The following is a 114,082-nucleotide window of genomic DNA, read 5'->3' as shown; positions in this document are numbered from 1 at the left end:
GACCCTGCATCCGCGCGTGTTCGTCAATTTCGGCCACGGCCCCGCAGGCTGGGGGCTCGCGTGCGGGTCTGCTAAAGTGGTGGCGGATTACATCGGCGGCGACGCACAACGCTGGCCTGCCGACACGCTCGCCGCACTGCACGCCGAACGCTTCACGACCTGACCGGCCGCACGGGCTTGCCCGGCGGCATCCTCTCCCCGCCGCCATGACCCTCACCCGCCCGCTTTCCGTCCCCGCCCCGATCGCGCTGCAGCGCGTCGCCGACTTGCGCGCCGCTGAAACCGCCGCGGCGGCCGCGCTGCCGCCACACACGCTGATGGGCCGCGCGGGCGCCGCCGCCGCGCGCTGGCTGTCCGCACGCGTCGCCAGCGACGGCCGCCCGGTATGGTTTGCGGTCGGCCCCGGCAACAATGGCGGCGATGCACTCGTTGCCGCGGCGGAACTGCAGCGCCTCGGCGTCGCAACCGAAGCGTGGATGCCGGCCGCGGTGAAGCCTGACGACGCGCAATGGGCGCTCGGCCTTGCTCGTGCCGCCGGCGTGCCGGTCTCGGCCGAGCCGCCGGCGTCCTTCGAAGGCTACGCATGGGTCGTCGACGGGCTGTTCGGCATCGGCCTCGCCCGCGCGCTCGACGGCGTGTTCGCTGACATTGCCGCACGCATCGCCGCCCGCGCGCGGACCACCGGCCGCGTGCTCGCGCTCGACGTGCCGAGCGGCCTCGACAGCGATACGGGGCAGATCGTCGGCGCCGGTGCCGCCGTCGCCGCAACGCATACGCTGACCTTCATCGCCGCGAAGCCGGGTCTCTACATGGGTGAAGGCCGCGATCTCGCGGGCGTGGTCGACGTCGCGTCGCTCGACGTCCCGCCGTCCGCCGCGCCGGCCATGATGCTGAACGCGCCCGCGCTGTTCGCCGCTGCGCTGCCCGCGCGCGCGTTCGCTTCGCACAAGGGCACATTCGGCAGCCTCGCCGTGATCGGCGGCGACACCGGGATGTGCGGCGCGCCGATCCTCGCCGCGCGTGCGGCGCTGTTCGCCGGCGCAGGCAAGGTGCACGTCGGTTTCCTCGGCGCGGGCGCGCCGCCGTACGATCCGCCGTTTCCCGAGCTGATGCTGCATCCGGCCGACGGCCTCGATCTCGCCGCGATGACCGCGATCGCGGCCGGCTGCGGCCTCGGCACGCGCGATGCGGCGGCGACGCTCGTGCGCGACGTGCTCCTCGCGCACGGCGCCGCGACACTCTTCGACGCCGACGCGCTGAACCTGATCGCCGCGCGCCCGGACCTCGCCGACGCCGTCGCGGCGCGCGGCGCGCAGCGCAACGCGTGCATCCTGACCCCGCATCCGCTCGAAGCGGCGCGGCTGCTCGGCTGCGATACCGCGACCGTGCAGCGCGACCGGCTCGCGGCGGCGCACGCGCTCGCCGCGCGCTTCGCGGGCGTCGTCGTGCTGAAAGGCGCGGGCACCGTGATCGCCGCGCCTGACGGCCGCCTGACGGTCAACCCGACCGGCAACGCGGCACTCGCGACAGGCGGCACGGGCGACGTGCTCGGCGGCCTGATCGGCGCGCTGCTCGCGCAGCGCGTCGCCCCTTACGAGGCTGCGCTCGCGGGCGTGTACCTGCACGGGCTCGCGGCCGACACGCTGGTCGCCGACGGCACCGGCCCGGCCGGGCTGACGGCCGGCGAACTGGCGCCGATGGTGCGCACGCTGATCAATCGCCTTTTTTACCCGTGCGGACGCGCGGACACATAACGCCGCTATACTGACTCCCCCGCCGCACCGCGGGCCCGCGCGTCCGCCGGCCATCCGATCCCGATGCGCCGGCGCGGCATTCCTCCCGATTCACGCTTCACTCGAACCTCCATGACGCTGAATTCGCTCCCCGCCTGGACTGCCCTGCAAACCCACTACGAACAGATCCGCCACGCCCGGTTGCGCGACTGGTTCGCACCGGAAAACGATCATGCGCCGACCCGCGCCGAGCGCTTCATGTTCTCGGGCGGCGGCCTCGCGGCCGATTTCTCGAAAAACCGCATCACCGACGACACGCTGCGCCTGCTCGTGCAGCTCGCGCGCGATGCACGCGTCGAAGCGCGCCGCGACGCGATGTTCGCGGGCGACGTCGTCAACCCGACCGAAGGCCGCGCAGCCTTGCACACGGCGCTGCGCGCGACCGATCCCCATGCACCGTTCCACGCACAGATCACCGCCGAGCGCGCGAAGATGGCGACGTTCGCGCGCGCAGTGCGCAGCGGCGCGTGGACCGGCTACACCGGCAAGCGCATCCGTCACGTGATCAACATCGGCATCGGCGGCTCGGATCTCGGGCCGAAGATGGTCGTGCACGCGCTGCACCACGTCGCGACGCACGAGATCTCGACACATTTCGTGTCGAACGTCGACGGCGCCGATCTCGCGCGCGTGCTCGAGCAGGTCGACCCGGAGGAAACGCTCGCGATCATCGTGTCGAAGACCTTCACGACGCTCGAGACGATGACCAACGCGCACTCGCTGCGCGACTGGTTCGTCGCGAAAGGCTGCCCGGAAAGCGCGCTGTCGAAGCACTTCGTCGGCGTGTCGGCGAACCCGGCCGAAGTCGTCCGGTTCGGCATCGACGACAACAACGTGTTCGAGATGTGGGACTGGGTCGGCGGCCGCTACTCGCTGTGGTCGGCCGTCGGGCTGTCGATCATGATCGCGGTCGGCCCGGAGCATTTCGACGAACTGCTCGCCGGCGCGAACGACATGGACCGCCATTTCCGCGACGCGCCGCTCGAACGCAACCTGCCGGTGCTGCTCGGGATGATCGGCATCTGGTATCGCAACTTCTTCGGCTCGCAGAGCTATCTCGTCGCGCCGTATTCGGAAGCACTGCATTTCCTGCCGTCGTACCTGCAGCAGCTCGAGATGGAGAGCAACGGCAAGTCCGCGCGGCTCGACGGCACGTTCGTCGACTACCCGACCTCCGCCGTCACCTGGGGCGAGCCGGGCACCAACGGCCAGCACGCGTTCTTCCAGATGCTGCACCAGGGGCCGACGATCGTGCCGATCGACTTCATCGCAGTGCTGACGCCCGAGCACCCGCTCGCGAGCCATCACCCGAAGCTGCTCGCGAACTGCTTCGCGCAGAGCGAGGCGCTGATGCTCGGCCGCACGCTCGACGAAGCGCGCAAGGTCGCCGGGCCCGGCAAGGAGGCGCTCGCGCCGCACCTGGCCTTCCCCGGCAACCGCCCGACGACGACGCTGCTCGTCGACGCGCTGACGCCGCGCGCGCTCGGTGCGCTGATCGCGCTCTATGAACACAAGGTGCTGGTGCAGGCGTCGGTGTGGGACATCAACCCGTTCGACCAGTGGGGCGTCGAGCTCGGCAAGATCCTCGGCAAGGTGGTCGAGGCGGACCTGACGGCCGACGCGCTCGATCCGGCGAAGCACGATTCGTCGACGACGGCGCTGATCGCCCGAGCACGCGCCGCGCTCAAGCGCTGATCGCCACTGTAACCGCTGATAACCGCCGACGACGGCCGGCCGCGCGACGCAACACCCGTGCGCGCGGCCCGGTCGCCAGATCGCGGCGGACGGATGTCAGGAAACCCCGCGCTGCATCGCGCGCGGCGTCACGATGCGGCCGGCGTCGAGCGTCACCGTCGTCGCGCAGCGGCGCGCGAGTTCCGGATCGTGCGTGACCAGCACGAGCGTCGCGCCGTGCGTGCGATTGAGTTCGAACATCAGGTCGATGACCGCGTGCCCTGTTGCCGCGTCGAGACTGCCGGTCGGTTCGTCGGCAAACAGGATCGCCGGATGCGTGACGAACGCACGGGCAAGCGCGACGCGCTGCTGCTCGCCACCGGACAACAGCTTCGGGTAATGCGCGGTGCGCTCGCCGAGCCCGACCTGCAGCAGCAGCGCCCGCGCGCGGTCGGCCGCGTCACGCGCGCCGATCCCGCCTTGCAGTTCGAGCGGCAGCATCACGTTTTCCAGCGCAGTCAGGTGCGGCATCAGCTGGAACGACTGGAACACGAAGCCGACCGCGCCGTTGCGCAGCGCGGCCCGCTCGTCCTCGTCGAGCTGGCCGAGCGGCTGGCCGAGCAGGCGAACCGTGCCGCTCGTCGCGCTGTCCAACCCCGCAAGCAGGCCGAGCAGCGTCGATTTGCCGGACCCCGACGCGCCGACGATCGCCAGGCTGCTGCCTGACGGCACGGTGAGGTCGATGCCGTCGAGGATCGTCAGTTCGCCCGTTGCGTCGGCGACCCGCTTGCACACTTGATGAGCTTCGATGACCGGATCGTTAATCTTGAGCATGGACACGACAATTCGCAGGAAAAGACGCGCGGCGCTGGCCGCGCTGCTGTGCGGCGCGCTCGCTGCGAGCACGGCCGGCCCGGGCCTTGCCCGCGCCGCGACAGCGCCGGCCGCTGCAGCGGGACAGCCCGTGATCGTCGTGCTCGGCGACAGCCTGTCGGCCGAATACGGCCTGCCGCGCGACACGGGCTGGGTGGCGTTGCTGCGGCAACGACTCGCCACCGAGCGGATCGATTATAGCGTCGCGAACGCAAGCGTCAGCGGCGACACGACGAGCGGCGGACGAGCCCGCCTGCCGGCGGTGCTGCAGCGGCTGAAGCCGTCGATCGTCGTCGTCGAGCTCGGCGCGAACGACGCGCTGCGCGGCGTGCCGCTCGCGACGACCGAGCGCAACCTGCGCGAGATCGTCGCCGACGCGCAGCGCGCCCACGCGAAGGTCGTGCTGGTCGGCATGTACGTACCGCCCAACTACGGCCCCGACTACACGCAGAAGTTCCACGGCATCTACACGCGGCTGTCGAAGGATCTCGGCGTGCCGCTCGTGCCGTTCCTGCTCGCCGGCATCGAGAACCGGCCCGAGATGTTCCAGTCCGACCAGATCCATCCGACGCAGCAGGCACAGGGCGTGCTGCTCGACAATGTCTGGCCGTCACTGAAGCCGCTGCTCGCGAAGCCGCGCGGCTGAGCGCGCGCAGGCCCCGACATGAAAAAGCCCCGCTCAAAGGCGGGGCTTTGTTTCGTCGACAGCGCGGAGATCAGTTCCCGCCGTCCTGCGTGGTGCTGGCCGTCGAACCGTACAGCTTCACCTTCGAGCGGTCGCGCAGCGCGGCAAGGTATGCCTCGCCTTCGCTTTGCGCGTCGACCTGCGCCATCTGCTGCTGCGCGGCCGCGAGCTGCTGCGGATCGACCGCCGAACCCGGCACCACCGCGTTCACGCGATAGACCGCATAGCCGTCCGCACCGAGATCGACGCCGACATACGCCGGCAGCGTCTTCGCATCGACCTTGTAGACCGCGCTCAGCGCGTCGGGCGAAAGACCGTGCGCCTGCGTGCGCGAAACGGTCACGGCCGCCGCGAAGCCCGCGGTCGCCTTCGACTTCTGCAGTTCCGCGAGCTTCGCCGCGCCATCCTTCTTCGCGAGTTCGGCCGCCTGTTCGGCGATCACCTTCTGGCGCACGGCATCCTTGATCGCAGCGAGCGCCGGCACGGTGGCCGGCTTGTAGTCGGTCACGCGCGCCGAGACCAGCGTGTTGTTGCCGATGTCGATCGCCTGCGTATTGTTCTGGTTCTTCACCGCATCGCTCGCGAACACCGCGGCCAGGAACTTCGGATTGTTCAACGGGCTCGTCGGCGGCAGCGCCGGATTCGGCGTCGGCGTGACGGTGGCCGTCTGGATCGTCAGCTTGTACTTGTCAGCGGCCGGCTGCAGGCTCTTCGCCTTCTCGTACACGGTCGACGTAAAGCCTTCCGCGTTGTCCGAGAATGCCTTCGACGCATACTGCTGCTTCAGGTCCGCCGCAATCGCGTCCTTCACCTCTGCCAACGCCTTGACCGCCGACGGCTTCACTTCGGTCGCCTTCAGGATGTGGAAGCCGAGATCAGATTGCACGACGCCGCTCACTTCGCCCTGCTTGAGCGCGAATGCCGCATCGTCGAACGCCTTGCCGCCCGCGGTGGAGCCCGGCGTGATGAAGCCCAGGTCGCCGCCCTTCGCCGCCGACGGCGCGTCCTGCGAGCTCTTCTGCGCGATCTGCGCGAACTGGTCCGGATGTGCCTTCACATCGGCGAGCAGCTGGTCGGCCTTCGCCTTCGCAGCCGCCTTGTCCGCGGCGCTCGCGCTGCTCGCCGCCGCGATGAAGATGTGGCTCACGCGCACCTGCGCTTCGGTGCGGAAGTGCGTCGGGTTGTCGTCGTAGAACTTCTTGATGTCCGCATCGGTCGGTTGCGCGCTCGCGGCGGCCGCAGCCGGCGAATAGACGAGGTACTGGATCGTCGCGGTCTCCGGCGTCGCGAAGCGCTGCTTGTGCGCGTCGTAGTACGCGGCAAGCTGCGCATCGGTCGGCTGCACCTTCGACGCGTAGTCGCTCGTCTTCAGCACGAGCGCCTGCACTTCACGCTGCTGCGCGGCAAGCTCCGACAGGCGCTGCGCGAGGCTCTTCGGCGTGAATGCGCTCGACACGATGCTGGCCGGGATCTGCTGCAGCGCGAGGCTGTAGCGCACGCGCTCCTGGTATTGCTCGGGGGTCATGCCCTGGAACGACAGCAGTTGCGCATAACGCTCGACGTCGATCGAGCCGTCCGGCTTCTTCAGCGACGCGATCATCGGGTCGCTCATCAGCGCGTCGCGCACCGCGTTGTCGGATGCCGTCAGGTGCAGGCGCTGCGTCTCGTCGGCGAGCACACGCTGCTGGATCAGGCCGTCGAGCACTTCCTTGCGGTGCTCCGGCGTATCGAACGCCTTCACGTCGAACTGCCCGCCGAGCATCTGGCGCGCGCGGTCGATCTGCTGGCGGAATGCGCCGTCGAATTCGACCCGCGTGATCTTGTGCCCGTTGACCGCCGCGACGTTCGCGCTTTCGTCGAAGAAGCCGCGGAACCCTTGAATCCCGACGAAACCCAGCCCCGGCAATACGATCAGGAGCAGGAGCGCCATCATCAGGCGCTGGTGATTACGGAAGAAATCGAGCATGCGTGACGGGGTATATTGGACAAAACGCCCGATATTACAACAGTGGGCAGGAAAAAAGGCGAACCGGGGTGCGGCGGCGGGTGGAGGTGGCGTCGAACGCGACGCAAAGGCGCGATTCCCGGCAGCGCATGCGAACCGGATCGACAAACAAAAATGCCCGCACAAGGCGGGCATTTATTGTCCTGGCGGAGCGGACGGGACTCGCCTACATCCTGCAGGCCGCGGATGCGCCTGCAGGCGCATCCCTTCGAGTCCCGCCGGAAGCCGCGCAGGCGGCTTCCTCCACTCCGCAACCACGTGCCCGCCCGCGGGCACAAAAAAGCTACAAACAAAAATGCCCGCACAAGGCGGGCATTTATTGTCCTGGCGGAGCGGACGGGACTCGAACCCGCGACCCCCGGCGTGACAGGCCGGTATTCTAACCGACTGAACTACCGCTCCTTGGTCTTGCTGAATCGCGAAACTGGTGGGTGCTGAGGGGTTCGAACCCCCGACCTACGCCTTGTAAGGGCGCCGCTCTACCAGCTGAGCTAAGCACCCGTTCCGGATTCAACCTGGCTGCGATCTGCGTTTCGGCATCAACAACCAGCGAGCCCGCTAGTTTAATTCATCCTTCAAAACTTTACCAGCCCTAAATCGCGGAATTTTTGCGGCGCCGATCTCGATCGGGTCGCCAGTCCGCGGATCGCGTCCGTGCCGCGCGCTGCGGGCCGTCACCACGAACGTGCCGAAGCCCGCAATCGTCACGCTGCCGTCCGCCTTCAGCGTGCCGGTCACCGCATCGATGAACGCGTCGAGCGCCCTCCCGGCAGACAGTTTCGACAGGTCCGCCTGTCGCGCGATGTGCTCGATCAATTCTGCCTTGTTCATGCAGCTGCTCCCCGATCGCGACGCGCCAGTCCCGCGCCGAAATACGCACGCCGCCACGCTCGCTCATCGGCGTGCACGCATGCAACCACGCCGTGCGCGCATAAAAAAACCCGCGGACCTGCCGCGGGTTTCATGAACAACCGTCACATCAGACTCAGTGCTTGACGACTTCCGTCGAGCCGGCATCCTTCGCCGTTTCCGCGACGGGGGCCGCAGCCTTCGCCTCTTCTTCCGGCGGCAGCGGCGTCGGCATCCGTTCGAGCGCGAGTTCGAGCACCTTGTCGATCCAGCGGACCGGCACGATCTCGATCGCGTTCTTCACGTTGTCCGGAATCTCCGCGAGATCCTTCACGTTCTCTTCCGGAATCAGCACGAGCTTGATGCCGCCGCGATGCGCGGCAAGCAGCTTCTCCTTCAGGCCACCGATCGGCAGGACCTCGCCACGCAGCGTGATTTCGCCCGTCATCGCGACATCGGCACGCACGGGAATGCCCGTCAGCACCGACACCAGCGCGGTCGTCATCGCGCCGCCGGCGGACGGACCGTCCTTCGGCGTCGCGCCTTCCGGCACGTGGATGTGGATGTCCTGCTTGTCGAACGCTTCGTCCTTGATGCCCAGACGCCGCGAACGCGAACGCACGACCGAGCGCGCCGCTTCGACGGATTCCTTCATCACGTCGCCGAGCGAACCGGTGCGGATCACGTTGCCCTTGCCCGGCATCACCGCGGCTTCGATCGTCAGCAGATCGCCACCGACTTCCGTCCACGCGAGGCCCGTCACCTGACCGACCTGGTTTTCCTTCGCCGCGAGGCCGAAGTCGTACTTGCGCACGCCGAGGAACGTGTCGAGGTTGTCGCCGTCGACCTTGATCGCGCCCGATGCCTTCTTCAGCAGCAGCATCTTCACGACCTTGCGGCAGATCTTCGACACTTCGCGCTCGAGCGAACGCACACCGGCTTCGCGCGTGTAGTAGCGGATGATGTCGCGGATCGCCTGTTCGGCAACCTCGATCTCGCCTTCCTTCAGGCCGTTGTTCTTCTTCTGCTTCGGCAGCAGGTAACGCTGCGCGATGCTGACCTTCTCGTCTTCCGTGTAGCCGGACAGACGAATCACTTCCATCCGGTCGAGCAGCGGCGGCGGGATGTTCAGCGAGTTCGACGTCGCGACGAACATCACGTCCGACAGGTCGAAATCGACCTCGATGTAGTGATCGGCGAACGTGTGGTTCTGTTCCGGATCGAGCACTTCGAGCAGCGCAGACGACGGATCGCCACGGAAATCCATGCCCATCTTGTCGACTTCGTCGAGCAGGAACAACGGATTGCGCACGCCGACCTTCGTGAGGCTCTGCAGGATCTTGCCCGGCATCGAACCGATGTACGTGCGGCGATGGCCGCGGATCTCGGCTTCGTCACGCACGCCGCCGAGCGCCATGCGGACGAACTTGCGGTTCGTCGCACGGGCGATCGACTGGCCGAGCGAGGTCTTGCCGACGCCCGGCGGCCCGACGAGGCACAGGATCGGTGCCTTGACCTTGTCGACGCGTTGTTGCACCGCGAGATACTCGAGGATGCGTTCCTTGACCTTCTCGAGGCCGAAGTGATCCTCGTCGAGCACTTGCTCGGCGTTCGACAGGTCGTTGTTGACCTTGCTCTTCTTGCGCCACGGCAGGCCGATCAGCGTGTCGATGTAGTTGCGCACGACGGTCGCTTCCGCGGACATCGGCGACATCAGCTTCAGCTTCTTCAGCTCGGCATCGGCCTTCTTCTTCGCTTCCTTCGGCATGCGCGCGGCGTTGATGCGCTTCTCGAGCTCTTCGAGATCGGCACCCTCTTCGCCTTCGCCCAGTTCCTTCTGGATCGCCTTGACCTGTTCGTTCAGGTAATACTCGCGCTGGCTCTTCTCCATCTGGCGCTTCACGCGCCCGCGGATGCGCTTTTCGACCTGCAGGATGTCGATCTCGGCTTCGAGTTGCGCGAGCAGGTGCTCGAGACGCTCGACAACCGGGAACATCTCGAGGATGTGCTGCTTCTGGTCGAGCTTGAGCGGCAGGTGCGCGGCGATCGTATCCGCGAGACGGCCCGCCTCATCGATGCCCGACAGCGACGTGAGGATCTCCGGCGGGATCTTCTTGTTCAGCTTCACGTACTGGTCGAACTGCGACACGATCGCGCGGCGCAGCGCCTCCGTTTCCGCGCTGTCCGCGTGGTCCGGCTCGAGCGGCATCACTTCGCAGGAGAACTGCGTCTCCTGTTCTTCGATCGACAATGCTTTCGCGCGCTGCAGGCCTTCGACCAGCACCTTCACGGTGCCGTCCGGCAGCTTCAGCATCTGCAGGATGTTCGCGACGCAACCGACCTCGTACATGTCCTTTTCGGTCGGCTCGTCCTTGGCCGCGGTTTTCTGGGCGACCAGCATGATGTGCTTGCCGCCTTCCATCGCTGCTTCGAGGGCCTTGATCGATTTCGGCCGGCCCACGAAGAGCGGAATCACCATGTGCGGGAAAACGACGACGTCCCGCAGCGGCAGCAGCGGGAGCGTGATGCGTTCCGGCGGGAGAAGTTGGGTGCCTGACATTTCATTTCCCCATGAGTGGAATCAATTGTTCGGTAATTGAGGCCGGCACTTCGGATTGCAAGGCCTTCAAGCGTGGGAAATATTCGGTAAGAAAGTAACCACCGCGTGTCGAGTCAGAGTTACCCACAAGATAAACGAAAAAAAGCCGCTCACGGTTTCATGAACGGCTTTTTTCGTCGGTACGTTGTCGTCAAGCCGGTCAGTTCGAACCCGCCACCTTCGGCGTGTCCTCATAGATCAGCAACGGTTTACCGTCGCCGTCGATGACGTTCTCGTCGATGATGACCTTGCTGACCCCTTTCATCGTCGGCAGCTCGTACATCACGTCGAGCAGCGCCTGTTCGATGATCGAACGCAGGCCGCGCGCGCCGGTCTTGCGGCGGATCGCCTTGCGGGCCACCGCCTGCAGCGCAGCCGGGCGGATCTCCAGCTCGACGCGCTCCATCGCGAACAGCTTGTGATACTGCTTGACGAGCGCGTTCTTCGGCTCGACCAGGATCTTCATCAGCGCGGCCTCGTCGAGCTTGCCGAGCGTCGCGACGACCGGCAGACGGCCGATCAATTCGGGGATCAGACCGAATTTGATCAGGTCCTCCGGCTCGACCTCGCGCAGCACCTCGCCGGCATCGCGCTCCTGCTTGCTCTTGACCGTCGCGCCGAAGCCGATGCCCGTCTTCTCGGTGCGGTCGGTGATCACCTTCTCGAGGCCGTCGAACGCGCCGCCGCAGATGAACAGGATGTTGGTCGTGTCGACCTGGATGAAATCCTGGTTCGGATGCTTGCGGCCACCCTGCGGCGGCACCGACGCCATCGTGCCCTCGACGAGCTTCAGCAATGCCTGCTGGACGCCCTCGCCCGACACGTCGCGCGTGATCGACGGGTTGTCCGACTTGCGGCTGATCTTGTCGATTTCGTCGATGTAGACGATCCCGCGCTGGGCCTTCTCGACCTCGTAGTTGCAGTTCTGCAACAGCTTCTGAATGATGTTCTCGACGTCCTCGCCGACGTAGCCGGCTTCCGTCAGCGTCGTCGCGTCGGCGATCACGAACGGCACGTTCAGCAGACGCGCGAGCGTCTGCGCGAGCAGCGTCTTGCCGGAGCCCGTCGGGCCGATCAGCAGGATGTTGCTCTTCGACAGCTCGACGTCGTCCTTCTTGTCGAGATGCTTGAGACGCTTGTAGTGGTTGTAGACAGCGACCGCGAGGATCTTCTTCGCGCGCTCCTGGCCGATCACGTACTGATCGAGGATGTCGCGAATTTCCTGCGGGCTCGGCAGATCCGACCGGGACAGGCTGGCCTCGACGCCCGCGGCTGCCGCCTCGTCGCGAATGATCTCGTTGCACAGGTCGATACATTCATCGCAGATGAAGACCGACGGGCCGGCAATGAGCTTTTTCACCTCATGCTGGCTCTTGCCGCAGAACGAGCAATACAACAGCTTCTCGCTGTTCGAACCTTTTTTGTCCGCCATGAATGTATGCGCCTCCGGACAGGTAAATGACATGATACGCCGAATGCTCCGCGCGCCACGACCTAGGGCGCGACCGGAGTCGGCTGGATGCGCTTGCCGCAGATGCTCAGGGCGTATCGGGCATGCCGACCCAAATGGGGCGGCACCCCACTAAGCTCACGGACGCTTCAACAGCACCTGATCGATCAGCCCGTACGCCTTCGCGTCTTCGCTCGACATGAAGTTATCACGGTCGGTGTCGCGCGCGATGCGCTCGACGTCCTGGCCCGTGTGCTGCGCGAGCAGCTGGTTGAGCCGTTCCTTCAGGTAGAGGATTTCACGCGCCTGGATCTCGATGTCCGATGCCTGGCCACGTGCGCCGCCGAGCGGCTGGTGAATCATCACGCGCGAGTTCGGCAGCGCGAAGCGCTTGCCCTTCGCGCCCGACGCGAGCAGGAATGCGCCCATGCTCGCCGCGAGCCCCATGCACAGCGTCGACACGTCCGGCTTGATGAACTGCATCGTGTCGTAGATCGCCATGCCGGCCGACACGGACCCGCCCGGGCTGTTGATGTACAGGCTGATGTCCTTGTCCGGGTTCTCGCTTTCGAGGAACAGCAGCTGCGCAACCACGAGGTTCGCCGTCTGGTCGTTCACTTCGCCGACCATGAACACGAGGCGCTCCTTCAGGAGACGCGAATAAATGTCGTACGAACGCTCGCCGCGGCCGCTCGTTTCGACGACGATCGGAACCAGCCCCAGCGCTTGCGTTTCGAAATCCCGCGGCGCGTTCGAAGCCAGCATGTCAAGCAATTCAGCGCGAGTGATCATTCAATGAACCTTGTTCGAATTGAAAATTGAACGGCGGGAAGCCGCCCGCTCAATCGCCATATTAATGGCAACCGTGCGCCTGACGTAAAAACGGCGTGCGGGCCGTCGCTCCGACAGCCGGCACGCCGCTAGAGCGACACTTACGCTTGCGCCGACGCGCTCGCGAGTGCCTCGAAGCTCACTTCCTTGTCAGTCACCTTCGCCTTGCCCAGCACGAAATCGACGACGTTGCTTTCAACGACGAACGCTTCCATCTCGGCGAGGCGCTGCTGGTTCGAATAATACCAGCGGACCACTTCCTTCGGGTCTTCGTAGCTCTTCGCGAACTCGTCGACTTCCGCGCGGATCTGCTCCGGCTTCGCTTCCAGGCCGTTCGACTTCACCAGCTCGGCGAGCACGAGGCCCAGCTTCACGCGGCGCTCGGCCTGCTCGGCAAACATTTCGGCCGGGATCGGCGCGTCCTTCGCGTTCGGCACGCCGCGCTGCGCGAGATCCTGACGCGCCATTTCGACGAGGCGCTGCTGGTCCTGCTCGATCAGCGCCTTCGGCACGTCGAGTTCGGAGATCTTCAGGATCGCGTCCATCACCTGGTTCTTGACGATCGACTGCGTGCGACGCTTTGCCTCGCGTTCGAGGTTTTCCTTGATCTCGTTGCGCATCTTGGCGAGGTCGCCGTCCTCGATGCCGAGCGACTTCGCGAAGTCGGCGTCGATTGCCGGCAGGTGCGGCCATTCGACCTTCTTCATCGTGACCGTGAACTTCGCCGTCTTGCCTGCGACGTCCTTGCCGTGATAGTCGTCCGGGAACTTCAGGTCGAATTCGCGCGCTTCGCCGGCCTTCAGGCCCAACGCAGCCGTTTCGAATTCCGGCAGCATGCGGCCTTCGCCGAGCACGAACGGGAAGTCTTCCGCGGTGCCGCCCTGGAACGCGACGTCGTCGATCTTGCCGACGAAGTCGACCGTCACGCGGTCGCCGTTCTGTGCGACCGTGTCCGCACCGCCGTCACCGTGCTCGCCGCCTTCGCCGCGTGCGTGGAAGTGCACGCGCTGCTTGCGCAGGATGTCGAGCGTGCGGTCGATTTCGGCGTCGCCGATCGTCGTCGTCGAGCGCTCGACTTCAGCCGTCGCCAGATCGCCGATCGTCACTTCCGGGTAGACCTCGAACGTCGCGTCGAACGCGTATGCGTCTTCCGCCTGGTCCTGCTTCGGCGCGAAGCTCGGCTGACCGGCGACGCGCAGGTTTTCCGCGCGGCTGATCGTGAAGAATTCCTGGCCGATCTTGTCGCTCAGCACTTCGGCTTCGACCTGACCCGCATATTGCTGCGCGACCATCTTGAGCGGCACCTTGCCCGGGCGGAAACCCGGCATGCGCACGTTCTTCGCGAGTTTCTGGATGCGGGCGTCGATTTCCTTCTGCACCGTGTCTTTCGGCAGGGAAATCGTCACACGGCGTTCAAGCTTGCCGAGGTTTTCAACAACGTTAGCCATGGCTTCAATCGTCCTAAAATTATTCGAGCGAATCGGGTTTTCCTTGCCGTGCCTGCCTGGCGGCGCCACATGCGTTGCACATGCGCCGCGCCGGAGCGCCACGCCATCCCTGCGAGCGCCGGATCGGCTAGCGCAAGCGGCTCGGAGCACGGCTTTGGCCGGAAGAATCGACTATTCTAGCAAACAATTTTCCCTGCACCGTCAGTTCGGCGCGATGTGCATGCGCAGCCGGTGCGCCGCGGCCGCCGATGCACGCGGATCGCCGTTATGCCGCGCGGCGTATCCACGCGCGGCTGCCATCCTGTAAGCTCCGTTTGAGCATGCGCCGCGGCCGCGTGGCGCGCGTTCGTCCGATCCTCGCCCGACCCATTCATCCGACCAATCACGCCATCCGGAGACACCATGCCGCATCACCCGTCCGCGCCTGTCGTCGTCATCGCGCCCGATTCGTTCAAAGGCTCGCTTTCCGCCGAGCAGGTCGCGGACGCGATCGCCACCGGCATCCGCCGCGTACGGCCCGACGCCGTCGTGCGGTGCTGCCCGATGGCCGACGGCGGCGAAGGCACGCTCGACGCGATGCTCGCAAGCAGCGGCACGCGACGCACGGTTGCAGTGGCCGGCGCGTCGCTTGCGGTGCGCGACGCCGCGGTCGGCGTGATCGATGCGCGCACTGCGATCGTCGAGACGGCCGAGATCGTCGGCATCACCGACCCGGTCGGGATGAGCGTGCCGGTCGACGCGCGCAGCACGCGCGGGATGGGCGAGGCGATCCGCCAGTTGCTCGACGACGGCGTACGCCGATTCTTCGTCGCGCTCGGCGGCAGCAGCACCAACGACGCAGGCGCAGGCCTCCTCGCCGGCCTCGGGCTGCGCTGTTTCGACGCGGCCGGCCAGCCGGTCGAGCCGGTGCCGGCACGACTCGCCGAGATCGCGCGGATCGACGCGTCCGGACTCGACCCGCGCCTCGCAAACACCGAATTCGTCGGCATGTCCGACGTCGACAATCCGCTGACGGGTGCGCACGGCGCGACCGCCGTGTTCGGCCCGCAAAAGGGCGTGACGCCTGAGCAGGTTGCGACCCTCGACGCCGCGCTCGGCCATTTCGCCGACCTGCTCGAAGCAGCGCTCGACCGTCGCGCGCGCGACCTGCCGGGCGCCGGCGCGGCGGGCGGCCTCGGCTTCGCGCTGCACATGCTCGGCGCGCAGTTCGAGGCCGGCGCCGAAGTCGTCGCGCGCCAGATCGGGCTCGACGCCGCGCTCGCCGGTGCGGACTGGCTGATCACCGGCGAAGGCCGCTCGGACGTGCAGACGCTGCACGGCAAGGCGCCGTTCATCGCGTGCCGCCACGCGCAGGCCGCGGGCGTGCCCGCGTCGCTGCTGTCGGGGGCGGTCGATCCGGCCGCACTGCCGCGCCTGTCCGAGCATTTTTCCGGGTGCTTCTCGCCCGCGCCGGGCCCGATCACGCTCGACGTGGCGATCCGCGATGCCGCCAGCCTGCTCGCGAACGAGGCCGAGCAGCTGACGCGGCTGAAATACGGCGCGCGCTGACCGTTGACCCGAGCGCGCGATACAGGAACAATCGGGCCCGCCCTTTTTCTTCAGGATTCGACATGAAAGGCCGTCAAGCCGGGCTCGATCAGTTTCTGACCTATCGCCTCCACGTGCTCACGAAGCGCTCCGACCGCGGCATCGGCGACGTATACCGGCACAAGCTCGGCATCTCGCTGCCCGAGGCGCGCGTGATCGCGGCCGTCGGTGCGTTCGGCCCGTTCTCGATCATGGATCTCGCGCGCCACACCAACCTCGACAAGAGCCAGGCGAGCCGCGCGGCCGAAGCGCTGCTGCGCCAGGGCCTGCTCGCGCGCAGCGCGAGCGACGAAGACGGACGGATCGTGCTGATCGCGCTGACACCGGACGGCCGCGCGCTGCATCGCAAGATCATGCCGATCGTGCGCAAGTGGAACGACGGACTGCTCGCGTGCCTGTCGGACAACGAGCGCAATACGTTCGAACGGCTGCTGGAGAAAGTCGTCGCGCACGCGCTTGAGCGCGACGACTGAGCGCCGCGCGGACCGGCTCCGGCGGCCCGCACGGGCCGCGTCACAGCGGCACTGTTCACTCCCGCCGACGGCCTCTCGCCGTTAGCACCCGAACCGGCTCGGGAAGCGAGCGGCACGCCGGCCGACGCATTCGCGCGCACCGTCGGGGGCGGCCGCACCGGCGCGACACGCCCTGGGCCGCGCGTTCCCTGCTAAAGCCCGCTGTTTGCAGCGCGCTGGCGCAACAACCCGAGCACCGCATCGCAATACGGGGTCGGCACGTCAAGCTTGCGCCCCAGTTCCGGAAACACGCCGAGAATCGGCCCGATCTCGAGCGGACGCCCCGCTTCGAAATCCTGCAGCATCGACGTCCTGAACGCGCCGAGCTTGCGCGTCACCGCCATGCGCTCCGGCCCGCTCATCCCCGTGTCGAGGCCGAGCTTCGCGCCGATCGCGGCCGCCTCCTCCATCATCCGCAGCGCGAGCGCATGCGTGAACGGGTCGTCGAGCAGTTGCTCGGACGTCGAACCGGTCAGCGCGCTGAGCGGATTCATGTTCATGTTGCCCCACAGCTTCGCCCAGATCTCCGTGCGGATCGCGGCTGTCGTCTCGACGCCGAAGCCACCCGCTGCGAGCGCCGCCGCGAAACGTGCGGTGGCCTCGCCGAGCGCGGGCCCGGGCGCGCCGACGATCAGGCGATTACCGCGCCCGCGGCGCACGACGCCCGGCGCGTCGGTGCTCGACGACAGGTGCACGACGCAGCCGATCGCCTGCGCCGGCGGCAGCACCGCGGACACCGCGCCGCCCGGATCGACCGCTTCAAGCGGCACGCCGTCGAGCGGCCCCGCGAGCCCGTGCGTGAACCACCACGGCAGCCCGTTCATCGCCGCGACGATCACCGTGCGCGGCCCGACGAGCGGCGCGATGCGCGCGGCCAGGTCCGGCAGCGCCTGCGCCTTCAGCGCGATCACCACGTAGTCCTGCACGCCGAGTGCAGCCGCGTCGTCGCTCGCGTCGACCGCAACCGACGACAGCGCGCCCGATTCGTCCAGCACGCGCACGCCGTGCGTCTTCAGCGCATCGAGCGTCGCACCGCGCGCATATGCGCTGACGCGCATCCCGGCCCGCGCCAGCGCGGCCGCGAGCAGTCCGCCGATCGCGCCGACGCCGACGATCGCCGCGCGCACCGACCCTGAATTCGTGTCGTTCATGATGGGATTCCGTCTCCTGTGAGCTGACGAGCATAGTGCCAAATGGTTGCGGGTACAACCATTCTCGCGGCAGCATGGCGCCGGGCGCCTGCACGGCTCAACGCGGCTCGTCGCCCGCCTGAGCCGGTTCGTCATCGGCCGCGCCGCCCGTCGCACCGACGCGACCGATCCGATGCGCGGCCGCGCGCCCGCGCGGCAGCCGGGCGAGCGGCTCATCGCGTTCCGGCATGTGCTGCCCGACGGGCTGGCGGAGACGTTCGGACCATAAGCATGCTGACGGACGATCCAGAGCCGGCACGGGCCGGCCCTTGCGCGATCCGCGCGGATGCGGTCTCCTGTGCGTTTACCTCTGACCAGGCCCGAGGCCGCACTCTTCCGATGAAATCGTCTCCGCGCGATCACAGCAACGCCGATGCCGACCAAGCGCGCCGTCAGCCCTCGAAGCTGATACCGAATATCGTCGCCGTGCTGGCCGGCCTCTTGACGTTCGTGATCGGTGCGGCGTGGGTGATTTATAGCTGGATCGTCGATCGCGAAGCGCAGTATTTCGCGATTCCGCTGGTGTTTTCGGTGCCGGTGATCGTCGCGGTGGCGATCCGGAGTTTCTGGGATTAGGGAGGCCGGACAAATGAAAAAGCGCTGCGGCCAGCCGACCGGCAGCGCTTCTTCGGGGACGGGCCCATGGGGCCTTGTCCAACTGGTGCGTGAGGCCGGACTCGAACCGGCACACCCTTGCGGGCGTCAGGACCTAAACCTGGTGCGTCTACCAATTTCGCCACTCACGCGCATGCTCTGTCGCCTGACCGCACGGTGCGCATCGTGTGCTTGCGCCGTACGCCTGATCAGGCGAGCGCGAGATTCTACCCGATCCGCGAAGCGTTGTCTCCATCGGCCGACGGCATTCACGCGCCGATGCTAGAATTCCGCGCTTGGTTCCACGCTTGATGCTTCCGGCGGTGCGCAGCCGCGCGTCCCCCGATCCCGCCCCCGACCCGATTCCGCACGTGAATTTCGACGACTACTGTCAGCAGAAAGCCGCCCCCGCCGGCTCCAGCATCTACTATGCGTTGCGGCAGGCGCCGTTCGCCGTCCAGCCACGTCTCACGGCCCTCTTCGCGCTGCGCCGCGAACTCGAGGAAACCGTCAAGGAAACCAGCGACCCGACCGTCGGCCACACGAAGCTCGCGTGGTGGCACAAGGAACTCGCGGCGCTCGCGGCCGGCGAGCCGTCGCATCCGGTGACGAAGGCGCTCGCGCAGCATCATCCGTCGATCGCGGGCGAACACGATGCGCTGCGCACGCTCGTCGGCGGCTACGGGATGGACCTCGAACAGGCGCGCTACCTCGATTTCGCGAACCTGCAGCGCTATATCGCGCAGGTCGGCGGCAGCTTCGCGTCGCTCGTCGCGCGCGCGAGCGCTACAAGCCCGTCCGAGCCGCAACCGTGGGCAGAACGAGTCGGCCATGCGCTGATGCTCGCGCAATTCGTGCAGGAACTCGGCAACGACGCGCGCCACGGCCGCATCTATCTGCCGATCGACGAGCTGCAGCGCTACAACGTGACCGCCGCGGACCTGCTGAACCGGCGCTACAGCCCCGCGTTCACCGAGCTGCTGCAGTTCCAGACCGCACGTGCTCGCGACGCGCTCGCGGCCGCCGACGCCGCGATCCCCGCCGCCGAGCGCCGCACCCAGCGCACGCTGCGCGCGCAGCTCGCGCTCGCGCGTGCATTGCTCGACGAGATCGAGCGCGACGGCTACCAGGTCCTGCACCAGCGCATCGCGCTGACACCGATCCGCAAGCTGTGGATCGCGTGGCGCGCCGCGCGCCGGCGCTGACGCAGTATCACGCCTTCAGCAGCGGCAGCGGCTCGAAGCGCTGCTGCAGCACGCGCGTCGCATCGAGCCCCCACCACGGACCGAGCACGGTCGCATAAAGCTGGCGGAAATCGACCGCCACCGGCAGGTTGCCGTTGCCGTCGAGCTGCCCGAGCGCTGGCGGCGCACCATACAGCCCGCCGGCGACGCGCCCGCCCATCACGAAGTGCGGCGCGGCCGTGCCGTGATCGGTGCCGTTGCTCTGGTTCTCGCGCACGCGCCGCCCGAATTCCGCATACGTCATCACGAGCGTCTCGTTCCACCGTCCGAGCTCGACCAGCGCGCCGCGCATCGCGCTCATCCCTTCGGCGAACTGCTTGAGCAGCGCCGCCTGCTGTCCCGGCTGGTTCTGGTGCGTATCGAAGCCGTTGAGCGTGAGCCGCAGCACCGCCACGCCATCCTGCGCACCCGGTCCGGACGCCTCGCATGCCGCGAGCACCTGCATCGCGGTCTTCACCGCGGTGCCGAATGCGCCGGCCGGAAACGCCGTCCTGAATTCACGCATGCCGCCGCGCGGACGCAGCCGGTCCGCCGCTTTCACGATGTCGTTTTCGACGTCGATGATGTGCGCGAGCGCCGGGTTCTGCTCGCGCAGCGACACGGGCTCCGCGAGGCGCGCGGCACGGATGAACTGCGCCGGATTGACGAGCGCGATCGCGCGCGCGCCGTTCGCGAGCGGCCCCATCTCGGCGCTGCCGAGCACGACGCCGTCCGCCGCGAAGCCGGCCGGCACCGGCGCCTGCGCGAACGTGCGCGTGAGCCAGCCTTCGCGCAGGTACTCGTCCGAGCGCGACGCGGTGTCCCAGATCTCGATCGAGCGGAAGTGCGACAGGTTCGGCTGCGGATAGCCGACGCCCTGCACGATCGCGACCTGCCGGTCGTGCCACAGCGGCAACAGCGGCGCGAGCGACGGATGCAGCCCCGTGCGCTCGTCGAGCTGCAGCACCTGGTCGCGCTTGATGCCGATGCTGCGCCGGAACTGGTAGTACTGCGGGTCCGCATACGGCACCACGGTATTGAGGCCGTCGTTGCCGCCCTTCAGCTCGACGAGGATCAGTACGTTCGTATAGCCGGCCCCCGGCTTCTGAGCGGCGAGCGTGGCCGCGAGCGCGCCCGGCTGCCACAGCGACACGCCCGCCGTCGCGGCAGCGCCCGTCAGCGCGAGGAAATCACGTCGGTTCATCGTGCACCCTTTGCCGGCCGCGTTGCTTGCGTGCCGAGCCGGCGACCCGTGTTCTTGTTCATTTCAGTTGATACGCCGGATCCATCAGCAGCGCCTCGAGATACGCGCTGCCGGTCGAACCCGTATCGATCGCCGCGACGGGCGGCACCGGCAGCACCGCATGCTGCAGCTGCAGCTCGGTCGACAGGCCCGCGATCGCCTGAGGCCGCGCGCGATATTGCGCGAGCCAGCGCTCGAGATCGAAGCGCAAGCCGCCGCGCCCGGGCTTCGCGGGCATCGCGCGACGATCTCCGCCAGCCATCGGGGCCGTCCCGCCGGGACTTCCACCGGTCATCGCCATCATCCCGCCAGGACTCGCACCGGTCTTCGCCGCCATCGCGCCGACGCCTCCGTTGAGCGCCGCCGGACGCACCCCGGCCGTCTCGGTCGCGCGGAACAGCTGCTCGACGAACTGCTTGCGCGCAAGCAGCGTCGAGCTGTTGATCCACGTCGGCCCGCCCGGCCAGCCCTTCACGTTCGGCGGATAGAACAGGTTCTGCCCGAGCGTGCGCACGGTGTTGGCGAGCATCTGCGCGTCGCCGTAGCCGACGTCGAACAGGCGTACCGATCCGACGACGAATTCGGCCGGCGACTTGAAGAGCACGCCGCGATTGCGTGGATCCCAGAACGCGTCGGTCGACCACAACGCGTCGAGCGCCGCGCCGATCTCGTAGCCGCTCGCGCGAAAGCGGCCGGCGACCGTCTCGAGTTCGCGGGCGTCCGGCGTGTCCGACACGAACTCGCGCCACAGCTTCGCCGCGATGAAGCGCGCGGTCTCCGGGCGCTTCAGCAGAACGTCGAGGAATCCGTCGCCGTCGAACGGGCCCGACTCGCCGAGGATCGTCTTGTCGCCGGCATCGTGCCACTCCGGACGCACGACGAAGCGCAGCGTATCGGGATCGATCGTCCAGCCGGTCATCGCGCGCGCGGCTTCCGTCACGTCGTGCTGCGTGTAATGCCCTTCGCCGAGCGTGAACAGCTCCATCACCTCGCGCGCGAAATTCTCGTTCGGGCGACCCTTGCGATTGCTCGCGCCGTCGAGGTACTGCAGCATCGCCGGATCCCGCGCGACCGCATGCAGCAGCGTGCCGAAGTTGCCGAGCGCCTCGCGTCGCAGCAGCGCATTCTGCGCGGCCATCGTCTGCGGGTACGGCACCTTGTCCTGGCCCGACGTGAAGTGGCCGTGCCAGAACAACGTCATGCGCTCGGTGAGCGGCGACGGCGTCACGACCATCTCGTTGACCCACGCCGCGCGTAATGTCTCGTAACGCTGGTTGCGCGCGCGCTGCTCGTCGCGCCGCTGGTCCGGCGTCAGCGCCTGGCGTTCCGCGCGCGTCGGCGGCAGTTCGGCCAGCCAGTCGGGCCACGTCGCGACGGGCTCGCGCCGCACATTGCCGAGCGCGTCGGCCACCGCCTGCGCGCGCGTCATGCCGACGAGCCGCGCGACGTCGGCGAGTGCCGGCGAAAAGCCGGTGCGGCTCAGGAAGAACAGCGCATCGTCCGCGTCGAGCGGCATTTGCATCGCGGGCGATTGCGCCCGCGCAGCGGCATTCGCTTGACTCATTGTCGTCGGCTCCCGAAGCGCGCAATGCGCGCATGTGCCGATTCAACGGCATCCGGCGGGCGCAAGTTGACTGCAAAATTGCTACGGATTTTTTCGGTGTGACGTTTCGGCGTGATTCGAGATGACGCGTGAAATCAGCGCTTGTACAGCTCGCGGACTGCGTCTTCGATGTGCTGGCGCAGCAAGTGGCGCTCTTCGGGCGTCATGTGCCCGTCGCGGCGGTGCTGCTCGAGATCGGGAGGCACGGCGGAACGGGCGACGGCGTCGGCGCTGCGGTCCGCCTGCAGCGATTTGCCGCGCGGCGGCAGCTTGCGCGACGAGGCGCCCTGCTCGGGGCGTTGCGCATACGCGAAGTTCGACGCATACGGACCGGCAAGCGCGATCGTCAGCATCAGTGCAATCCGGGCAGATCGCATGACCGTCCTCGCTTCTTTGGTCGATTTGTTCCCTTCGTCACGCGGCAACCGGCTACCTCTGGTACTTGAAAAACCCTGCGAAAATCGGGTGTGCAAACCATGAAAGATGAAGTGCAGGGAGTATCTACCGAATTTCGGCTTCGAGTAAAGGAATCTCTATAGCGTGCCTTTACTCCGCGCCACACCACGGGTAAATTTTGTAACTGACTGTAACGCGCGAAAATAGCCGGCCGTGCGCCCTTTCCCATTCGCGATAAGATGCCGATCATGGAAACGAAAAACCCCTCCAAGATTCTCGTCGTCGACGACGACCCGCGCCTGCGCGATCTGCTGCGCCGCTACCTCGGCGAGCAAGGTTTCAACGTGTACGTCGCGGAAAACGCGACCGCGATGAACAAGCTCTGGGTGCGCGAGCGTTTCGACCTGCTCGTGCTCGACCTGATGCTGCCCGGCGAAGACGGCCTGTCGATCTGCCGCCGCCTGCGCGGCAGCAACGACCGCACGCCGATCATCATGCTGACGGCCAAGGGCGAGGACGTCGACCGCATCGTCGGTCTCGAGATGGGTGCCGACGATTACCTGCCGAAGCCGTTCAATCCGCGCGAACTCGTCGCGCGCATTCACGCGGTGCTGCGCCGCCAGGCGCCGGCCGAACTGCCGGGTGCGCCGTCGGAAACGACCGAGGTGTTCGAATTCGGCGAATTCTCGCTGAATCTCGCCACCCGCACGCTGACGAAATCGGGCCAGGAAATTCCGCTGACGACCGGCGAATTCTCGGTGCTGAAGGTGTTCGCACGCCATCCGCGCCAGCCGCTGTCGCGCGAAAAGCTGATGGAGCTCGCGCGCGGCCGTGAATACGAAGTGTTCGACCGCAGCCTCGACGTGCAGATCTCGCGTCTGCGCAAGCTGATCGAACCGGATCCGGGCAGCCCGCGCTTCATCCAGACCGTCTGGGGCCTCGGCTACGTGTTCATCCCGGACGGCGCGGCCTGACCTTCCGTTCGTCCGGTTTCGCCCGTCTTTTACGGCACGTCCCATGCGTATCGACCGGCGCCTCCTGCAGCTCGCCTTCGGCGGGCTGTTCTGGCGCACCTTCCTGCTGATCGCGCTGCTGATCTCGGTCAGTCTTGCCGCGTGGTTCCAGAGCTTTCGCGTGATCGAGCGTGAGCCGCGCGCGCAGCGCGTGGCGCTGCAGCTCGTCGCGATCGTGAAGCTCACGCGCACCGCGCTGCTCTATTCCGATCCCGACCTGCGCCGCGCGCTGCTGCAGGATCTCGAGAGCAACGAAGGCGTGCGCGTGTATCCGCGCGAGAAGACCGACAAGTTCAAGCTGCAGCCCGACGAGTCGCTGAACCGCCTGATCGAGCACGACATCCGCAGCCGTCTCGGCGACGATACCGTGATCGCGCAGTCGGTCAACGACATCCCCGGCGTGTGGATCAGCTTCAAGATCGACGACGACGATTACTGGGTCGCGCTCGACCGCGACCAGCTCGACACCGTCACGGGCCTGCAGTGGGCCGGCTGGGGCCTGTTCGCGCTCGCGCTATCGCTGTTCGGCTCCGCGTTCATCACGAGTCTCGTGAACCGGCCGTTCTCGCACCTCGCGCTCGCCGCGCGCCAGGTCGGTTCGGGCCAGGCGCCCGAGCCGCTGCCGGAGCGCGGCATGGGCGTCGCGGCCGACACGAACCGCAGCTTCAACCAGATGGTGCGCGACCTCGAACAGCTCGAAGCCGACCGCGCGCTGATGCTCGCGGGCATTTCGCATGACCTGCGCACGCCGCTCGCGCGGCTGCGGCTCGAAACCGAGATGAGCCCGTCCGACCAGGCGACCAAGGACGCGATGGTCGACGACATCGAGCAGATGGACCGCATCATCGCCGCGTTCATCGACTACGCGCGCCCGACGCAGCGCAAGCCCGAGCCGGTCGACCTGTCGACGATCGTGCAGGAAGTCGCCGCGCGCGTATCGGGCGAGGACGGCGTGCAGATCGAAACCCGGCTCGCGCCCACTGCCGTCATCGAGGCCGACGAGACCGACATGCGGCGCGTGATCGGCAACCTCGTCGAGAACGCGCGCAAGTATGGCCAGAGCCGTCAGGACGGCGTTGCGCGCATCACGCTCGAGACGCGCGTGTCGCACGCGCGGGTCGAGTTGTCGGTCAGCGACGAAGGCCCCGGCATCCCCGAGGATCAGCTGCCGCTCGTGATGCGGCCGTTCTACCGCGTCGACACCGCCCGCACCAAGGCCGACGGCACGGGCCTCGGGATGGCCATCGTGCAGCGCCTCGTCGGCCGCTATCGCGGCGCATTGCGCCTGCGCAACCGCAGCCCGGAACCCGGGCTCGAAGTCACGCTCGAATTCCCCGGCGGCAAGGCGCGTGTGGCCGCATGACGCGGGCGCGCACGCCTGCCGCGCGTCACACTATCGCGCCGGTTGAAAAAATCTATGGGACGCATTAGTTAAAATCTATTGAAGCATTAAGCCAATAGTGTTATGATCCAGCCCATGCTGTCACACCAACGTTGCAGCACCGAGGTAGCTTGACTCGAGTCTTCTTCCCAACTCATACAGGAGCATCCGCATGAAAACTGTCGGCGATAAACTCGAAGCCTTCACCGTTGGCGCCGCGAAGCCCGGCTTCAACCACCACGAAGAAAACGGCCAGTCGGCATTCGAGACGATCACCGAAGCGTCGTTCCCGGGCAAGTGGAAGATCATCTACTTCTACCCGAAGGACTTCACGTTCGTGTGCCCGACGGAAATCGTCGAGTTCTCGAAGCTCGCGAAGCAGTTCGAAGAGCGCGATGCCATCCTGCTCGGCGGCAGCTCGGACAACGAATTCGTCAAGCTCGCATGGCGCCGTGAGCACAAGGACCTCGACAAGCTGAACCACTACGCGTTCGGCGACGTCAAGGGCGAGCTGATCGACCAGCTCGGCGTGCGCGACAAGGAAGCCGGCGTGGCCCTGCGCGCGACGTTCATCGTCGACCCGGACAACACGATCCAGCACGTTTCGGTCAACAACCTGAACGTCGGCCGTAGCCCGGACGAAATCCTGCGCATTCTCGACGGTCTGCAAACGGACGAACTGTGCCCGTGCAACCGTGTAATCGGCGGCGCGACGCTGTAAGCGTCGATGCAACGAAGCCCGCGGCGCACGTGCTGCCTGCGGGCTTTTTTAACGGCCAACCCATAGGAGATATCAATGGAATTCATCGATTCGATTAAGGCGCGCATCCCCGACTACGCGAAGGACATCCGCCTGAACCTCGACGGCACGATCTCGCGCTCGTCGCTCGAAGGCACCGACGCAGTCGGCGTCGCGCTCGCGGCAGCGATCGCGGCAAAGAGCACGGTGCTCGTGAAGACGATTCGCGAAGCCGGCGTGCTGTCGCCCGAAGAGACGAACGCTGTGCTGACGGCGGCCGCGCTGATGGGGATGAACAACACGTGGTATCCGTATGTCGAGATGGCCGACGACGCCGACCTGAAGACCCAGCGCGCCGAGCTGCGGATGGGCGCGTATGCGACGCATGGCGGCGTCGACAAGCGCAAGTTCGAGATGTACGCGCTCGCCGCGTCGATCGTCGGCAAGTGCCACTTCTGCGTGAAGTCGCACTACGCGCTGCTGAAGAACGAGCAAGGCATGACCGTCACGCAACTGCGCGACGTCGGCCGCATCGCGTCGGTGATCAACGCTGCCGCGCAAGTGATCGCCGCGGAAGGCGAATAAGCGTCACGGTTGCGGCCCGCCCGGGCCGCGCCCGAATAAAAATGCCACGCGTGCGCCGCGTGGCATTTTTCATTTCCGGAATCGTCGTTGGAAAGCCGCCGGGAAGCCGGCGGCCCCACCCGTCACCCGGCCTGCCTGACCAGCAGCGCAGCGGCCTGCGCCTCGATGCCTTCGCCGCGGCCCAGATAGCCGAGCTTCTCGTTGGTCTTGGCCTTCACGTTCACGCGCTCGAGCGGCAGGCCGAGATCCTCGGCGATGTTCGCGCGCATCCCGTCGATGTGCGGTGCGAGCTTCGGCGCCTGCGCGATCACGGTGCTGTCGACGTTCTGGATCGTGAAACCCGCGGCCTTCACGCGCGCGACGCACTCGCGCAGCAGCACGCGGCTATCGGCGCCCTTGAACGCGGCATCCGTATCGGAGAAATGCCGGCCGATGTCGCCGAGCGCCGCCGCGCCGAACAGCGCGTCGGTGATCGCGTGCAGCAGCACGTCCGCGTCCGAGTGGCCGAGCAGGCCGCGCTCGTACGGAATCGTCACGCCGCCGATGATGAGGGGCCGCCCGGAGACGAGCTGGTGCACGTCGTAGCCTTGTCCGATTCTGAAATCCATGCGTGTTCCGATTGAGATTGAGTGTGGGTCAGGAGGATTGCGGCGCGCGCGCGAGGATCGCTTCCGCGAGCGCGAAGTCTTCCGGATACGTGACCTTGAAGTTGCGCAGGCTGCCCTGCACGACGCGCGGCGTATGGCCGGCCCATTCGATCGCGCTCGCCTCGTCGGTCAGGTCGTGCCCTTCCCGCTGCGCGTGCAGGATCGCGTCGCGCAGCATGCCGATGCGGAACATCTGCGGGGTCTGTGCCTGCCACAGCGCATCGCGCGACTCGGTGCGCGCGATCGCGTCGCCGCCGGCCGGCACGCGCTTCAGCGTATCGGCGACCGGCAGCGCGACGATGCCGCCGACCGGGTCGTCCTTCAGCGTCGCGACCAGCGTGCGGATCAGTTGCGGCGTGATGCCCGGGCGCGCGGCGTCGTGCACGAGCACCCAGTCGCGGTCGGTCGCGCCGAACTCGGTCAGCTCGAGCAGCCCGTTCAGCACCGACGCCTGCCGGGACGCGCCGCCGCAGCGGCGCACCGCGAAGCGCAGGCCCGCGAAGCGGCGTGCGTCGAAATGCGTGTCGTCCGGCGCCAGGACGACGAGCGTCTGCGCGAACTCGCTGCACGCGTCGAACGCGGCGAGCGTGTAATGCAGGAGCGCGCGGCCTGCGACCGTGCGGTATTGCTTCGGCACGGCCGAGCCGGAGCGGCTGCCCGTGCCGGCGCAGGGAATCAGGGCGAAGAGTCGGGAAGTCACGAAGGGAAACGCCGGAAAGATGAAATCAAGAAGCGGATTTTATAATAGGTCTTTCGTCTCGACCGGCGCACTGCGATTGCGCCTGCGCAAGCCACTCCAGCCGTCCCTATGCCAGACAACGCTTCCACCCCGTTCGCCTCGCCCGTCGCGCGCGTCAAGCCCGGCCAGCGCTTCGCCTTCGATGGCACGCACGGCTCCGCCGACGCGCTCGCCATCGCCCGCTACCTCGCCGCGCATCGCGACGGCGTGCCGCTCCTCGCGGTGATCTGCGCGAACGCGGTCGACGCGCAGCGCCTCGCGCAGGAAATCGGCTACTTCTCGCCCGACGCACGCGTGCGCCTGCTGCCGGACTGGGAAACGCTGCCGTACGACACGTTCTCGCCGCACCAGGATCTCGTGTCCGAGCGTCTCGCGACGCTGCACGACCTCGGCGAAGGCCGTTGCGACATCCTGCTCGTGCCCGCGACCACCGCGCTGTACCGGATGCCGCCCGCGTCTTTCATGGCCGCGTACACGTTCGCGTTCGCGCAGGGCGAGCGGCTCGACGAGGCGAAGCTGAAGGCGCAGCTGACGCTCGCCGGCTACGAGCACGTGAGCCAGGTCGTGCGCCCCGGCGAATACTGCGTGCGCGGCTCGCTGATCGACCTGTTCCCGATGGGTTCGCCGCTGCCGTACCGGATCGACCTGTTCGACGACCAGGTCGACTCGATCCGCGCGTTCGATCCGGATACGCAGCGCAGCCTCTACCCCGTGCGCGACGTGCGCCTGCTGCCGGGCCGCGAGTTTCCGTTCGACGAAGCCGCGCGCACCGCGTTCCGCAGCCGCTGGCGCGAGACCTTCGAAGGCGACCCGAGCCGTGCGCCGATCTACAAGGACATCGGCAACGGCGTGCCGTCGGCCGGTATCGAGTACTACCTGCCCCTCTTCTTCGACGAAACGGCGACGCTGTTCCACTACCTGCCGCAAGACGCGCATCTCGTGTTCACGGGCGACCTCGAAGCATCGATCCGGCGCTTCACCGCCGACACCAAGCAGCGCCATGCGTTCCTGTCGCACGACCGCGAGCGGCCGATCCTCGAGCCGCAGCGCCTGTTCCTGTCCGACGAGGATTTCTTCGCGTTCGCGAAGCCGTTCGCGCGCGTCGTGCTGCCCGCGCAGCCGGCCGGCGGCTGGGCGACGGGCCTGCCGGACCTGACGGTCGACCGCCATGCCGACGATCCGCTCGCCGCACTCCGCACGTTCGTCGAAACGTCAGGCAAACGCGTGCTGCTGACCGTCGAATCGGCGGGCCGCCGCGAAACGATCCTGCAACTGCTCGCCGAGCATCACCTGCGGCCCGCGTCGAACGACCACTTCGCCGGCTGGCTGGAGAGCGAGGCGCCGTTCGCGCTCGGCGTCGCGCCGCTGTCGAGCGGCTTCGCGGTGCCGGGCGAAGGCTACGCGGTCGTCACCGAGACCGAGCTGTACGGTGCGCTCGGCCGCCGCGCGGGCCGCCGCCGGCAGGAACAGGCGAGCAACGTCGACGCGATGGTGCGCGACCTGTCCGAGCTGAAGGTCGGCGACCCGGTCGTGCACGCGCAGCACGGCATCGGCCGCTACATGGGCCTCGTGTCGATGGACCTCGGCGAAGGCGAGACCGAGTTCCTGCATCTCGAATACTCGGGCGAAAGCAAGCTCTACGTGCCGGTCGCGCAACTGCACGTGATCTCGCGCTACAGCGGCGCCGATCCGGACAGCGCGCCGCTGCACGCGCTCGGCTCGGGCCAGTGGGAGCGCGCGAAGCGCAAGGCCGCGCAGCAGATCCGCGATACGGCCGCCGAGCTGCTGAACCTGTACGCGCGCCGCGCGGCCCGCGAGGGTCACGCATTCGCGCTCGAGCCGCGCGACTACGTGAAGTTCGCGGAAAGCTTCGGCTTCGAGGAAACGCCCGACCAGGCCGCGGCGATCGCGTCGGTGATCGGCGACATGACGAGCGGCAAGCCGATGGACCGCCTCGTGTGCGGCGATGTCGGCTTCGGCAAGACGGAAGTCGCACTGCGCGCCGCGTTCATCGCGGTGATGGGCGGCAAGCAGGTCGCGCTGCTGTCGCCGACGACGCTGCTCGCCGAGCAGCACACGCAGACTTTCGCGGACCGCTTCGCCGACTGGCCGGTGCGGATCGTCGAGCTGTCGCGTTTCAAGACCGCGAAGGAAGTCAACGCGGCAATCGCGCAGATCAACGAAGGCAGCGTCGACATCGTGATCGGCACGCACAAGCTGCTGTCGTCGGACGTGCAGTTCAAGCGGCTCGGCCTCGTGGTCATCGACGAGGAGCACCGCTTCGGCGTGCGCCAGAAGGAAGCGCTGAAGGCGCTGCGCGCGGAGGTCGACGTGCTGACGCTGACCGCGACGCCGATCCCGCGCACGCTCGGCATGGCGCTCGAGGGCTTGCGCGACTTCTCGGTGATCGCGACCGCGCCGCAGAAGCGGCTCGCGATCAAGACCTTCGTGCGCCGCGAGGAAGAAAGCGTGATCCGCGAGGCGATGCTGCGCGAGCTGAAGCGCGGCGGCCAGGTGTACTTCCTGCACAACGAGGTCGAGACGATCGAGAACCGCAAGTCGATGCTCGAGGAACTGGTGCCCGAGGCGCGCATCGCGATCGCGCACGGCCAGATGCACGAGCGCGAGCTCGAGCGCGTGATGCGCGATTTCGTCGCGCAGCGCGCGAATGTGCTGCTGTGCACGACGATCATCGAGACCGGCATCGACGTGCCGAGCGCGAACACGATCATCATGCATCGCTCGGACAAGTTCGGCCTCGCGCAGCTGCACCAGCTGCGCGGCCGCGTCGGCCGCTCGCACCACCAGGCGTATGCGTACCTGCTCGTCCACGATCCGCAGGCGCTGACCAAGCAGGCGCAGCGCCGCCTCGAGGCGATCCAGCAGATGGAGGAGCTCGGCTCCGGCTTCTATCTCGCGATGCACGACCTCGAGATCCGCGGCACCGGCGAGGTGCTCGGCGACAAGCAGTCGGGCGAGATCCACGAGATCGGCTTCCAGCTCTACACGGACATGCTGAACGACGCGGTGAAGGCGCTGAAGAACGGCAAGGAGCCCGACCTCACCGCCCCGCTCGCCGCGACGACCGAGATCAACCTGCACGCGCCCGCGATCCTGCCGGCCGACTACTGCACGGACGTGCAGGAGCGGCTGTCGCTGTACAAGCGGCTCGCGAACTGCGAGCATGGCGACGCGATCGACGGGATCCAGGAAGAACTGATCGACCGCTTCGGCAAGCTGCCGCCGCAGGCGCACGCGCTCGTCGAGACGCACCGCCTGCGCCTCGCGGCGAAACCGCTCGGCATCGTGAAGATCGACGCGAGCGAAGCGGCAATCGGGCTGCAGTTCGAGCCGAATCCGCCGATCGATCCGATGCGCATCATCGAGATGGTGCAGAAGCATCGGCACATCAAGCTCGCCGGCCAGGACCGGCTGCGGATCGAGACGCGCTCGCCGGATCTCGCGATCCGCGTGTCGACGATCAAGGAAACGCTGCGCGCGCTCGGCCATACGCCGCGGCAAGGCGCGGCCGCCGCGTCGCGTTGACGGGTTCGGCGCCATGACGTGTCGTGGATGCTGCACCGCACGGCGGCCCGCAGGGGCGCGCCGCACCGTTTTTGACGTATGATTTTCCCATTCATCAGACGGAGTTCAGCCATGTCCACTCTCGACGCGACGGTGTCGTCGGCCGCCACCCAAGGCGACGCATCGCTCGTCAGCCTGCCCTGGGTCACGCAACTGGTGGCGATGGACACGACGAGCCGCGTGCCGAACCTCGGCCTGATCGAAACGGTGCGCGACGCGCTCGCCGCGAAGGGCATCGCGTCGACGCTCACGCACGATCCGCGCGAAGGCTGGGCGAACCTGTTCGCGACCGTGCCCGCGCACGACGGCACGACCGACGGCGGCATCGTGCTGTCCGGGCACACCGACGTCGTGCCCGTCGACGGCCAGCAATGGGATAGCGACCCGTTCCGTCCTGAAATCCGCGACGGCCGCCTGTACGGCCGCGGCACCTGCGACATGAAGGGCTTCATCGGCGCGGCGCTCGCGCTGTTGCCCGACATGCAGGCGACGAAGCTCGCGAAGCCGATCCATTTCGCGCTGTCGTACGACGAGGAAATCGGCTGCGCGGGCGCGCCGCTGATGATCGCGGATCTCGTCAAACGCGGCGTGAAGCCGTCCGGCTGCATCGTCGGCGAGCCGACCAGCATGCGGCCGATCATCGCGCACAAGGGCATCAACGCATACCGCTGCTGCGTGCGCGGCCATGCGGCGCACTCGTCGCTGACGCCGAAGGGGCTGAACGCGATCGAATACGCGGCGCGCCTGATCTGCCACATTCGCGACCTCGCGGAGCGCTTTCGCGCCGAAGGCCCGTTCGACGACCTGTACGACGTGCCGTTCACGACCGCGCAGACCAGCACGATCCAGGGCGGCAACGCGATCAACACGGTGCCGGCCGAATGCCGGTTCGATTTCGAGTTCCGCAATCTGCCGACGCTCGATCCCGAGCAGATCTATGCGCGCATCGAAGCGTATGCGCAGGAAACGCTGCTGCCGCAGATGCGCCGCGAGCATCCGAACGCGGCGATCGAGTTCTCGAAGATCGCCGCGGCGCCGGGTCTCGACGCGACCGAACAGGCCGCGATCACGCAGCTCGTACGCGCGCTGACCGCCGACCAGGACAAGCGCAAGGTCGCATACGGCACCGAGGCCGGCCTGTTCGAGCGCGCAGGCATCCCGAGCATCGTGTGCGGGCCCGGCAACATCGAGCAGGCACACAAGCCGAACGAATACGTCGAACTCGCGCAGCTGGCCGCATGCGAGCAGTTCCTGCGGAAGTTCATCCGCAGCATGTCGGTCGACGCGCACTGACCGTTCCCCGCCACGCCGGCCTGCGTGTGCGGGCCGGTTAATTCCCCCACACGCCAGGCCATGTCGACACCACAACAGGGCACCGCCCACACGATCGACGGCGAGCCGATCCCGACGCTCGACGAAATCGCCGCGCAGCACTTCGCGCTGTCGCCGTGGCTCGCGCGCACACCGGTGTTCGAGCGCGCCGACCTGCCTTCGCTCGAAGGCACGCATGTCAACTTCAAGTTCGAGCTGCTGCAGGCAAGCGGCAGCTTCAAGGCGCGCGGCGCGTTCACGCATCTGCTCGCGCTCGACGAAGCGCGCAAGAGCGCCGGCGTCACCTGCGTGTCGGCCGGCAACCATGCGGCTGCGGTCGCATTCGCGGCAATGCGGCTCGGCAGCAGCGCGAAGGTCGTGATGTTCCAGACCGCGAGCCCGACGCGCATCGCGCAATGCAAGCAGTACCGCGCGGAAGTCGTGCTGGCGGCAAGCGCGTCGCAGGCATTCGACCTCGTGCGCCGGATCGAGGCCGAGGAAGGCCGCTTCTTCATCCATCCGTTCAACGGCTATCACACGATCCTCGGCACCGCGACGCTCGGCTACGAATGGGCAACGCAGACGCCCGACCTCGACGCGGTGATCGTGCCGGTCGGCGGCGGCGGGCTCGCGGCCGGCGTGTCGACCGCGCTGCGGCTCGCGAACCCGCGCGTGCGCGTGTACGGCGTCGAGCCGGAAGGCGCCGACGCGATGAGCCGCAGCTTCGCGGCGAATCACACGGTCAAGATGACCGCGATGCACACGATCGCCGATTCGCTGATGGCACCGCACACCGAGGAATACAGCTACCAGCTGTGCCGGCGCCACATCGAGCGCATCGTCACCGTGTCCGACGACGCGTTGCGCGCGGCGATGCTGTTCCTGTTCTCGCACCTGAAGCTCGCCGTCGAACCGGCGTGCGCAGCCGCGATGGCCGCGCTGCTCGGCCCGCTGCGCGAAACGCTGCAGGGCAAGCGGGTCGGCGTGCTGCTGTCGGGCACGAACACCGATCCGGTCACGCTCGGCATGCATCTCGCGCACGCGAAGCTGCAGCGTTGACGCACGCAAGGTTATCCACGGTTCGTGTTGAAGAGCCTGTTGAAAAGTTTCGGGAAACTGCGCCAACCCATTGATCCGACTCGGCTTTCCCGGCGCGATGCCGGATGCGGCAGCGGCCGCGCCGCGCACGCCGCGGAACTTCGGGTTATCCCCAATTCCTGTTGAAAGAATTGTGGAGAACTTTCCAATAAGCCCGCCAAGCCATTGTTTCGACTAGAGAAAATGCCGGCACCCCCGGTTGCGTTGCAGATTGGGCAGCGCCCGCCGCTACCGCGGGTTATCCACAATTTTTGTTGACAGGCATGTTGATAAGGTCGGGATCAGCGGGCCAAGTCCTTGATGCGAAAGGAATCGTCCGGTCCGCACGCGTCGTGGGCCGCGGTGTGGCGCGACGGCATGTCGCCGCGATTGCACGGCCACGTCGTGCAGTGCTGGCGCGCACGCGTGCCGCCCTCCGCTGAGCCGGCTCCGCCTCATCGTCCGGATAAAAAAACGGCGGCCCGCGCGATGCGGCCGCCGTTCGTCGTGTCACCGGCGCAGCAAGCGCCCGCCTTCACCGATCAGGGCTTGTTGCCCTCGAACATGTCCATGATCTGCTGCTTCTCCTGCGGCGTCACGGGCGGCGGCGCCAGGCCCGCCGCGCCGGCCGAGCCGAGCGCGTCGTTCGCGCTGATCGCGTTCTCGGCCGGGTTGATGTCAACGCTGCCGACGAAGCCGCTGCCCGGCGTGCGGTCCGCGTAGTACAGCTCGCCGTCGATCGTCGCCAGCCCGTCAGGCATCGGCATCGGCTGCTCGGGCACGCCGTTGAGCGCGGTGCGCATGTAGTTCACCCAGATCGGCAACGCGAGCTGCGCGCCGAATTCGCGGCTGCCGAGGCTCTTCGGCTGGTCGAAGCCCATCCACGCGACCGCGACGAGCGACTGCTGGTAGCCGGCAAACCAGCCGTCCTTCGCGTCGTTCGTCGTACCCGTCTTGCCTTGCAGGTCGGCGCGGCCCAGCGCGTTGGTGCCCGCGCCCGTGCCGGCCGTCGCGACGGTGTGCAGCAGGCTGTTCATCACGTACGCGTTGCGGCCCTCGATCGTGCGCGGCGCGGTGTTGCCCGCGATCACCGGCTGCGCCTTCTGCAGCGGCTGGCCGTGCGCATCGTCGACCTCGGCGATCAGGTACGGATCGACCTTGTAGCCGCCGTTCGCGAACACCGCGTAGCCCGTCGCGAGCTGCAGCGGCGTGACGAGGCCCGCGCCGAGCGCCATCGGCAGGTACGGCGGCGTCTTCGCCGGATCGAAGCCGAAGCGCTGCGTCACGTACTCCTGCGCGTACTGCGTGCCGATCGACGCGAGAATGCGAATCGACACGAGGTTCTTCGAGCGCTGCAGGCCCGTGCGCATCGACATCGGACCGTCGGGCTGATCGTCGTCCTTCGGCTCCCACGCGGTGCCGCCCGGCAGGCTCGGCGGGAAGTACAGCGGCGCATCGTTGATGATCGTCGCCGGCCCGAGGCCCTTGTCGAGCGACGCCGAGTAGATGAACGGCTTGAACGACGAGCCCGGCTGGCGCCACGCCTGCGTCACGTGGTTGAACTTGCTCTTGTTGAAGTCGAAGCCGCCGACGAGCGAACGAATCGCACCATCCTGCGGCGCGATCGCGACCAGCGCGCCCTCGACCTGCGGCAGCTGCACGACCTGCCAGCCGGACTTCGCGTCCTTCATCACGCGCACGATCGAGCCGGGCCTGATCCGCAGCGTGTCGTTCGCGCGCGGGCCGAGCGCGGCGGCGACGAAGCGCAGCCCGCCCGCGCCGATCGTCGTCGTCGCGCCGCCGACGAACTGCACGTCGACCGCGTTCGGCGCGGCGGACAGCACCACTGCCGACTGCAGGTCGCCGTTGTCCGGGTGATCGGCGAGCGCGTCGTCGATCGCCTCGTCGCGGTCGTCGCCCGCCGCCGGCAGCGTGATGGAGCCTTCCGGCCCGCGATAGCCGTGACGGCGCTCGTAGTCGAGAATGCCGCGGCGCACGGCCTGGTAGGCCGCTTCCTGGTCGGCCGCGTTGATCGTCGTCGTGACGGTCAGGCCGCGCGTGTACGTTTCGTCCTTGTACTGCGTATACATCATCTGCCGCACCATCTCGGCGACGTATTCGCCGTGCACCGCGTACTGATTGCCCGGCGTGCGCACGTGGATCTCTTCCTTGACCGCCACATCGTACTGCGGCTGCGTGATGTAGCCGATCTCGAGCATCCGCTTCAGGATGTACTCCTGGCGCACCTTCGCGCGCTTCGGATTGACGACCGGGTTATACGCGGACGGCGCCTTCGGCAGGCCCGCGAGCATCGCGGCCTCCGCGAGCGTGATGTCCTTCAGGTCCTTGCCGAAGTACACGCGCGCGGCCGCGGCGAAACCATACGAGCGCTGGCCGAGGTAGATCTGGTTCATGTACAGCTCGAGGATCTGATCCTTCGTCAGTGCCTTCTCGATCTTGTACGCGAGCAGCATCTCGTAGATCTTGCGCGTGTAGGTCTTCTCGCTCGACAGGAAGAAGTTGCGCGCGACCTGCATCGTGATCGTGCTCGCGCCCTGCCGCGCGCCGCCATGCATCAGGTCGGCGACACCCGCGCGCATGATGCCGAGGAAGTCGACGCCGCCGTGCTCGTAGAAGCGGTAGTCCTCGATCGCGAGCACCGCCTTCTTCATCACGTCCGGAACGTCCTGGAAGCGCACGAGGCTGCGGCGCTCCTCGCCGAACTCGCCGAGCAGCACGTGATCGGCCGAGTAGACACGAAGCGGCACCTTCGGCTGGTAGTTCGTCAGCGCGTCGAGCGACGGCAGCTGCGGCGCCATCACGACGAGCGCGTAGCCGACGATCAGCGCGCCGACGATCGCCAGCGTGACGATGAGGCCCACGAACCACAGCGCAACGCGCGAACCGAACGAGCGGCGGCCCCGGCCGCCCCCGCCGCCCCCCGGCGACGCGCGGTGCGCGTCGCGGTCGTCGTCATCGGTGTAATAGGCTCCCGACGGCGAACGGCGCAGCGTGTAGTGGGGTTCGTTCCGCTGGGGAGAAGAAGACGGTCGTTTGATAATTGGCATGTCGGAATGTCGGACGCGCGCGGCGCCCTCGGACGCATGCGGAATGCAAGCGGATGAATCAGAGAGGGGTGTTTCGTGGCTACTGTCACGTCGACAGACCCCGTCGCGCGGCGATCCGTTCCCGCGACGTGACAGCGCATTTTAATGAAATCGACCGATCGGCTTCGCGATTTTTTGTAAAAATTCCCTCACTCCATGTATCCGCGCGACATTTTGCCCGCCCCCGCGGCCTATCATGAACACGGAACACGGCATGCGTGTGGCGCGCAACCTTTCAATGACGAAAGGCCGGGCGCGACGCCCGCGCGGCACGCGCGAGCGCGGCGCGGCCGCGGGGCAACCGCACATTCGCACCGCTTGATATCACGCGTTTAAGCCGTATTTAAGTGTACCGGTGGTGTAATATCCGCCGGCACTGGCGGTCCGGAACCGGCCCCGCCACAGGCCATGCCGCAGCCACGCGGCGCCTTTCAAACACGGAGGATTTCATGTCGCTTTTCGACTCTATTTCGCGCACGATCAAGGGCCTCATGAACGATGCGGCCGATTCGGTGCAGGATCCGTCGCGCGATGCACGCCAGATCGTGCGAGAGCTCGACGACAGCATCGGCCGCGCCGAAAACTCGCTGATCGAGATCGAGGCGCAGGTCGCGACCCAGCGCAGCAAGCGCGATGCGGCCGACGACAAGGTGAAGAAATACGAAGACGGCGCGAAGCGCGCGCTGCAGGCCGGCGACGAAGCGCTCGCACGCGAGGCGCTCGGCGCGCAGTCGAACGCCGAAGCAGAGCGCGATGCCCTTGCGGCCGAACTCGCGACGCTCGAGCCGTCGGTCGACAAGCTGAAGGGGCAGATCGCCGACATGCGCCAGCGCCGCAACGACCTGAATGCGCGGTCGAACATCCTGCAGGCGAAGCAGGAAATCGCGCAGGCCAAGGACGTCGCGGCAACCGCGCTCGGCGGCATCGGCGGCAAAAACCTGTCGGAAGACTTCCAGAAGCTCGAGGACAAGGTCGCGCTGCAGAACGCGCGCTCGGACGCCCGTATCAACTCGGCCGACACGTCGAGCGGCAAGGCGCTCGACGACAAGCTCGCGGCGCTGAACAAGGGCCCGTCGGTCGAAGACCGCCTCGCCGCGCTGAAGAAGCAGCTCGACACGCCCGCGCAGTAACCGGCGCGCGCCGCCGCCCCGTCCGGGCGCGCGGCGCGGACCGATCGCAAGGAGACGGGCGCACGCGCCCGATTCGACCATGAAGAAATCCCTCGCCGCTCTCGGCTTCTCGCTAATGATGCTGTCGTCTGCCGCGTTTGCGGTGCCGTCGCTGCAGCAGGTCGAGCAGTCGATCGCGCAGCGCGACTGGCAACGCGCCGACACGCAGCTGTCGCAAGTCATCGATGCCCATCCGAACAACGCGCACGCGCACTACCTGTATGCGCAGGTGCTCGACCGCGAAGGCCGCCCAGCCGACGCGCTCGCGCAGCTGCAGCGCGCGAAGACGCTCGATCCGCAGCTTCGCTTCACCGATCCGTCCCGCTTCGCGCAGACGGAAGCACGCGTCCGCGCGGACGCCGGGCGCGTGAGCAACGTGCAGCCGGGCACCGGCGCCGGCACGCTGCAGTCGTCGCTCGCGCCGGCCGTCGCGCCCGCCGCGCCGGCTGAAAAGCACGGCCCGTCGGCCGGCATGTGGATCGGCCTCGGCCTGATCGTCGCGGTGATCGCGCTGGTGCTGCGCTGGACGCTGCGGCGCGCGCGCTCGACCGACGACCGTCGCGCCGACGACGAACGCCGCGCGCAGCTCAAGCGCGCGACCGACGTGCTCAACGACGTCCGCCCGCTGAAGCTCGATGCGCGGCTGTCGACTGCGCCCGGTGCCGCTGCGCTGACGAGCGAGATCGAGGGCATCGAAACCGATGCGCGCGACCTCGTCGAGGCGTTGTCGAACGGCAAGAACCCGGTGCCGCCGTATCGGGTCGACGAACTCGAGAAGCGCCATGCAAGCGTGAAGGCGCGCGTCGAAGGCCGGCCAGATCCGGCCGCGCAATCCGCAGCATCGGCCGGCGGCTCCGTGTTCGCGCAGGAAGCCGATCGGGTGACCGGCGCGCAGGGCCAGCCCTATCCGCCTCAGTATCCGCAGCAACAGCAGCCGCCTGTCGTGATCCAGCAAGGTGGCGGCTTCGGCAGCGGGATGGGCGGCCTGCTGACCGGCGTGCTGCTCGGCGAGGCGATGTCGGGCGGGCGCGAGCGCGTGGTCGAGCGTGACGTGATCGTCGACGACGAGCGCCGCCGCCGCGAGGCCGATCCGGGCTTCGATCTCGGCCGCGGCGACAACGCGAACTGGGACGACGGCAGCGGCGGCAGTGGCGGCGTCGACGTCGGCAGCAACGACGACGGCTGGAACGACAACAACAGCTGACCCACACGATCCGGGGCGTCGGCGCGCGACGTCCGACGCCTCGGACCCACGCGCATTCCTTCGCATTCCCGACCGCGCCCGGCGCGCGGCGCCGATTTGTCAATCATTTCAAGATGGGCTATCGGCAATGGGGCACGTTCGCTATCATGCGGCCATCGGCGTGCCACCGACCCTCAATTCGACGCAATCGCATCGCGGCACGCCTCCCCTTGCCCCAAACAGGAGAAAGCCGCTCATGAGCATCATCAAGGAATTCAAGGAGTTCGCCGTCAAGGGCAACGTGATGGATCTCGCCGTCGGCGTGATCATCGGCGGCGCATTCTCGAAGATCGTTGACTCGATCGTGAAGGATCTGATCATGCCGGTCATCGGCGTACTGACGGGCGGCCTCGATTTCTCGAACAAATTCGTCCAGCTCGGCACGATTCCGCCGTCGTTCAAGGGTAATCCCGATTCGTTCAAGGACCTGCAGGCAGCCGGCGTCGCCGTGTTCGGCTACGGCTCGTTCATCACGGTGCTGATCAATTTCATCATCCTCGCGTTCATCATTTTCCTGATGGTGAAATTCATCAACAAGCTGCGCAAGCCCGCGGAAGTCGTGGAAGCCCCGCCGGCTCCGACGCCGGAAGACATCGTGCTGCTGCGCGAGATCCGCGATTCGCTGAAGCAGCGCTGAACGCCGGCTCGCCGGAATCCGACCAGCCCGCCTCGCGCGGGCTTTTTCATGGCCGCGCGATCCGGGCCGCCGCGCGACGCGTATCGCATTTTTTTGTGACGCGCGAATGCACGCGCCCGCGAAGCGGGTCTATGATGGAGACTAAACGACAGTACAGGCGCCAGGCGCTGACTGTGTCGATCGTGGCAGCGGGTCGACGGGAGACATCGATTCGTCGCACCGCACGAGCGCAGCATTTTCGTGTGCTATAAAGGATCGACATGCGGCGCGCATAGCCGGGAGTGGGTCGCATGAAAGTGCCGCATTTCTTGCAATTGTTTTTGAGGCGAGTGTTTATGTCCTTCCCGAAAAAACGTCGACGCGCGCAGCAGGATGGCCAGGAATCTTTCCTTGCGGTATTGCGCCATTCGAAACCGTTCGCCCAGCTCGACACCAAGATCGCACGCGCTCGCGCGCAGGACGAACCGGTGCTGTACGCGCATGTGCTTCCCGGCCTGGACGTGCTCCTGTGCAGCGTGCGCGGTGCCCAGCCGCCGTATCCGGCGATCGCCGAACTGCGCAAGCGCTGCATCGAGTCGATCGCCAATGCGCTCGAGCAGCCGCTCGACGGCCTCGAGAACGGCGGTTACTGGTACGAAGCGAACGGCTTCGGCTTCCTCGTGTTCGCGAGCCGCGCCCGCGCGCGCATCCTGCCCGAATTTGGTGCGGGTACGAAAGCGTCGATACGCAGCGGCCTCGGCCGGCAGAACGCCGGCGACACGACACCTCGCTCGCTCGGCTGATTCGACGCCGACTCTCGATGGGCCGCCTCAGCGCGGCCCATCTGCCATTCACGCGTTCCGTACGCTGCAACGGCGCGCGCAGCGCCCCTCCCCCTAGATGTACGAACGCGCGCGCTCACGAGCCGGTCGGCACGCATGTCGGCCGCACGGCCTGCGCGGCCGTTACGCTTGCTGGCGCCCATTGCCCGGCCTGACGATGTCGATGAACGCGGCGAAATCCGCATCGGCGAGCCCTTGCGCCGCGCCGAGCCGCAGCACCTGCTGCACGGTCGCCGATACCGGCATCACGGCGCCCGTCTCGCGCGCCGCGTCGGCGATTGCATCGACGTCCTTCTGAAACGTGCTCAGCGCGCCGATCGGCGCGTGCCCGCCCGACGTCATGCGCGGCACGAACGTCTGCAGCAGCACCGAATCGGCCCAGCCGCCGGCGAGCGCCTGCGCCAGACGCGCGGCATCGATGCCGCTCGCCTGCGCTAGGCCGACCGCCTCGGCAATCGCCGTGACCGTAGCGGTGACGATCGCCTGGTTGCACAGCTTCGCGGTCTGGCCCGCGCCCGCGTCGCCCATGTGCGTGATGCGCGCCGCGTAGGTGTCGATCAGCGGACGTGCCGCATCGAGATCCGCCGCGCGGCCGCCCGCCATCACCGCGAGCGTGCCGGCCTGCGCGCCGGGCACGCCGCCCGACACGGGTGCATCGACCCAGCCGACGCCCAGCTCCGCCGCGCGCTGCGCGTACGCACGCGTCACGCCGGGCGGAATGCTCGAATGATCGACGATCCGGCGCACGCGCCGCGCCGACGCGTCGCCGGACAGCAGGCCGTCCGCGCCGAACACGACGTCGCCGACCGCACGTGCGTCGAGCACGCACAGCAGCACCGTCTCGACCTGCTCCGCGAGCGCGCGCGGCGTGTCGACGACATAGGCGCCATCGCCGGCCAGCGCGTCCGCCTTCGCGCGCGTGCGATTCCATACGCCGACCCGGTGGCCCGCCGCCAGCAGATGCCGAATCATCGGCGCGCCCATCAATCCCGGTCCGCAAAATCCGACTTCCACGATATCCCTCGTCTCCGATATGGGTTGAACTTGCCGCCCATCATACCTATCACTCAATTAGCCGGGCGCATGCCGCACCGCGTTGCGCACGCGTTCACGCGCGTGCAACCGGGTGTGGCGCGTGCCCGCGACAGAACCCGACACGACAGGGAGCACATCATGAGCGACCACGTCTACAAGCTGATCGAACTGACCGGCTCGTCGCGAGAATCGAGCGACGACGCCATCCGCAACGCCATCTCCAAAGCGGCCGCGACGCTGCACAACCTGCACTGGTTCCAGGTGACCGAGACGCGCGGCCACATCGAAGGCAACCAGGTGATCCACTGGCAGGTGACGCTGAAAGTCGGCCTGCGCATCGACGACTGACCTGACGCGCCTGCGCGCGCATTCCCGCACGTCGCTCCCCGTCGCGGCCGGCACCGCGCCGGAGGGCACGTGCGGGTATCCATCTCTTGACGCTTCCTTTCGTTCATATTAAAAATCATATACCCCCACTGCCCCTCGATCAGCCCGTACATATAAACGGAGAAATCATGAGTCAGCAACGCGAGGCGATCGACACGTACCTCTTGCGCGTCTTGCACACCCTGTTGATGGAGCGCAGCGTCACGCGCGCGGCCGTCAAACTGAACCAGTCGCAACCGGCGATCAGCGCCGCGTTGCGGCGCCTGCGCGACATCACCGGCGACCCGCTGCTCGTGCGCGGCAAGTCCGGCATGGTGCCGACCGAATACGGGCTGCGCCTGCTCGAGCCCGTGCAGAACGCGCTGCGCGAGATCGAGCGCATCAAGTTCCAGCAGCACAGCTTCGACCCGGCCACGTCGATCCGCTGCTACCGGATCGGCTGCCCCGACTACCTGAACGTGCTGTTCGTGCCGACCGTCGTCGAGCGCTTCCGGCAGGCCGCGCCGAACGCGACGCTGGAGTTCCACTCGCTCGGGCCGGCCTTCGACTACGAACTCGCGCTCGAGGACGGCAAGCTCGACATCGTCGTCGGCAACTGGCCGGAACCGCCCGAGCAGTTGCACCTGTCGAACCTGTTCGTCGACGAGATCGTCTGCCTGATGAGCAACACGCATCCGTTCGCGAAGCGCGGCGGCCTCACGCTCGACCAGTACCTGAACGCGCCGCACCTCGCGCCGACGCCGTACTCGGTCGGCCAGCGCGGCGCGATCGACGTGCACCTCGCGCGCGAGCGGCTCAAGCGCCACGTGGTCGTCACGTTGCCGTACTTCAACCTCGCGCCGTACGTGCTCGTGAAGTCCGACCTGATCTTCACGACGACGCGGCTGTTCGCCGATCACTATGCGAAGTTCCTGCCGCTGTCGGTCGTGCCGGCGCCGCTCGACTTCCCGCCGATGCAGTACTACCAGCTCTGGCACGAACGCTGCCATTACTCCGACGAAGTGCGCTGGCTGCGCAGCCTCGTCGCCGAGGCCACGCGCACGCTGATCGAGCCGTAACAGGCGCGCGCGTCGCGCCGGCCGGTGGGGGCCGCGCATCGTCGCGGCCCGCGGCAACGGCGGCAACGGCGGCAACGGCGGCAACGGCGGCGCGGCGGCACCAGTGGCAGCAGTGGCGGCGGCAGCCCGATCGCCACCGCAACCGCCGCACCGCGTCAGCGCGACGCTTCGACGAGCGACCGCGCGAGCGCGTTATGACGTTCGATGACGGGCGGCAGGTCGAGCGTCGTCAGCCGCCCTTCCCGCACCACGACCTTCCCGTTCACCACCGTATACGCCGTCTGCGACGGCGCGCAGAACACCAGTGCCGCGACCGGATCGTGCAACGCGCCCGCGAACAGCGGCTGGCGCAGGTCGAACGCGGCGAAGTCGGCAGCCATGCCGGGCTTCAACGCACCGATATCGTCGCGGTTCAGCACCTTCGCGCCGCCGAGCGTCGCGATCTCCAGCGCGTCGCGCGCAGTCATCGCGTCCGGCCCGAAGCCGACCCGCTGCAGCAGCAACGCCTGTCGCACTTCCGCGACCATCTGCGCGCCGTCGTTCGATGCCGAACCGTCGACGCCGAGCCCGACCGGCACGCCCGCGAGACGCATCTTCTTCACCGGCGCGATGCCCGACGCGAGCCGCATGTTCGAGCATGGACAATGCGCGACGCCCGTACCGGTGCGCGCGAACAGGCCGATGCCCGCATCGTCGAGCTGCACGCAGTGCGCATGCCACACGTCGTGGCCGACCCAGCCGAGATCCTCCGCGTATTCGGCGGGCGTCATCCCGAACTTCTCGCGGCTGTACGCGATGTCGTTGACGTTCTCCGCGAGGTGCGTGTGCAGCGATACACCGTACTCGCGCGCGAGCACGGCCGCATCGCGCATCAGCTCGCGGCTTACCGAGAACGGCGAGCACGGCGCGACCACCACGCGCAGCATCGCGTAGCGCCCTTCGTCGTGATAGGTCTCGATCAGCCGCTGCGCGTCGCGCAGGATGTCCGGCTCGCGCTCCACGACCGAATCGGGCGGCAGCCCGCCGTCGCGCTGGCCGACGCTCATCGCGCCGCGGCTCGCGTGAAAGCGCATGCCGATCCGCTGCGCGGCGCCGATGCTGTCGTCGAGCCGGCTGCCGTTCGGATAGATGTACAGATGATCGCTCGACGTCGTGCAGCCGGACTGCAGCAGCTCGGCCATCGCGGTGAGTGTCGACACCTCGATCATCTCGGGCGTCAGGTGCGCCCAGATCCGGTACAGGTTCGTGAGCCAGCCGAACAGCTCGGCGTTCTGCGCAGCGGGAATCGCGCGCGTCAGGCTCTGGTACATGTGATGGTGCGTGTTCACGAGCCCGGGGATCACGAGGTGGCCTCGCAGGTCGAGCACTTCGTCGGCCGTGTCCGGCAGCTCGGCGGTCGGGCCGACCGCGACGATCCGGTTGTCTTCGATGTAGAGCCCGGCGTCGCGCAGTTCTCGGTGCGCGTCGTCCATGGTCACGAGCACGTCGGCGTGCTTGACCAGCAGGGTTCTGGGGCGGGATGAGGAATCGTGCGGCGCGCGTGCTTGCGCGCCGGAGTGCTGCTCGAGGTTCATGCGTTCTCCGCGTCGGTCTGCCCCAAGGCGGTGCCTGTGGGCGGTCACAAAGCCGTTCGAACGCTGATTCGCGGCACGCCCGGTGCCTGCGTCCGTTCGAACGCCATGGCCCGGTTACCCGGCGTGCTCGCCGTCTTCGGGGTACGCGCCGGCCGGAGCCGACGCGCACGGCCGGAGGATCGCGCAAGCGCGTGCAGCACACAATGCGCGATCCCGAATACTCAAGGTCACGGTTCCGATATGGTACGCGCGCAGCTGGTGCGCAGAGGCGTCCGGCCGCGGGCGAAACGGCGCTGAAACGGCGTATTTCGCGCCGTCGACAGCGGCTCATGCGCGGCGCATTATCTTTGCTATCGCGCGCGTATTTGCAAAAGGAACCTTCTTACAATGCCTGCACGGCGCTCGCTTCAACTCGCCGACGGGTATGTAGCCACGTGACGTGGAGCCTCGATCCGCCGCACAGTCCATGGATCGAGCCGCCGCCGAACCTCGCATTCACACAAGGACACAGCGAATGGGAAAGCTCACTACCCACGTACTCGATACGGCGCACGGCCGTCCCGGCGCCGCACTCAAGGTGGACCTCTACGCGCTGGACGGCGAATCGCGCCGCGCGATCAAGACCGTGCTGACCAATAGCGACGGCCGCTGCGACGAACCCCTGCTCGAAGGCGCCGCGCTTGCTGCCGGCGAATACGAACTCGTGTTCCACGCCGGCGACTACTTCGCATCGCTCGGCGTGAAGGTACCCGAACCCCGTTTCGTCGACCGCGTCGTGCTGCGCTTCGGCATCGCCGACACCGGCTCGCACTACCACGTGCCGCTGCTCGTGTCGCCGTGGTCGTACAGCACCTATCGCGGCAGCTGACATACGCATCAGCGCCTGCATCAAAGACAAACGATCTGAGTCTGGAGGAGTTTCATGGAAGGCTTCATCACCGACTGGCTGAACCTCGCGCTGCGATGGCTGCACGTCATCGTCGCCATTGCGTGGATCGGCGAGTCGTTCTATTTCGTCGCGCTCGACAACAGCCTGAAACCGCCGACCGACCCGAACCAGCGCAAGCGCGGTGTGTTCGGCGAACTGTGGCACGTCCACGGCGGCGGTTTCTACAACATGCAGAAGTACACGGTCGCTCCGCCGGAAATGCCGGATGACCTGCACTGGTCGAAGTGGCCGTCGTACACGACCTGGCTGTCGGGCTTCTCGCTGTTCTTCGTGCTGTACCTGCTCGCGCCGAACACGTACCTGATCGACAAGAGCGTGCTCGACATGGGCCCGGTGGTCGCCGTGGCATCCGCACTCGGCTTCCTGATGGCCGGCTGGATCGTCTACGACTCGCTGTGCCGCATCCTCGGCACCAACGACCGCGTGCTCGGCATTTGCGTCGGCCTCTACGTCGTCGTCGCAGCGTACCTCGCTTGCCACATCTTCTCGGGCCGTGCGGCATACCTGATCGTCGGTGCGATGCTCGCGACGATCATGTCGGCGAACGTGTTCTTCGTGATCATCCCCGGCCAGCGCAAGATGGTCGACAAGATGCTCAAGGGCGAAGAGCCGAACCCGATCTACGGCAAGCGCGGCAAGCAGCGCTCCGTGCACAACACGTATTTCACGCTGCCCGTCGTGTTCGCGATGCTGTCGAACCACTATGCGATGACGTACACGAACAAGTTCAACTGGGTCGTGCTCGTGCTGATCATGCTGGCCGGTGCGCTGATCCGTCAGTTCTTCGTGATGCGTCACCGCGGCAAGCAGCTGTGGTACCTGCCGATCGGCGGCGTCGCGCTGCTGTCGGGCGCGCTGGTATGGACGATGCCGAAGCCGGTCGCACCGGAGGCGCAGGCCGCGAACGCGCCGAAGATCGTCATCAACGACATCATGCCGATCCTGCAGCAGCGTTGCGTCGAATGCCACTCGTCGAAGCCGACGCTGATGGGCAGCGCGCCCGCCGGCGTGATGTTCGATACGCCGGATGAAGTGTCGAAGAACGCGCAGCGCATCTACGAACAGGCCGTGCGCCTGAAGGCGATGCCGATCGGCAACGTCACGCACATGACCGACGACGAGCGCACGAAGCTCGCCGCGTGGTTCGAGGCTGGCGCGGCGAAGTAAGCCGGCCTGCAGCGCCCGCCCTCGGGGTCCCGGCGCAAGTCCTCTCCGTTCGCGGGCCCGGTGACGGGCCCGTTTTTTTGCTTCGCGGATTCGCCGGGGGATGAAGCGCTGGCCGACCCGGAGCCGCCCCTCGCCCCCCGGAAGCGGACGCGGCAGTCAAGGTGCTGGAAGGCAAGCAGGTTCCGGCGTGCAGAGGGCTCGCCTGGCTAGACCTGGGCCTCGACGAGGCCAGTCGCGGCATTGCAAGTCATCCTCTCGATATGTGTTCGGCGTCGCTAACCGCGCTGCGCATCCCGCTGAAGCGCGGTCAGCGCATCGAGCGCTCGCGCGCCGTCGTCGAACGGGACGAAGATGTGGTCGTGGTACGCGGCCGCCATCACGTTGCAACTGATGCCGGCTGCACCGAGCGCCTGCGCGAACGCGGCCGTCAACCCGACGGCCTGCAGGTCGGAATGCACGGTCAGCGTGATCCACGCGGCGCGGAACAGCACGGGCCAGCCGTGGCGGGTGGCCGTTTCCTCGCGGACGACGACGGTCAGCCCCTCTTCTTCGCGAAAAGTCGCGATCGTTTCAGACAGTGGCACGTCGGCATCGTGCGCAAGCGTCGCGAACACGCAAGCGCCGGGATGCAACTCGGGTTGCATCGTGCGCAGCAGGATTGCGAGGTCGGATTCGGGCTGGCTCATCGGAGGGAATGCGTCCAGAGCGGATGGTGTGATGAAGGCGATGCGGGCACGATAGCACGTGCGACGCCAACTGCTTCGGCGATGTCGGGGTCGGGGCGCGCGCCGCCGCATCGACTGTCCGGTGACGCGCGCCGCCGCTTGCATGGATGCAACACGCCGCGCGACGCACAAAAGAAAAACCCGCGACAAGTCGCGGGTCCGTTCGGCACATCACCGGACATTCGAACCGTCCGGCCTCGCGCAATAGACGCGAACGCTCAGGCCGTCAGCGCCAGCAACGCCTCCTCGGTCAGCCACAGCGATTCCGCCAGATCCTGCTCGTTGAGGTTCAGCCCTTCCCCCCCGCGATCGACGACGATGAAGTCGCTGACGCCGCCGAGCGCGATCAGCGGGTGATGCCACACGCCCTTCGCATAGTTGACGCCTTGCCACCCGCTCGTCACGAACGCGCGGATCTTCGCGGGGTCGAGATCGCCCGCAGGCGCGACGACGACGAGATACGGCCGGTCGTTCAGCGGCACGAACGCCTGGCTGCCGAGCGGATGCCGCTCGAGCATCTTCACCTCGAACGGCAGCGTGCGCGGCTGGCCGCGAAACAGGTTGACGAGCGTACGGCCGCCTTCGTCGTCGACGTCGACCTTCGCGAGATCGTGAAAGCGGATCGTCGTGCCGAGATTGATCGGGATCTGCTTCGCCCCTTCCGTTTCGATCACGTCGCCGAACGGCGCGAACGCTTCCTTGGTCAGCGGTTCGATAGCGAGCGTCTTCATTTGTCGAGCGTCCCCCACAGGCGCAGGCGCGACACGCCGCCGTCCGGAATGATATTCAGGCGCACGTGCGTGACGGGGCCGAGCGACTCGAGCTCGTGCTCGAAGAAATGCTGCTTGTCCATCTGCAGCTTCTGCTCGCCGAGCAGCGCCGGCCAGAACATCGACTGCGTGATCAGCGAGCTGTCGGTGCCGCCCGTCACGTACGCGGCCTGGATCGAGCAGCGGTCCGGATAATTGCCCTTGAAGAACGCGGTGTCGACTTCGATCTTGCGGATCACGCCCGGCTGCGCGAGCGCGATGATCGCCCAGTCGTTGCCCGGCTCGCGGCGGCGGCGGGTTTCCCAGCCGTCGCCCATGTTCACGCCGCGGCCCGGCAGCAGCAGGTTCGACGCGACGCCGAAGTGCTGGTTGTTCGCAGCGACCACGTAGCCGCCGTTCTCCATCGCCGCGAGATCGAACTGCTCGGTCGCGCTCGCGCCGGCCCAGTCGAGCTGCGGCTGGCCATATACGCGCAGCCGTGCAATGCCGCCGTCCGGATAGATGTTCACGCGCAGGTGCGTGAACGCGCGCGCGTCGCTCGCGTCGACGTAGTGGTGGCTGTTGCCCTGCAGCGTCGTCGACGGCACGATCTCGACCCACTCGGTCGCATGCGTCGGCGCGCCGTCGGCCACGTACGCGCCCTCGATCGACGCGGCCGGCGGGAAGTTGCCGGTGAAGTGGCTCGTATCGATGTCGAAACCCTTGATCACGCCCGGACGCCCGAGCTTGACGATGCACCAGTCATAGCCCGTCGTGCGCTTGCGACGCGTTTCCCAGCCGTCCATCCACTTGCCGTGATCGTCGTACTTGCCGGGGATGAACACCGCCGGCTCGGGATTCAGCATGCGCTCCTTCGGCGCGAAGAAATCGTCGCTCGCCTCGAGCGCCTGCGCACCGAGACGCGGGTCCGCGAGGTTCACGTAGCGCCGCGTGAATTCAGGTGCGTCGGGATCGAGAAGCAGGATTGCCATGATGTATCCTTGTCAGTATTGCGAAGTTGCCGCTGCCACGCAGCAGGCTGTATTACGGTGTCATGCGTCGATCAGGTCGTCGAGCCGGAAACGCGCGATCCGGTAGATCTGGTCGAGGCTCGTGCGCAGTTCTTCGGTGCGCGAATGGTTCACGCGCGACTCGAAGTTCGCGATGATGCCGTGGCGATCGTAGCCACGCACCGCGAGGATGAACGGGAATCCGAACTTCTCGCGATAGGTACGGTTCAGCGTCTGCAGCTTGTCGAACTCGTCCTGCGTGCACTGGTCGAGCCCCGCGCCGCTCTGCTCGCGCGTCGATTCGGCGGTCAGCTCGCCGCGCACGGCAGCCTTGCCCGCCAGCTCCGGGTGAGCGTTGATCAGCGCGAGCTGGCGTGCTTCACCCGCCGCCTCCACCGCCCCCGACATCGTCTCGTGCAGCGCGTCGATGCTCGCGAACGGCCGCACGCCCGCGGCCGCCTCGGCGACCCACGGCGAATGTTCGAAGATCCCCGCCAGCGCCGCGACGAATGCGCCCTGGGCCATCGTGTTCAGTTGCTCCAACGTGTAACGCATCGCCTTCATGCTTTCCCTTCGTTTCGATGATTGGGCTGATACGGATGATGTTCACGCCAGTGACGCGCGATATCGACACGCCGCGTCACCCATACGCGATCGTGCTTCTCGATGTGATCGAGGAAACGCTGCAGCGCGCGCATGCGTCCCGGACGGCCGAGCAGGCGGCAGTGCATGCCGATCGACAGCATCTTCGGCGCCTCGTCGCCCTCTTCGTACAGCACGTCGAATGCATCGCGCAGGTAGTGGAAGAAATGATCCGCGGTGTTGAAGCCCTGCGGCGTCGCGAAGCGCATGTCGTTGGTGTCGAGCGTGTACGGCACGATCAGCTGCGGCGTCGTGCCGCCGCCCGACACTTCGACATCCATCCAGAACGGCAGGTCGTCGCCGTAGTAGTCCGAGTCGTACAGGAAGCCGCCGTATTCGGCGACGAGCCGGTGCGTGTTCGGGCTGTCGCGGCCCGTATACCAGCCGAGTGGCCGCTCGCCCGTGACGCGCTCGATCGCCTCCATCCCCAGGCGCATGTGCTCGGCCTCGAGTTCGGGCGTCGCGCTCTGGTAGTGAATCCAGCGCCAGCCGTGGCACGCGATTTCATGGCCCAGTTCGACGAACGCGCGCGCGAGCTCCGGGTGGCGTTCGATCGCCATGCCGACGCCGAACACCGTCAGCGGCAGGCCGCGCTTTTCGAACTCGCGCAGGATGCGCCAGACGCCGGCCCGCGACCCGTATTCGTAGATCGACTCCATGCTCATGTGGCGGTCCGGATACGCGGCCGCGCCGACGATTTCCGACAGGAACTGCTCGGAGCCCGGATCGCCGTGCAGCACGCAGTTCTCGCCGCCCTCCTCGTAGTTCAGCACGAACTGCACGGCGACCCGCGCCCGTCCGGGCCAGTTCGCCTGCACCGGATGGCGGCCGTAGCCGATCAGATCGCGTGGGTAGTTGGAATCGAGTGACATGGTTCGATGTGCGACGAAAGCTTGCTGAAATAATGGGTTCGCATCGGCTGCGCGGCGCCTGGGCCTGGCGCGCCTCACCGGCCGCACCTGGCCGGTCGCACCTGGCCGGCCGCACCTGGCCGGCCGCACCGGAAGCCGTCCGCGCAGACCGATGCGATGACGGCCCAGTGTAGCGAAAACGCCCATATGCGCCCATACAGCGGCGCAGATAGTGCGTGTCAGACGGTGTGTATGTGCGGATGCGGCAAAGTTGGGGCCGGTTCCGGCGCGACGGCCCCGGGTGCGGTGCCCCCGGCTGCAACGGCCACAGTTGACGCCGGGATCGCGGCCGACGCGTGCGCGGACGGGCTAAAGCGCGCGAATTCGCCGTCGTAGCGCTTCGCCAGCGGGCGCGCGTAGTCGCCGCGTTTCGCGGTCGCGAGCCGCAGTGCGACGAGCGCCTCGGCCCATTTCACCGCCGCGGTCACGCCTTCGACCACCGGCGCGCCGATCTGCTGTTCGATCTCGTGCGCGAATTCGGCCATGCCCGCGCAGCCCAGCACGATCGCGTCGGCGCCGTCCTCGTCGAGCGCGCGCCGGCACTCGTCGACAATGATCCGGCGTGCGGCCGAGCCCGGCCGGTCGAGCTCGAGCACCGCGACGTCGGTCGCGCGCACGTTGCGGCAGAACCGCTTCATCCCGTAGCGCTCGGCGAGATGCCACGCCATCCCGCAGGTACGCGCGAGCGTCGTGACGACCGAGAAGCCGGGCGCGAGCACGCTCGCCGCATGCATCGCCGCTTCCGCAATGCCGATCACGGGCCCGCGCGCGAGTTCGCGCGCCGCATACAGCCCGGGATCGCCGAAACAGGCGATCACGTACGCGTCGAAGCCGTCGCGCTCGCCTTGCGCAATTTCGGCGAGCAGCCCGGGCGTCGCAAGCGCCTCGTCGTAATACCCTTCGATCGACGGCGGGCCCATCGGCGGGCTGACCGCGACCACCGCGGTACCGGCGCCCGCGACCTCGCGTGCGCAGCGGCCCATCGCGTCGGTCATCCGCTGCGTCGTGTTCGGATTGATCAGCTTGATTTTCATCGCACGCTCCTCAGGCCTTGGCGCTGGTATTGACCGTGGTGCCGACGAGCACCCGGTAGAACACGAACCCGAGCGCCGCGCCGATGAACCACGAGAAGTTCGCGACGCCCTGCCAGCCCGGCATCATCACGCACACGATCGCGATCAGCGCGGCCGGCAGCAGCGCGCCGAGCGCGCGACGGTTCACGCCGCCGGTGTACCAGTACGTGCCGTGTTCCGACATCGTGTACAGGTCGTCGCGCACGAGCCTGCCGCGCTTGACGAGGTAGAAGTCGGCGATCAGCACGCCGTACAGCGGGCCGATGAACGCGCCGAGCACGTCGAGCGTGTAGTGGATCACGGCCGGGTTGTTGAACAGGTTCCACGGCGTGATGAAGATCGACGCGACGGCTGCGAGCATCCCGCCCGCGCGCCAGCTGATGAGGCGCGGCGCGACGTTCGAGAAGTCGAATGCCGGCGACACGAAGTTCGCGACGATGTTGATGCCGATCGTCGCGATCGTGAACGTCAGCGCGCCGAGAATCACCGCGGTCGGATGATCGATGCGCCCGACCGTCTCGACCGGGTCGGTGATCAGTTCGCCGAACACCGGCAGCGTCGCGGCGGTCGTGATCACCGTGACGAGCGAAAACGCGAGGAAGTTGACCGGCAGCCCCCAGAAGTTGCCGCGCTTCACGTCGCCGAAGGTCCGGCAGTAGCGGGAGAAATCGCCGAAATTCAGCATCGGGCCGGAGAAGTACGACACGACGAGCGAGATCGCCGTGATCATCACCGGAATCACTTCGGCGCCGTGATACCTGACGCCGCCGAGGTTGATCCCGATGTTGCGCCAGCCCGCACGCCACACCATGTAGCCCGCAAGGATGAACATCACGACGTAGACGGCCGGGCCGGCGAAGTCGATGAACTTCTTGATCGTCTCCATCCCGTTCCAGAACACGAATGCCTGCAGCACCCACAGCAGCATGAACCCGGTCCAGCCAACGGCCGACAGCCCGAGAAAGCCGTAGCGGTGCACGTCCGCATACGGCAGCCATTGCGGAAAGAATTTCAGCACGACGATCACGAGCGCGCTCGACGCGAGATAAGTCTGGATCCCGTACCACGCGATCGCGATCAGGCCGCGGATCACGGCCGGCACGTTCGCGCCGAGCACGCCGAACGTCGCGCGGCACGCGACCGGATACGGCACGCCGATCTGCTGGCTCGGCCGCGCGATCAGGTTGCACAGCACGTTCACGAGGCCGATGCCGACGATCAGCGCGATCAGCACCTGCCAGCTCGTCAATCCGAGCGCGAACAGGCTGCCCGCGAACACGTAGCCGCCGACGCTGTGCACGTCCGACATCCAGAACGCGAAGATGTTGTATGACCCCCACGCCTGATTCTTCAGGGGTGCCAAATCTTCGTTATACAGACGTTCGCTGAAACCATTTGGCATGTGTGCAGCACGCTCTTCCTCGCCGCCTTCCGCCGGATACGCACTGTCGTGCGCCACACTGAACTGAGCCATGACCTCTCCTTGACCGCGGCCGGACGGCCGCTTCAACGTCATCGAAATCGCCCCGGATCGTCGGCCGGAGTCGGACTTGCGGTCCGCGGCCCGCGCCGCGGATCGGCATGCTTCGGTTCTTGTGGCGCGTGGTCGGGTTCGGGTCGCAGCTTACGCGGCGCCGCCGAACACTTCGCGCAGGTCGACCGCCCCTTGCGCGGGACGGTCCAGCATTTTCAGTTCGACGTGCTGCAGGTGATGCGCCATCAGCTCCGCCGCCTGCTTTGCGTCCCCCGCCTCCAGCGCGGCGAGAATCTCGCCGTGATCGTCGAACGAGCACGGGCTGCGTCCGTGCGATTCATACAGTGCCGACATCAGCGTCGAGCGGGCGACGAGCCCGTCGAGGCACGCGCTGAGCGTCTCGTTGCCCATCAGCGCCGCGAGCGCCGTGTGGAACTCGCCCGACAGGCGGATCCACGCGGGGAAATCGCGCCGCTCGAACGCCTTGCGTTCCTTGTCGATCAGTGCCGCGACGCCTTTCAGGCGCTTCGCGCCCGGCCCCGTCGCGAGCCGCTCGACGACGGCCAGCTCGATGATCCGGCGCATCTCGAACACCTCGTGCACGTCCTGCAGCGTCGGGCTCGCGACGAACGCGCCGCGATTCGGCTCCAGGTCGACGAGCCGGTCGGTCGCGAGCAGCGCGAGCGCCTGCCGGATCGTCCCCCGCTTCACGCCGAACACGTCGCAGAGTTGCGCCTCGGTCAGCTTCGCGCCGGGCGCGAGCCGATGCTCGAGGATCGCGGTGCGGATGCGTTCGGCGATCGCTTCAGGACCGGGCGTGCCGGACAGGACGGATTCGGGTTCGTTCATGATCTGCATCGGTTGATGATCCATATCGTAGAACGGACATAAAGATTGTCAACAATTCATTTCGCCAATTTTGCACAATCGCCGGGCTTCGCGATGTCACAGCACGGTGCATTTCGCATCGAATCCGCGCACGACGAGCCTCTGTCACCTCCCGAGGCAGATCTGACGTGCCTGATGGCCAGACATTTTGTTGACAAAACTGGTGCAACGCGCGAGCGCCCTGCTGTCGAAGCGGGCAAAGATCATTTTCCGTTAGTTGCGTAGTTGCTTAAAGAAAAAGGCGGAAGACCCGCCTGTTTCATTCGCCCGCGGCCGGCCGTCAGCCGAGATGCGGATAGTCCGACAGCGTAAGCCGGAAGCCGTGCGCATTCGCGACGAGCTGCGCCTGAGCGCCGAACGGCAGCGTCACCAGGTCGGGGACGTGACCGAACTGCAGCCCCGTCACGACCGGAATGCCGATCACCGCGCGTACCTGCTCGAGCATCGCCTGCATGTCGTAGCCGTTGTCGTATTCGAACGGCTTCGCGCCGGTGAACTGGCCGATCACGAGCGCCTGCTGGCGCGCGAGCAGCCCCGACAGATGAAGCTGGTAGATCATCCGCTCGATCCGGAACGGCTGTTCGTTGACGTCCTCGACGAACAGGACGCCGCCGTCGATGTCGGGCATGTACGGCGTACCGACGAGCGACGTGAGGATCGCGAGATTGCCGCCCCACAGCGTGCCGGACACATTGACGCTCTGCACTTGCGGCGCCTCCGCGACGATCGTCGTGGTTGGCTGCGTAATCGTCTGCCAGAAATGCCGCATCGTGAATTCGCTCGGCGTTTCCGCGCCGAAATCGGCGGACAGCATCGGGCCGCCGAACGTCTTGATGCGCGCCTTCGCGTACAGCGCCAGCTGGACCGCCGTGAAATCGCTGTGGCCGACGAGCGCGATCGGCTGGTCGCGCAGCCGGCGTTCGAGGCCGCGGTAGTCGAGCCCGTGCAGGATGCGCGCCGCGCCATAGCCGCCGCGCACGGCGAGCCCGATGTCGGGCAACGGCCGCGCGGGATCGGCGAGCCGGTTCAGGTCCCCCGCCCGCTCGCCGTCGGTGCCGCCGAAGCGCTGGTAGCGGCGCTGCGTCGCCTCGAGGTTGTCGACGCGGTGCTGTGCGTTGCTCAGGCGTTCGAGCGCGCGATTGATCGCGTCGGGATCGTGCGGATAGCCGGACGGTGCCAGCAGGCGAATGGAATAGGTGGCGGCGGACGGGACGGTCATGAGCGGGGCGTGTCGGTGGTCAAAGCAGCTTAGAGGGCCGGAACTGCGTCGGGTTCACGGTAGCGCCGCACCGGCGTTACGACGCGCCGGACGCCTGCTCGCGCGCGAGCCGCGCCTCGCGCAATGCGCGGCGACGCTCGGCGAAAAACGACTTCAGCGCAGCGCCGCACTCGTCGGCCAGCACGCCGCCGACGACTTCGGTATGGTGATTGAGCTGCGGATTCGCGAACGCGTCGATCACGCTGCCGCAAGCACCCGTCTTCGGGTCGGCCGCGCCGTACACGACGCGCGCGATCCGCGCATGCATGATCGCGCCTGCGCACATCAGGCACGGTTCGAGCGTCACGTACAGCTCGCAGCCGGGCATCCGGTAATTCTGCAGGTGCTGGGCGGCCATGCGCAGCGCGGCCATTTCGGCATGGGCGGACGGGTCGTGCCCGCCGATCGGATGATTGAAGCCGCGTGCGATCACCTCGTCGCCGCGCACCAGCACGGCGCCGACCGGTACTTCGCCGGCGGCACGCGCTTCGTCGGCGGCGGCCTGCGCGAGACGCATGAAATGCGCGTCGCGCGCCGATACCGGTGCGTCAACGGGTGCAGGAATGTCGGTCGTGGGTTCGGCAGGCTCGCCCGGCAGCACGTCGGACGTCACATCGGCCCCGCTTCAGCGGCCGCGTAGTCGAGCCCGCGCTCGCACAGGCGTGCCGCGATGCGGCGGCAGTATTCGCGCGGCACCGTCATCGGGCCACCGCGCAGCGACTCGAGCGCCATGTCGAGCGCCAGCATCTTCGCCTGCAGCCGGCAGCGCGTCGTGCGGTCGCTGACCGCGCGCAGTTCGTCATGCAGATTGCGCAGCGCGCGCAGTTGTTCGACGGCCGGCGGCACGAAACCCGCATTCTTCAGAATACGGTTGGCCACCCGCACCTCCTCGGGCACGAGCAGGTCGTCGTCCAGCGCCAGCGGCGCGCCGGTACCCGGCAAATCGTCGAACGCGCCCCGCGCGGCGGCGGCGGCAATACGCTGTTCGACCAGCGCGTCAAGCAATCTCATCGGTCAATCGAAACAATGCGGCAGCCGAATTCTAGCAGGGTGACGCGCGTGTGACAGGCCCTTCGAACGAATGCTCGACATCGCATTGACGGCACGCTCGCGGCGTGCTTGTACGACCGGTGCTCCTCCCCTTTTTACGCCGGAATCTGCCCGCCGGCGATGCGTGATCGCACCCCATCACGCTACGCCGCTTGCTGCGCGGTGCCGACTGGCGACGCGGCCGAGCGATGCGGCGGCCGCGCCGTATCGTCGCGTCGGCCGCTACTGGCCGCCGCCGTAGAGCTGGTTGAGGCGATCGAGCTCGCCCGACTGCCTCGCGCGCAGATATTCCTGCTTGACCTGCGCACGCGTGAGTCCGGCCGGGCTACCCGCCTGCGAACCGGCACTGGGCATGCCGCCCACCGCCGTTGCACTGATCGCGGAGTCGGAAGGCGTCATGGACGACGCCGGAGCGCTCCCCTCCTGCGCCCGGGCGAGCCCCACCGCGCCCAGCACGCAAACGGCGGCCAGCGCCGCCTTGTACACAGTCTTCATCGTGGCACCTCACATGAAGCCGCCAAGCGACACATACGATGCGAGCGGCGCCGATGCTCCACCGTCCGCACATTTCGACGCTCCGCTTTCGTGCCGCTGCATCACGCAGTCACCTGCATCGTGACGTGCGCCGCGTCGGCACGCGAGATCGACAGGGCTGCACCAGCCGGCTCGCACGCGCGGTATCGTCGTTCATCCGTGACGTTCCCCCTACGTTTCCCCCGGGCCAGCGCATCGGGATGCGCACAGTCGCGGTGCAGTCGTGTCGCGCGTGTCGAGTCGTCGTGTTGCTGGCGCGTGTCGCCGCATCGCGGATCGGATACTCCGGTTGCCATCGCACGCATCGGACGGATCCCGCGCGCCGGACGCGATGAGGTCCGCACAACGTGAATGCAGCCGGAATGGGGCAATCATAGGAACCGCTTGCCGGTTTGACGCCCCCTTGAAAGGGGGCAATTGCCGCAGTTGTCATGTTGGGCGTCTAAGCTGGACACACGTTGCAGAACGCGCGAACGGCCGCCTCGCTGCATTCCTGCGAGCGCGTTGGCCGCGCGCTCGGGGAGCACCTTCATGTCTGACAAGCACGTCGCGCTTGCGAGTCACATTCGACGGCTCTGTTCGCTCGGCGTCGAGCCGCGCCTCGTCATTCCTCATGTGATAGAAGCTGCGCGGCACATCGTCGGCGCCGACTGGGGCATGTTCTTCTACGCCGACGAGCACTATGCGCTGTCCGACGTGTACAGCGAGAACGACTCGGTCTACTCGATGCTGCCCGCGTATTTCGCGAACGTCCACAACACCGTGCGGCAGGAAGTGCTCGGCGTCACGTTCTCCGACGCGATGCGCCGCGGACGCGGCTTCGACAACAGCGTCCGCTACGACGACGCGCTGCTGTCGAGCGCCATGTATGCGGACCTGTGGCAGCCGGTCTCGATGCGGCACTGCCTCGAACTGACCGCGACGGACGGCACGCGCGGCTGGGGCAGTCTGCAGCTTTCACGCGCGCCGGGCAGTCCTCCGTTCTCCGAAAAGAATCATCGCGATCTCGAGCCCATTGCGCGGCATCTCGCGCATGCGCTGTCGCGGCCGGTGCAAGCGCCGCTTCATGAAGCGGAAGGTTGCCTGTCCGCGATCGTGGTCGTCGACGACACAGGCCGGCTGCTGCTGCACAACGCGGACAGCATCCGGATGCTGTCGCTCGCGACCGGCGAGCCGCTCGCGTTCTATCGTCACGACCGCTTGCCGGACTGGCTCTTGCCGCTGCTGTCGAACGTGAACCGGATCTGGCGCGGCCACCCCGCGCCGCCCGCGACGCTCGAACGCCGCAATACGGCCGGCCGGTTCCGCTTCAAGGCCTACCGCTTCGCCGACGCGGGCGCATTGCGGCGCGACTTCGCGATCGTCATCTACATCGAGCACTTTCCGCCGCTCGAGCTGGAAATCGAACGGCTCGGCTTCCAGTTCGGCCTGACCGAGCGCCAGCGCCAGCTCTGCACGCAGCTCGTGCTCGGCCGCTCGCACAGCGAGATTGCCCGCGGCTTCGCGCTGCGCGACAGCACCGTCGTCGATCACGTGCGGAAGATCTATCGCAGGCTCAACGTGCACAATCACGACGAGCTGCGCAGCGTGTTTCGGCTCGGCTCGCACGGGTAGCGCGGCGAGCGGCTCGCGCCGGCGCCACAAATCCCGACAAGTCGCGCATACGATATTCGCTAGAATGCTCCGCTTCAGGGCATGGCGCGCACGCAGAGGAAATCCGGTTGAAACTCCCGTACGAATGGCAAATCGGATGGCGCTATACGCGCGCCGGCAAGCGCACGACCGGCAATGGCTTCATTTCGTTCATCGCCGCCGTGTCGATGGCGGGCATCGCGCTCGGCGTGGCGGCGCTGATCATCGTGCTGTCGGTGATGAACGGGTTCAGGAGCGAAGTGCGCGACCGCATGCTGTCGGTGCTCGCGCACGTCGAGATCTTCTCGCCGACCGGAACCATGCCGAACTGGATGAGGACCGCCGGCGAATCGCTCGACAACCCGTCGGTCAAGGCTGCGGCACCGTACGTCGAGGCCCAGGCGCTGCTCACGCACGGCGGCAAGGTGACGGGCGTCGCATTGCGCGGCATCGATCCGCGGCTCGAGCCCCGGGTGTCCGACATCGCGAAAGACATGAAGAGCGGCCGCCTCGACGCGCTCGTTCCGGGCGAGCTCGGCGTCGTGCTCGGGTCCGCGCTCGCCGCCAACCTGCAGGTGCAGGTCGGCGACCGGCTGACGTTCTTCGCGCCCGGCGGCTCGACACCGATGCACGACCTGCTGCCGCAGTTCCGGCAATTCAAGGTGGTCGGCACGTTCGAATCGGGACACTACCAGTACGACAGCGCGCTCGCGTTCATCCACATCAGCGACGCGCAAACGCTGTTCCATCTCGCCGCGCCGACGGGCGTGCGGTTGCGCGTCGACGACATGGAGCGCGCGCCGGAGATCGCGCTGCAGTTGTCGCGGTCGCTGTCCGGCGATCTCTACATCCGCGACTGGACCCAGCAGAACAAGACCTGGTTCGTCGCCGAGCAGCTCCAGAAACGCATGCTGTTCGTGATCCTGCTGCTGATCATCGCCGTCGCGGCGTTCAATCTCGTTTCTTCGCTGGTGATGACGGTCACGCAAAAGCAGGCCGATATCGCGATCCTGCGCACGCTCGGCGCCCAACCGGGCTCGATCACGAAGATCTTCATGATCCAGGGCATGACGATCGGCTTCGTCGGGACGATGGCCGGAGTGGCACTCGGCTGTGCGATCTCGGCGAGCATCCCGTGGCTGCTGCCCGCGATCGAGCACGCGCTCGGCATCCAGTTCCTGACGCCTTCCGTATATTTCCTCAGCGAGCTTCCATCGAAGCTCGTCGCGGCCGACGTCGTCGAAGTCGGCGTGGTCGCATTCCTGATGTCGTCGCTCGCGACGCTCTATCCGAGCTGGCGCAGCGCACGGGTCCGCCCTGCCGAGGCGCTGCGGTACGAGTGAGTGCCGAGTCGGTGCTGTGCGGGCCGTCGCGCGCGCGTAGCGAACCGGTACATCCGATCGCGCTCGCGGTTTTGCTGTCGGGCATGACTGACCGCCGAAACGGCTGATGACACGTCATCCGTGCTCTGTCGCTGCCGCGTTGCCGGTGGTCGGTGCGGAGCGCACTGTCGCCACGCCTTCACTGTCAGCGGCCGGTCGCGCGCCGGCGCCGCCCGGCTGCCCGCGCCGCAGCAACACGCCGCCCAGCACACCCGCCGCCGCCGCGAGAATCGCACCGAACAGAAACGCCACGTGATAACCGCTGTTGAGCGCTGCCGCGGCACTTGCGGATGCCCGCATCGCGTCGCTGCGCGCGGCGGCGAGACTTGCGAGCAGCGCGAGACCGAGCGCGCCACCCATCATGAACGACGTATTGACGATGCCGGACGCGAGGCCCGCATCGCTCGGATCGACGTCGCTCATCGCAGCCAGCAGCACGGGATTGAATACGATACCCGCGCCGACACCGAACAGGATCATGCCGGGCAGCACGTCGAATACGAAGTTGCCGTTCACCGGGGCCCGCGCGAACAGCGCGAGGCCGCACGCCGCGACGAGCAGCCCGACGGCAAGCGGAAGACGCAGACCGAAGCGCATGACCACGCGCGCCGACACGCTGAGCGAACAGAACGCCATGATCAGGCTGGCCGGCAAAAACGCGAGGCCGACCTGCAACGGCCGATAGCCGAGCACGCGCTGCAGATACAACGCGGACATGAAGAACCACGCGAACATCGCCGCCGCCCAAAGTACGCCGACCACATTGGCAATCGCGACATTGCGCATGCGGAACAGGCCGAGCGGCATCAACGAATGCTGCGCGCGCGCTTCGATCGCCAGAAACGCGGCCAGCAGCGCCAGCGCGGCGAACAGCAAACCCAGCGTCTGCGCCGAGGTCCAGCCCGCTTCATTGCCGTTCACGACTGCGTACACGGCGAGCATCAGCGAAGCCGTCACCGTCACCGCGCCGGCCACGTCGAGCCGTTCGCCATGGGCCTGGCCGCGTGCCGACGGCAGCAGCGCGACGCACAGCGCATAGACGGCGATACCGATGGGCAAGTTGACGAGAAAGATCCAGTGCCAGCTCAGCAGGTTGGTCAGCAGGCCGCCAAGCAATACGCCGATGCTGCCGCCCCCCGCGCAGACAAAGCCGTACACGCCCATCGCCTTGGCCCGTTCGCCGGTCTCGGTGAACAGGGTCATGATCAGCGACAGCGAAACGGCATTGACGACCGCGCCGCCCAAACCCTGCACGGCGCGCGCGCCTACCAGCACGATTGGCGAATTCGCCGTGCCGCATGCGAGCGACGCCAGCGTGAACAGCGCAATGCCGCCGAGGAACAGCTTGCGGTGGCCATAAAGATCGCCCAGCCGCCCGCCAAGCAGCAGGCAGCCGCCGAAGGTGAGCATGTAGGCGTTGACCACCCACACGAGCGAAGTCTCGGTAAAGCCCAGGTCTGCCCGGATGGATGGCAGTGCGACGTTCACGATGGTCGTGTCCAGTACGATCATCAGCATGCCCAGGCAGAGCACGATCAGGGCAAGCCAGCGTTTGCGCTCGTCGATGCCATGCGTCATGGAAAGCTCCTGTCGGATGCCGGCAGTTCAGAACTGCACAGCGGATATCGGGGGGATGGGCAAGTCGATCATCGACTCAACGCAACACGCCCTTGGTGCGCAGCTCGTGACCGATGCGCGCGATTTCGCGCTCGCCCTCGACCAGCGCCGCGGGGCTGGTGTGCACCGAGTAGTAGCCAAGGTGGAGATCGTGCGGATGCGGGATCGCCGTACCGAGCACGAAGCGCACATCGGACACGGCTTCGAATTCGATCGCCGCGTCGGATTGGTCGAATACGGCCAGCTCACCTTTGTCGACCGGCTCGGGCGTGCGCAGGCTACCGTCCATTACTGCGACCCAGCCGACCCGGTAGCCCTGCGGCGGCTGGTAGCGCCAGCGCTGGCCGCGTGTGAGCTCCACAACGAAATAGTTGACGCCCGGCGGCGCATCAATCGGGCTGACCGCCTCGCCGCTACGGCCGAGCAGCACGCGCGCCGGGCCGTCCGACGGGATGTCGTGGACCGAAAGATGCTGGCTGAACGCGGGAGCCAGCTCGCGTTCCTGTGGCAACGCGACCCACAACTGGAAGGCCTTCATCGGCGGCTCGGCGACGCCGGAATGCCAGACGCCACGACCGGCGCTCATCCATTCGATATCGCCCGCCGCCATCGTTCCCTCGTGGCCGAGGGATTCGACATAGCGAGCCTGCCCTTCCATCGCCAGGGTCAACGTGGCGATGCCCGAATGCGGATGCCAGCCAAAACTCTGTGGGCCAGCCGCCTGTTGCGTATCGACGAGGTCGAGAAATACGAACGGCTTGATCATCTCGCCGACGTCTGAGGGGCTGGCCATGCGGACGACCGGCCCGTGCGCGTGGCCGCGCGTGCGGAAGATGACGTTACGGCCGACCCCGACGACGGGGCTGGGCTGAGTCTGGATGACGGCGTTCATGGGGTTGGTTCCAGGTATTTGACCTGACACAGATGAGGTGTCTGGTCAGATGTCTGTATCGGTTTCCGCGCAATTGACGTCTTCGTGCGCTTCAAGGATTCCTCTCGTTTGGAGAGATGTGATTTCAGGCGGCAGCCGGGATCACAAAGTTCGCTTTGGACCACGCAGCAAAATTCGTCGGCTGCTGGCCGGCGACCTTGTTGGCCAGCGCGATCGCGTCGCGCGAGTCCGAGCCGAGATACGTGTGCGCTTCGAAGTAGGCGAGCATCGCCGCGATGCCCTCGGCGCCCGGGAACCAGCCAGCAAAAACCTCGCGCGGGACGCGCTTGAACGAGAGCGTGTTTCCTTGACGATTCAGGGTGGCGATGATCTCGTTGAAGCTCAGGAAATCGCCGACCAGCGGCAGGTGCTCACCGTGCCCCGCGAGTTCCGGCTGCGCGAACGCACCCGCCACGATACGGCCGAGCTCCGTGATGTCGCCCATGTGGATGACCCGCTGCTCGGGATCAAGCGGCAGCACCCAACCTGCGGTGCCATCCGCTTGTTTCTGAGGCGCCATCACGCCGATCAGGTTCTGGTAGTAGAACGGCGCGATCACGAACGTGTGCCAAGCGAAGCCGGCTTCCCGCACGATGCGCTCGACCTTCGCCTTCGCGGTGAAATGCGGAACATCGATCGTGCCGCCGCTGATCGCCTCCACGTCCGGAAGCGTCGACCAGATGAGGTGCTGCACGCCGGCCTCTTTCGCCGCGTTGACGGCGGCGTGTGCCTGCTCCGGTTCATCCGCACCGGCTTCCCACGAATTGGTCACCAGGAAAACGCCGTGTGCGCCGGCAAACGCGGCTTTCAGCGTTTCCGGACGATTGAAATCCGCCAGAACGACTTCGTCGCCCAGCTTCGGACGCTTGTCCGGATTGCGCGTCAACGCGCGCACTTTGAATCGACCGCTCGCCTGCAGTGCCCGCACGACGGCACCGCCTTGCTGACCGGTTGCGCCGACGACGGCAATGAGCTTCCGGGTGTTCGACATGATCGCTCTCCAGTGGGATTTCGTTTGGGCCGCGCCAGCTCACGCAGCGAGCGCGGCAGTCTCTTTCTTCGCCGATGCGATGGCCCCACTGCGCGCCTCCGGCCCCATCGCCACACCTTCCGCGCGTATGAACGTGATATCCGTGATGCCCAGGAAGCCGAACGCCGCCTTCAGATAGGTTTCCTGATGATCGAAGATGGCAGCAGGCGTGCCTTCGCTGTAAACACCGCCACGCGACGACGCGATGACCAGCTTCTTGCCGCCGCACAGTCCGACCGGGCCGTGGTCCCCATAGCGGAACGTCTTCCCGGCGACGGAGATGCGGTCGATCCAGGCCTTCAGTTGAGACGGCACGCCAAGGTTGTACATCGGCGCGCCGATGACCACGATGTCGGCTGCCAGGAATGCGTCGAGCGCGGCCTGGCCCATCGCAACGTCGGACTTCAATGCATCGTCGACCGGCGCGCCCTGCGCGGCCGCGAGGTGCGCTGCCGTCAGATGGCCGATCGGTGTGGCGGCAAGGTCGAGACGTGCGACCACAAGGTCGGGATGGCTGCCCCGGAAGGTCGCGACTGCCTCCGCGGACAGATCACGGCTGACGGATCCTTGCCCGAGGATGCTGGAATCGATGTGTAGCAGTTTCATGAGATATCTCTCCGAACGGGATTGCTGTTGACGGCTCCAGTATGGAGATCGGGAGCGCCTCACACTAGACGGTAAAATAGGATTTGATTCATCCATTTTTGGAGAAATATCATGCTCGACCTGAATGATCTGGCGATGTTCGTCCAGGTAGTCCGCGCCGGCAGCTTCTCCGAGGCGGCACGGCGTCTGCGCATGCCGGCCAATACGCTGAGCCGGCGCATCGATCAACTCGAAGGGCAACTCGGCACACGCCTGCTGCATCGCTCGACGCGTAAGCTCGCGCCGAGCGCGGAGGGTCAGGTGCTGTTCGAGCGTTATGCGCCGGCACTTGACCAGATCTTCGAGATCCAGCAGCGCCACGCCGATGCGCAGGCACCGTCGGGCACGGTTCGCGTCACCGCGATCGCAGGCCTGTTCGAAGTCTTCCGCATGGAATGGCTGGTCGAGTTCTACGCGCGCTATCCGCATATCAGCGTCGATTTCCTGCTCGACGACACGCCGACCGACCTGATCACCGAGCGCATCGATCTGGCCTTGCGGATGGGCATCGAGACCGGTAGCGGCTTCCGGGTACGCCGGCTGGCGCCGAATACGACGATCCTCGCGGCGAGCCCGGCCTACCTCGAACGGCGCCCTGCACCACGCACGCTGCGCGAACTGGCCGAACACGACTGTCTGACGATTTCCAGTCGCCAGGGTCGCAACACGTGGCGTCTGCAGGGTCCGCGCGGCAGTCAGGAGGTGTCGATCAACAGCCGGTTCGCGGTGAACGACATGCGCGTGCTGGTGCAGGCTTGCATCGCCGGGCTGGGAATTGCGCTACTGCCGCAGTTGATGGTCGAGCCCATCATCGCGCAGGGGAAACTGGTACGCGTGCTGCCAACCTATCGGCGCGCAAGCACCGAGCTCGGCTTGCAGCTCGTGTACACGAGCCGTCCACCGGTGCCGCCCGCAGTAGCGGTCTTTGCGGAATTTCTGCTGGAGAAACTGGGCGACGGATTGACCAGCCCTTCGCAGAGCCATGTCAGCCCGTAACGGATTGAATCCTTCACGTTGCCGTGGACGGAGCAAGGGGAAACGAAGATCGGGGCCGACCCGCGGAGGGATCCCTTCGACGCGTGCGCAGAAACTCGACGCAGCCGGCGAGGAAGCGCGCGCCGAACGCTGGGGATGGATAGAAGCGTCAGGACGACTTGGTGGTGTCGGATGAGGCCGTCCGACGAGGAAATGTCGGTCCTGTGAGCGACCCCGACATTTCCTCCTGGCATGACCCGGATCACAGTGGATCACACCGGGCAACAACCGCCTGTTTGTTTAAAGGAAAAACAGGCAAAACCAACGCTCCCGGAGCCACTTGGGAGCCGTTCAGGTCACTCCCACTCGATCGTCGCCGGCGGCTTCCCGGAGATGTCGTACACGACCCGGTTGATCCCGCGCACCTCGTTGATGATCCGGTTCGACGCGCGGCCGAGCAGCGCGTACGGCAGATGCGCCCAGTGTGCGGTCATGAAATCGGTCGTCTGCACCGCGCGCAGCGACGTCACGTAGTCGTACGTGCGGCCATCGCCCATCACGCCGACCGACTTCACCGGCAGGAACACCGCGAACGCCTGGCTCGTGAGGTCGTACCAGCTCTTGCCGACGTCGGCTTCGCCGCACAGGCCGGCTGCCGCATCCTGCGCGGTCGCGGTCGTGTTGCGCAGCTCCTCGATGAAGATCGCGTCCGCGCGGCGCAGCAGGTCTGCGTATTCGCGCTTCACTTCGCCGAGGATCCGCACGCCGAGGCCCGGGCCCGGGAACGGATGGCGGTACACCATCTCCGGCGGCAGGCCGAGCGCGACGCCCAGCTCGCGCACTTCGTCCTTGAACAGGTCGCGCAGCGGCTCGAGCAGCTTCAGGCCGAGCGTTTCCGGCAGGCCGCCGACGTTGTGGTGGCTCTTGATCGTCGTCGCCTTCTTCGTCTTCGTGCCGCCCGATTCGACCACGTCCGGATAGATCGTGCCCTGCGCGAGCCACTTCGCCTTCGACAGCTTCTTCGCCTCGGCCTGGAACACCTCGACGAACTCGCGGCCGATGATCTTGCGCTTCGCTTCCGGATCGGTCACGCCGGCCAGGTGGCCGAGGAACTGGTCGGACGCGTCGACGTGCACGACCTTCGCGTGCAGGCGGCCCTCGAACATGTCGAGCACCATCTTGCCTTCGTTCAGGCGCAGCAGGCCGTGGTCGACGAACACGCAGGTGAGCTGATCGCCGATCGCGCGATGGATCAGCGCGGCCGCGACGCTCGAATCGACGCCACCCGACAGGCCGAGAATCACTTCCTCGTCACCGACCTGCTCGCGGATCTTCGCGACGGCTTCCTCGATGTGGTTGCGCATGATCCAGTCCGGCTTCGCACCGGCGATGTCGAGCACGAAGCGCTCGATGATCTGGCGGCCCTTCACCGTGTGCGTGACTTCCGGGTGGAACTGCACCGCGTAGTAGCCGCGCGCCTCGTCGGCCATGCCGGCGATCGGGCAGCTCGGCGTCGACGCCATCAGCGCGAAGCCCGGCGGCAGCTCGGCGACCTTGTCGCCGTGGCTCATCCAGACCTTCAGCATCCCGTGGCCTTCCGCCGTCGTGAAATCCTCGATGCCGTTCAGGAGGCGCGTATGGCCGTGCGCACGCATTTCCGCGTAGCCGAATTCGCGATGGTCGCTCCACTCGACCTTGCCGCCGAGCTGCACGGCCATCGTCTGCATGCCGTAGCAGATGCCGAGCACCGGCACGCCGAGATCCCACACGGCCTGCGGCGCGCGCAGCTGGTGGTCTTCGTACGTGCTCGCGTGGCTGCCCGACAGGATCACCGCCTTCGGCGCGAACTCGCGGACGAATTCGTCGGACACGTCGTTCGGGTGGATTTCGCAGTAGACGTGCGCTTCGCGGACGCGCCGCGCGATCAATTGGGTGACTTGCGAACCGAAGTCGAGAATCAGGATTTTGTCGTGCATGGCTGCGGACGGGATGAAGAACAAACGAATAAGAAAAGCAGCGCATCATCGTGCATCATGCGCTGCGTCAATAGCATGGACGGCGGCGTCGGGCGGCGATCGCACGCGACGCACGGCCGGTCAATCCTGCATCGGCGGACGCTCGTCGAGCGCGACGGCGTCCGATGCCGAGCCGGCTGCGGCGGATGCGCGCGCCGGTGCGGACGGCGCCGCGCCGGGGGCGGCCGAGGACGCGGCACGCGCCACGGTGCCGCCGACGACCGGCTCGACCCGCCGCGACGGACCCGCCGCCGGCTCGGCCGGCCGCTTCGCCGCCTGCGCGTCGAGCGCCTGCGCCTTCTCGCGCCGCCGCACGGCAGCAGCAACGCGCACGCCGCCGACGCCGAGCACGACCAGCACCGCGCCCACCGCTGCCGACAGCGCCTGGCCGGCCGCTGCGAGCGCCGGGCCGTGCGAGCCGATCGCCCACATGATCGTCAGCACGCCGGTCAGCCAGTTCACGTGGCCGACGACGCGTGCGATCGGTGCCGTCAGGTCGCCGTTGACCGCTGCGTGCAGCGCGAGCCAGCCGAGGCCGAGCAGCGCGATGCCGAACGCCTGGCCGAGCATCGCAGGCTCGACGTTCGCAAGCTGCAGCGCGTCGAACAGCGCACGCCACGGCGTCAGCACGAACAGCACGCCGAACGCCAGCAGCAGCACGGCGTCGACGACCAGCACGGCTCGCAGCAGCGGTTTCATCGGCGATCAGTCCACGTGGTAGTTCGGCGCTTCCTTCGTGATCTGCACGTCGTGCACGTGCGACTCGCGCATGCCCGCCGCGGTGATCTGGACGAATTCGGCCTTGTCGTGCAGCTCGGCGATCGTCTGGCAGCCGCAGTAGCCCATGCTCGCGCGCACGCCGCCGATCAGCTGGAAGATGATCGCGTTGACCGAACCCTTGTACGCGACACGGCCTTCGATGCCTTCCGGCACGAGCTTGTCGATGTTCGCGGAGTTGTCCTGGAAGTAGCGGTCTGCCGCGCCGTCCTTCATCGCGCCGACGGAGCCCATGCCGCGGTACGACTTGTACTGGCGGCCCTGGTACAGGAACACGTCGCCCGGCGCTTCTTCGGTGCCCGCGAACATGCTGCCCATCATCACCGCGTTCGCGCCGGCGGCCAGCGCCTTCGACACGTCGCCCGAGAAGCGGATGCCGCCGTCGGCGATGCACGGCACGCCCGTGCCGCGCAGCGCGTCGGACACGTTCGCGATCGCGCTGATCTGCGGCACGCCGACGCCCGCGACGATCCGTGTCGTGCAGATCGAGCCGGGGCCGATGCCGACCTTCACCGCGTCCGCGCCGTACTCGACGAGCGCCTTCGCCGCCGCGGCCGTCGCGATGTTGCCGCCGATCACTTCGACGTGCGGGAAGTTCTGCTTGACCCAGCGCACGCGCTCGAGCACGCCCTTGCTGTGGCCGTGCGCGGTATCGACGACGATCACGTCGACGCCCGCCTGCACGAGCAGTTCGACGCGCTCTTCGTTATCCGGGCCGACGCCGACCGCCGCGCCGGCGCGCAGCTTGCCGTGCTCGTCCTTGCATGCGTCCGGGTGCTCGGTCTGCTTAGTGATGTCCTTGACCGTCATCAGGCCGCGCAGCTCGAACGCGTCGTTGACGACCAGCACGCGCTCGAGGCGGTGGCTGTGCATCAGCGCCTTCGCTTCGGCGAGCGGCGTGCCTTCCTTGACCGTCACGAGGCGCTCGCGCGGCGTCATGATCGACTTGACCGGCTCGTCGAGACGCGATTCGAAACGCAGGTCGCGGTTCGTGACGATGCCGACGAGCTGCGGGCCCTCGACAACCGGGAAGCCCGAAATGCCATGCTGGCGCGACAGCGCGATCACGTCGCGCACCTTCATCTGCGGCGGCACCGTGATCGGGTCGCGCACGACACCGGACTCGAAGCGCTTGACCTTCGCGACTTCGCGGGCCTGTTCGGCAGGCGTGAGGTTCTTGTGGATGATGCCGACGCCACCTTGCTGCGCCATCGCGATCGCGAGTCGGCCTTCGGTGACCGTGTCCATGGCGGCGGACACGAGCGGCATGTTCAGGGAGATGTTGCGGGTCAGCTGGGTTTTGAGGCTGGTGTCGCGCGGCAGAACGTCGGAGAAGGCCGGGACGAGGAGCACGTCATCGAAAGTGAGTGCTTTTTGGATCAGACGCATGGCAAATCCTATGGGCGCAAAATCGAATTATACGCGATGTGCCGTTGAATTTCACAACACGAACAAAGGCTTAGCCGTTTTCGGGCGGCTGAGGCCCCGAATCGTTCGGTTCGCCGTTCGGGTCGTTTTCGAACCGGTTTCGTTTTGCCCTGCAGCATGTCCGATCGCGCCGGCGGCCGGTGCGCGATCGGCGTCCGGATCTGCACCCGCGCCGTCACGCCAGCCCGGCCGCGTACGCGATCATCGCCAGGCCCGCGATGACGGCCCCGGCCCCGCCGATCCGCGCCGCGCGCCGGCCGTCCGGCGCAACGCGTTCCGCCGCAATCGCCACCGCAAGCGCGGCCATCACGTGCAGATCCATGATGCCGGCCGCGAGCCCGATCGCCATCAGGTTTGCGCAGCAGGCGCCGCAGTGGAGACCGGCGCGCAGACCGTGCCGCCATGCGGCGCAGGCGCCCGCCGCCCGCGACGCGGCATGTGCCACTTCGCCCCGGCAGCACGCGAGCCGGCGCGCCTTCCACGCAGAGAACTGGAGCGCGCCCGCGAGCAGGACCACGACCCCGGCCAGAACGGGGAACGTACGCGCCACCTCCGGCAATTGCTCGGCAATCCCGGCCAGCGCCGCGCCGGCCGGAAAGACGGCCGCGCCGAACGTGCCCCAGACCGAGAAATATGCGGCGCCGACGAGCGCGGTCAGCGATCCCGCGCGCACGCCGCCGGTCACGCCAGCCGCGCCGATCGCCTGACGGTAACGCCATAGCGCCGGCGCCAGCGACGGCAGCATCATCGCCACCGTCATCGCGCCCCACATGCCGAGAAACGCGGCCGCGGCGCCCGGCCATGTCCGGCCGCACAGCCGCCCCCACGCCATCGACAACGTCCAGCCGCCGGCCATCGGCACGCCGCCCATCGCCGTCATCGACGCGCTTTCCACGATCGTCACCGCGACACCCGCGGCAAACAGCACGGCCATGACGCCGGCGAACGCCTGCCGGGAAGCACGATCACCCGCGACGCGCGCCGCCAGCCGTTCCGCTCGCATGCCGGTGAGATGTGTCGCCATCGCGCGCCCCTCCTTTCGGTGTCCTGCGTTGCGCGTTCCCGTACCGGCACGGCATGCCGTGCAGGAAGCGTGGTGCTAGATTAGTGCCGGGCGCCGAACGGAGGGAGTGACAAGTGTGTCGGGATTCGGATGGATTCGCTGATCACGGCGGCGGCACGCGCGCTTGCCGCGGGTGACCCGCTCGGCGCGCTGAACCGGGTCGCGCTGCGCGACGATGCGGCCGCGCTCGCGCTGCGCGGCATCGCGATGGCGCAACTCGGCGACTTCGAGCGCGCGAAGGCGCTCGTGCGCAGCGCAGGCCGCGCATTCGGCCCGCGGGAAGCCGTGGCCCGCGCGCGCTGCATCGTCGCGGAAGCCGAGATCGCGCTCGTGTCGCGCGATCTCAACTGGCCGACGAAGGCGCTGGACACGGCGCGCGCCACGCTGGAAGCGCACGGCGACCACGCCAACGCCGCGCATGCGCGCTATCTGCAGGTGCGCCGCCTGCTGCTGATCGGCCGGATCGACGACGCCGAGCGCACGCTCGCCGGGCTCGACCCGGCGCCCCTGCCTGCCGCGTCGCGCGCCGCCCACGCGCTCGTGACGGCCGGGATCGCGATGCGCCGCATCCGGACGCAAGCCGCCCGCGACGCGCTCGCCCGCGCGACCCAGGCCGCGCAGGACGCCGGCATCCACGCGTTGACGGCTGAGATCGACAGCGCCCGGCGCGTCCTCGACGCGCCGGCTGCGCGCCTGATCGCACGCGGCGACACGCGGATCCTGCGTCTCGACGAAGTCGAGACGCTGCTGGCGTCGAACACGCTCGTCGTGGATGCGTGCCGCTACGCGGTGCGCGATGCGCGCACGACGGTTCCGCTCGCACGGCGGCCGGTCCTGTTCGTGCTCGCGCGGGCACTCGGCGAAGCGTGGCCGGCCGACCTGCCGCGGGATGCGCTCATCGCACAGGCGTTCCGCACGAAACACGCAGACGAAACGCATCGCGCGCGGCTGCGCGTCGAGATCGGACGCTTGCGCGCGATGCTCCGGCCACTCGCGGACGTGACCGCGACGAAGCGCGGCTTTGCGCTGGCGCCGCTCGGCGCGCGCGACGTCGTCGTGCTGGCGCGCCCGCTCGACGAGCGGCATGCGGCCGTGCTCGCGCTGCTCGCCGACGGCGAAGCGTGGTCGAGCTCCGCGCTGGCGCTGGCACTCGGCGCGAGCCAGCGCACCGTGCAGCGCGCGCTCGACGCGCTCGCGGCAGCCGGCAAGGTGCAGACCTTCGGCCTCGGCCGCGCGCGCCGCTGGATGACGCCGCCGATGCCGGGATTCGCGACGACCTTGTTACTCCCCGCGCCGCTGCCGGGTGACTAGGATGTCGTTACCCAACGACGAGGATGCCGACATGAAACGCGCTGCAGCAGAAATCATCCGTGAATATGGCCCCTTTCCGGGCGTCGACGGCGTGCACGGGGTCACGTTCGACGGCCGGAATGTCTGGTTCGCGTCCGGCAACAAGCTCAACGCGCTCGATCCGGCCAGCGGGACGGTGCGCCGCTCGCTCGACGTCGCGGCGCATGCGGGCACCGCGTTCGACGGCCGCCATCTGTTCCAGATCGTCGAGAACCGGATCGAGAAGCTCGATCCGCAGACGGGCCGCGTGCTCGCGACGATCCCCGCGCCCGGCGACGGCGGCGATTCGGGGCTCGCGTGGGCCGAAGGCACGCTCTGGGTTGGCGAGTATCGCGCGCGCAAGATTCACCAGGTCGATCCGCAATCGGGCGCGGTGCTGCGCACGATCGAGTCGAACCGTTTCGTCACCGGCGTCACATGGGTCGACGGCGAGCTGTGGCACGGCACGTGGGAAGGCGATCAGAGCGAGCTGAGGCGGCTCGATCCGCGCTCGGGCGATGTGCTCGAAAGGCTCGAGATGCCGCCCGGCGTCGGCGTGTCGGGGCTCGAATCCGACGGCGGCGACCGGTTCTTCTGCGGTGGCGGCAACAGCGGCAAGGTTCGAGCCGTGCGGCGCCCCGGGCATGCCGCGCAAGGTGGCGGCGATGCCGCGACGCCGGCCGATTCGTCGGACAGATAGGTCGGGCATGCTGCCGACGACACGCGGATTCGAACCGAGTGCAGGAATGAACAAGACGCCTCCCCGCCGACCTCGCTAAGATGCGCGCTCGTTAGTGGATTCGGTTGGAGAAGTCGATGCAGCGTGGTGTGGTGTATGGCGTGTTGGCGGGTGCCTTGTGGGGCATGGTGTTCCTGGTGCCGCGGCTACTGACGGATTTTTCGCCGCTGCTGCTCAGCGTCGGCCGCTACGCGATGTACGGCCTCGTGTCGGTCGCGGCTGCGCTGCCGGCGGCGCGCTCGCTGTTCGCGCGCCTCACCCGCGCGGATCTCGTCGCGCTCGTGAAGCTCGCGCTCGTCGGCAACGTCGCCTACTACATGCTGTTGTCGGCCGCGGTACACATGATCGGCATTGCGCCGAGCTCGCTGATCGTCGGCGTGCTGCCCGTGACCGTCACGCTCGCGGGCCTCGGCGACCACGGCGCGGTGCCGCTCAAGCGGCTCGCGGCCCCGCTCGCGCTGGTCGTCGCGGGCATCGCGTGCATCAACGTCGATCTCTTCACGTCCGAGGCCGCGCACGCGACGACGCTCGGCCAGAAGCTCGCCGGCATCGGATGCGCGGCCGGCGCGCTCGCGAGCTGGACCTGGTACGCAGTGGCGAACGCCCGCTACCTGCAGCGCCATCATCATTTCGACGGCAACGAATGGTCGGTGCTGTGGGGTGTCGTGACGGGGCTGATCGGCGGACTCTGCTGGATCGCGATCCTCGCGCTGCCCGCCGGCACGGTGCAGCAGGCGCTGCCCGCGTCGCGCTGGCAGCTGTTCTGGCTGCTGAACCTCGGCCTTGCGATCGGCGCATCGTGGCTCGGCAACGGCCTGTGGAATGCCGCGTCGAAGCGCCTGCCGCTCACGCTGTCGGGCCAGCTGATCGTGTTCGAGACCGTGTTCGCGCTGCTGTACGGCTTCGTCTACGACCACCGGCTGCCGCGCGTGCTCGAGATCGCGGCCCTCGTGCTGCTGCTGGCGGGGGTCTACGGGTCGGTGCGCCGGCACAGCGACACGCACACGGACGATGATCCGTTGAACGCGAACCTCACCGCGCACTGAGCGCGGCGGGTTTCATCGGACCAATCGGACCAATCGGACCAATCGGACCAATCGGACGAATCGGAAACGGATGGCAGGCGACGAAGCGACGCTCGGCCGCGGGTGACGCGCTTCAGCGCGCGTCCTTGTGCATCCACTTGCGCCCTTCGACGGAGCCCGCGCGGCGCGACTTTTCGACGCGGCGCTGGCGCGCGACCTTCGGGTCGACGGTCAGCGGCCGGTAGATCTCGACGCGGTCGTGGTCGGCGAGCACCGCATCGAGCGGCGCGAGCTTGCCGAATACGCCCGTCTTCGCCTGCGCGAGATCGATCTCCGGGTGCAGCGCGAGCACGCCGCTCGCGTCGATCGCTTCGCGGACGGTCGCGCCGTCCGGCAGCGTGACCGGAATCAGCGTCTGGCGGTCCGGCAGCGCGTAACAGACTTCGATCGACAGCATCGCGTCACCCCTTGCCGTAGCGCTGGTCCGCCCGCTTGACGAACGAATCGACGAACGTGTTCGCGATGTGGTTGAACACGGGCCCGATGAGCTTCTCGAGGATGATGTTCGAGAACTCGTAATGCAGCGCGAACTCGATCTTGCACGCATCGGCGCGCAGCGGCGTGAAACGCCACGATCCCGTGAACTTCTTGAACGGGCCGTCCGCGAACTCCATGTCGATCCGCGTCGGGCGCTGCTGCGTGTTGCGCGTCGCGAAGTGCTGCTTGATGCCCTTGAAGCTGATGTCGATGCGTGCCTCCATCCCGTTCTCGTCCTGGCGGCGAATCTCGACGCCGCCGCACCAGGGCAGGAAATTGGGGTAATCGGCCACATCGGTGACGAGGTCGAACATCTGTTCCGCCGAATGGCGGATCAATACGGTTTTCTGGACATCTGCCATAAATCGCGCGGCATCGCAAAGGTGGGAACGCAAGCCGGGCGATTCCCGCCCCGCTTTGCTAAAATTGTAATTTTAAACGAGTTGGCCCGATCCTTTCATGAGCATCATCGACAATAGGAAAGCGCACTTCGATTACCACATCGAGGAACGCTACGAGGCGGGGCTCGTGCTCGAGGGCTGGGAAGTCAAGGCGCTGCGCGCCGGGCGAGGCCAGATCAAGGAAGGTTACGTGGTCGTGAAGAACGCCGAAATCTTCCTGATCGGCACGCACATCAGCCCGCTGCCCGAGGCCTCGACGCACATCAAGCCCGATCCGGTGCGCACCCGCAAGCTGCTGCTGCATGCCGAGGAGATCAAGAAACTGATCGGCAAGGTCGAGCAGCGCGGCTACACGCTCGTGCCGCTGAACTTCCACTACAAGGGCGGCCGCGTGAAGTGCGACATCGGCCTCGCGAAAGGCAAGAAGCTGCACGACAAGCGCGAAACCGAGAAAAAGCGCGACTGGGAACGCGAGAAGGCACGCATCATGCGCTCCGGCACCTGACGCCCGCCGCCTTCCTTGCATGTACAACGGCCCGCTCGAAGCGGGCCGTTGCGTTCTTGCGACCTGTCAGCGGACTAACGTGATCACGCCTTGCCGGCCGGCGCCGCACGCTTGACGATCGACAGCGCCGACGCGATCGCGGTGCCGAGATCCGACAGGTTCGACGGCACGATCAGCGTGTTGCCCTGCTTCGCGAGATTCGAGAACGCGCCGACATACTGCTCGGCGACCTTCAGGTTCACCGCGTCCATCCCGCCCTGCGACTGGATCGCGTTCGCGATCTTCTGGATCGCCTGCGCGTTCGCCTCGGCCACCGCGAGAATTGCCGCAGCCTCGCCCTGCGCCTGGTTGATCGCGGCCTGCCGCTCACCCTCGGATTTCTGGATCGCGGCCTCGCGCGCACCGGATGCGAGGTTGATCTGCTCCTGCTTGCGCCCTTCCGACGCGGCGATCAGCGCGCGCTTCTCCCGCTCCGCGGTGATCTGCGCCTGCATCGCGTGCAGGATTTCCTTCGGCGGCGTCAGGTCCTTGATCTCGTAGCGCAGCACTTTCACGCCCCAGTTCGCCGCAGCCTGGTCGAGCGCCGACACGATATTGTGGTTGATGAAATCGCGCTCCTCGAAGGTCTTGTCGAGCTCGAGCTTGCCGACGACCGAACGCAGCGTCGTCTGCGCGAGCTGCGTGATCGCGAGCACGAAGTTGCTCGACCCGTACGACGCCTTCATCGGATCGGTCACCTGGAAGTACAGCACGCCGTCGACCTGCAGCTGCGTGTTGTCGCGCGTGATGCAGACCTGGCTCGGCACGTCGAGCGGAATTTCCTTCAGCACATGCCGGTATGCGATGCGATCGACGAACGGCAGCACGATGTTGAGACCGGGCGACAGCGTCGCGTGATAGCGCCCGAAGCGTTCGAGCACCCACGCATGCTGCTGCGGCACGATCTTCACCGTCTTCGAGACGATCACGATCGCAATGACGAGCAGCACGACCCAGATGATCAGCGAGTCCATGAAGCGTTCCCTCCTTGTTGTCAGCGGACGATCAGCCCGCGGGTTTCGCCACGACCACGAGACAGCTGCCGCGCACGGCACTCACCTGATAGACGCGCGCATCGTCGCGCTCGCCGTCGGCCAGCTCGACATCCCATTCGGCGCCCCGGTACTGCACACGCGCGCGGCGATCGCGCCACGCGTCGACCGTGACGATCGCGCCGATATCGAGATTGATGTCGGGATTGGCCGATGCGTCGCGCCGCTGCTTGCGCCCGAGCCCCGAACGGCGCAGCACGATCATCGCGACGATCGCGACCGCGCCGGCCGCCCCGAACTGGGCGTGCGGCGCGAAGCCGGCCACCTGCAGCAGCCCGCCCGCGAGAAAGCCGAGCGCGATCATCAGCAGGTAGAACGTCCCCGTCAGCGTTTCGGCGACGACCAGCACGCCGACCCCGATCCACCAGAACAGATGCCCCGACATCGTGTGGTCTCCAGAAAAAACGTGCCCCACGCTCACTGCGTTCGCTGCGCCACGACGGGGCAGTCCGCACGCTTGTGGCAGCCCGGCGCGTACCGACAAGCAAAAACACCCCGGTGCTTACCGGGGTGTTTATAGCATGAACCTTGCGTTCTGCCTTCAGCGAAAGTGCGGCGCCGCCGCGCTTCCGCCGAAGGAGCGTTACCGACCGTTACTTGCGGTTGGCCAGCGCCTGCCACGTCTCGATGATCGTGTCCGGGTTCAGCGAGATCGACACGATGCCTTCGTCGGTCAGCCACTGCGCGAAGTCCGGATGATCGGACGGGCCCTGGCCGCAGATGCCGACGTACTTGCCCATCTTGCGGCAGGTATCGATCGCGCGCTTCAGCAGGAACTTGACCGCCGGGTCGCGCTCGTCGAAATCGACGGCGAGCAGTTCCATGCCCGAGTCGCGATCGAGGCCGAGCGTGAGCTGCGTGAGGTCGTTCGAACCGATCGAGAAGCCGTCGAAGTGTTGCAGGAACTCTTCGGCGAGGATCGCGTTCGTCGGCACTTCGCACATCATCACGAGACGCAGGCCGTTTTCGCCGCGCTTCAGGCCGAAATTCTCGAGCAGGCCGACGACACGCTCCGCCTGCTTCACGGTGCGCACGAATGGCACCATGATCTCGACGTTGGTCAGGCCCATTTCGTCACGCACGCGCTTCAGCGCACGGCACTCCATCTCGAACGCCTGCGCGAAGTCCTCGGCGATGTAGCGCGACGCGCCGCGGAAACCCAGCATCGGGTTTTCCTCGTCCGGCTCGTAGCGCGAACCGCCGATCAGCTTCTTGTACTCGTTCGACTTGAAGTCGGACAGACGCACGATCACGGGCTTCGGATAGAACGCCGCGGCGATCGTCGCGACACCTTCCGTCAGCTTGTCGACGTAGAACTGACGCGGCGACGCATGGCCGCGCGCGACGCTCTCGACCGCCTTCTTCAGATCCTGGTCGATGTTCGGGTACTCGAGGATCGCCTTCGGGTGCACGCCGATGTTGTTGTTGATGATGAACTCGAGACGCGCGAGACCGACGCCGCCGTTCGGCAGCTGCGAGAAGTCGAACGCGAGCTGCGGGTTGCCGACGTTCATCATGATCTTCACCGGGATTTCCGGCAGTTCGCCGCGCTGCACTTCGGTGACTTCCGTCTCGAGCAGCCCGTCGTAGATCTTGCCTTCGTCGCCTTCCGCGCACGACACGGTGACGAGCGCGCCGTCCTTCAGCACGTCGGTCGCGTCGCCGCAGCCGACCACCGCCGGCACGCCGAGCTCACGTGCAATGATCGCCGCGTGGCAGGTACGGCCGCCGCGGTTCGTGACGATCGCGGCCGCGCGCTTCATCACCGGCTCCCAGTTCGGGTCGGTCATGTCGGCAACCAGCACGTCGCCCGGCTGCACACGCTCCATTTCCGACGGATCCTGGATCACGCGCACGGGGCCTGCGCCGATCTTCTGGCCGATCGCGCGGCCGGTCGCCAGCACCTGCGACTGGCCCTTCAGCTTGAAGCGCTGCTCGGCCTTGCCGCTCGCCTGGCTCTTCACCGTTTCCGGGCGAGCCTGCAGGATGAAGATCTTGCCGTCACGGCCGTCCTTGCCCCACTCGATGTCCATCGGACGCTCGTAGTGCTTCTCGATGATGACCGCGTACTTCGCGAGCTCGATCACGTCTTCGTCGGTGATCGAGTAGCGGTTGCGCTGCTCGTGCGGCACGTCGACCGTCTTCACGCGGCCCGGCTCGCCCGGCTGCGTGAATTCCATCTTGATCAGCTTCGAGCCGATCGAGCGGCGGATGATCGGGTACTTGTCCTGGGCAAGCGTCGTCTTGAACACATAGAACTCGTCCGGGTTCACCGCGCCCTGCACGACGGTTTCGCCCAGGCCGTAGCTCGACGTGATGAACACGGCGTCCTTGAAGCCCGATTCGGTATCGATCGTGAACATCACGCCGGCTGCGCCGACGTCCGAGCGGACCATGCGCTGCACGCCGGCCGACAGTGCGACCTCGGCGTGCGTGAAGCCCTTGTGCACGCGGTACGAGATCGCGCGGTCGTTATACAGCGACGCGAACACGTGCTTCATGCGGTCGAGCACGTCTTCGATGCCGACAACGTTCAGGTACGACTCCTGCTGGCCGGCGAACGATGCGTCGGGCAGGTCTTCCGCGGTCGCGGACGAGCGCACGGCGAACGACAGCTCGCCCGGCGAGCCGTTCTTCAGGATTTCGAACTGCGCGCGGATTTCCTGCTCGAGACGCGCCTGCATCGGTGCGTCGACGATCCACTTGCGGATCTCGGCACCGGCTTCGGCGAGCGCCTTCACGTCGTCGATGTCGAGCGACTCGAGACGCTTGGCAATGCGGTCGGTAAGGTCGTTGTGCTTGAGGAAATCGCGGAACGCGAGCGCGGTCGTGGCGAAACCGGTGGGCACGCGAACGCCTGCTTCGGAAAGCTGGCTGATCATCTCGCCGAGCGACGCATTCTTGCCGCCGACGATCTCCACATCGGTCATCCGCAACTGCTCGAACGGAATTACATACGCCTGGTCCTTTGCGACGTTTGCTGCGTTAGTCATACAAGCCCCTAAGTGTGAAAAAAATGCTCGATCGCGCAAGTGGGCTTGGACGCGGGCGCTTGCAAAAAGGCGCGGCGCGTCTTGCGCAACCTGTTAGATAAACAATCGCGGCCCGGCATGTCTTCCGACCCGATTTGCAAAAATCCCGGCAGAAAGGCGAAATCTGAAGCGTCATCGCCGAACTTGCCGGGAATTTTCGATCGCTTGCGGCCAGGATCCGGCGCGTGGTCGGTCCGATTCGCGCACTGTCCCCGCAATTGCTTATCCAACAGGTTGCCGCTATTCTACCGTGCCGGCTGCCGGATGTGGCGCGACCTTGTCATTGCGTCTGGAATGCAACCTCCAGCCGTGCGCGCCGCCCGCCTTTCACGTTCGACGTCCAGATTCATGCTGCCTACCGTTTTCATCGTCTCCGACGGCACCGGGATCACTGCCGAGACTTTCGCGCATTCGATCCTCTCCCAGTTCGACCAGAAATTCCGCCTCGTGCGCGTGCCGTTCGTCGACTCGCTCGACAAGGCCTATGCGACCGTCGAGAAGATCAACGAAGCCGCCGTGCACGACGGCCGCCGCTCGATCGTGTTCACGACGCTCGTCGACAGCGAGTCGAACGAGATCGTCAAGCGCTCGAATGCGCTCGTGCTCGACATGTTCCAGCGCTTCGTCGAGCCGCTCGAGCAGGAGCTGCAGCTGAAGTCGAGCCACGCGATGGGCCGCGGCCACCAGAATGCGGACACCGAGGAATACAAGACGCGGATCGAGGCGATCAACTTCTCGCTCGCGCACGACGACGGCCAGTCGAACCGCAACCTGTCCGAAGCCGACGTGATCCTCGTCGGCGTGTCGCGCAGCGGCAAGACGCCGACGAGCCTGTATCTCGCGATGCAGTACGGCGTGAAGGCCGCGAACTATCCGCTGATTCCGGAGGACTTCGAGCGCGGCAAGCTCCCGTCGGCGCTCAGCTTGCATCGCGACAAGCTGTTCGGGCTGTCGATCGATCCGCAGCGCCTGTCGGAGATCCGCAACGAGCGCCGGCCGGGCAGCAAGTACGCGGCGCCCGAGAACTGCCGCTACGAGATCAACGAAGCCGAGGCGATGATGCGCCGCGAAGGGATCAAGTGGCTGTCGTCGACGCACAAGTCGATCGAGGAGATCGCGACGACGGTCCTGCAGGAAGTCCGTCTCGACCGGCAGTCATACTGACCATGCACGCGGCCATGCAGGGCCGCTGCCGGAAAAACAAAGGCCGCGTTCGACGCGGCCTTTTTCGTTTCGGGGAACGGAATGTGTCGGGACGTCACGCGCCCCGCTGCTGCCGCACCTGCTCGAACAGGCACACCGCAGCGGCCGCCGCGACGTTCAGCGACTCCATCCCGCCCGGCTGCGGAATCGTCACGCGATGCGTCGCCGCGTCGCGCCAGAACGCCGACACGCCCGCGCCCTCGTTGCCGAACACCCAGACGACCGGCCCCGCGAGGTCGCAATCGTAGATCGCCTGCGCGCCGTGCGAATCCGTCAGCGCGATCGGCACGGCGATCCGTTCGGCGAGCGCATCGGCCGCGACGTCCTCGTGGATCGACAGCAGGAAATGCGCCCCCATCCCCGAGCGCAGCACCTTCGACGACCACGCGTACGCGGTGCCCGGCGCGCAGAACACATGCTGCACGCCCGCCGCCGCCGCGCTGCGCAGGATCGAGCCGACGTTGCCGGCATCCTGGACGCCGTCGAGCACGACCGACGTTTGCGTAACGCGCGCGGGCAGCGGATGGGACGGCCGGTCGACGAGCAGCAGAAAGCCGACGCCGTTGACGACATTCGACAGCTGCCCGAACAGCGCATCGGGCAACGTGACGACCCGGTGTGCGTCGATCCGCGCGACGATCGCCTGCGCCTCGTCGTGGCGCAGCGCGCCTTCGGTCGCGACGCACAGCTCGGGAATCGCGCCGGTGTCGACGCACGTGTCCAAATACGCGCTCGCGAGGTGAAACCCTTCGAGCAGCGCCTGCCCGCTCTTGCGCTGATGGTGCGTCGAACCCGCGAGCGCCTTCAGGCGTTTGTACAGCGGGTTGTCGCGTGAGGTAATGACTTTCATCGAATCAATTCGAGCGACGCGCGGACCGGCGCGAACGAGCGGCGATGCGCTTCGCACGGCCCGTGCTCGCGCAGCGCGGCAAGGTGTTTCGCGGTGCCGTAGCCCGCATGCACGTTGAATCCGTAAACCGGGAAGCGCTCGTGCAGGTCGACGAGCATGCGGTCGCGCGTGACCTTCGCGAGTATCGACGCCGCCGAGATGCTCGGCACGAGCGCGTCGCCGCTGACGATCGCCTCCGCGCGCACCGACAGCGTCGGGCAGCGATTGCCGTCGATCTGCGCGAGCGTCGGCACGACCGCGAGCCCTTCGACGGCCCGCTTCATCGCGAGCATCGTCGCGTGCAGGATGTTCAGCGTGTCGATTTCCTCGACGCTCGCCGACGCAATGCAATAAGCGCGCGAGCGCGCGACGATCAGCTCGAAGAGCGCGTCGCGCTTCTTCGCGGAAAGCGCCTTCGAATCGTCGAGTCCGTCGATCGGCTGCGCGGGATCGAGGATCACGGCGGCGGCCACGACCGGACCCGCGAGCGGCCCGCGGCCGGCTTCGTCGACGCCACAGACGATCTCGTCGGGCCGGCTGAAGTCGAAGCCGCCCTGCGCGTCGGCCGGCGCGCGGCGACGCGTTGCACGTGCTGCCGTCATGCGCGCCCCTTGCGCTGTTCGATCACGCGAACGACCGCTTCCGCGGCCTTGGCGGCCGTGTTCTGCCGCAGCGAATGATGCATTTCGGTAAAGATTTCAGTGAGGGTGCGGCGGTTCGCGTCGTCGCGCAACTGTGTGAGCGTCGCATCGGCGAGCGCCTCGGGCGTCGCGAAATGCTGGAGCAGTTCCGGCACGACGAAGCGCCCGGCGAGGATGTTCGGCAGGCCGACATACGGCAGGTAGCCCTGCCGGCGCATGATCTGCCCGGTCAGCCAGGGCACCTTGTACGAGATCACCATCGGCTTTTTCAGCAGCGCGGCCTCGAGCGTCACGGTGCCGCTCTTCACGAGGATCGCGTCCGCCGCCGTCATCGCGACCTGCGCGCTGCCGTCGGTGATCGTCAGCGCCAGCTGCGGGTGCGCGTCGACGAACGGCTGCAGCAGCTCGCGCAGCGCCGGCGTCGCCGCCGGCATCACGAAGCGCACGCCTGGCTCGCGCTGCTGCATCAGCACCATCGCCGCGAAGAACGTCGGGCCGATCAGCGCGATTTCCGAGCGCCGGCTGCCGGGCAGCACGGCGATCACCGGGCCGTCGGCCGGCAGACCGAGCGCGATCCGCGCGCCACGCATGTCGGGCTCGAGCGGGATCTCGTCGGCGAGCGGATGGCCGACGTAGGTCGACGCGACGCCCGCCTTGTCGAGCATCGCCGGTTCGAACGGGAACAGGCACAGCATGTGGTCGACCGACTTGACGATCTTCTTGATCCTGCCGCCGCGCCATGCCCAGATCGACGGACAGACGAAGTGGATCGACGGGATGCGCGCGTCCCGCACAGCCTGCTCGACGTTGAAGTTGAAGTCCGGCGCGTCGATGCCGATGAACGCGTCCGGCCGCTCTGCGAGCAGCTGGCGCTTCAGTTCGCCGCGAATCCGCAGGATCTCGGGAATCTGGCCCAGCGCCTCGACGTAGCCGCGCACCGTCAGCTTGTCCATCTGCCAGTGCGAGTCGAAGCCTTGCGCGATCATCCGCTGGCCGCCGATCCCGTAATACTGGGCCGACGCCGGCAGCCGCTCGCGCAGCCCGCCGAGGAGCGACGCCCCAAGGAGGTCGCCCGACGGCTCGCCCGCCACCATCGCGAGCCGGAGCTGGTTGGTCGTGAGCGGCATCGCTTAGCGGATGATGCCGCGCTGGGACGCGTCGATGAACGTGACGAGCGACTTGACCGGCGCATCGCCGTCGCCGCCGGCTTCCGCCAGCTCGCGCAGCTGCACCTTCGCCTCCTCGAGCGACAGGCCGTTCTTGTACAGCAGCCGGTATGCGCTGCGCAGCGCCGAGATCGCGTCCGCGGAGAAACCGCGGCGGCGCAGCCCTTCGACGTTGATGCCGTGCGGCTCCGCCTTGTTGCCGGCCGCGATCACGAACGGCGGCACGTCCTGCACGAGCGCCGACGCGCCGCCGAGCATCGAGTGCGCGCCGATGCGCACGAACTGGTGCACACCCGACATGCCGCCGATGATCGCCCAGTCGCCGATCTCGACGTGGCCGGCCATCTGCGCATTGCTCGACAGGATCACATGGTTGCCGACGCGGCAGTCGTGGCCGATGTGCACGTACGCCATGATCCAGTTGTCGTCGCCGAGCGTCGTGACGCCGGCGTCCTGCACGGTGCCCGTGTGGATCGTCGTGAACTCGCGGATCGTGTTGCGGTTGCCGATCACGAGCCGGGTCGGCTCGTCCCGGTACTTCATGTCCTGCGGCCGGCCGCCGACCGACGCGTAATGGCCGATGCGGTTGTCCTCGCCGATCGTCGTGTGACCTTCGATCACGCTGTGCGAGCCGATCGTGGTGCGCGCGCCGATCGTGACGTGCGGACCGACGACCGCGTACGGGCCGATCTCGACCGATCCGTCGATCTGCGCGCCCGCCTCGACAATCGCCGTGGGATGAATCCTGGTCATGCGCCGTTGCCTCTCAGTGTGATGTGTCGCGTTGCGTTGCCCATGCTTGCCGCGCCGCTCAGGGCGCCGCGTCGGCCGTCTTGACCGTGCACATCAGCTCGGCTTCCGCCGCGACCTTGCCGTCCACTTCCGCCACCGCCTTGAATTTCCAGATGCCGCGGATATAGCGCTCGAACGTCACGTTCAGAATCAGTTGATCGCCCGGCTCGACAACGCGCTTGAAGCGTGCACCGTCGATCCCGACGAAGTAGTACAGCGTGTTTTCCGGATCCTTCGGCTGCTCTTCGGCGAAGGTCAGCAGCGCGGCGGCCTGCGCGAGCGCCTCGAGGATCAGCACCCCCGGCATCACCGGCCGCTTCGGGAAATGTCCCTGGAAGAACGGCTCGTTGATCGACACGTTCTTCAGCGCCTTGATGCCCTTGTGCGGCTCGAGTTCGAGCACGCGGTCGACGAGCAGAATCGGGTAGCGATGCGGCAGCAGCGTGAGGATCTTGTGGATGTCGAGATTGATTTTTTCAGTGCTCATGATGGTTCGTCTCACGCAAAGGCTGCGCGGTGGTGAAGCAAATGCTGATGCGGGCCGGCGCCCGGCCCTGTCGGTCGAACCGGGCGGTACGTGCTGTCCGTGCCCGGTTCATGATGTCGCATGGTATGAGTTACGCGTCCGCGCTGCCGCCCTGGGCGGCGAGTGCGGTTTCGAGCGCCTTGATGCGGTCGCGCAGCTTGTCGAGGTTGCGCACGAGCGCGGCGCTCTTGTTCCAGTCGCCGTGGTCGACGGCCGGGAACGCGCTCGTGTAGATGCCGGCCTTCGGCAGCGACTTCGATACGCCCGACTTCGCGGTGACGATCACGTAGTCGCCGAGCGTCACGTGGCCGGCGATGCCGACTGCGCCGCCGATCATGCAGTGGCGGCCGATCGTCGTGCTGCCGGCGACGCCCGCGCAGCCGGCGATCACCGTGTATGCGCCGATCCGGCAGTTGTGGCCGATCTGGACCTGGTTGTCGATCTTCACGCATTCCTCGACGACCGTGTCGGCCATCGCGCCGCGGTCGATCGTCGTGTTCGCGCCGATCTCGACGTCCGGGCCGATCGACACGCCGCCGACCTGCGGGATCTTCACCCAGCTGCCGGTGCGCGCATCGCCTTCGCCGACGAAGTCCGGCGCGAAACCGAACCCGTCGGAGCCGATCACGGCGCCCGCATGGACGATCGCGCGCGGGCCGATCCTGCAGCCGTGGTAGACCGCTACGTTCGGGTACAGGTGCGAGCCGGCGCCGATCGTCGTGCCGCGGCCGACGAACACGTTCGCGTCGAGCTGCACGCCGTCCTCGATCACCGCGCCCGCCTCGATCGTCACGTACGGCCCGATCACCGCGGTTGCGGCGACCTGCGCGGCCGGATCGATCGTCGCGCTCGGATGCACGCCAGCAGCGCGCGGTGGCGCGGCGAGGTCGATGAACATCTGCGCGACGCGCGCGAAGTACGCGTACGGGTTCGGCGTTACGATGAAATTGCGACCGTTAGCGGCGGCACCCAGCTTTTCCAGATCCTTCGGCGCAATCAGCACCGCGCCTGCGCGGGTCGTCTCGACTTGCGCCAGGTATTTCGGGTTCGCGAGGAACGCGAGCTGCTGGGGGCCGGCCTGGTCGAGCGGCGCAAGGCCGGCGACCTGGTACTCGCGGTCGCCGGCGATCTCGCCGCCGAACCGCTTTACGAGTGCATCAAGCGTCAATGCCATTCGTCGTCTGCTCCGTTCAGTTCGTGGAGCCGGACGCGAGCGCCTTGAGCACCTTGTCGGTGATGTCGATGCGCGGGCTGACGTACACGGCTTCCTGCACGATCAGGTCGTAATTCTGCTGTTCGGCGATCTGCTTGATGACCTTGTTCGCCCGCTCGAGCACGGCGGCCAGTTCTTCGTTGCGACGCTGGTTCAGGTCTTCGCGGAACTCGCGCTGCTTGCGCTGGAAATCGGTGTCGAGCTGGGCGAGATCACGCTGCTTCTGCGCGCGATCGGCGGCCGACAGCGACGCGCCGTTCTTGTCGAGCGAATCGGACATCGATTTCAGGCGTGCCGCCAGGTCCTGCAGATCCTTGTCGCGCTTCGCGAACTCGGCTTCGAGCTTCGTCTGCGCCGCCTTCGCGGGCGCGGACTCGCGCAGGATCCGATCCGAATTGACCGCCGCGATGCGGGCGACGTCCTGTGCGTGCACCGTCGTCGCGCCCAAGGCCAGCGCAACGGTCAGCGCACACATCACTCGTTTCGAAAACTTACCGATTAGCAAAATTACCCTCTCGTTACTGTTGTCATGCGTTCGATCAGAACGCCGTCCCGATCTGGAACTGGAATTTCTGGTACTGGTCGCCTTCGTGCTTCTGCAGCGGGAAGCCGAGGCTCAGCTTCAGCGGGCCGATCGGCGAGATCCACGCGAGACCGACACCGTAGCCGTAACGCAGGCCGTTCGCGCCCGTGCTCGTGCCGCCCGGCGCGTTGCCCCACACGTTACCGCCATCGAGGAACGTGAACACGCGCAGCGTGCGGTCGTAGCCGGTGCCCGGCAGCGGGAACGTCAGCTCGATGTTGCCGACGACCATCTTCGAACCGCCGATCGGGTCGTTCGTCTTCGTGTCGCGCGGGCCCAGCGAGCTCGGCTCGTAGCCACGCACGGAGCCGATACCGCCCGCGTAGTAGTTCTTGAAGATCGGGTACGGGTTGCCGATGCCGTTGCCGTAGCCGCCTTGCAGGTTCAGGCCGAGGATGAAGCCGCGCGAGAACGAATAGTAGTACTGCGCCTGCACGTCGGCCTTGTAGTACTGGATCTTGCCGACCGGCACGCCGTACTCCATGTTCGCCTGCGTGAAGTAGCCGCGGCTCGGGATCAGCGCGCTGTCACGCGCGTCGCGCGACCACGCGACCGTCAGCGGCACCGTGTTCGACACGCGGCCGAACTCGTTCACGTAATCCTGGTAGCTCTGCGGCGTCGCCGAATCGACGTCGAGGCGGTTCTGCTCGAAGCCCGCGCCGAAGTAGACGGTGTCGACTTCCGAGAACGGGATGCCGAACTTCATGTTGCCGCCCGCGCTGATGATCCGGAAGCTCGAGCTCGTCGAATAGTAGAGCGGCTGGTACGTACGGTAGTAGACGTCCGTGATCCGCTTGATGCCGTCGACCGTGAAATACGGGTCGACCTGCGTGACGGTCAGCGTCCGGTAGCTCTTCGCGGTGTTCACGTTCACCGCGAGGCTCGTGCCCGAACCGAACACGTTGTCCTGCGACACCCCGGCCGACAGCACGACCTTGTCCGTCGACGAGAAGCCCGCGCCCAGCGTGATCGCGCCGGTCGGCTTTTCGTCGACCTTCACGTTCACGTCGACCTGGTCGCTCGTGCCTTCGACCGGCACCGTCGCCACATCGACGTTGGTGAAGTAGCCGAGACGGTTCACGCGGTCCTTCGACAGCGCGAGGCGGTTCGAATCGAACCACGAGCTCTCGAGCTGGCGCATTTCGCGGCGCACCACTTCGTCGCGCGTGCGCGTGTTGCCGACGACGTTGATGCGGCGCACGTACACGCGGCGGCTCGGATCGACGACGAGCGTCAGGTTCACCTTGTGGTTCGCCTGGTCGATGTCCGGCTGCGCGTTGACGGTCGCGAACGCGTAGCCGTATTCGCCGAGCTTGTCGACGATCGCCTTCGTCGTCTGCTGCAGCTTCTCGGCCGAGAAGCGGTCGCCCGGCTTGACCTTGACGAGCTTGTTCAGCTCGGCCTCGCGGTCGAGCAGGTTGCCCGACAGCTTGATGCCGGACACGGTGTACGGTTCGCCTTCGTGCAGCGTGACCGTCAGGTACATGTCCTTCTTGTCCGGCGAGATCGACACCTGGGTCGACTCGATGTTGAACTCGAGGTAGCCGCGGTTCAGGTAGTACGAGCGCACCGCCTCGAGGTCGCCCGTGAGCTTTTCCTTCGAGTACAGGTCGTTCTTCGTGTACCAGGAGAACCAGTTCGGCGTCGACAGCTGCATCTCGTCGCGCAGCGTGCTCGTGCTGAATGCCTTGTTGCCGATGAAGTTGATCTGGCGGATCTTCGCGCTCGGCCCTTCGGCGACCGCGAACAGGATCGACACGCGGTTCGCGTCGACCGGCGTGACCGTCGTCTTGACTTCGGCCGCGTAGAAGCCGCGCGTCAGGTACTGGCGCTTGAGCTCCTGCTCCGCCTTGTCGACGAGCGCCTTGTCGTAGTAGCGGCCATCCGCGAGACCGACCGCGCGCAGCGCCTTCGTCAGGTTGTCCTTGTCGAACTCCTTCGTGCCGGTGAAGTCGATCGATGCGATCGCCGGGCGCTCCTGCACCTGCACGATCACGACGTTGCCCTGGGTGGCGATGCGCACGTCGTTGAAAAAGCCCGTCGCGTACAGTGCGCGAATTGCTTCGGATGCCTTGTCGTCGGTGAACGTGTCGCCTTGCTTGATCGGCAGGTACGCGAACACGGAACCGGGTTCGACGCGCTGCAAGCCCTCGATCTTGATGTCTTGCACCACGAACGGTGCCGCTGCATGCGCCGCGAGGCCGTGCGCAGCGAGCGCCGCCGCTGCAACTGTCTTAGGTACAAAGCGATGAGGTTTGAACAACATGCATCCCCAATATTTAGCTGCATCAAATCAGGCGGCTGCCCTGCGGCTGCCGCCTGACGCTTCAGAAATGGATTAACCGAGCCAGATCGTTGAACAGCGCGATCGCCGACAATGCGACGATGCAGATCAACCCGGCTCTTTGCAGAATCAGTTGCCAGCGTTCCGAGACGGCTTTCCCGGTCGCGGCTTCAACCAGATAATATAACAGATGCCCCCCGTCCAAAACGGGAATCGGCAACAAGTTAAGTACGCCAAGGCTAATGCTGACAAGGGCGAGGAACGACAGGAACGCCGACGGACCGAGCCGCGCGCTCTTGCCTGCGTAGTCGGCGATCGTCACCGGGCCGGACAGGTTCTTCAGCGACGCGTCGCCGGTGATCATCCGCCCGAACATCCGCAGCGAATACACCGAGATGTCCCAGGTGCGGCGCGCGCCCAGTTTCAGGCTCTCGAGCGGCCCGTAGCGCACGTCGACGCTCGGCGTGTGCATCGCCAGGGCCGCGCCGATGCGGCCGACCTGCTGCCCGGTTTCGTCGTCGCGCTGCGCCTGCGGCACGATCGTGACCGTCTGCGCGGCGCCGTCGCGCTCGATCCTGAGCGCGAGCGACTTGCCCGCATGGTGCTTCACCGCATCGATGAAGCGCGACGCGCCGCCGATCCGCTCGCCGTCGAGCGCCAGCAGCTTGTCGCCGCCCTTCAGGCCGGCCCGCTCGGCCGCGCTGCCCGGCTGCACCGACGCGACCGACAGCGCGCCGCCGCCCGTATCGAAGCCGAGCCGCATCATGAAATCGTCGTCGAGCTCGCTTTCCGGGACGTGACGCAGGTCGACGCGGAAATCGTAGGTCGACGCCCCGCCGTCGCGCGCACCAAGCACCACTTCCCGACGATCGAAGGCCGCCGCGAGGAGCTTCCAGCGCAGGTCCGACCACGAGCGTACCGGCTGCGCGTCGCCGCCCTGCGCGTCGCGGATCGACACGATCGTCTCGTTGCCGTCGAACCCGGCCCGGGCCGCGACCGTGCCGGCCGCCGGCGGTGCGATCACCGCCGCGGGCTCGGTCACGCCAGTTGCGAATACAACGGAAAACAGCGCGATTGCCAGCAGGAAGTTGGCAATCGGCCCGGCCGCGACGATCGCGATGCGTTTGCCGACCGACTGGCGGTTGAACGCCTGCCCGAGTTCTTCCGGCTTCACGCCGGGGCCCGGCTCGCGCTCGTCGAGCATCTTCACGTAGCCGCCGAGCGGCAGCGCGGACAGCGTCCACTCGGTGCCCGTCTTCCGGCTGACCCAGCGCGCAAGCGGCTGGCCGAAGCCGATCGAGAAGCGGAGCACCTTCACGCCGCACCAGCGCGCGACGCGATAGTGCCCGTACTCATGCACGACGACCAGTACCCCGATCGCCACCGCAAACGCGATCAGTTCAACCAGCACGTTCATGAGCACCTCATTCAGGCAGTGCGCTCCACGCGTGGCGCAGGCGCTTTCGCAATGATCTCGGCGGCGAGACGGCGCGCGTCGGCATCGGCCGCAAGGACGTCGTCAAGCCCGTTGGGCATATGGTTCGGCAGTGCGTTGAGCACGGCGTCGACCGTCGACGCGATCGCCATGAAGCCGATCCGGCGCTCGAGAAACGCTTCGACCGCCACCTCGTTCGCCGCGTTCAATGCGGCGCTCGCGACGCCGCCTTCGGCGAGCGCCTTCAGCGCGAGCGCCAGGCACGGGAAGCGCGCGTAGTCGGGTTTTTCGAACGACAGCTGCGCGATCTGCGCGAGGTCGAGCTGCTCGACGCCCGCGTCGACGCGGTCCGGGTAAGCGAGCGCGTGCGCGATCGGCGTGCGCATGTCGGGGTTGCCGAGCTGCGCGAGCACCGAGCCGTCACGGTACGACACGAGCGAGTGGATCACGCTCTGCGGATGGATCAGCACGTCGATCCGGTCGCCCGGCAGCCCGAAGATCCAGTGCGCCTCGATCACCTCGAGGCCCTTGTTCATCATCGTCGCGGAATCGACCGAGATCTTCCGGCCCATCACCCAGTTCGGGTGCTTGCACGCCTCGTCGGGCGTCACGTCGGCGAGCGTCGCCGGTTCGCGGGTGCGGAACGGGCCGCCCGACGCGGTCAGGATGATCTTCGCGATCCCGCCGTGCTCGGCCGCATCGCGCGGCATGCACTGGAAGATCGCGTTGTGTTCGCTGTCGACCGGCAGCAGGATCGCGCCATGGTCGCGCACGGCGTCCATGAAGATCGCGCCCGACATCACGAGCGATTCCTTGTTCGCGAGCAGGATGCGCTTGCCGGCGCGCGCGGCCGCGAGGCTCGGCGCGAGGCCCGCCGCACCGACGATCGCCGCGACGACGGTGTCGCAGCTGTCGCTCTTCGACACGTCGACGAGCGCCTGCGGCCCGTAGGCCACCTGCGTCTTGCTGCCGGCCGCGCGCAGCTGCGCCTCGACGTGCGCGGCGGTGTCGGCATCGCCGACCACGGCCACTTCGGGCGCGAAGCGCAGGCACTGGGCGACCAGCTTGTCGCCGTTGCGGTGCGCGGTCAGCGCGTAGACCGAAAAGCGCTCCGGATGGCGCGCGACCACGTCGAGCGTACTGTCTCCGATCGAGCCCGTGGAACCGAGCAATGTCAGGCGTTTTTGCATAACAGAAGTGTAGGTTTTAACCGTGAAACAGCAGCATCGCGAGCGGCAGCACCGGCAGGAGCGCGTCGACGCGGTCGAGCACCCCGCCATGCCCCGGCAGCAGCCCGCTCGAGTCCTTCACGCCCGCCTGGCGCTTCAGCAACGACTCGAACAGATCGCCGATCACGCTGTAAGCGACGAGCAGTGTCAGCGCGACCCACGCGCCCGGCCCGCCGAAGCGTGCGGCAAATGCAGAAAAAAGGGTCGGCTCAAACAGATGAGCCGCCATCGCGGCGCTCGCGACGATCATCACGGCGAGCCAGCCGCCGATGGCCCCTTCCCAGGTCTTCCCGGGGCTGATCGTCACGGCCAGTTTACGCTTCCCGAAGGCCTTGCCCGCGAAGTATGCGCCGATATCGGCCAGCCAGACGACGAGCAGCAGCGACAGCACGAACGGCACGCCCTGCGCGCGCGCGGCGACGAGCGCATGCCAGCAGGCCGCGAAGATCACGAGGCCGGCCGCAAGCAGGAACGGCCGCCACACGCCGTCGGCGAGCACGGGTTTGCGCCTGAGCACGAACGGGCCGACCAGCAGCCAGAACACGCCGGCTGCCGCAAAGAGGGGGCGGGACGACGATTCGCCGATGCCGAGCCGCGTGGTCGCGACGAGCGCAAGCGCGGCGACCGCCGCATAGACGACCGGACCGGCGCCGCTCAGCTTCAGGAGGCGCGCCCATTCCCAGGCCGCGAACACCAGCACGACGCCGATCAGTGCGCCGAACGCCATCAGCGGCGCGAACAGCGTCACCGGCAGCAGCACCGCCAGCAGCACGATCGCCGTGATTACACGGGTTTTCAGCATGAAAGGGAGTCGGCGTTCTGCGACTGCGACTCGACCTGCGCGCTCGTGCGCCCGAAACGGCGCTCGCGGTCGGTATACGACGCCAGCGCGTCGGCCAGCGCGGCACCGTCGAAATCCGGCCAGTATTTGTCGGTGAAATAGAATTCGGCGTACGCGAGCTGCCACAGCAGGAAGTTGCTGATGCGCTGTTCGCCGCCGGTTCGGATGAAGAGATCGGGTTCCGGCGCGTAGGCCATCGCCAGATGGGGCGCGAACGAATCCTCGCTGACCTCCACCTCGCGGCCCTCGCGCACGGCCTGCTCGACGAGCTTCTTCGTCGCCTGCAGGATGTCCCACCGGCCGCCGTAGTTCGCGGCAATGGTGAGCGTGAGGCGCGTGTTGCGCGCCGTCTTGGTTTCGGCGCGGCGGATCAGGTCGCGGATGCGCGGCTCGAAACGCTCGAGATCGCCGACCACATGCAGGCGGATCCCGTTTGCATGGAGCTTGCCGATCTCGCGCTCGAGCGCGGTGATGAAGAGGCGCATCAGGAACGACACCTCGTCGGTCGGCCGCCGCCAGTTTTCCGAGCTGAACGCAAACAGCGTCAGGTATTCGACGCCGGCGCGCGCGCAGCCTTCGACCACCGCCCGTACGGCGTCCACGCCGCGGGTGTGCCCCGCGACGCGCGGCAGGCGGCGTTCGGTCGCCCAACGGCCGTTGCCGTCCATGATGATCGCGATGTGGCGCGGCACGGCGCCGACGTCAGGCACGCGAACGGTAGAGCTGGTATAAGTCATGGCCGTTGAGACTGTAATGCGGGAAGAAGGCGGCACGCGAGGACGGTCGTCAGACCGTCATGATCTCGGCTTCCTTGGTCTGCACGAGCTTGTCGACTTCAGCAACGTGCTTGTCGGTCAGCTTCTGCACGTCGTCGCCGGCACGGCGCTCGTCGTCTTCCGAGATTTCCTTGTCCTTCACGAGCTTCTTGAGCTGCTCGTTCGCATCGCGGCGCAGGTTGCGGATCGCGACCTTGGCCGTTTCGCCCTCGCCCTTCACGACCTTCGTCAGCTCGCGGCGGCGCTCTTCCGTCAGCGCCGGCATCGGCACGCGGATCAGGTCACCGGCCGTCGCCGGGTTCAGGCCCAGATCGGCTTCGCGGATCGCCTTCTCGACCTTCGCGACCATGTTCTTTTCCCACGGCTGCACGCCGATCGTGCGCGCGTCGACGAGCGTCAGGTTGGCCACCTGCGAGATCGGCACCATCGAGCCGTAGTAGTCGACCTGTACGTGATCGAGCAGGCCCGTGTGCGCACGGCCCGTGCGGATCTTCGCCAGATCGTTCTTGAACGCTTCGATCGAGCGCTGCATCTTCTGCTCTACGCCCTTCTTGACATCAGCGACACTCATTTCAACCTCCGAACCTTCAAATCTTCAATGATCGCGGGCCTCTCGCATACGCGCCGACGCCCACGCCGGTCACCCGCGCCCGCAGCCCTCGCCGGTCGCCCTCGCCGGTCGCCCGCATCCGGTCGACCGCATCCGGTCGACCGCATCCGCGAGAGTTTACACGTGGACGAGCGTACCTTCGTCCTCGCCGAGCACGATGCGCTTGAGCGCGCCCGGCTTGTTGATCGAAAACACGCGAATCGGCAGCTTCTGGTCGCGGCACAGCGCGAACGCGGTTGCGTCCATCACCTGCAGGTTACGGCTGATCGCCTCGTCGAAAGTGATCGTCGTGTAGCGCGTGGCGGACGGATCCTTCTTCGGGTCGGCGGAATAGACGCCGTCGACCTTCGTCGCCTTCAGCACGACCTCGGCGCCCACTTCCGAGCCGCGCAGCGCGGCGGCCGTATCCGTCGTGAAGAACGGGTTGCCGGTGCCGGCCGCGAAGATCACCACCCGGCCCTCCTCGAGCTGGCGGATCGCGCGGGGGCGAATGTACGGCTCGACGACCTGGTCCATCCGCAGCGCGGACTGCACGCGCGCCTCGATGCCTGCGTGGCGCATCGCGTCCTGCAGCGCCAGTGCGTTCATCATCGTCGCCAGCATCCCCATGTAGTCGGCCGTCGCGCGGTCCATGCCGGCCGCGCCGCCCGCGACGCCACGGAAAATGTTACCGCCGCCGATCACCACCGCGAGCTGCGTGCCGAGACGCACGACTTCGGCGATATCGGCCACCATCCGCTCAATCGTAGCGCGATTGATGCCGAAGGCATCGTCGCCCATCAGCGCTTCGCCGGAAAGTTTGAGGAGGACGCGTTTATAGGCATTGGGCATAGGGGCTTCCGAGCGACGAGAGGATGACAACCACGAACTGTAGGGGCGAAATACTGATTCGGGCAAGCGCCGCCGGGCAGACCGGGCTTCCCGGCCGACCGGCGGCGCCGCCGGCCGCGGCGGGACGGACGCCCGCCGCGGGTATTGCTTGACTGCTTACTGCTGCTTTGCTGCTGCGACTTGCGCGGCCACTTCGGCGGCGAAGTCGTCCTGGCGCTTCTCGATGCCTTCGCCGACGACGAACAGTGCGAATTTTTGCACTGCGGCATCCGCTGCCTTCAGCATCTGCTCGATCGTCTGCTTGTCGTTCTTCACGAACGGCTGGTTCAGCAGCGACACTTCCTTCAGGAACTTCTGGACGCTGCCGTCGACCATCTTCGCGACGATCTCGGCCGGCTTGCCCGATTCCGCAGCCTTCTGCTCGGCGACGCGGCGCTCCGTCTCGATCAGCTCGGCCGGCACGTCAGCCGACGACAGCGAGACCGGCTTCATCGCCGCGATGTGCATCGCGACGTCCTTGCCGACCTGCTCGTCCGCGCCCGTGTACTCGACGATCACGCCGATACGGCTGCCGTGCAGGTAAGTCGCGATCTTGTTCGCGGTTTCGAAACGGACGAAGCGGCGGATCGAAATGTTCTCGCCGATCTTGCCGACCAGTGCCAGACGCACTTCGTCGACCGTCTTGCCGTCGAGCGGCAGCGCCGACAGCGCAGCCACGTCGGCCGGGTTCTGCGCCGCGACGAGTTCGGCGATCGTCTTTGCGAACGCGTTGAAATCGTCGTTCTTCGCGACGAAGTCGGTTTCGCAGTTCAGCTCGACGACCGCGCCGGCGTTGCCGCCGACGAACGATGCGACGATGCCTTCTGCCGTCACGCGCGATGCCGCCTTGCTCGCCTTGTTGCCGAGCTTGACGCGCAGCAGTTCCTCAGCCTTGGCCAGATCGCCGTCGGCTTCGGTCAGCGCCTTCTTGCACTCCATCATCGGTGCGTCGGTCTTTGCGCGCAGTTCTGCCACCATGCTTGCGGTAATTGCCGCCATCATTCGCTCCTTGAGTCTGTATTCACAACGCCGCCCGCTTGGACGCGAACGGCCGAGATTCGGTTCCGGACCCGCGCCAATTCGGCGCGATCAGGTCCGGCGCACAAGCTTAAAAAAAGGGGGCCTGTTGAGAGCCCCCTTTTTGCGCCGGCTCGGGGCCAGTTACGCGTTTTCCTCGACGTACTCGTCGTCGCCGCCACGCACCGCCTGGACCACTTCGTTGACCGCGTTGGCACGGCCTTCCAGGATCGCGTCGGCCACGCCTTCCGCGTACAGCGCGACTGCCTTGCTCGAGTCGTCGTTGCCCGGGATCACGTAGTCCACACCTTCCGGCGAGTGGTTCGTATCGACCACGGCGATGACCGGCACGCCCAGCTTGTTCGCTTCGGTGACGGCAATCTTGTGGTAGCCGACGTCGACGACGAAGATTGCGTCCGGAATGCCGCCCATGTCCTTCACGCCGCCGATCGACTTCTGCAGCTTGGCGATTTCACGTTCGAACAGCAGCGCTTCCTTCTTGCTCATCTTCTCGAGCTCGCCTGCCTCGACTGCCGCTTCCATGTCCTTCAGGCGCTTGATCGAAACCTTCAGCGTCTTGAAGTTGGTCATCATGCCGCCGAGCCAGCGTGCGTTGACGTACGGCATGCCCGCGCGCTGCGCTTCCTGGGCGATCGTGTCGCGCGACTGGCGCTTCGTGCCGACGAACAGGATCGTGCCGCGGTTCGCTGCCAGCTGACGCACGTACTTCTGTGCGTCCGTGAACATCGGCAGCGTCTTTTCGAGGTTGATGATGTGAATCTTGTTGCGGTGACCGAAAATGAACGGTGCCATCTTCGGGTTCCAGAAGCGGGTCTGGTGACCGAAGTGGACACCTGCTTCCAGCATTTGGCGCATCGTAACTGCCATGTGAATTCTCCACGAGGGTTAGGTCTTAAGCCGGCTGCCGTACCGCCGCGCGAACGCGCCCCGAAAGGCTTGCCACCCCGAAGGGCGCCAGATTCCGCGCGGCCGGCACCCTGGTTGCGCCGGCTTGCGATTCGGCACGTGCGAAACGCCCGTGCCGCAAGCCTTCACCGCGAAATGCCCGCCCGGCTTCATTCGCTGAAGCCGCCCCGAATCGGGTCATCGAATCGGGACATGACAAGCATTTGAGTGTCGACTTAGCCAAAGAGTATAGCATGCCAATCTGTCGCCCCTCAAGTCGCCCGCCACTTTGCCGCACCGGCCGCAGCGCCCACGGCAATCCGCAAAAACCCGTGCCCGCGCGGGCACCGGGGGCTGCGACGCCCGGCATAAGGTGCGATAATTCGTCAATTCACCGCTTTCCAGGCACACCTCGATGGCTATTACGCTCAAAAACGAACACGATATCGCGCAGATGCGCGTCGCCTGCCGGCTGGCGAGCGAAGTGCTCGATTTCATCACCCCGCATGTCGTCGCGGGCGTCACGACGGCCGAACTCGATCGCCTCTGCCATGAATACATGGTCAAGGAACAGGGCACGGTTCCCGCGCCTCTGAATTACCAGCCGCCCGGCTACCCGCCGTACCCGAAGGCCACCTGCATCTCGGTCAACGACGTGATCTGCCACGGCATCCCGGGCGACAAGGTGGTCAAGAACGGCGACGCGCTCAATATCGACATCACGGTCATCAAGAACGGCTACTTCGGCGATACGAGCCGGATGTTCATCGTCGGCGAAGGGTCGATCCTCGCGAAGCGCCTCGTGCAGACCACCTACGAGTGCATGTGGCTCGGCATCGAGCAGGTCAAGCCGGGCGCGCATCTCGGCGACATCGGCCACGCGATCCAGAAGCACGCGGAAGCGCAAGGCTACAGCGTCGTGCGCGAATACTGCGGCCACGGGATCGGCACGGTGTTCCACGAGGATCCGCAGGTCGTCCACTACGGCCGTCCGGGCACCGGCGTCGAGCTGAAGCCGGGGATGATCTTCACGATCGAGCCGATGATCAACGCCGGCAAGCGCGACATCCGCACGATGCCCGACCAGTGGACGGTCAAGACGCGCGACCGCAGCCTGTCCGCGCAGTGGGAGCACACCGTGCTCGTCACCGAGACCGGCTACGACGTGCTGACGGTGTCCGCAGGCTCCCCGGCCCGTCCCGTGTTCGCCAACTCGGCGACGACGGCGGTCTGAGCGCGTTCGCGCCAGCCTGCCCGCCACCTGACCGGCCGCCCATGAGCGCTCACGCCGCCCCCTCGTCCGAAGCGCTGTCGCGGCGCGCCGAATTCAAGGCCGCCAAGGCCGCCCTGCTCGCGCGCTTTCGCAGCGCGGCCAACGTCGCGCCGCTGATGCACGCGCTGTCGAAGGCCACCGACGATGCGCTCAAGCGCGTGTGGGACGACTGCGGGTTGCCCGCGACGCTCGCGCTCGTCGCCGTCGGCGGCTACGGGCGCGGCGAACTCGCGCCCTATTCCGACGTCGACATCCTCGTGCTGCTGCCCGACGGGCACGACACCGAACTCGACGCGCGCATCGAGCGCTTCATCGGCATGGCATGGGATCTCGGCCTCGAGATCGGCAGCAGCGTGCGCTCGGTCGCGCAGTGCATCGAGGAGGCATCGCAGGACGTGACGGTGCAGACGTCGCTGCTCGAGGCGCGCCGCATCGTCGGCAGCACCGCGCTGTTCGAGCGCTTCACGGTGCGCTACCACGAGGCGCTCGACGCCCGCGCGTTCTTCACCGCGAAGGTGCTCGAGATGCGCCAGCGCCACGCGAAGTTCCAGGACACGCCGTACAGCCTCGAACCGAACGTGAAGGAAAGCCCGGGCGGGCTGCGCGACCTGCAGACGATCCTGTGGATCGCGCGTGCGGCCGGCTTCGGCAGCAGCTGGCGGGAACTCGACACGCGCGGCCTGATCACCGACCGCGAAGCACGCGAGCTGCGCCGCAACGAGGGCTTCCTGAAGACGCTGCGCGCGCGGCTGCACGTGATCGCCGGGCGCCGCCAGGACATGCTCGTGTTCGACCTGCAGACCCAAGCGGCGGACAGCTACGGCTACAAGCCGACGCCCGCCAAGCGCGCGAGCGAGCAGCTGATGCGCCGCTACTACTGGGCCGCGAAGGCCGTCACGCAGCTCGCGACGATCCTGATCCAGAACATCGAGGCGCAGCTCTTTCCCGCGACGAGCGGCATCACGCGCGTGCTGTCGCCCGACCGCTTCGTCGAAAAACAGGGGATGCTCGAGATCGTCGACGACGGCGTGTTCGAGCGCCATCCGGACGCGATCCTCGAAGCGTTCCTGCTGTACGAGACGACGCGCGGCGTGAAGGGCCTGTCCGCACGCACGTTGCGAGCGCTGTACAACTCGCGCGAGATCATGAACAACGCGTGGCGGCGCAATCCGCAGAACCGCCATACGTTCATGCAGATCCTGCAGCAGCCCGAAGGCATCACGCACGCGTTCCGGCTGATGAACCAGACGAGCGTGCTCGGCCGCTACCTGCTGAATTTCCGCCGCATCGTCGGCCAGATGCAGCACGACCTGTATCACGTGTATACGGTCGACCAGCACATCCTGATGGTGCTGCGCAACATCCGCCGCTTCGCGGTCGCCGAGCATGCGCACGAATATCCGTTCTGCAGCCAGCTGATCGGCAACTTCGAGCGGCCGTGGGTGCTGTACATCGCGGCGCTGTTCCACGACATCGCGAAGGGCCGCGGCGGCGACCACTCGACGCTCGGGATGGCCGACGCGCGGCGCTTCTGCCGCGAGCACGGCGTCGCCGCGGACGATGCGGCGCTGGTCGTGTGGCTCGTCCAGCACCACCTGACGATGAGCCAGGTCGCACAGAAGCAGGACACGAGCGACCCGGAAGTCATCAAGCGCTTCGCCGATCTCGTCGGCAGCGAGCGCCGGCTGACGGCGCTGTACCTGCTGACCGTCGCCGACATTCGCGGCACCAGCCCGAAGGTCTGGAACACGTGGAAGGGCAAGCTGCTCGAGGACCTGTACCGCGCGACACTCGCCGTGCTCGGCGGCGCGCAGCCCGACACGCACTCGGAGCTGAAGTCGCGCCAGGAGGAAGCGCTCGCGCTGCTGCGCCTCGAAACCGTGCCGACCGACGCGCACCGCGCGCTGTGGGACCAGCTCGACGTCGGCTTCTTCCTGCGTCACGACGCCGCCGACATCGCGTGGCAGACCCGCGTGCTGTACCGGCACGTGAATGCCGAGACCGCGATCGTCCGCGCGCGGCCGTCGCCGGTCGGCGACGCGCTGCAGGTGCTCGTGTACGTGAAGGACCGCGCAGACCTGTTCGCAGGCATCTGCGCGTACTTCGACCGCAACGGGCTGTCGGTGCTCGACGCGCGTGTCAGCACGACGCGGCACGGCTATGCGCTCGACAACTTCATCGTCACGCAGACCGAGCACGACGTGCAGTACCGCGACATCGCGAACCTCGTCGAGCAGCAGCTCGCGATGCGTCTGGGCGAGGCCGCGCCGCTGCGGGAACCGTCCAAGGGCCGGCTGTCGAGGCTGTCGCGGACGTTCCCGATCACGCCGCGCGTCGACCTGCGGGCCGACGAGCGCGGCCAGTACTACATCCTGTCCGTGTCCGCCAACGACCGGCCGGGCCTGCTCTATTCGATCGCGCGCGTGCTGGCCGAGCACCGGGTCGGCGTCCATGCGGCGCGGATCAATACGCTCGGCGAACGTGTCGAGGACATCTTCCTGCTCGACGGCGCCGGCCTGTCCGACAACCGTCTGCAGATCCAGTTAGAAACCGAATTGCTGCGAGCGATCGCAGTCTGAGTGTATTCCAGCGTTTATGCGCACCAAATTGACCGTCAAGAATCCGCGGCCGGCCTCGCCGACCCGCGCCCCCGTCCGTTCCGGCAGCCTCGTCGCCCGCAAGCCGGTGCGCCCCGCTGCGCCTGCCGCGGCAACCAAGCCGGCCGGCCCGAAGAAGGCGCTCGCGCCGAAGGCCGCCGGCGAGCGCACGTTCAAACCGCGCGCCGCCGGTGACGCGGGCCGTCCCGGCGCGGATCGCGCACCGGCGAAACGTCCGCCGCGCGACGGCAGCGCCGAGCGGAGCGTGCGCGGCGGCGGTGCGAAGCCTGTCGGCCGCGCGGAACGCGGCGCGGGCCGTCCCGGCGAAGGCCGCCCTGAAGGTCGCCCGTATCGCAGCGCGGAAGGCAAGCCCGCTGCGCGCGGCGAACGCGGCGAAGGCCGCTCGTATCGCGGCACGGATGCGAAGCCCACGGGCCGCACGGAGCGTGGCGAAGGCCGCCCCGAGGGTCGCCCATATCGCAGTGCGGAGGGCAAACCCGCCGCCCGTGGCGAACGCGGCGACAGTCGTCCGTATCGCGGCGCAGATGCGAAACCCGCGGGCCGCACCGAGCGTGGCGAAGGTCGCCCCGAAGGTCGCTCGTATCGCAGCGCGGAAGGCAAACCCGCCGCCCGTGGCGAGCGCGGCGACAGTCGTCCGTATCGCGGCGCAGATGCGAAACCCATGGGCCGCACCGAGCGTGGCGAAGGTCGCCCGGAGGGTCGCCCATATCGCAGCGCGGAAGGCAAACCCGCCGCCCGTGGCGAACGCGGTGAACGCGGCGAACGCAACGACAGTCGCCCGTATCGCAGCGCCGAAAGCAAGTTCAGCCGCGGCCCATCCGACGCACGCCCGGCCCGCCGCGGTGACGACGACGCGCGGCCCCGCCGCGCGAGCGCCGGCGCCGAAGGCGGCAAGCGCACGCCCTATCGCGACGCGACGGGCGGCGAAGGCGCGAAGCGCAGCTTCGGCGAGCGCCGCACCGGGTCCGAACGTCCGGCACGTGCGCCGCGCGACGGCGAACGCGCCGCGCGCAGCGCGGGCGCGCCCCCCAGGCGCGACAACGCCGAGCGGCCGTCGTCCGGCTCGCGCTTCAAGACCGCGCAACCGGTGAAGCGCGGCGCGGCCGACGTGGATCACGGCGACGAGTCCGGCCTGCTGCGCCTGTCGAAGCGCATGTCCGAACTCGGCCTGTGTTCGCGCCGCGAAGCCGACGAATGGATCGAGAAGGGCTGGGTGCTCGTCGACGGCGAGCGCATCGACACGCTCGGCACCAAGGTCCGGCCCGACCAGCGCATCGAGATCGACGAACGCGCGCAGGCCGAGCAGGCCGCGCAGGTGACGATCCTGCTGCACAAGCCGGTCGGTTACGTGTCGGGCCAGGCGGAAGACGGCTACGAGCCCGCGACCGTGCTGATCACGCGCGAGAACCACTGGAGCGGCGATCGCTCACCGGTGCGCTTCTCGCCGCAGCAACTGCGTGCGCTCGCGCCGGCCGGCCGGCTCGACATCGATTCGACGGGCCTGCTCGTGCTGACGCAGAACGGCCGGATCGCGAAGCAGCTGATCGGCGAGCAGTCGGACATCGACAAGGAATACCTGGTGCGCGTGCGCTTCGGCGAACGGCTCGTCGACATCGACCAGCACTTCCCCGCCGAATCCCTCGCGAAGCTGCGCCACGGGCTCGAGCTCGACGGCGTCGCGCTGAAGCCCGCGATGGTGAGCTGGCAGAACGGCGAGCAGCTGCGCTTCGTGCTGCGCGAAGGCAAGAAGCGCCAGATCCGCCGCATGTGCGAGCTGGTCGGCCTTGAAGTGATCGGCCTCAAGCGTGTGCGGATGGGCCGCGTGATGCTGGGCGCGCTGCCGCAGGGGCAATGGCGCTACCTGTCGGCCGACGAGACGTTCTGAAGGCGGCTCGCGCCGCTCTCCCCGGTCGTGAAAAAGCCCGCGCAAGCGGGCTTTTCTCGTTCCGGCGTGTCGTCGTCAGGCAGGCAACGCTATTCCGGGCGAGCGATGCGTGATCGAACCGGCATTGAACCGACATCGGCCCGGACACAACCGATCTCACGAACGCACCGCCGATCGAGCAACAGGCCACCACGCAATCGGCAGTCCGGCAGCGCGCGATCACGCTATGCGGTCTCGCGCCCGCGTTGCTCAGTCGTCCTTCGCGTCGAGCCCCGGAAACAGCACATCGGTGAACCCGAAGCGCGTGAAATCGGTGATCCGCATCGGATACAACTTGCCGATCAGGTGATCGTATTCGTGCTGGACGACCCGCGCGTGGAACCCTTCGGCGACGCGGTCGATCTTCGCGCCGTACTGGTCGAAGCCGCTGTAGCGGACCTTCGCATAGCGGCTGACGACGCCGCGCATGCCGGGCACCGACAGGCAGCCCTCCCAGCCCTCCTCCATGTCCGGCGGCATGTACTCGATCTTCGGGTTGATCAGCACGGTCTCCGGCACGGGCGGCGCGTCCGGATAGCGGTTGTTGTTGCCGAAACCGAAGATGATCACCTGCAGGCCGACGCCGATCTGCGGCGCCGCGAGGCCCGCGCCGTCCGCATGGTGCATCGTTTCGAACATGTCCGCGACGAGCGCGTGCAGCTCGGGCGTATCGAACTTTTCGACCGGCCGGGCGATTTCGAGCAGGCGGGGATCGCCCATCTTCAGGATTTCGCGAATCATCACGCATTGCCCTCCAGGAGTTTGTGCAGACCGTCTTCGTCGAGTACGGGAATGCCGAGTTCCTCGGCCTTCGCGAGCTTGCTGCCCGCGTCCGCGCCGGCGACGACGTAATCCGTCTTCTTCGATACCGAGCCCGCGACTTTCGCACCGGCGGCCTCGAGCATTTCCTTCGCCGCGTCGCGCGTCAACGTCGGCAGCGTGCCCGTCAGCACGACGGTCTTGCCGGCCAGCACGCCCTGCGGCGCCCTCGGCGCGGGCGGCCCCTCGGGCCACGTGACCTTGCCGGGCGCGCGCAGCTGCTCGATCACGGTCCGGTTATGCGCTTCGGCGAAGAACTGGTGGATCGACTCGGCGACCACCGGCCCGACGTCATTGACTTCGAGCAGCGCGTCGATCGACGCATCCATGATCGGATCGAGCGAACCGAAGTGCTTCGCGAGGTCCTTCGCGGTCGATTCGCCGACCTGACGAATGCCGAGCGCGTAGATGAAGCGCGCAAGGGTCGTGTGCTTCGCCTTGTCGAGCGAGTCGAGCAGGTTCTGCGCGGATTTCTCCGCGAACCGGTCGAGCTCGGCGAGCGTCGCGAAACCGAGGTTGAACAGGTCGGCCGGCGTGCGCACGAGGTTCAGCTCGACGAGCTGGTCGATGATCTTCTCGCCGAGCCCGTCGATGTCGAGCGCGCGCCGCTGCGCGAAGTGCCAGAGCGCCTGCTTGCGCTGCGCCGGACAGAACAGGCCGCCCGTGCAGCGGGCGATCGCCTCGTCCGGCAACCGTTCGATCCGCGAGCCGCACACCGGGCACTCGGTCGGCATCACGAATTCGGCCGCGTGCTCGGGCCGCCGGTCGAGCACCGCGCCGACCACCTCGGGAATCACGTCGCCCGCACGCCGCACGATCACCGTGTCGCCGATCCGGACGTCCTTGCGGCGCACTTCGTCCTCGTTGTGCAGCGTCGCGTTGGTCACGGTCGCGCCGCCGACGAACACGGGCTCGAGCCGCGCGACCGGCGTGATCGCGCCGGTGCGGCCGACCTGCACGTCGATCGCGACGAGCGTCGTGAGCGCCTCCTGCGCCGGGAACTTGTGCGCGAGCGCGAAGCGCGGCGCGCGCGACACGAAACCGAGCCGCTCCTGCTCGTCGCGGCGGTTCACCTTGTAGACGACGCCGTCGATGTCGTACGGCAGCGACTCGCGCTTCTCGCCGATCCTGCGGAAGAACTCGAGCAGCCCGTCCGCGCCGCGCACGACCGCGCGCTCGCGGTTTACGGGCAGGCCGAGCGTCTCGTACCAGTCGAGCAGCGCGCTATGCGTTGCCGGCATCTCCGCGCCGTCGAGCATGCCGATCCCGTACGCGAAGAACGACAACGGGCGCTGCGCGGTGATCTTCGGATCGAGCTGGCGCAGGCTGCCGGCTGCCGCGTTGCGCGGGTTCGCAAACTCGCGCTGCTCCGCGGCGCGCTGACGTTCGTTCAGGCGTGCGAAATCGCGCTTGAACATCAGCACCTCGCCGCGCACATCGAGCACGGCGGGCACGTCGGCGCCCTTCAGCTTCAGCGGAATCGAGCGGATCGTGCGGACGTTCTCGGTCACGTCCTCGCCGGTCGCGCCGTCGCCGCGCGTCGATGCCTGCACAAACGTGCCGTGCTCGTAGCGCAGCGAGATCGCGAGGCCGTCGAACTTGAGTTCGCACGCATATTCGACCGGATCGGTCACGGTACCGGCAAGGTCGGCGGTCTTGTCGAGCGCGTCGGCGACGCGCTTGTCGAACGCGACGATGTCGTCGTCGGCAAAGCCGTTGTTCAGCGACAGCATCGGCATCGCGTGGACGACCGGCGTGAAGCCGCTCGCGACTTCGCCGCCGACACGCTGCGTCGGCGATTCGGGCGTCACGAGCTCGGGATGGTCCGCCTCGAGCTGCTGCAGCTCGCGGAACAGCCGGTCGTATTCGGCGTCGGGCAGTTCCGGCTGGTCGAGCACGTAATAGGCATAGTTCGCCCGCTCGAGTTGGTCGCGCAGCCACGCGGCGCGCGCGTCGGGCTGGCTGGCTGGCGGTTCGGCTTGGGTTCGGGCCATGCTGGCGGCAGTGTCTTGCTGAGATATTCGAATGCCAGATTATCTCAGTTTGGCGTCCCGACGGGGCGCCCGAATCGCCCGCCCGCGCAGGGCTGGCGGCGGGCCTGCGCCCGCGTCGGCGCCGCAGCGGACGGCGATGCGGACGGCAACTGCGGGACGCGCCGTCCGGACGATCGCGTTACTGGCTGAAGAGCCGCCGCGTGACCGGCGAGCCGGCCGGAATGCCGGCCTCTTCGAGCTTCGCGTACAGCTTCATCAGCTGCTGCTCGATCGCGAGCAGCGTCGATTCCGGCAGCGGCCGGCGCGAGTCGTCGACGACCCGCGCGCCGATCCGCTCGGACAGCGACTTCGCGTAATCGCACATCAGCCGGAACGGCAGGATGTCCTCTTCCGCGACCGGCACGTCGAGCACCAGCGTGATCATGTTGCCGCCCTTGTAGGTCAGGTCGTCGCGCAGGAAGTTGGTGTCGCCGAACTGCAGCATGAACACCGGATTCTGCTTCGCGTCGAGCTTGACGAAGCGCGTGCCGTCGCGCGACAGCAGCAGGCCGTCCTGCGATGCAACCGCCTGCACGTAGTTGGCCGACCACGGCGCGCCGTCCGACATCACGTTGATCGACAGCTGCGCGTCGCATTGCGCGGCGAAGCCGTCGAGCTCGCGTGCCATCGACACCGTTTCCATCATGTCCGGGAATTCAGGCGCGCCGTCGATAGCGTCGGCGAACTGCTGGACGCCGGTCACGAATTCCGAGAACTCGAGCTCGTTCAGCGGGCCGCTGCGGTTCGCGAGCTGCGCGGCTGCGCGCAGTTCCTCGTAGCGCACGCCGTTCTGCAACAGCTCCCAGTTGCCGCCTTCGGGCTTGCCTTCGATGTGGACGGGCTTGCTGCCCGCGCGGCGCAGGCGCTGCGCGACCGGCAGGATCTTGTCGCCCGGCAGCGGCGACGCAAGACGGATCGGCACGATACAGTCGATACGGCGGTCGACGACCGTGGGCGGCGCGGCGGAAATCGTCGTCGCCGCCGGCAGCACGGGCTCGACAGGTTCGCCCGCGGCGGATTCGTGGGCCGTCTCGACTGCCTCGACCGGCTCGTCAGTCGGCACGTCGGGCAACGTCGCCTCGGCCTGCAGGTCTGCCGGCATGTCGGCCGGCGCGGCGCCGCCGAAGGTCGGCTCGACGCGCGCGGCTTCCGCTGCCGCGCCCGTTGCGGCCGTTGCGGCCTCGGCCGCAGGTGCCGCCGGCTCGCGGCGCACCGGCTGACGCACGGGCTCGATGAACGGCAGTTCATCGTCGCGCTCGGGGCGGTTCAGCGCCTCCGCGGCCTCCTGCGGCATCGGCCGCGGCATCTTGCGCCGCACCTTCGCACCTTGCCACGCGTTATAGACCACGACGCCGCCTACCACGACCGCGCCCGCGCCGATCAAACCGAGTGTCAACTCGTCCATGCACGCTCCATCAGCAATTCTTTTTCGTTGGACTCGCAAGCGGGCGTCGATGCACGGGGCATCGCCATGCCGCGCACCCGCGAGCCATAGTCGTCAAACGTCAATTCTGGGCAAATCCCGCGGCGGTTTCCATGTCCACCGCGACGATCCGCGAAACGCCCTGCTCCTGCATCGTCACGCCGATCAGCTGCTGCGCCATCTCCATCGCGATCTTGTTGTGCGAGATGAACAGGAACTGCGTCTTGTCCGACATCGCGCGCACGAGGTTCGCGAAGCGCTCGGTGTTCGCGTCGTCGAGCGGCGCGTCGACCTCGTCCAGCAGACAGAACGGCGCCGGGTTCAGCTGGAACATCGCGAACACCAGCGCGGTCGCGGTCAGCGCCTTCTCGCCGCCGGACAGCAGGTGGATCGTCGCGTTCTTCTTGCCGGGCGGCTGCGCCATCACCTGCACGCCGGCGTCGAGAATCTCGTCGCCCGTCATGATCAGCTTCGCCTGGCCGCCGCCGAACAGGCGCGGGAACAGGTCGCTGAAGTGACGGTTGACTTCGTCGAAGGTTCCCTGCAGCAACGTGCGGGTTTCCTGGTCGATCTTGTGGATCGCGTCCTCGAGCGTCGTGATCGCGTCGGTCAGGTCGGCCGACTGCGCGTCGAGGAACACCTTGCGCTCGCTCGCGGCCTTCAGCTCGTCGAGCGCGGCCATGTTCACGGGGCCGAGCGCGTTGATCGCGTTGTTCAGGCGCGTGACCTCGCCCTGCAGGTACGACGGCCTCAGGTCCGGCGTGAGCTTCTCGCGCAGCGCTTCCTCGTCGACCTGCGCCGCCGCGAGCTGCTCGGCGAACTGCTCGACGGACAGGCGCGCGGCCTGCTCCTTCAACTGCAATTCGGTGATGCGGTCGCGCAGCGGTTGCAGCGAACGCTCGGCGACGAGGCGCTGCTCGTCCGACGCGCGCAGCTTCGCGGTCAGGTCGTCGAGCTCGATGCGCGCCGCCTGCAGTGCCTCTTCCTTCACCGCGCGGATTTCGAGCGCATCCTGCAGCCCGGTGTGCGCGGTCTGCTCGTTGATCGTCTCGAGTTCGGCGCGCGCATCCTCCAGCGACGCGGCAACGCGCTCGCTCTGCTCGTGCGCGACCTGGATGCTGCGCTTCAGCTCGTCGATCCGCGTCACCGCGTTGCGGGCCGCGAAGCGCGCGTCGTTCGCCGCGCGCTCCAGGTCGCGCGCTTCCTGGCGCGCCTGGGTCAGCGATTCGTCGAGCGACTCGAACGCGAGCTGGTTGTCCTCGAAGCGCGCCTGCAGCTCCGCGAGCTCGCCGTCGAAGCGCTCGAAATTCGCTTCCGACTCTGCGCGCAGCGCGCGCTGCTCCTCGATCTGCGCGCCGATTTCCTCGAGCTCCTCGCGAATCTGCGTGCTGCGCTGCGTATAACGCTCGTGCGCCTGCGCGAGCTTCAGCACGTCCATCTGCAGCGCATGCACGCGCTGCGTCGCGCGTTCGGCCTGCGCACGCACGTCGCCGAGCGCCTGGGTCGCCTGCGTATGCGCGGCTTCCGCGCGCACCACGGCAGACTTCGCGTCGTCGGCGAGGAGCGCCTGTGCACGCACCTGGCGCGTCAGGTTCTCGATTTCCTGCTGGCGGGCGAGCATCCCCGCCTGTTCCGAATCGGCCGCGTACAGCTGCACGCCGACGCGCGTGACGATGTGGCCCGCCTTGACGACGAACGTGCCGCCCGCCGGCAGCTGCGTGCGCGTCGCGAGGGCCTGCGCGACGTCGTCAGCGACGTACACGTTGCCGAGCCAGTCGTTCAGCACTGCGCGGATGCCCGCGTCGTCGATCCGCACGAGCGACAGCACGGGGCACAGCCCGGCCGCGGCCGCAGGCGCTTCGCCGGCCGGCGGCGGCGCATAGAACGCGAGCTTCGCAGGTGGCGCGTCGGTCGCGAACGCCTTCACCCAGTCGAGATTCGACACCTCGAGCGCGGCGAGCCGCTCGCGCAGCACGGCCTCGAGCGCCGTTTCCCAGCCCGGCTCGACGTGCAGCTTCTTCCACAGACGCGGCAGCGCGCCGAGCTCGTGCTTGTCGAGCCACGGCTGCACCTTGCCCTCGGTCTGCACGTTTTCCTGCAGCTGCCTGAGCGCGGCGAGGCGCGCCTCGAGCTGGTGGATCTGTGCGCTCTCGGCCTGCACGCGCTCGTGCGCGGCGCGGCGTTCTGCATCGAGGCGCGGCACCGTTTCCTGCGCGTCGGCGACGCGTGCCTGCGCGTCGGACAGGATTTCTTCCTGCTCGGCGAGCTGCATGCGCAGCTCCTCGAGCTGCGCTTCGTCCGGCACGTCGAGGCCGCCGGATTCGGCCTTCAGGCGCTCGTGCCGCTGCTGGAGCTGCTGCAGCTGCTGGTCGGCATTGCGCTGGTGCGCGGCCTCGAGCTTCAGCGACTGCTCGGTCTGCGCGATCCGCGCGCGCTCGTCGTTGAGCTGCGCCTGCGCGTCGCGCCAGGTTGCCTCGAGCGCCGGCAGCGCGTCGTGCTTCGCGGCGGCGGCGTCCTCTGCGAGCGCGGCCTTTTCGTCCGCGATCGCGCGCGCTTCCTCGGCGTCCTCGAGTTCGTCCTGCGCCTTGTCGGCCTGCGCGCGCCACTGCTCGCGCTGCGCGTTCAGCGCGGCGATCTGCGCCTGCACACGGTTGCGCGATTCGACGATGAACTTGATCTCGGCTTCGAGCCGGCTGACTTCGGCGTTCGCTTCGTACAGCGCGCCCTGCGCGCCCTGCATCGCGTCGCTCGCCGCGTAGTGCGCAACGCGCAGCGTCTCGAGCTGCGACTCGACCTCGCGCAGCTTCGCGGTCTGCGCGTCGAGGTCGATCTGCGCCTGCTCGATCGCGCGCTGCTGCTTCTGCTGCTCGCCCGCGGCCTCGTTCTTGCGCAGCAGCCACAACAGACGCTGCTTCTCCTCGCCGTCGGCGACGAGTTCCTTGTATTTGGTCGCGACGACCGCCTGCGCCTCGAGCTTCTCGAGGTTCGCACCGAGTTCGCGGATGATGTCCTCGACGCGCGTCAGGTTCTCGCGCGTGTCGTGCAGGCGGTTCTCGGTCTCGCGGCGGCGCTCCTTGTACTTCGACACGCCCGCGGCTTCCTCGAGGAACACGCGCAGCTCTTCCGGCTTCGCCTCGATGATCCGCGCGATCATGCCCTGCCCGATGATCGCGTAAGCGCGCGGCCCGAGGCCCGTGCCGAGGAAGATGTCCTGGATGTCGCGGCGGCGCGCCGGCAGGTTGTTGATGTAGTAGCTCGACGTGCCGTCGCGCGTCAGCACGCGCTTCACGGCGATCTCGCCGTACTGGCCCCACTGGCCGGCGGCGCGGCCGTCGGAGTTGTCGAAGATCAGTTCGACGCTCGCCCGGCTGCCCGGCTTGCGCGCGGTCGAGCCGTTGAAGATCACGTCCTGCATGGACTCGCCGCGCAGCTCGGACGCGCGCGACTCGCCGAGCACCCAGCGCACGGCGTCGATGATGTTGGACTTGCCGCAGCCGTTCGGGCCCACGACGCCGACGAGCTGGCCCGGAACCTGGAAATGCGTGGGATCGACGAAGGATTTGAAGCCAGCGAGTTTGATCGAGCTCAGACGCACGGCGGTATCGGATGTGAAGAATGTGTGAAACGGACGGCGGCACGCCGCGCCGGACCTGCCGGCCCTTGCGCGCGGCGCGCCCCCGAATTCAAAAGCGGGGCCGCGCGCTCAAGCAATGCCCAAGCGTTGTGCCCCGCAAACGGCACCCATCATACCATCGCGCGTGTGCCGTCCCGCCCGTCGCCGGGTTTGTCCTGCGCCGGAAGCGACCGGTGGACCCGGCTCGACAGCAGCGTCGCGAGCACGATGCACGCGCCGCCCACCCACTCGCGCGCGCTCGGCAATTCGTTCGCGAACACCCACGCCGACAGCGCGGTGATCACGATCTCGAACAGCATGATGATCGACGCGCGGTTCGCCGGCACGCGGGCCAGCCCGTACTGGACGAGCAGGTTGTTCGACGCCATCGTCACGCCGATTGCGACGACGATCAGCGCCGCCACGCCGAGATTGCCACCCGCCGGCACGGCCGGCAGCCCCTCGAACAGCGACGCGATCGCGCCGAACACGGCCGCGCCGCCGAACAGCGTCGCGGTGCGCATCTCGGCGCGCATCTGCGGCAGCTCGCGGCTCGCCTTGATCACGAGCACGTTGCTCATCGCGAACGAAAGCCCGGCCGCGAGCCCCGCCCATTCGGCCGGGTTGGCCGGCAGCGGCACGCCGAGCTGCGGCGACCACAGCATCAGCATCGCGCCGCCGATCGACAGCGCGGCGAGCCCCGCGCCCGCCCACGTGAGCCGTTCGCGCAGCAGGAAGTGCGCGTAGATCGCGGTCCATGCAGGGGTCAGATAAAACAGCAGCATCACGCGCAGCACCTCGCCGTGGATCGTGCCCCAGACAAAACCGAGGTTCGTCACGCCGGCCGTCACCGCGATCCCGGGCAGCACCCAGTGCCAGCGCAGCGTCGCGATCGTGCTGCGCCGGGCGATGACGACGGACAGGAACGCGACGATGCTCGTCAGCGCGCTCGCCGCGGTGCCCGTCAGGCCCAGCGACGCAAGGATCCGCAGCGGATACCAGATCAGGCCCCAAACCGATGCGCCGACCAGGATCGCCAGCGTCGGCAGGCTGCCGCGTACCGCATTATTCATCTCGTTCGATACCCTCTGTTTTTCGTTGCCCGCCCGGTGCTCCGGCCCGCCGTGACCGCATTCCGTCACGCTATAATCATCGGTCGCGACACGTGCCGCCTCGCCGGCTCCGTTTCATCGGCCCCGCCTCGCTGCCGCGCGGCGCGCACGCCGCCCCTTTCGCCCCAAACCGGCCGCGATGGCCGCTTCGCCCGTGAATCCTCGACTCGACTCGCTCCAGCCCTATCCCTTCGAAAAGCTGCGCGCCCTGTTCAAGGACGTGACGCCCGCCGCCAACCTGAAGCCGATCAGCTTCGGCATCGGCGAGCCCAAGCATCCGACCCCGGCACTGATCCGCGACGCCGCGGTAGCCGCCCTCGACGGCCTTGCCTCGTATCCGGCCACGGCCGGCTCGGACCCGCTGCGCACGTCGATCGCGCGCTGGCTCGAGCGCCGCTACGGGTTGCCGGCGATCGATCCGGCCACGCAGGTGCTGCCCGCATCCGGCTCGCGCGAAGCGCTGTTCGCGCTCGCGCAGACGGTGATCGACCCGAACCGGTCCGAAAGCGGCGAGAAAGCGATCGTACTCTGTCCGAATCCGTTCTATCAAATTTACGAGGGCGCGGCGTTGCTCGCGGGCGCCGAGCCGTACTTCGCGAATAGCGACCCGGCCCGCAATTTCGCGTGCGACTACGCGGCCGTGCCGGACGACGTGTGGGCGCGCACCCAGCTGTTGTACGTGTGCTCGCCGGGCAACCCGACGGGCGCGGTGCTCACGCTCGACGACTGGCGCGAGCTGTTCGCGCTGTCGGATCGCCACGGCTTCGTGATCGCGTCCGACGAATGCTATTCGGAGATCTATTTCGACGAATCCCGCCCTCCGCTCGGCGGGCTCGAGGCCGCGCACCGCCTCGGCCGCGGCTTCGAGCGCCTCGTGATGCTGTCGAGCCTGTCGAAGCGCTCGAACGTGCCGGGCATGCGCTCGGGGTTCGTCGCGGGCGACGCGGCGCTGCTGAAGAAATTCCTGCTGTACCGCACGTACCACGGCGCCGCGCTGTCGCCCGTCTGGCAGCAGGCGAGCATCGCCGCATGGGGCGACGAGGCGCACGTGCGCGAGAACCGCGCGCTGTACGTGCAGAAGTTCAACACCGTGACGCCGATGCTCGCGGACGTGATCGACGTGAAACTGCCGGACGCCGCGTTCTACCTGTGGGCCAACGTCGCGCGCACCGGGCTGTCGGACACCGAGTTCGCCCGGCGCCTGTACGCCGACTATAATGTGACGGTTCTGCCCGGCTCGTACCTCGCGCGCGACGCGCACGGCACGAACCCGGGCCGCGATTTCATCCGGATCGCGCTCGTCGCGGGCACCCCCGAATGCGTCGAGGGCGCGCAACGCATCGTCGATTTCTGCCGCGGCCTCGCGCGGTAAAACGGCCATCCCGATCAATTCCATCCATCTCCTGCGAAAACGAACATGTCGCAACAACTTCAGCAAATCATCGATACCGCCTGGGAAAACCGCGCCGAGCTGTCGCCGAAGGCCGCGCCCGCCGAAGTCCGCGAAGCCGTCGCGCACGCGATCGAGCAGCTCGACCGTGGCGCGCTGCGCGTCGCCGAGAAGATCGACGGCAACTGGACCGTGCACCAGTGGCTGAAGAAGGCCGTGCTGCTGTCGTTCCGCCTGGAAGACAACGCACCGATGCCGGCCGGCGGCTACTCGCAGTTCTACGACAAGGTGCCGTCGAAGTTCGCGAACTACACGGCCGAAGACTTCGCCGCGGGCGGCTTCCGCGTCGTGCCGCCGGCGATCGCGCGCCGCGGCTCGTTCATCGCGAAGAACGTCGTGCTGATGCCGTCGTACACGAACATCGGCGCGTACGTCGACGAAGGCACGATGGTCGACACGTGGGCGACCGTCGGTTCCTGCGCACAGATCGGCAAGAACGTGCACCTGTCGGGCGGCGTCGGCATCGGCGGCGTGCTCGAGCCGCTGCAGGCGAACCCGGTCATCATCGAGGACAACTGCTTCATCGGCGCGCGCTCGGAAGTCGTCGAAGGCGTGATCGTCGAGGAGAACTCGGTGATCTCGATGGGCGTGTACCTCGGCCAGAGCACGAAGATCTACGACCGCGAAACCGGCGAAGTCAGCTACGGCCGCATCCCGGCCGGCTCGGTCGTCGTCGCGGGCAACCTGCCGTCGAAGGACGGCTCGCACAGCCTGTACTGCGCGGTGATCGTCAAGAAGGTCGACGCGAAGACCCGTGCCAAGGTCGGCCTGAACGAGCTGCTGCGAGGCGACTGATGGCGAAGCCGCACACCGTGGTCGTGTACGGCATTCCGAACTGCGACACCGTGAAGAAGGCCCGCGTGTGGCTCGACGATCACGGTGTCGAGTTCGAGTTTCACGATTTCAAGAAGCTCGGCGTCAGCGCGCCGCTGGTCGAGGACTGGCTGAAGGACGTGTCGCTCGACGCGCTCGTCAACAAGCGCGGCACCACGTGGCGCGGCCTGGACGACGCGATGAAGGCCGCCGCCGACACGCCGTCCGGCGCCATCGCGCTGATGATCCACAAGCCGTCGGTCATCAAGCGGCCCGTGCTCGTCGTCAACGGCCGCGTGAAATCACTCGGCTTCGCGGCCGACCAGTACGCGGCGCTGTTCGCCGCGTAGGCGCTGCGCGCCCGAAGCCTCATCGCTGCCGGCCACCGCGCCGGCATTTTTTATCGAAAGTGGTTCGAACCATGTCCGCCACCCTAGCCCTTACCGAACAGCTGATCGCCCGCGCGTCCGTGACGCCCGACGACCAGCATTGCCAGCAGATCATGACCGAGCGCCTCGCCGCGCTCGGCTTCGAATGCGAGACGATCGCGTCGCACGGCGTCACCAACCTGTGGGCCGTCAAGCGCGGCGCCGACGGCCGCGACGGCAAGCTGCTCGCATTCGCCGGCCACACCGACGTCGTGCCGACCGGCCCGCTCGAGCAATGGACGTCGCCGCCGTTCGTCCCCGCGCACCGCGACGGCAAGCTGTACGGCCGAGGTGCAGCCGACATGAAGACCTCGCTCGCCGGTTTCGTCGTCGCAGCCGAGGAATTCG

General features: G+C 67.2%; 102 protein-coding genes and 3 tRNA genes (2 of these 105 cut by a window edge). 39 read left to right on the top strand and 66 right to left on the bottom strand.

Translation table 11 applies throughout. From position 1 onward, the window contains the following. From ACV22Z_RS09870 to pgi, 3 genes are all read left to right on the top strand, one after another. On the top strand, nt 1–163 hold the end of the coding sequence (locus tag ACV22Z_RS09870; RefSeq protein ID WP_448076109.1) for an FAD-dependent oxidoreductase. It extends 1,142 nt beyond the left edge of the window; 163 of the gene's 1,305 nt are visible here — the last part of the coding sequence; the start codon falls outside the window, past its left edge; its stop codon occupies nt 161–163. Nucleotides 164–206: 43 nt separating this feature from the next. Further along, nucleotides 207–1,754, top strand: a complete 1,548-nt coding sequence (locus tag ACV22Z_RS09865; RefSeq protein ID WP_448076108.1) for an NAD(P)H-hydrate dehydratase — start codon at nt 207–209, stop codon at nt 1,752–1,754. A gap of 111 nt (nt 1,755–1,865) precedes the next feature. After that, nucleotides 1,866–3,488, top strand: coding sequence for a glucose-6-phosphate isomerase (pgi, locus tag ACV22Z_RS09860; protein ID WP_448076107.1), 1,623 nt, complete (start codon nt 1,866–1,868; stop codon nt 3,486–3,488). 96 nt (nt 3,489–3,584) lie between these two features. Here the strand turns inward: pgi and ACV22Z_RS09855 are convergent, their stop codons facing one another. Beyond that, nucleotides 3,585–4,301 (bottom strand): ABC transporter ATP-binding protein, encoded by a 717-nt coding sequence (locus ACV22Z_RS09855; protein ID WP_448076106.1) that lies wholly within the window; start codon nt 4,299–4,301, stop codon nt 3,585–3,587. On the opposite strand from ACV22Z_RS09855, the gene ACV22Z_RS09850 reads away from it, so the two are divergent. Continuing rightward, a complete protein-coding gene (locus ACV22Z_RS09850; protein WP_448076105.1) occupies nt 4,300–4,986 on the top strand; it encodes an arylesterase in 687 nt (228 codons plus the stop codon). The two genes, ACV22Z_RS09855 and ACV22Z_RS09850, sit on opposite strands and share 2 nt — an antisense overlap. 70 nt (nt 4,987–5,056) lie before the next feature. On the opposite strand, the gene ACV22Z_RS09845 is transcribed toward ACV22Z_RS09850, so the two are convergent. The 8 genes from ACV22Z_RS09845 to tig form a co-directional block, all read right to left on the bottom strand. Next, the gene (locus ACV22Z_RS09845; protein WP_448076104.1) at nt 5,057–6,991 is read right to left on the bottom strand and encodes a SurA N-terminal domain-containing protein; all 1,935 of its coding nucleotides are present in this window, start codon (nt 6,989–6,991) and stop codon (nt 5,057–5,059) included. 364 nt (nt 6,992–7,355) lie between these two features. Beyond that, a tRNA-Asp gene (locus tag ACV22Z_RS09840) sits at nt 7,356–7,432 on the bottom strand. Nucleotides 7,433–7,455: 23 nt separating this feature from the next. Further along, nucleotides 7,456–7,531: transfer RNA gene (locus tag ACV22Z_RS09835), tRNA-Val, on the bottom strand. Nucleotides 7,532–7,588: 57 nt separating this feature from the next. Further along, on the bottom strand, nt 7,589–7,861 hold the full coding sequence (locus ACV22Z_RS09830; RefSeq protein ID WP_448076103.1) for an HU family DNA-binding protein: 273 nt from the start codon (nt 7,859–7,861) through the stop codon (nt 7,589–7,591). A gap of 154 nt (nt 7,862–8,015) precedes the next feature. Then, nucleotides 8,016–10,439: an endopeptidase La gene (gene lon, locus ACV22Z_RS09825; RefSeq protein ID WP_448076102.1), complete on the bottom strand. Its 2,424-nt coding sequence runs from the start codon at nt 10,437–10,439 to the stop codon at nt 8,016–8,018. A gap of 199 nt (nt 10,440–10,638) precedes the next feature. Further along, nucleotides 10,639–11,910 carry an ATP-dependent Clp protease ATP-binding subunit ClpX gene (clpX, locus tag ACV22Z_RS09820; protein WP_010092138.1) on the bottom strand — a complete coding sequence of 424 codons (1,272 nt, stop codon included), beginning with the start codon at nt 11,908–11,910 and terminating at the stop codon, nt 10,639–10,641. Nucleotides 11,911–12,066: 156 nt separating this feature from the next. Beyond that, on the bottom strand, nt 12,067–12,720 hold the full coding sequence (gene clpP / locus ACV22Z_RS09815) for an ATP-dependent Clp endopeptidase proteolytic subunit ClpP (RefSeq protein WP_448076101.1): 654 nt from the start codon (nt 12,718–12,720) through the stop codon (nt 12,067–12,069). Nucleotides 12,721–12,860: 140 nt separating this feature from the next. Next, nucleotides 12,861–14,207 (bottom strand): trigger factor, encoded by a 1,347-nt coding sequence (tig, locus tag ACV22Z_RS09810; protein ID WP_448076100.1) that lies wholly within the window; start codon nt 14,205–14,207, stop codon nt 12,861–12,863. A gap of 402 nt (nt 14,208–14,609) precedes the next feature. Here tig and ACV22Z_RS09805 point away from each other — a divergent pair, with 402 nt between their 5' ends. Both ACV22Z_RS09805 and ACV22Z_RS09800 read left to right on the top strand, forming a co-directional pair. Continuing rightward, nucleotides 14,610–15,755 (top strand): glycerate kinase, encoded by a 1,146-nt coding sequence (locus ACV22Z_RS09805; RefSeq protein WP_448076099.1) that lies wholly within the window; start codon nt 14,610–14,612, stop codon nt 15,753–15,755. Nucleotides 15,756–15,817: 62 nt separating this feature from the next. Beyond that, nucleotides 15,818–16,267: a MarR family winged helix-turn-helix transcriptional regulator gene (locus ACV22Z_RS09800; RefSeq protein ID WP_448076098.1), complete on the top strand. Its 450-nt coding sequence runs from the start codon at nt 15,818–15,820 to the stop codon at nt 16,265–16,267. Nucleotides 16,268–16,458: 191 nt separating this feature from the next. On the opposite strand, the gene ACV22Z_RS09795 is transcribed toward ACV22Z_RS09800, so the two are convergent. After that, complete coding sequence (locus ACV22Z_RS09795; RefSeq protein WP_448076097.1) at nt 16,459–17,457, bottom strand: 2-dehydropantoate 2-reductase; 999 nt, start codon at nt 17,455–17,457, stop codon at nt 16,459–16,461. Between the two features lie 46 nt (nt 17,458–17,503). On the opposite strand from ACV22Z_RS09795, the gene ACV22Z_RS09790 reads away from it, so the two are divergent. Then, nucleotides 17,504–17,725, top strand: coding sequence for a hypothetical protein (locus ACV22Z_RS09790; RefSeq protein ID WP_448076096.1), 222 nt, complete (start codon nt 17,504–17,506; stop codon nt 17,723–17,725). 110 nt (nt 17,726–17,835) lie between these two features. Then, complete coding sequence (locus ACV22Z_RS09785; protein ID WP_448076386.1) at nt 17,836–18,072, top strand: hypothetical protein; 237 nt, start codon at nt 17,836–17,838, stop codon at nt 18,070–18,072. An 83-nt stretch (nt 18,073–18,155) separates the two neighbouring features. On the opposite strand, the gene ACV22Z_RS09780 is transcribed toward ACV22Z_RS09785, so the two are convergent. Then, nucleotides 18,156–18,242: transfer RNA gene (locus tag ACV22Z_RS09780), tRNA-Leu, on the bottom strand. A gap of 219 nt (nt 18,243–18,461) precedes the next feature. Between ACV22Z_RS09780 and hpnD the strand changes: the two genes are divergently transcribed. After that, entirely contained in the window at nt 18,462–19,295 is an 834-nt protein-coding gene (hpnD, locus tag ACV22Z_RS09775) for a presqualene diphosphate synthase HpnD (RefSeq protein ID WP_448076385.1), read from the top strand. A gap of 7 nt (nt 19,296–19,302) precedes the next feature. Here the strand turns inward: hpnD and ACV22Z_RS09770 are convergent, their stop codons facing one another. The 3 genes from ACV22Z_RS09770 to ACV22Z_RS09760 form a co-directional block, all read right to left on the bottom strand. Further along, nucleotides 19,303–20,517, bottom strand: coding sequence for a DUF1501 domain-containing protein (locus ACV22Z_RS09770; protein ID WP_448076095.1), 1,215 nt, complete (start codon nt 20,515–20,517; stop codon nt 19,303–19,305). Between the two features lie 58 nt (nt 20,518–20,575). Next, complete coding sequence (locus ACV22Z_RS09765) at nt 20,576–22,120, bottom strand: DUF1800 domain-containing protein (RefSeq protein ID WP_448076094.1); 1,545 nt, start codon at nt 22,118–22,120, stop codon at nt 20,576–20,578. Between the two features lie 134 nt (nt 22,121–22,254). Beyond that, a complete protein-coding gene (locus ACV22Z_RS09760) occupies nt 22,255–22,536 on the bottom strand; it encodes a hypothetical protein (protein ID WP_448076093.1) in 282 nt (93 codons plus the stop codon). 258 nt (nt 22,537–22,794) lie between these two features. Here ACV22Z_RS09760 and ompR point away from each other — a divergent pair, with 258 nt between their 5' ends. From ompR to ACV22Z_RS09740, 4 genes are all read left to right on the top strand, one after another. Next, a complete protein-coding gene (gene ompR / locus ACV22Z_RS09755; RefSeq protein ID WP_006478565.1) occupies nt 22,795–23,529 on the top strand; it encodes an osmolarity response regulator transcription factor OmpR in 735 nt (244 codons plus the stop codon). Between the two features lie 43 nt (nt 23,530–23,572). Beyond that, on the top strand, nt 23,573–24,931 hold the full coding sequence (locus tag ACV22Z_RS09750; RefSeq protein WP_448076092.1) for an ATP-binding protein: 1,359 nt from the start codon (nt 23,573–23,575) through the stop codon (nt 24,929–24,931). Nucleotides 24,932–25,121: 190 nt separating this feature from the next. Next, nucleotides 25,122–25,670 carry a peroxiredoxin gene (locus ACV22Z_RS09745; protein ID WP_448076091.1) on the top strand — a complete coding sequence of 183 codons (549 nt, stop codon included), beginning with the start codon at nt 25,122–25,124 and terminating at the stop codon, nt 25,668–25,670. A 75-nt stretch (nt 25,671–25,745) separates the two neighbouring features. Beyond that, nucleotides 25,746–26,273 (top strand): carboxymuconolactone decarboxylase family protein, encoded by a 528-nt coding sequence (locus ACV22Z_RS09740; protein ID WP_006478562.1) that lies wholly within the window; start codon nt 25,746–25,748, stop codon nt 26,271–26,273. A 122-nt stretch (nt 26,274–26,395) separates the two neighbouring features. Here ACV22Z_RS09740 and ispF read toward each other — a convergent pair whose 3' ends face one another. After that, nucleotides 26,396–26,881, bottom strand: coding sequence for a 2-C-methyl-D-erythritol 2,4-cyclodiphosphate synthase (gene ispF, locus ACV22Z_RS09735; RefSeq protein WP_448076090.1), 486 nt, complete (start codon nt 26,879–26,881; stop codon nt 26,396–26,398). A 28-nt stretch (nt 26,882–26,909) separates the two neighbouring features. Beyond that, on the bottom strand, nt 26,910–27,620 hold the full coding sequence (gene ispD / locus ACV22Z_RS09730) for a 2-C-methyl-D-erythritol 4-phosphate cytidylyltransferase (RefSeq protein ID WP_448076089.1): 711 nt from the start codon (nt 27,618–27,620) through the stop codon (nt 26,910–26,912). A 108-nt stretch (nt 27,621–27,728) separates the two neighbouring features. On the opposite strand from ispD, the gene mfd reads away from it, so the two are divergent. From mfd to ACV22Z_RS09715, 3 genes are all read left to right on the top strand, one after another. Beyond that, nucleotides 27,729–31,205, top strand: a complete 3,477-nt coding sequence (mfd, locus tag ACV22Z_RS09725; protein ID WP_448076088.1) for a transcription-repair coupling factor — start codon at nt 27,729–27,731, stop codon at nt 31,203–31,205. Nucleotides 31,206–31,316: 111 nt separating this feature from the next. Next, entirely contained in the window at nt 31,317–32,537 is a 1,221-nt protein-coding gene (gene argE / locus ACV22Z_RS09720) for an acetylornithine deacetylase (RefSeq protein WP_448076087.1), read from the top strand. Between the two features lie 60 nt (nt 32,538–32,597). Then, a complete protein-coding gene (locus ACV22Z_RS09715; protein WP_448076086.1) occupies nt 32,598–33,614 on the top strand; it encodes a threonine/serine dehydratase in 1,017 nt (338 codons plus the stop codon). A gap of 560 nt (nt 33,615–34,174) precedes the next feature. Here ACV22Z_RS09715 and ACV22Z_RS09710 read toward each other — a convergent pair. Next, nucleotides 34,175–36,700 carry a penicillin-binding protein 1A gene (locus ACV22Z_RS09710; protein ID WP_448076085.1) on the bottom strand — a complete coding sequence of 842 codons (2,526 nt, stop codon included), beginning with the start codon at nt 36,698–36,700 and terminating at the stop codon, nt 34,175–34,177. 488 nt (nt 36,701–37,188) lie between these two features. Here ACV22Z_RS09710 and ACV22Z_RS09705 point away from each other — a divergent pair, with 488 nt between their 5' ends. From ACV22Z_RS09705 to ACV22Z_RS09690, 4 genes are all read left to right on the top strand, one after another. After that, nucleotides 37,189–37,869, top strand: coding sequence for a PspA/IM30 family protein (locus ACV22Z_RS09705; protein WP_448076084.1), 681 nt, complete (start codon nt 37,189–37,191; stop codon nt 37,867–37,869). Nucleotides 37,870–37,948: 79 nt separating this feature from the next. Further along, nucleotides 37,949–39,112 carry a tetratricopeptide repeat protein gene (locus ACV22Z_RS09700; protein WP_448076083.1) on the top strand — a complete coding sequence of 388 codons (1,164 nt, stop codon included), beginning with the start codon at nt 37,949–37,951 and terminating at the stop codon, nt 39,110–39,112. A 235-nt stretch (nt 39,113–39,347) separates the two neighbouring features. Next, nucleotides 39,348–39,788, top strand: coding sequence for a large conductance mechanosensitive channel protein MscL (mscL, locus tag ACV22Z_RS09695; protein WP_448076082.1), 441 nt, complete (start codon nt 39,348–39,350; stop codon nt 39,786–39,788). Nucleotides 39,789–40,123: 335 nt separating this feature from the next. Continuing rightward, nucleotides 40,124–40,570, top strand: coding sequence for a hypothetical protein (locus ACV22Z_RS09690; protein WP_448076384.1), 447 nt, complete (start codon nt 40,124–40,126; stop codon nt 40,568–40,570). A gap of 162 nt (nt 40,571–40,732) precedes the next feature. On the opposite strand, the gene ACV22Z_RS09685 is transcribed toward ACV22Z_RS09690, so the two are convergent. Further along, nucleotides 40,733–41,623 carry an NAD(P)-dependent oxidoreductase gene (locus ACV22Z_RS09685; RefSeq protein WP_448076081.1) on the bottom strand — a complete coding sequence of 297 codons (891 nt, stop codon included), beginning with the start codon at nt 41,621–41,623 and terminating at the stop codon, nt 40,733–40,735. Between the two features lie 159 nt (nt 41,624–41,782). Between ACV22Z_RS09685 and ACV22Z_RS09680 the strand changes: the two genes are divergently transcribed. After that, a complete protein-coding gene (locus ACV22Z_RS09680) occupies nt 41,783–41,992 on the top strand; it encodes a dodecin (RefSeq protein ID WP_448076080.1) in 210 nt (69 codons plus the stop codon). Between the two features lie 167 nt (nt 41,993–42,159). Next, nucleotides 42,160–43,089: a LysR substrate-binding domain-containing protein gene (locus ACV22Z_RS09675; protein ID WP_440627528.1), complete on the top strand. Its 930-nt coding sequence runs from the start codon at nt 42,160–42,162 to the stop codon at nt 43,087–43,089. A 155-nt stretch (nt 43,090–43,244) separates the two neighbouring features. Here the strand turns inward: ACV22Z_RS09675 and ACV22Z_RS09670 are convergent, their stop codons facing one another. After that, complete coding sequence (locus tag ACV22Z_RS09670) at nt 43,245–44,663, bottom strand: 8-oxoguanine deaminase (protein ID WP_448076079.1); 1,419 nt, start codon at nt 44,661–44,663, stop codon at nt 43,245–43,247. 514 nt (nt 44,664–45,177) lie between these two features. Between ACV22Z_RS09670 and uraH the strand changes: the two genes are divergently transcribed. After that, nucleotides 45,178–45,531: a hydroxyisourate hydrolase gene (gene uraH / locus ACV22Z_RS09665; protein WP_047900958.1), complete on the top strand. Its 354-nt coding sequence runs from the start codon at nt 45,178–45,180 to the stop codon at nt 45,529–45,531. 54 nt (nt 45,532–45,585) lie between these two features. Continuing rightward, complete coding sequence (locus tag ACV22Z_RS09660) at nt 45,586–46,779, top strand: urate hydroxylase PuuD (protein WP_448076078.1); 1,194 nt, start codon at nt 45,586–45,588, stop codon at nt 46,777–46,779. A 275-nt stretch (nt 46,780–47,054) separates the two neighbouring features. Here the strand turns inward: ACV22Z_RS09660 and ACV22Z_RS09655 are convergent, their stop codons facing one another. The 12 genes from ACV22Z_RS09655 to ACV22Z_RS09600 form a co-directional block, all read right to left on the bottom strand. After that, nucleotides 47,055–47,465 carry an ACT domain-containing protein gene (locus ACV22Z_RS09655; protein ID WP_448076077.1) on the bottom strand — a complete coding sequence of 137 codons (411 nt, stop codon included), beginning with the start codon at nt 47,463–47,465 and terminating at the stop codon, nt 47,055–47,057. A 257-nt stretch (nt 47,466–47,722) separates the two neighbouring features. Beyond that, complete coding sequence (locus ACV22Z_RS09650; protein WP_448076076.1) at nt 47,723–48,235, bottom strand: ureidoglycolate lyase; 513 nt, start codon at nt 48,233–48,235, stop codon at nt 47,723–47,725. Next, nucleotides 48,232–49,245, bottom strand: a complete 1,014-nt coding sequence (gene alc, locus ACV22Z_RS09645) for an allantoicase (protein WP_448076075.1) — start codon at nt 49,243–49,245, stop codon at nt 48,232–48,234. The genes ACV22Z_RS09650 and alc overlap by 4 nt, the downstream gene beginning before the upstream one ends. Nucleotides 49,246–49,305: 60 nt before the next feature. Further along, a complete protein-coding gene (gene uraD, locus ACV22Z_RS09640) occupies nt 49,306–49,827 on the bottom strand; it encodes a 2-oxo-4-hydroxy-4-carboxy-5-ureidoimidazoline decarboxylase (protein WP_448076074.1) in 522 nt (173 codons plus the stop codon). Continuing rightward, a complete protein-coding gene (puuE, locus tag ACV22Z_RS09635; protein ID WP_448076073.1) occupies nt 49,824–50,777 on the bottom strand; it encodes an allantoinase PuuE in 954 nt (317 codons plus the stop codon). The genes uraD and puuE overlap by 4 nt, the downstream gene beginning before the upstream one ends. 218 nt (nt 50,778–50,995) lie before the next feature. Beyond that, the gene (locus tag ACV22Z_RS09630) at nt 50,996–51,850 is read right to left on the bottom strand and encodes an aspartate/glutamate racemase family protein (RefSeq protein WP_448076072.1); all 855 of its coding nucleotides are present in this window, start codon (nt 51,848–51,850) and stop codon (nt 50,996–50,998) included. 10 nt (nt 51,851–51,860) lie between these two features. Further along, nucleotides 51,861–53,363 (bottom strand): NCS1 family nucleobase:cation symporter-1, encoded by a 1,503-nt coding sequence (locus tag ACV22Z_RS09625; protein ID WP_448076071.1) that lies wholly within the window; start codon nt 53,361–53,363, stop codon nt 51,861–51,863. A 150-nt stretch (nt 53,364–53,513) separates the two neighbouring features. After that, the gene (locus ACV22Z_RS09620; protein WP_448076070.1) at nt 53,514–54,221 is read right to left on the bottom strand and encodes a GntR family transcriptional regulator; all 708 of its coding nucleotides are present in this window, start codon (nt 54,219–54,221) and stop codon (nt 53,514–53,516) included. A gap of 310 nt (nt 54,222–54,531) precedes the next feature. After that, entirely contained in the window at nt 54,532–55,470 is a 939-nt protein-coding gene (gene ldcA, locus ACV22Z_RS09615) for a muramoyltetrapeptide carboxypeptidase (RefSeq protein WP_448076069.1), read from the bottom strand. A 76-nt stretch (nt 55,471–55,546) separates the two neighbouring features. Further along, on the bottom strand, nt 55,547–56,110 hold the full coding sequence (gene tadA / locus ACV22Z_RS09610) for a tRNA adenosine(34) deaminase TadA (protein ID WP_448076383.1): 564 nt from the start codon (nt 56,108–56,110) through the stop codon (nt 55,547–55,549). Nucleotides 56,111–56,118: 8 nt separating this feature from the next. Then, entirely contained in the window at nt 56,119–56,520 is a 402-nt protein-coding gene (locus ACV22Z_RS09605; RefSeq protein ID WP_448076068.1) for a DnaJ family domain-containing protein, read from the bottom strand. 261 nt (nt 56,521–56,781) lie between these two features. Next, nucleotides 56,782–57,054 (bottom strand): DUF4148 domain-containing protein, encoded by a 273-nt coding sequence (locus tag ACV22Z_RS09600; RefSeq protein WP_448076067.1) that lies wholly within the window; start codon nt 57,052–57,054, stop codon nt 56,782–56,784. A 570-nt stretch (nt 57,055–57,624) separates the two neighbouring features. Between ACV22Z_RS09600 and ACV22Z_RS09595 the strand changes: the two genes are divergently transcribed. Together ACV22Z_RS09595 and ACV22Z_RS09590 are read left to right on the top strand one after the other, a co-directional pair. Beyond that, nucleotides 57,625–58,707, top strand: coding sequence for a helix-turn-helix transcriptional regulator (locus ACV22Z_RS09595; protein WP_448076066.1), 1,083 nt, complete (start codon nt 57,625–57,627; stop codon nt 58,705–58,707). Between the two features lie 107 nt (nt 58,708–58,814). Beyond that, entirely contained in the window at nt 58,815–60,068 is a 1,254-nt protein-coding gene (locus tag ACV22Z_RS09590; protein ID WP_448076065.1) for a lipoprotein-releasing ABC transporter permease subunit, read from the top strand. A gap of 114 nt (nt 60,069–60,182) precedes the next feature. On the opposite strand, the gene ACV22Z_RS09585 is transcribed toward ACV22Z_RS09590, so the two are convergent. The 4 genes from ACV22Z_RS09585 to ACV22Z_RS09570 form a co-directional block, all read right to left on the bottom strand. Continuing rightward, the gene (locus ACV22Z_RS09585; RefSeq protein WP_448076064.1) at nt 60,183–61,685 is read right to left on the bottom strand and encodes an MFS transporter; all 1,503 of its coding nucleotides are present in this window, start codon (nt 61,683–61,685) and stop codon (nt 60,183–60,185) included. A 76-nt stretch (nt 61,686–61,761) separates the two neighbouring features. After that, nucleotides 61,762–62,616, bottom strand: a complete 855-nt coding sequence (locus tag ACV22Z_RS09580) for a pirin family protein (RefSeq protein ID WP_448076063.1) — start codon at nt 62,614–62,616, stop codon at nt 61,762–61,764. 124 nt (nt 62,617–62,740) lie between these two features. Continuing rightward, on the bottom strand, nt 62,741–63,583 hold the full coding sequence (locus tag ACV22Z_RS09575; RefSeq protein WP_448076062.1) for an NmrA/HSCARG family protein: 843 nt from the start codon (nt 63,581–63,583) through the stop codon (nt 62,741–62,743). Between the two features lie 102 nt (nt 63,584–63,685). Next, entirely contained in the window at nt 63,686–64,291 is a 606-nt protein-coding gene (locus tag ACV22Z_RS09570) for an FMN-dependent NADH-azoreductase (protein WP_448076061.1), read from the bottom strand. Nucleotides 64,292–64,402: 111 nt separating this feature from the next. On the opposite strand from ACV22Z_RS09570, the gene ACV22Z_RS09565 reads away from it, so the two are divergent. After that, nucleotides 64,403–65,326 (top strand): LysR family transcriptional regulator, encoded by a 924-nt coding sequence (locus ACV22Z_RS09565; RefSeq protein ID WP_448076060.1) that lies wholly within the window; start codon nt 64,403–64,405, stop codon nt 65,324–65,326. 335 nt (nt 65,327–65,661) lie between these two features. Here ACV22Z_RS09565 and guaA read toward each other — a convergent pair whose 3' ends face one another. The 4 genes from guaA to ACV22Z_RS09545 all read right to left on the bottom strand — a co-directional run bounded on the left by guaA (nt 65,662) and on the right by ACV22Z_RS09545 (nt 70,549). After that, nucleotides 65,662–67,281 carry a glutamine-hydrolyzing GMP synthase gene (gene guaA / locus ACV22Z_RS09560; RefSeq protein WP_448076059.1) on the bottom strand — a complete coding sequence of 540 codons (1,620 nt, stop codon included), beginning with the start codon at nt 67,279–67,281 and terminating at the stop codon, nt 65,662–65,664. Nucleotides 67,282–67,401: 120 nt separating this feature from the next. Further along, entirely contained in the window at nt 67,402–68,019 is a 618-nt protein-coding gene (locus ACV22Z_RS09555; protein WP_448076058.1) for a hypothetical protein, read from the bottom strand. 6 nt (nt 68,020–68,025) lie between these two features. Next, nucleotides 68,026–69,486: an IMP dehydrogenase gene (guaB, locus tag ACV22Z_RS09550; RefSeq protein WP_448076057.1), complete on the bottom strand. Its 1,461-nt coding sequence runs from the start codon at nt 69,484–69,486 to the stop codon at nt 68,026–68,028. A 214-nt stretch (nt 69,487–69,700) separates the two neighbouring features. After that, a complete protein-coding gene (locus tag ACV22Z_RS09545) occupies nt 69,701–70,549 on the bottom strand; it encodes a DUF2182 domain-containing protein (RefSeq protein ID WP_448076056.1) in 849 nt (282 codons plus the stop codon). A 129-nt stretch (nt 70,550–70,678) separates the two neighbouring features. Between ACV22Z_RS09545 and ACV22Z_RS09540 the strand changes: the two genes are divergently transcribed. The 3 genes from ACV22Z_RS09540 (at nt 70,679) to ACV22Z_RS09530 (ending at nt 73,702) form a co-directional block, all read left to right on the top strand. Next, nucleotides 70,679–71,899, top strand: coding sequence for a helix-turn-helix domain-containing protein (locus ACV22Z_RS09540; protein WP_448076055.1), 1,221 nt, complete (start codon nt 70,679–70,681; stop codon nt 71,897–71,899). Nucleotides 71,900–71,930: 31 nt separating this feature from the next. Next, nucleotides 71,931–72,617, top strand: coding sequence for a Vgb family protein (locus ACV22Z_RS09535; RefSeq protein WP_448076054.1), 687 nt, complete (start codon nt 71,931–71,933; stop codon nt 72,615–72,617). A 116-nt stretch (nt 72,618–72,733) separates the two neighbouring features. Next, nucleotides 72,734–73,702, top strand: a complete 969-nt coding sequence (locus ACV22Z_RS09530) for a DMT family transporter (RefSeq protein WP_448076053.1) — start codon at nt 72,734–72,736, stop codon at nt 73,700–73,702. 112 nt (nt 73,703–73,814) lie between these two features. Here ACV22Z_RS09530 and ACV22Z_RS09525 read toward each other — a convergent pair whose 3' ends face one another. Together ACV22Z_RS09525 and ACV22Z_RS09520 are read right to left on the bottom strand one after the other, a co-directional pair. Beyond that, a complete protein-coding gene (locus ACV22Z_RS09525) occupies nt 73,815–74,138 on the bottom strand; it encodes an RnfH family protein (RefSeq protein WP_448076052.1) in 324 nt (107 codons plus the stop codon). Nucleotides 74,139–74,142: 4 nt separating this feature from the next. After that, nucleotides 74,143–74,580 carry a type II toxin-antitoxin system RatA family toxin gene (locus tag ACV22Z_RS09520; protein WP_448076051.1) on the bottom strand — a complete coding sequence of 146 codons (438 nt, stop codon included), beginning with the start codon at nt 74,578–74,580 and terminating at the stop codon, nt 74,143–74,145. 97 nt (nt 74,581–74,677) lie between these two features. Between ACV22Z_RS09520 and smpB the strand changes: the two genes are divergently transcribed. Next, entirely contained in the window at nt 74,678–75,124 is a 447-nt protein-coding gene (gene smpB / locus ACV22Z_RS09515; RefSeq protein ID WP_448076050.1) for an SsrA-binding protein SmpB, read from the top strand. An 83-nt stretch (nt 75,125–75,207) separates the two neighbouring features. Here the strand turns inward: smpB and ACV22Z_RS09510 are convergent, their stop codons facing one another. The 4 genes from ACV22Z_RS09510 to ACV22Z_RS09495 all read right to left on the bottom strand — a co-directional run bounded on the left by ACV22Z_RS09510 (nt 75,208) and on the right by ACV22Z_RS09495 (nt 79,477). Continuing rightward, nucleotides 75,208–76,137, bottom strand: coding sequence for an SPFH domain-containing protein (locus ACV22Z_RS09510; RefSeq protein WP_448076049.1), 930 nt, complete (start codon nt 76,135–76,137; stop codon nt 75,208–75,210). 31 nt (nt 76,138–76,168) lie between these two features. Next, a complete protein-coding gene (locus ACV22Z_RS09505) occupies nt 76,169–76,600 on the bottom strand; it encodes an NfeD family protein (RefSeq protein ID WP_448076048.1) in 432 nt (143 codons plus the stop codon). Between the two features lie 208 nt (nt 76,601–76,808). Next, the gene (gene ppsA, locus ACV22Z_RS09500; protein ID WP_448076047.1) at nt 76,809–79,208 is read right to left on the bottom strand and encodes a phosphoenolpyruvate synthase; all 2,400 of its coding nucleotides are present in this window, start codon (nt 79,206–79,208) and stop codon (nt 76,809–76,811) included. 8 nt (nt 79,209–79,216) lie between these two features. Further along, nucleotides 79,217–79,477, bottom strand: coding sequence for a hypothetical protein (locus ACV22Z_RS09495; RefSeq protein WP_448076046.1), 261 nt, complete (start codon nt 79,475–79,477; stop codon nt 79,217–79,219). A gap of 118 nt (nt 79,478–79,595) precedes the next feature. Here ACV22Z_RS09495 and ppsR point away from each other — a divergent pair, with 118 nt between their 5' ends. Further along, entirely contained in the window at nt 79,596–80,411 is an 816-nt protein-coding gene (gene ppsR / locus ACV22Z_RS09490) for a posphoenolpyruvate synthetase regulatory kinase/phosphorylase PpsR (protein WP_448076045.1), read from the top strand. Nucleotides 80,412–80,505: 94 nt separating this feature from the next. Here ppsR and ACV22Z_RS09485 read toward each other — a convergent pair whose 3' ends face one another. The 16 genes from ACV22Z_RS09485 to rpsB form a co-directional block, all read right to left on the bottom strand. Continuing rightward, nucleotides 80,506–81,300 (bottom strand): TrmH family RNA methyltransferase, encoded by a 795-nt coding sequence (locus tag ACV22Z_RS09485; RefSeq protein WP_448076044.1) that lies wholly within the window; start codon nt 81,298–81,300, stop codon nt 80,506–80,508. Continuing rightward, nucleotides 81,297–81,941, bottom strand: coding sequence for a ribonuclease HII (rnhB, locus tag ACV22Z_RS09480; protein WP_448076043.1), 645 nt, complete (start codon nt 81,939–81,941; stop codon nt 81,297–81,299). The genes ACV22Z_RS09485 and rnhB overlap by 4 nt, the downstream gene beginning before the upstream one ends. Further along, the gene (gene lpxB, locus ACV22Z_RS09475) at nt 81,938–83,107 is read right to left on the bottom strand and encodes a lipid-A-disaccharide synthase (RefSeq protein WP_448076042.1); all 1,170 of its coding nucleotides are present in this window, start codon (nt 83,105–83,107) and stop codon (nt 81,938–81,940) included. The genes rnhB and lpxB overlap by 4 nt, the downstream gene beginning before the upstream one ends. A gap of 3 nt (nt 83,108–83,110) precedes the next feature. Beyond that, nucleotides 83,111–83,899, bottom strand: a complete 789-nt coding sequence (gene lpxA / locus ACV22Z_RS09470) for an acyl-ACP--UDP-N-acetylglucosamine O-acyltransferase (RefSeq protein WP_448076041.1) — start codon at nt 83,897–83,899, stop codon at nt 83,111–83,113. A gap of 58 nt (nt 83,900–83,957) precedes the next feature. Further along, nucleotides 83,958–84,425, bottom strand: a complete 468-nt coding sequence (gene fabZ / locus ACV22Z_RS09465; RefSeq protein WP_006495559.1) for a 3-hydroxyacyl-ACP dehydratase FabZ — start codon at nt 84,423–84,425, stop codon at nt 83,958–83,960. Between the two features lie 130 nt (nt 84,426–84,555). Next, complete coding sequence (gene lpxD / locus ACV22Z_RS09460) at nt 84,556–85,638, bottom strand: UDP-3-O-(3-hydroxymyristoyl)glucosamine N-acyltransferase (protein WP_448076040.1); 1,083 nt, start codon at nt 85,636–85,638, stop codon at nt 84,556–84,558. 16 nt (nt 85,639–85,654) lie between these two features. Next, nucleotides 85,655–86,152, bottom strand: a complete 498-nt coding sequence (locus tag ACV22Z_RS09455) for an OmpH family outer membrane protein (RefSeq protein WP_448076039.1) — start codon at nt 86,150–86,152, stop codon at nt 85,655–85,657. A gap of 64 nt (nt 86,153–86,216) precedes the next feature. After that, nucleotides 86,217–88,526, bottom strand: a complete 2,310-nt coding sequence (gene bamA, locus ACV22Z_RS09450; protein WP_448076038.1) for an outer membrane protein assembly factor BamA — start codon at nt 88,524–88,526, stop codon at nt 86,217–86,219. A gap of 61 nt (nt 88,527–88,587) precedes the next feature. Then, complete coding sequence (rseP, locus tag ACV22Z_RS09445) at nt 88,588–89,961, bottom strand: RIP metalloprotease RseP (protein WP_448076037.1); 1,374 nt, start codon at nt 89,959–89,961, stop codon at nt 88,588–88,590. An 11-nt stretch (nt 89,962–89,972) separates the two neighbouring features. Further along, nucleotides 89,973–91,169 carry a 1-deoxy-D-xylulose-5-phosphate reductoisomerase gene (locus ACV22Z_RS09440; RefSeq protein WP_448076036.1) on the bottom strand — a complete coding sequence of 399 codons (1,197 nt, stop codon included), beginning with the start codon at nt 91,167–91,169 and terminating at the stop codon, nt 89,973–89,975. Nucleotides 91,170–91,185: 16 nt separating this feature from the next. Continuing rightward, complete coding sequence (locus ACV22Z_RS09435) at nt 91,186–92,010, bottom strand: phosphatidate cytidylyltransferase (RefSeq protein ID WP_448076035.1); 825 nt, start codon at nt 92,008–92,010, stop codon at nt 91,186–91,188. Next, complete coding sequence (gene uppS / locus ACV22Z_RS09430; protein ID WP_448076034.1) at nt 92,004–92,786, bottom strand: polyprenyl diphosphate synthase; 783 nt, start codon at nt 92,784–92,786, stop codon at nt 92,004–92,006. The genes ACV22Z_RS09435 and uppS overlap by 7 nt, the downstream gene beginning before the upstream one ends. Nucleotides 92,787–92,835: 49 nt before the next feature. Then, entirely contained in the window at nt 92,836–93,396 is a 561-nt protein-coding gene (frr, locus tag ACV22Z_RS09425; protein ID WP_448076033.1) for a ribosome recycling factor, read from the bottom strand. Nucleotides 93,397–93,552: 156 nt separating this feature from the next. After that, complete coding sequence (gene pyrH / locus ACV22Z_RS09420; protein ID WP_026044643.1) at nt 93,553–94,266, bottom strand: UMP kinase; 714 nt, start codon at nt 94,264–94,266, stop codon at nt 93,553–93,555. 156 nt (nt 94,267–94,422) lie between these two features. Continuing rightward, on the bottom strand, nt 94,423–95,304 hold the full coding sequence (gene tsf, locus ACV22Z_RS09415) for a translation elongation factor Ts (protein WP_448076032.1): 882 nt from the start codon (nt 95,302–95,304) through the stop codon (nt 94,423–94,425). 162 nt (nt 95,305–95,466) lie between these two features. Further along, nucleotides 95,467–96,210 (bottom strand): 30S ribosomal protein S2, encoded by a 744-nt coding sequence (rpsB, locus tag ACV22Z_RS09410; RefSeq protein WP_059809605.1) that lies wholly within the window; start codon nt 96,208–96,210, stop codon nt 95,467–95,469. A 433-nt stretch (nt 96,211–96,643) separates the two neighbouring features. Between rpsB and map the strand changes: the two genes are divergently transcribed. Genes map through ACV22Z_RS09395 form a run of 3 tightly spaced genes read left to right on the top strand, consistent with a single transcriptional unit; the run spans nt 96,644 to nt 102,004 of the window. After that, nucleotides 96,644–97,462 (top strand): type I methionyl aminopeptidase, encoded by an 819-nt coding sequence (gene map, locus ACV22Z_RS09405; protein ID WP_448076031.1) that lies wholly within the window; start codon nt 96,644–96,646, stop codon nt 97,460–97,462. Nucleotides 97,463–97,503: 41 nt separating this feature from the next. Continuing rightward, the gene (locus ACV22Z_RS09400; RefSeq protein WP_448076030.1) at nt 97,504–100,080 is read left to right on the top strand and encodes a [protein-PII] uridylyltransferase; all 2,577 of its coding nucleotides are present in this window, start codon (nt 97,504–97,506) and stop codon (nt 100,078–100,080) included. A gap of 16 nt (nt 100,081–100,096) precedes the next feature. Continuing rightward, nucleotides 100,097–102,004, top strand: a complete 1,908-nt coding sequence (locus ACV22Z_RS09395) for a pseudouridine synthase (RefSeq protein ID WP_448076029.1) — start codon at nt 100,097–100,099, stop codon at nt 102,002–102,004. Between the two features lie 249 nt (nt 102,005–102,253). Here ACV22Z_RS09395 and def read toward each other — a convergent pair whose 3' ends face one another. From def to ACV22Z_RS09370, 5 genes are all read right to left on the bottom strand, one after another. Next, complete coding sequence (gene def, locus ACV22Z_RS09390; protein WP_448076382.1) at nt 102,254–102,784, bottom strand: peptide deformylase; 531 nt, start codon at nt 102,782–102,784, stop codon at nt 102,254–102,256. Then, nucleotides 102,784–104,856 carry an NAD-dependent DNA ligase LigA gene (gene ligA / locus ACV22Z_RS09385; protein ID WP_448076028.1) on the bottom strand — a complete coding sequence of 691 codons (2,073 nt, stop codon included), beginning with the start codon at nt 104,854–104,856 and terminating at the stop codon, nt 102,784–102,786. The genes def and ligA overlap by 1 nt, the downstream gene beginning before the upstream one ends. Before the next feature lie 178 nt (nt 104,857–105,034). Further along, on the bottom strand, nt 105,035–106,300 hold the full coding sequence (locus ACV22Z_RS09380; protein WP_448076027.1) for a cell division protein ZipA C-terminal FtsZ-binding domain-containing protein: 1,266 nt from the start codon (nt 106,298–106,300) through the stop codon (nt 105,035–105,037). Between the two features lie 100 nt (nt 106,301–106,400). After that, nucleotides 106,401–109,913: a chromosome segregation protein SMC gene (gene smc, locus ACV22Z_RS09375; RefSeq protein WP_448076026.1), complete on the bottom strand. Its 3,513-nt coding sequence runs from the start codon at nt 109,911–109,913 to the stop codon at nt 106,401–106,403. A 149-nt stretch (nt 109,914–110,062) separates the two neighbouring features. Further along, entirely contained in the window at nt 110,063–111,004 is a 942-nt protein-coding gene (locus ACV22Z_RS09370; RefSeq protein WP_448076025.1) for a DMT family transporter, read from the bottom strand. A 178-nt stretch (nt 111,005–111,182) separates the two neighbouring features. Here ACV22Z_RS09370 and dapC point away from each other — a divergent pair, with 178 nt between their 5' ends. The 4 genes from dapC to dapE form a co-directional block, all read left to right on the top strand. After that, entirely contained in the window at nt 111,183–112,415 is a 1,233-nt protein-coding gene (gene dapC / locus ACV22Z_RS09365) for a succinyldiaminopimelate transaminase (protein WP_448076024.1), read from the top strand. A 45-nt stretch (nt 112,416–112,460) separates the two neighbouring features. Continuing rightward, on the top strand, nt 112,461–113,288 hold the full coding sequence (dapD, locus tag ACV22Z_RS09360; RefSeq protein WP_069745057.1) for a 2,3,4,5-tetrahydropyridine-2,6-dicarboxylate N-succinyltransferase: 828 nt from the start codon (nt 112,461–112,463) through the stop codon (nt 113,286–113,288). Then, nucleotides 113,288–113,656 carry an ArsC family reductase gene (locus ACV22Z_RS09355; RefSeq protein ID WP_448076023.1) on the top strand — a complete coding sequence of 123 codons (369 nt, stop codon included), beginning with the start codon at nt 113,288–113,290 and terminating at the stop codon, nt 113,654–113,656. The genes dapD and ACV22Z_RS09355 overlap by 1 nt, the downstream gene beginning before the upstream one ends. Nucleotides 113,657–113,727: 71 nt before the next feature. Further along, on the top strand, nt 113,728–114,082 hold the beginning of the coding sequence (gene dapE, locus ACV22Z_RS09350; RefSeq protein ID WP_448076022.1) for a succinyl-diaminopimelate desuccinylase. 785 nt of this gene lie beyond the right edge of the window; only the first 355 of its 1,140 coding nucleotides appear in the window; the start codon lies at nt 113,728–113,730; its stop codon lies beyond the right edge, outside the window.

The organism is Burkholderia sp. PU8-34 (assembly GCF_053427725.1).
This window is presented reverse-complemented; position numbering and strand designations above follow the sequence as displayed.

Excerpts from the sequence above, each read along its gene's own strand:
- ACV22Z_RS09865 (WP_448076108.1), top strand. The coding sequence starts at position 207 with ATGACCCTCACCCGCCCGCTTTCCGTCCCCGCCCCGATCGCGCTGCAG.
- pgi (WP_448076107.1), top strand. The coding sequence starts at position 1,866 with ATGACGCTGAATTCGCTCCCCGCCTGGACTGCCCTGCAAACCCACTAC.
- ACV22Z_RS09850 (WP_448076105.1), top strand. The coding sequence starts at position 4,300 with ATGGACACGACAATTCGCAGGAAAAGACGCGCGGCGCTGGCCGCGCTG.
- ACV22Z_RS09855 (WP_448076106.1), bottom strand. The coding sequence starts at position 4,301 with ATGCTCAAGATTAACGATCCGGTCATCGAAGCTCATCAAGTGTGCAAG.
- ACV22Z_RS09845 (WP_448076104.1), bottom strand. The coding sequence starts at position 6,991 with ATGCTCGATTTCTTCCGTAATCACCAGCGCCTGATGATGGCGCTCCTG.
- ACV22Z_RS09830 (WP_448076103.1), bottom strand. The coding sequence starts at position 7,861 with ATGAACAAGGCAGAATTGATCGAGCACATCGCGCGACAGGCGGACCTG.
- lon (WP_448076102.1), bottom strand. The coding sequence starts at position 10,439 with ATGTCAGGCACCCAACTTCTCCCGCCGGAACGCATCACGCTCCCGCTG.
- clpX (WP_010092138.1), bottom strand. The coding sequence starts at position 11,910 with ATGGCGGACAAAAAAGGTTCGAACAGCGAGAAGCTGTTGTATTGCTCG.
- clpP (WP_448076101.1), bottom strand. The coding sequence starts at position 12,720 with ATGATCACTCGCGCTGAATTGCTTGACATGCTGGCTTCGAACGCGCCG.
- tig (WP_448076100.1), bottom strand. The coding sequence starts at position 14,207 with ATGGCTAACGTTGTTGAAAACCTCGGCAAGCTTGAACGCCGTGTGACG.
- ACV22Z_RS09805 (WP_448076099.1), top strand. The coding sequence starts at position 14,610 with ATGCCGCATCACCCGTCCGCGCCTGTCGTCGTCATCGCGCCCGATTCG.
- ACV22Z_RS09800 (WP_448076098.1), top strand. The coding sequence starts at position 15,818 with ATGAAAGGCCGTCAAGCCGGGCTCGATCAGTTTCTGACCTATCGCCTC.
- ACV22Z_RS09795 (WP_448076097.1), bottom strand. The coding sequence starts at position 17,457 with ATGAACGACACGAATTCAGGGTCGGTGCGCGCGGCGATCGTCGGCGTC.
- ACV22Z_RS09785 (WP_448076386.1), top strand. The coding sequence starts at position 17,836 with ATGAAATCGTCTCCGCGCGATCACAGCAACGCCGATGCCGACCAAGCG.
- ACV22Z_RS09770 (WP_448076095.1), bottom strand. The coding sequence starts at position 20,517 with ATGAACCGACGTGATTTCCTCGCGCTGACGGGCGCTGCCGCGACGGCG.
- ACV22Z_RS09765 (WP_448076094.1), bottom strand. The coding sequence starts at position 22,120 with ATGAGTCAAGCGAATGCCGCTGCGCGGGCGCAATCGCCCGCGATGCAA.
- ACV22Z_RS09760 (WP_448076093.1), bottom strand. The coding sequence starts at position 22,536 with ATGCGATCTGCCCGGATTGCACTGATGCTGACGATCGCGCTTGCCGGT.
- ompR (WP_006478565.1), top strand. The coding sequence starts at position 22,795 with ATGCCGATCATGGAAACGAAAAACCCCTCCAAGATTCTCGTCGTCGAC.
- ACV22Z_RS09750 (WP_448076092.1), top strand. The coding sequence starts at position 23,573 with ATGCGTATCGACCGGCGCCTCCTGCAGCTCGCCTTCGGCGGGCTGTTC.
- ACV22Z_RS09745 (WP_448076091.1), top strand. The coding sequence starts at position 25,122 with ATGAAAACTGTCGGCGATAAACTCGAAGCCTTCACCGTTGGCGCCGCG.
- ACV22Z_RS09740 (WP_006478562.1), top strand. The coding sequence starts at position 25,746 with ATGGAATTCATCGATTCGATTAAGGCGCGCATCCCCGACTACGCGAAG.
- ispF (WP_448076090.1), bottom strand. The coding sequence starts at position 26,881 with ATGGATTTCAGAATCGGACAAGGCTACGACGTGCACCAGCTCGTCTCC.
- mfd (WP_448076088.1), top strand. The coding sequence starts at position 27,729 with ATGCCAGACAACGCTTCCACCCCGTTCGCCTCGCCCGTCGCGCGCGTC.
- argE (WP_448076087.1), top strand. The coding sequence starts at position 31,317 with ATGTCCACTCTCGACGCGACGGTGTCGTCGGCCGCCACCCAAGGCGAC.
- ACV22Z_RS09715 (WP_448076086.1), top strand. The coding sequence starts at position 32,598 with ATGTCGACACCACAACAGGGCACCGCCCACACGATCGACGGCGAGCCG.
- ACV22Z_RS09710 (WP_448076085.1), bottom strand. The coding sequence starts at position 36,700 with ATGCCAATTATCAAACGACCGTCTTCTTCTCCCCAGCGGAACGAACCC.
- ACV22Z_RS09705 (WP_448076084.1), top strand. The coding sequence starts at position 37,189 with ATGTCGCTTTTCGACTCTATTTCGCGCACGATCAAGGGCCTCATGAAC.
- ACV22Z_RS09700 (WP_448076083.1), top strand. The coding sequence starts at position 37,949 with ATGAAGAAATCCCTCGCCGCTCTCGGCTTCTCGCTAATGATGCTGTCG.
- mscL (WP_448076082.1), top strand. The coding sequence starts at position 39,348 with ATGAGCATCATCAAGGAATTCAAGGAGTTCGCCGTCAAGGGCAACGTG.
- ACV22Z_RS09690 (WP_448076384.1), top strand. The coding sequence starts at position 40,124 with ATGTCCTTCCCGAAAAAACGTCGACGCGCGCAGCAGGATGGCCAGGAA.
- ACV22Z_RS09680 (WP_448076080.1), top strand. The coding sequence starts at position 41,783 with ATGAGCGACCACGTCTACAAGCTGATCGAACTGACCGGCTCGTCGCGA.
- ACV22Z_RS09675 (WP_440627528.1), top strand. The coding sequence starts at position 42,160 with ATGAGTCAGCAACGCGAGGCGATCGACACGTACCTCTTGCGCGTCTTG.
- ACV22Z_RS09670 (WP_448076079.1), bottom strand. The coding sequence starts at position 44,663 with ATGAACCTCGAGCAGCACTCCGGCGCGCAAGCACGCGCGCCGCACGAT.
- uraH (WP_047900958.1), top strand. The coding sequence starts at position 45,178 with ATGGGAAAGCTCACTACCCACGTACTCGATACGGCGCACGGCCGTCCC.
- ACV22Z_RS09660 (WP_448076078.1), top strand. The coding sequence starts at position 45,586 with ATGGAAGGCTTCATCACCGACTGGCTGAACCTCGCGCTGCGATGGCTG.
- ACV22Z_RS09655 (WP_448076077.1), bottom strand. The coding sequence starts at position 47,465 with ATGAGCCAGCCCGAATCCGACCTCGCAATCCTGCTGCGCACGATGCAA.
- ACV22Z_RS09650 (WP_448076076.1), bottom strand. The coding sequence starts at position 48,235 with ATGAAGACGCTCGCTATCGAACCGCTGACCAAGGAAGCGTTCGCGCCG.
- alc (WP_448076075.1), bottom strand. The coding sequence starts at position 49,245 with ATGGCAATCCTGCTTCTCGATCCCGACGCACCTGAATTCACGCGGCGC.
- uraD (WP_448076074.1), bottom strand. The coding sequence starts at position 49,827 with ATGAAGGCGATGCGTTACACGTTGGAGCAACTGAACACGATGGCCCAG.
- puuE (WP_448076073.1), bottom strand. The coding sequence starts at position 50,777 with ATGTCACTCGATTCCAACTACCCACGCGATCTGATCGGCTACGGCCGC.
- ACV22Z_RS09630 (WP_448076072.1), bottom strand. The coding sequence starts at position 51,850 with ATGAAAATCAAGCTGATCAATCCGAACACGACGCAGCGGATGACCGAC.
- ACV22Z_RS09625 (WP_448076071.1), bottom strand. The coding sequence starts at position 53,363 with ATGGCTCAGTTCAGTGTGGCGCACGACAGTGCGTATCCGGCGGAAGGC.
- ACV22Z_RS09620 (WP_448076070.1), bottom strand. The coding sequence starts at position 54,221 with ATGCAGATCATGAACGAACCCGAATCCGTCCTGTCCGGCACGCCCGGT.
- ldcA (WP_448076069.1), bottom strand. The coding sequence starts at position 55,470 with ATGACCGTCCCGTCCGCCGCCACCTATTCCATTCGCCTGCTGGCACCG.
- ACV22Z_RS09605 (WP_448076068.1), bottom strand. The coding sequence starts at position 56,520 with ATGAGATTGCTTGACGCGCTGGTCGAACAGCGTATTGCCGCCGCCGCC.
- ACV22Z_RS09600 (WP_448076067.1), bottom strand. The coding sequence starts at position 57,054 with ATGAAGACTGTGTACAAGGCGGCGCTGGCCGCCGTTTGCGTGCTGGGC.
- ACV22Z_RS09595 (WP_448076066.1), top strand. The coding sequence starts at position 57,625 with ATGTCTGACAAGCACGTCGCGCTTGCGAGTCACATTCGACGGCTCTGT.
- ACV22Z_RS09585 (WP_448076064.1), bottom strand. The coding sequence starts at position 61,685 with ATGACGCATGGCATCGACGAGCGCAAACGCTGGCTTGCCCTGATCGTG.
- ACV22Z_RS09580 (WP_448076063.1), bottom strand. The coding sequence starts at position 62,616 with ATGAACGCCGTCATCCAGACTCAGCCCAGCCCCGTCGTCGGGGTCGGC.
- ACV22Z_RS09570 (WP_448076061.1), bottom strand. The coding sequence starts at position 64,291 with ATGAAACTGCTACACATCGATTCCAGCATCCTCGGGCAAGGATCCGTC.
- ACV22Z_RS09565 (WP_448076060.1), top strand. The coding sequence starts at position 64,403 with ATGCTCGACCTGAATGATCTGGCGATGTTCGTCCAGGTAGTCCGCGCC.
- guaA (WP_448076059.1), bottom strand. The coding sequence starts at position 67,281 with ATGCACGACAAAATCCTGATTCTCGACTTCGGTTCGCAAGTCACCCAA.
- ACV22Z_RS09555 (WP_448076058.1), bottom strand. The coding sequence starts at position 68,019 with ATGAAACCGCTGCTGCGAGCCGTGCTGGTCGTCGACGCCGTGCTGCTG.
- guaB (WP_448076057.1), bottom strand. The coding sequence starts at position 69,486 with ATGCGTCTGATCCAAAAAGCACTCACTTTCGATGACGTGCTCCTCGTC.
- ACV22Z_RS09545 (WP_448076056.1), bottom strand. The coding sequence starts at position 70,549 with ATGGCGACACATCTCACCGGCATGCGAGCGGAACGGCTGGCGGCGCGC.
- ACV22Z_RS09540 (WP_448076055.1), top strand. The coding sequence starts at position 70,679 with ATGGATTCGCTGATCACGGCGGCGGCACGCGCGCTTGCCGCGGGTGAC.
- ACV22Z_RS09535 (WP_448076054.1), top strand. The coding sequence starts at position 71,931 with ATGAAACGCGCTGCAGCAGAAATCATCCGTGAATATGGCCCCTTTCCG.
- ACV22Z_RS09530 (WP_448076053.1), top strand. The coding sequence starts at position 72,734 with ATGCAGCGTGGTGTGGTGTATGGCGTGTTGGCGGGTGCCTTGTGGGGC.
- ACV22Z_RS09525 (WP_448076052.1), bottom strand. The coding sequence starts at position 74,138 with ATGCTGTCGATCGAAGTCTGTTACGCGCTGCCGGACCGCCAGACGCTG.
- ACV22Z_RS09520 (WP_448076051.1), bottom strand. The coding sequence starts at position 74,580 with ATGGCAGATGTCCAGAAAACCGTATTGATCCGCCATTCGGCGGAACAG.
- smpB (WP_448076050.1), top strand. The coding sequence starts at position 74,678 with ATGAGCATCATCGACAATAGGAAAGCGCACTTCGATTACCACATCGAG.
- ACV22Z_RS09510 (WP_448076049.1), bottom strand. The coding sequence starts at position 76,137 with ATGGACTCGCTGATCATCTGGGTCGTGCTGCTCGTCATTGCGATCGTG.
- ACV22Z_RS09505 (WP_448076048.1), bottom strand. The coding sequence starts at position 76,600 with ATGTCGGGGCATCTGTTCTGGTGGATCGGGGTCGGCGTGCTGGTCGTC.
- ppsA (WP_448076047.1), bottom strand. The coding sequence starts at position 79,208 with ATGACTAACGCAGCAAACGTCGCAAAGGACCAGGCGTATGTAATTCCG.
- ppsR (WP_448076045.1), top strand. The coding sequence starts at position 79,596 with ATGCTGCCTACCGTTTTCATCGTCTCCGACGGCACCGGGATCACTGCC.
- ACV22Z_RS09485 (WP_448076044.1), bottom strand. The coding sequence starts at position 81,300 with ATGAAAGTCATTACCTCACGCGACAACCCGCTGTACAAACGCCTGAAG.
- rnhB (WP_448076043.1), bottom strand. The coding sequence starts at position 81,941 with ATGACGGCAGCACGTGCAACGCGTCGCCGCGCGCCGGCCGACGCGCAG.
- lpxB (WP_448076042.1), bottom strand. The coding sequence starts at position 83,107 with ATGCCGCTCACGACCAACCAGCTCCGGCTCGCGATGGTGGCGGGCGAG.
- lpxA (WP_448076041.1), bottom strand. The coding sequence starts at position 83,899 with ATGACCAGGATTCATCCCACGGCGATTGTCGAGGCGGGCGCGCAGATC.
- fabZ (WP_006495559.1), bottom strand. The coding sequence starts at position 84,425 with ATGAGCACTGAAAAAATCAATCTCGACATCCACAAGATCCTCACGCTG.
- lpxD (WP_448076040.1), bottom strand. The coding sequence starts at position 85,638 with ATGGCATTGACGCTTGATGCACTCGTAAAGCGGTTCGGCGGCGAGATC.
- ACV22Z_RS09455 (WP_448076039.1), bottom strand. The coding sequence starts at position 86,152 with ATGTGTGCGCTGACCGTTGCGCTGGCCTTGGGCGCGACGACGGTGCAC.
- bamA (WP_448076038.1), bottom strand. The coding sequence starts at position 88,526 with ATGTTGTTCAAACCTCATCGCTTTGTACCTAAGACAGTTGCAGCGGCG.
- rseP (WP_448076037.1), bottom strand. The coding sequence starts at position 89,961 with ATGAACGTGCTGGTTGAACTGATCGCGTTTGCGGTGGCGATCGGGGTA.
- ACV22Z_RS09440 (WP_448076036.1), bottom strand. The coding sequence starts at position 91,169 with ATGCAAAAACGCCTGACATTGCTCGGTTCCACGGGCTCGATCGGAGAC.
- ACV22Z_RS09435 (WP_448076035.1), bottom strand. The coding sequence starts at position 92,010 with ATGCTGAAAACCCGTGTAATCACGGCGATCGTGCTGCTGGCGGTGCTG.
- uppS (WP_448076034.1), bottom strand. The coding sequence starts at position 92,786 with ATGACTTATACCAGCTCTACCGTTCGCGTGCCTGACGTCGGCGCCGTG.
- frr (WP_448076033.1), bottom strand. The coding sequence starts at position 93,396 with ATGAGTGTCGCTGATGTCAAGAAGGGCGTAGAGCAGAAGATGCAGCGC.
- pyrH (WP_026044643.1), bottom strand. The coding sequence starts at position 94,266 with ATGCCCAATGCCTATAAACGCGTCCTCCTCAAACTTTCCGGCGAAGCG.
- tsf (WP_448076032.1), bottom strand. The coding sequence starts at position 95,304 with ATGGCGGCAATTACCGCAAGCATGGTGGCAGAACTGCGCGCAAAGACC.
- rpsB (WP_059809605.1), bottom strand. The coding sequence starts at position 96,210 with ATGGCAGTTACGATGCGCCAAATGCTGGAAGCAGGTGTCCACTTCGGT.
- map (WP_448076031.1), top strand. The coding sequence starts at position 96,644 with ATGGCTATTACGCTCAAAAACGAACACGATATCGCGCAGATGCGCGTC.
- ACV22Z_RS09400 (WP_448076030.1), top strand. The coding sequence starts at position 97,504 with ATGAGCGCTCACGCCGCCCCCTCGTCCGAAGCGCTGTCGCGGCGCGCC.
- ACV22Z_RS09395 (WP_448076029.1), top strand. The coding sequence starts at position 100,097 with ATGCGCACCAAATTGACCGTCAAGAATCCGCGGCCGGCCTCGCCGACC.
- def (WP_448076382.1), bottom strand. The coding sequence starts at position 102,784 with ATGATTCGCGAAATCCTGAAGATGGGCGATCCCCGCCTGCTCGAAATC.
- ligA (WP_448076028.1), bottom strand. The coding sequence starts at position 104,856 with ATGGCCCGAACCCAAGCCGAACCGCCAGCCAGCCAGCCCGACGCGCGC.
- ACV22Z_RS09380 (WP_448076027.1), bottom strand. The coding sequence starts at position 106,300 with ATGGACGAGTTGACACTCGGTTTGATCGGCGCGGGCGCGGTCGTGGTA.
- ACV22Z_RS09370 (WP_448076025.1), bottom strand. The coding sequence starts at position 111,004 with ATGAATAATGCGGTACGCGGCAGCCTGCCGACGCTGGCGATCCTGGTC.
- dapC (WP_448076024.1), top strand. The coding sequence starts at position 111,183 with ATGGCCGCTTCGCCCGTGAATCCTCGACTCGACTCGCTCCAGCCCTAT.
- dapD (WP_069745057.1), top strand. The coding sequence starts at position 112,461 with ATGTCGCAACAACTTCAGCAAATCATCGATACCGCCTGGGAAAACCGC.
- ACV22Z_RS09355 (WP_448076023.1), top strand. The coding sequence starts at position 113,288 with ATGGCGAAGCCGCACACCGTGGTCGTGTACGGCATTCCGAACTGCGAC.